Source organism: Neobacillus niacini (assembly GCF_048572935.1).
Taxonomy (GTDB): Bacteria; Bacillota; Bacilli; order Bacillales; family Cytobacillaceae; genus Neobacillus; species Neobacillus niacini.
In genome coordinates, this window is the sequence record NZ_CP183883.1 from 3,717,781 (window position 1) to 3,832,541 (window position 114,761).

At 37.7% G+C, this 114,761-nt stretch carries 124 protein-coding genes, 1 rRNA gene, 2 pseudogenes, 1 riboswitch and 1 other annotated feature (2 of these 129 only partly in view); of the genes and pseudogenes, 45 read left to right on the forward strand and 82 right to left on the reverse strand.

Going from position 1 to position 114,761, the window contains the following annotated elements; translation table 11 throughout:
• The 4 genes from ACN6MT_RS18320 to ACN6MT_RS18335 form a co-directional block, all read left to right on the forward strand.
• Positions 1-876, forward strand: partial view of an MFS transporter gene (locus ACN6MT_RS18320; protein WP_419887411.1) — the 3' portion only. 291 nt of this gene lie to the left of the window's left edge; 876 of the gene's 1,167 nt are visible here — the last part of the coding sequence; the start codon falls outside the window, past its left edge; the stop codon is at positions 874-876.
• 65 nt (positions 877-941) lie between these two features.
• Positions 942-1,283: a hypothetical protein gene (locus tag ACN6MT_RS18325; protein WP_419887412.1), complete on the forward strand. Its 342-nt coding sequence runs from the start codon at positions 942-944 to the stop codon at positions 1,281-1,283.
• Between the two features lie 139 nt (positions 1,284-1,422).
• On the forward strand, positions 1,423-1,782 hold the full coding sequence (cccB, locus tag ACN6MT_RS18330; RefSeq protein ID WP_419887413.1) for a cytochrome c551: 360 nt from the start codon (positions 1,423-1,425) through the stop codon (positions 1,780-1,782).
• A gap of 154 nt (positions 1,783-1,936) precedes the next feature.
• On the forward strand, positions 1,937-2,644 hold the full coding sequence (locus tag ACN6MT_RS18335) for a hypothetical protein (RefSeq protein ID WP_419887414.1): 708 nt from the start codon (positions 1,937-1,939) through the stop codon (positions 2,642-2,644).
• A 23-nt stretch (positions 2,645-2,667) separates the two neighbouring features.
• Here the strand turns inward: ACN6MT_RS18335 and ACN6MT_RS18340 are convergent, their stop codons facing one another.
• The 17 genes and pseudogenes from ACN6MT_RS18340 to ACN6MT_RS18420 all read right to left on the reverse strand — a co-directional run bounded on the left by ACN6MT_RS18340 (position 2,668) and on the right by ACN6MT_RS18420 (position 19,417).
• A complete protein-coding gene (locus ACN6MT_RS18340) occupies positions 2,668-3,270 on the reverse strand; it encodes an alpha/beta hydrolase (RefSeq protein ID WP_419887415.1) in 603 nt (200 codons plus the stop codon).
• A 19-nt stretch (positions 3,271-3,289) separates the two neighbouring features.
• Complete coding sequence (locus ACN6MT_RS18345; protein WP_419887416.1) at positions 3,290-3,898, reverse strand: flavin reductase family protein; 609 nt, start codon at positions 3,896-3,898, stop codon at positions 3,290-3,292.
• Positions 3,899-4,110: 212 nt separating this feature from the next.
• The gene (locus ACN6MT_RS18350) at positions 4,111-5,265 is read right to left on the reverse strand and encodes a glucose-1-phosphate adenylyltransferase (RefSeq protein WP_419887417.1); all 1,155 of its coding nucleotides are present in this window, start codon (positions 5,263-5,265) and stop codon (positions 4,111-4,113) included.
• A 291-nt stretch (positions 5,266-5,556) separates the two neighbouring features.
• A complete protein-coding gene (locus ACN6MT_RS18355; RefSeq protein ID WP_419887418.1) occupies positions 5,557-7,035 on the reverse strand; it encodes a SulP family inorganic anion transporter in 1,479 nt (492 codons plus the stop codon).
• Between the two features lie 230 nt (positions 7,036-7,265).
• Positions 7,266-7,838, reverse strand: coding sequence for a 5' nucleotidase, NT5C type (locus tag ACN6MT_RS18360; RefSeq protein ID WP_419887419.1), 573 nt, complete (start codon positions 7,836-7,838; stop codon positions 7,266-7,268).
• Entirely contained in the window at positions 7,838-8,944 is a 1,107-nt protein-coding gene (ribD, locus tag ACN6MT_RS18365) for a bifunctional diaminohydroxyphosphoribosylaminopyrimidine deaminase/5-amino-6-(5-phosphoribosylamino)uracil reductase RibD (RefSeq protein WP_419887420.1), read from the reverse strand. The genes ACN6MT_RS18360 and ribD overlap by 1 nt, the downstream gene beginning before the upstream one ends.
• On the reverse strand, positions 8,937-9,692 hold the full coding sequence (locus tag ACN6MT_RS18370) for a GTP cyclohydrolase II (protein ID WP_419887421.1): 756 nt from the start codon (positions 9,690-9,692) through the stop codon (positions 8,937-8,939). The genes ribD and ACN6MT_RS18370 overlap by 8 nt, the downstream gene beginning before the upstream one ends.
• A 132-nt stretch (positions 9,693-9,824) precedes the next feature.
• Complete coding sequence (locus tag ACN6MT_RS18375) at positions 9,825-10,460, reverse strand: pentapeptide repeat-containing protein (protein WP_419887422.1); 636 nt, start codon at positions 10,458-10,460, stop codon at positions 9,825-9,827.
• A gap of 69 nt (positions 10,461-10,529) precedes the next feature.
• The gene (locus tag ACN6MT_RS18380; RefSeq protein ID WP_063254291.1) at positions 10,530-11,249 is read right to left on the reverse strand and encodes a YebC/PmpR family DNA-binding transcriptional regulator; all 720 of its coding nucleotides are present in this window, start codon (positions 11,247-11,249) and stop codon (positions 10,530-10,532) included.
• Positions 11,250-11,422: 173 nt separating this feature from the next.
• Positions 11,423-12,223, reverse strand: coding sequence for a hypothetical protein (locus tag ACN6MT_RS18385; RefSeq protein WP_063254292.1), 801 nt, complete (start codon positions 12,221-12,223; stop codon positions 11,423-11,425).
• Between the two features lie 314 nt (positions 12,224-12,537).
• Positions 12,538-13,548 (reverse strand): DUF3231 family protein, encoded by a 1,011-nt coding sequence (locus ACN6MT_RS18390; protein WP_419956477.1) that lies wholly within the window; start codon positions 13,546-13,548, stop codon positions 12,538-12,540.
• A gap of 63 nt (positions 13,549-13,611) precedes the next feature.
• Positions 13,612-13,765 (reverse strand): annotated as a pseudogene (locus tag ACN6MT_RS18395) (mechanosensitive ion channel family protein); the annotation flags it as partial.
• A gap of 255 nt (positions 13,766-14,020) precedes the next feature.
• Positions 14,021-15,232 carry an ABC transporter permease gene (locus tag ACN6MT_RS18400; protein ID WP_419887423.1) on the reverse strand — a complete coding sequence of 404 codons (1,212 nt, stop codon included), beginning with the start codon at positions 15,230-15,232 and terminating at the stop codon, positions 14,021-14,023.
• A gap of 1 nt (position 15,233) precedes the next feature.
• A complete protein-coding gene (locus ACN6MT_RS18405; protein ID WP_419887424.1) occupies positions 15,234-16,118 on the reverse strand; it encodes an ABC transporter ATP-binding protein in 885 nt (294 codons plus the stop codon).
• 165 nt (positions 16,119-16,283) lie between these two features.
• Complete coding sequence (locus tag ACN6MT_RS18410; protein ID WP_419887425.1) at positions 16,284-17,639, reverse strand: arsenic transporter; 1,356 nt, start codon at positions 17,637-17,639, stop codon at positions 16,284-16,286.
• Between the two features lie 248 nt (positions 17,640-17,887).
• On the reverse strand, positions 17,888-19,210 hold the full coding sequence (locus ACN6MT_RS18415) for a hypothetical protein (RefSeq protein WP_419887426.1): 1,323 nt from the start codon (positions 19,208-19,210) through the stop codon (positions 17,888-17,890).
• A gap of 42 nt (positions 19,211-19,252) precedes the next feature.
• On the reverse strand, positions 19,253-19,417 hold the full coding sequence (locus tag ACN6MT_RS18420) for a hypothetical protein (protein ID WP_419887427.1): 165 nt from the start codon (positions 19,415-19,417) through the stop codon (positions 19,253-19,255).
• A gap of 408 nt (positions 19,418-19,825) precedes the next feature.
• On the opposite strand from ACN6MT_RS18420, the gene ACN6MT_RS18425 reads away from it, so the two are divergent.
• From ACN6MT_RS18425 to ACN6MT_RS18450, 6 genes are all read left to right on the forward strand, one after another.
• Positions 19,826-20,893, forward strand: a complete 1,068-nt coding sequence (locus tag ACN6MT_RS18425; RefSeq protein ID WP_419887428.1) for a CotH kinase family protein — start codon at positions 19,826-19,828, stop codon at positions 20,891-20,893.
• Positions 20,894-21,044: 151 nt separating this feature from the next.
• Entirely contained in the window at positions 21,045-21,590 is a 546-nt protein-coding gene (locus ACN6MT_RS18430) for a hypothetical protein (RefSeq protein WP_419887429.1), read from the forward strand.
• 63 nt (positions 21,591-21,653) lie between these two features.
• A complete protein-coding gene (locus tag ACN6MT_RS18435; protein WP_419887430.1) occupies positions 21,654-22,853 on the forward strand; it encodes a hypothetical protein in 1,200 nt (399 codons plus the stop codon).
• A gap of 176 nt (positions 22,854-23,029) precedes the next feature.
• On the forward strand, positions 23,030-23,701 hold the full coding sequence (locus ACN6MT_RS18440; protein ID WP_419887431.1) for a DUF2642 domain-containing protein: 672 nt from the start codon (positions 23,030-23,032) through the stop codon (positions 23,699-23,701).
• 185 nt (positions 23,702-23,886) lie between these two features.
• Positions 23,887-25,077 carry a M14 family metallopeptidase gene (locus ACN6MT_RS18445; RefSeq protein ID WP_419887432.1) on the forward strand — a complete coding sequence of 397 codons (1,191 nt, stop codon included), beginning with the start codon at positions 23,887-23,889 and terminating at the stop codon, positions 25,075-25,077.
• 149 nt (positions 25,078-25,226) lie between these two features.
• The gene (locus ACN6MT_RS18450; protein ID WP_419887433.1) at positions 25,227-25,619 is read left to right on the forward strand and encodes a thiol-disulfide oxidoreductase DCC family protein; all 393 of its coding nucleotides are present in this window, start codon (positions 25,227-25,229) and stop codon (positions 25,617-25,619) included.
• A gap of 152 nt (positions 25,620-25,771) precedes the next feature.
• Here the strand turns inward: ACN6MT_RS18450 and ACN6MT_RS18455 are convergent, their stop codons facing one another.
• The gene (locus tag ACN6MT_RS18455; RefSeq protein WP_419887434.1) at positions 25,772-26,182 is read right to left on the reverse strand and encodes a VOC family protein; all 411 of its coding nucleotides are present in this window, start codon (positions 26,180-26,182) and stop codon (positions 25,772-25,774) included.
• 479 nt (positions 26,183-26,661) lie between these two features.
• Between ACN6MT_RS18455 and treP the strand changes: the two genes are divergently transcribed.
• The 3 genes from treP (at position 26,662) to treR (ending at position 30,559) form a co-directional block, all read left to right on the forward strand.
• Positions 26,662-28,086: a PTS system trehalose-specific EIIBC component gene (gene treP / locus ACN6MT_RS18460; protein WP_419887435.1), complete on the forward strand. Its 1,425-nt coding sequence runs from the start codon at positions 26,662-26,664 to the stop codon at positions 28,084-28,086.
• 76 nt (positions 28,087-28,162) lie between these two features.
• Positions 28,163-29,830 (forward strand): alpha,alpha-phosphotrehalase, encoded by a 1,668-nt coding sequence (gene treC, locus ACN6MT_RS18465; RefSeq protein WP_419887436.1) that lies wholly within the window; start codon positions 28,163-28,165, stop codon positions 29,828-29,830.
• A 12-nt stretch (positions 29,831-29,842) separates the two neighbouring features.
• Positions 29,843-30,559: a trehalose operon repressor gene (treR, locus tag ACN6MT_RS18470; protein WP_419887437.1), complete on the forward strand. Its 717-nt coding sequence runs from the start codon at positions 29,843-29,845 to the stop codon at positions 30,557-30,559.
• A 237-nt stretch (positions 30,560-30,796) separates the two neighbouring features.
• Here treR and ACN6MT_RS18475 read toward each other — a convergent pair whose 3' ends face one another.
• Positions 30,797-31,393: a class I SAM-dependent methyltransferase gene (locus ACN6MT_RS18475; protein WP_419887438.1), complete on the reverse strand. Its 597-nt coding sequence runs from the start codon at positions 31,391-31,393 to the stop codon at positions 30,797-30,799.
• A gap of 171 nt (positions 31,394-31,564) precedes the next feature.
• On the opposite strand from ACN6MT_RS18475, the gene ACN6MT_RS18480 reads away from it, so the two are divergent.
• From ACN6MT_RS18480 to ACN6MT_RS18490, 3 genes are all read left to right on the forward strand, one after another.
• Positions 31,565-32,833 carry an S-adenosylmethionine decarboxylase related protein gene (locus ACN6MT_RS18480; protein WP_419887439.1) on the forward strand — a complete coding sequence of 423 codons (1,269 nt, stop codon included), beginning with the start codon at positions 31,565-31,567 and terminating at the stop codon, positions 32,831-32,833.
• Positions 32,834-33,007: 174 nt separating this feature from the next.
• Complete coding sequence (locus tag ACN6MT_RS18485) at positions 33,008-33,412, forward strand: hypothetical protein (RefSeq protein ID WP_419887440.1); 405 nt, start codon at positions 33,008-33,010, stop codon at positions 33,410-33,412.
• 134 nt (positions 33,413-33,546) lie between these two features.
• A complete protein-coding gene (locus ACN6MT_RS18490) occupies positions 33,547-34,464 on the forward strand; it encodes a DMT family transporter (protein WP_419956478.1) in 918 nt (305 codons plus the stop codon).
• Between the two features lie 41 nt (positions 34,465-34,505).
• On the opposite strand, the gene ACN6MT_RS18495 is transcribed toward ACN6MT_RS18490, so the two are convergent.
• From ACN6MT_RS18495 to ACN6MT_RS18510, 4 genes are all read right to left on the reverse strand, one after another.
• Positions 34,506-35,774 carry a S8 family peptidase gene (locus tag ACN6MT_RS18495; protein ID WP_419887441.1) on the reverse strand — a complete coding sequence of 423 codons (1,269 nt, stop codon included), beginning with the start codon at positions 35,772-35,774 and terminating at the stop codon, positions 34,506-34,508.
• A gap of 200 nt (positions 35,775-35,974) precedes the next feature.
• The gene (locus tag ACN6MT_RS18500; protein ID WP_063255211.1) at positions 35,975-36,205 is read right to left on the reverse strand and encodes a hypothetical protein; all 231 of its coding nucleotides are present in this window, start codon (positions 36,203-36,205) and stop codon (positions 35,975-35,977) included.
• Positions 36,206-36,290: 85 nt separating this feature from the next.
• Complete coding sequence (locus ACN6MT_RS18505; RefSeq protein WP_419887442.1) at positions 36,291-36,752, reverse strand: flavin reductase family protein; 462 nt, start codon at positions 36,750-36,752, stop codon at positions 36,291-36,293.
• A gap of 116 nt (positions 36,753-36,868) precedes the next feature.
• Complete coding sequence (locus ACN6MT_RS18510) at positions 36,869-37,240, reverse strand: DUF1992 domain-containing protein (protein WP_419887443.1); 372 nt, start codon at positions 37,238-37,240, stop codon at positions 36,869-36,871.
• A gap of 139 nt (positions 37,241-37,379) precedes the next feature.
• Here ACN6MT_RS18510 and ACN6MT_RS18515 point away from each other — a divergent pair, with 139 nt between their 5' ends.
• The 3 genes from ACN6MT_RS18515 (at position 37,380) to ACN6MT_RS18525 (ending at position 40,270) form a co-directional block, all read left to right on the forward strand.
• On the forward strand, positions 37,380-39,029 hold the full coding sequence (locus tag ACN6MT_RS18515) for an FAD-binding dehydrogenase (protein ID WP_419887444.1): 1,650 nt from the start codon (positions 37,380-37,382) through the stop codon (positions 39,027-39,029).
• Between the two features lie 94 nt (positions 39,030-39,123).
• Positions 39,124-39,723: a spore protease YyaC gene (gene yyaC / locus ACN6MT_RS18520; RefSeq protein ID WP_419887445.1), complete on the forward strand. Its 600-nt coding sequence runs from the start codon at positions 39,124-39,126 to the stop codon at positions 39,721-39,723.
• A 61-nt stretch (positions 39,724-39,784) separates the two neighbouring features.
• A complete protein-coding gene (locus ACN6MT_RS18525; RefSeq protein ID WP_419887446.1) occupies positions 39,785-40,270 on the forward strand; it encodes a GyrI-like domain-containing protein in 486 nt (161 codons plus the stop codon).
• Between the two features lie 223 nt (positions 40,271-40,493).
• Here ACN6MT_RS18525 and ACN6MT_RS18530 read toward each other — a convergent pair whose 3' ends face one another.
• Entirely contained in the window at positions 40,494-42,086 is a 1,593-nt protein-coding gene (locus ACN6MT_RS18530) for an amidohydrolase (protein ID WP_419887447.1), read from the reverse strand.
• Between the two features lie 123 nt (positions 42,087-42,209).
• Positions 42,210-43,481 carry a threonine ammonia-lyase IlvA gene (gene ilvA, locus ACN6MT_RS18535; RefSeq protein ID WP_063255201.1) on the reverse strand — a complete coding sequence of 424 codons (1,272 nt, stop codon included), beginning with the start codon at positions 43,479-43,481 and terminating at the stop codon, positions 42,210-42,212.
• 86 nt (positions 43,482-43,567) lie between these two features.
• Positions 43,568-43,819, reverse strand: a binding site (T-box leader).
• A 194-nt stretch (positions 43,820-44,013) separates the two neighbouring features.
• Here ilvA and ACN6MT_RS18540 point away from each other — a divergent pair.
• Entirely contained in the window at positions 44,014-44,526 is a 513-nt protein-coding gene (locus ACN6MT_RS18540) for a gamma carbonic anhydrase family protein (RefSeq protein ID WP_419887448.1), read from the forward strand.
• A gap of 655 nt (positions 44,527-45,181) precedes the next feature.
• Here ACN6MT_RS18540 and ACN6MT_RS18545 read toward each other — a convergent pair.
• Positions 45,182-46,519, reverse strand: coding sequence for an MDR family MFS transporter (locus ACN6MT_RS18545; protein ID WP_419887449.1), 1,338 nt, complete (start codon positions 46,517-46,519; stop codon positions 45,182-45,184).
• Positions 46,520-46,757: 238 nt separating this feature from the next.
• Here ACN6MT_RS18545 and ACN6MT_RS18550 point away from each other — a divergent pair, with 238 nt between their 5' ends.
• Positions 46,758-47,072, forward strand: coding sequence for a hypothetical protein (locus tag ACN6MT_RS18550; RefSeq protein ID WP_419956479.1), 315 nt, complete (start codon positions 46,758-46,760; stop codon positions 47,070-47,072).
• Between the two features lie 34 nt (positions 47,073-47,106).
• Here the strand turns inward: ACN6MT_RS18550 and ACN6MT_RS18555 are convergent, their stop codons facing one another.
• The 8 genes from ACN6MT_RS18555 to crcB (ACN6MT_RS18590) form a co-directional block, all read right to left on the reverse strand.
• A complete protein-coding gene (locus ACN6MT_RS18555) occupies positions 47,107-48,231 on the reverse strand; it encodes an NADH-dependent flavin oxidoreductase (RefSeq protein ID WP_419887450.1) in 1,125 nt (374 codons plus the stop codon).
• Positions 48,232-48,334: 103 nt separating this feature from the next.
• Positions 48,335-49,807 (reverse strand): diguanylate cyclase domain-containing protein, encoded by a 1,473-nt coding sequence (locus ACN6MT_RS18560; RefSeq protein WP_419887451.1) that lies wholly within the window; start codon positions 49,805-49,807, stop codon positions 48,335-48,337.
• Positions 49,808-50,002: 195 nt separating this feature from the next.
• Entirely contained in the window at positions 50,003-50,329 is a 327-nt protein-coding gene (locus tag ACN6MT_RS18565) for a hypothetical protein (protein ID WP_419887452.1), read from the reverse strand.
• A gap of 163 nt (positions 50,330-50,492) precedes the next feature.
• Entirely contained in the window at positions 50,493-50,750 is a 258-nt protein-coding gene (locus tag ACN6MT_RS18570; RefSeq protein WP_419887453.1) for a DUF1292 domain-containing protein, read from the reverse strand.
• A 140-nt stretch (positions 50,751-50,890) separates the two neighbouring features.
• Positions 50,891-51,007, reverse strand: a 5S ribosomal RNA gene (rrf, locus tag ACN6MT_RS18575).
• A gap of 163 nt (positions 51,008-51,170) precedes the next feature.
• Positions 51,171-51,311, reverse strand: coding sequence for a hypothetical protein (locus tag ACN6MT_RS18580; protein ID WP_169803741.1), 141 nt, complete (start codon positions 51,309-51,311; stop codon positions 51,171-51,173).
• Between the two features lie 376 nt (positions 51,312-51,687).
• Positions 51,688-52,044, reverse strand: a complete 357-nt coding sequence (gene crcB, locus ACN6MT_RS18585; RefSeq protein WP_419887454.1) for a fluoride efflux transporter CrcB — start codon at positions 52,042-52,044, stop codon at positions 51,688-51,690.
• A complete protein-coding gene (gene crcB, locus ACN6MT_RS18590) occupies positions 52,041-52,475 on the reverse strand; it encodes a fluoride efflux transporter CrcB (protein ID WP_419887455.1) in 435 nt (144 codons plus the stop codon). Before crcB (ACN6MT_RS18590) ends, crcB (ACN6MT_RS18585) begins: the two co-directional genes overlap by 4 nt.
• Before the next feature lie 145 nt (positions 52,476-52,620).
• Here crcB (ACN6MT_RS18590) and ACN6MT_RS18595 point away from each other — a divergent pair, with 145 nt between their 5' ends.
• From ACN6MT_RS18595 to ACN6MT_RS18605, 3 genes are all read left to right on the forward strand, one after another.
• On the forward strand, positions 52,621-52,842 hold the full coding sequence (locus tag ACN6MT_RS18595; RefSeq protein WP_419887456.1) for a spore coat protein: 222 nt from the start codon (positions 52,621-52,623) through the stop codon (positions 52,840-52,842).
• A gap of 140 nt (positions 52,843-52,982) precedes the next feature.
• Positions 52,983-53,546, forward strand: a complete 564-nt coding sequence (locus ACN6MT_RS18600) for a spore coat protein (RefSeq protein WP_419887457.1) — start codon at positions 52,983-52,985, stop codon at positions 53,544-53,546.
• Positions 53,547-53,577: 31 nt separating this feature from the next.
• Entirely contained in the window at positions 53,578-54,003 is a 426-nt protein-coding gene (locus tag ACN6MT_RS18605; protein WP_419887458.1) for a spore coat protein, read from the forward strand.
• Positions 54,004-54,096: 93 nt separating this feature from the next.
• On the opposite strand, the gene ACN6MT_RS18610 is transcribed toward ACN6MT_RS18605, so the two are convergent.
• Together ACN6MT_RS18610 and ACN6MT_RS18615 are read right to left on the reverse strand one after the other, a co-directional pair.
• On the reverse strand, positions 54,097-54,975 hold the full coding sequence (locus ACN6MT_RS18610; protein WP_419887459.1) for a proline iminopeptidase-family hydrolase: 879 nt from the start codon (positions 54,973-54,975) through the stop codon (positions 54,097-54,099).
• 490 nt (positions 54,976-55,465) lie between these two features.
• Entirely contained in the window at positions 55,466-56,188 is a 723-nt protein-coding gene (locus tag ACN6MT_RS18615; RefSeq protein WP_419887460.1) for a TerC family protein, read from the reverse strand.
• 225 nt (positions 56,189-56,413) lie between these two features.
• On the opposite strand from ACN6MT_RS18615, the gene ACN6MT_RS18620 reads away from it, so the two are divergent.
• The 3 genes from ACN6MT_RS18620 (at position 56,414) to ACN6MT_RS18630 (ending at position 57,767) form a co-directional block, all read left to right on the forward strand.
• On the forward strand, positions 56,414-56,656 hold the full coding sequence (locus ACN6MT_RS18620; protein ID WP_419887461.1) for a glutaredoxin family protein: 243 nt from the start codon (positions 56,414-56,416) through the stop codon (positions 56,654-56,656).
• 167 nt (positions 56,657-56,823) lie between these two features.
• The gene (locus ACN6MT_RS18625) at positions 56,824-57,081 is read left to right on the forward strand and encodes an HPr family phosphocarrier protein (RefSeq protein ID WP_034674628.1); all 258 of its coding nucleotides are present in this window, start codon (positions 56,824-56,826) and stop codon (positions 57,079-57,081) included.
• Between the two features lie 215 nt (positions 57,082-57,296).
• Complete coding sequence (locus ACN6MT_RS18630; RefSeq protein ID WP_034674626.1) at positions 57,297-57,767, forward strand: divergent PAP2 family protein; 471 nt, start codon at positions 57,297-57,299, stop codon at positions 57,765-57,767.
• Between the two features lie 4 nt (positions 57,768-57,771).
• Here the strand turns inward: ACN6MT_RS18630 and ACN6MT_RS18635 are convergent, their stop codons facing one another.
• Positions 57,772-58,971, reverse strand: coding sequence for an MFS transporter (locus tag ACN6MT_RS18635; protein WP_419887462.1), 1,200 nt, complete (start codon positions 58,969-58,971; stop codon positions 57,772-57,774).
• 310 nt (positions 58,972-59,281) lie between these two features.
• Here ACN6MT_RS18635 and ACN6MT_RS18640 point away from each other — a divergent pair, with 310 nt between their 5' ends.
• Positions 59,282-60,010: a cell wall hydrolase gene (locus ACN6MT_RS18640; RefSeq protein ID WP_419887463.1), complete on the forward strand. Its 729-nt coding sequence runs from the start codon at positions 59,282-59,284 to the stop codon at positions 60,008-60,010.
• Between the two features lie 37 nt (positions 60,011-60,047).
• Here the strand turns inward: ACN6MT_RS18640 and ACN6MT_RS18645 are convergent, their stop codons facing one another.
• The gene (locus ACN6MT_RS18645; protein ID WP_268875112.1) at positions 60,048-60,182 is read right to left on the reverse strand and encodes a hypothetical protein; all 135 of its coding nucleotides are present in this window, start codon (positions 60,180-60,182) and stop codon (positions 60,048-60,050) included.
• Between the two features lie 128 nt (positions 60,183-60,310).
• Positions 60,311-60,826: an NUDIX domain-containing protein gene (locus ACN6MT_RS18650; protein ID WP_419887464.1), complete on the reverse strand. Its 516-nt coding sequence runs from the start codon at positions 60,824-60,826 to the stop codon at positions 60,311-60,313.
• 256 nt (positions 60,827-61,082) lie between these two features.
• Between ACN6MT_RS18650 and ACN6MT_RS18655 the strand changes: the two genes are divergently transcribed.
• Complete coding sequence (locus ACN6MT_RS18655) at positions 61,083-61,919, forward strand: RMD1 family protein (protein ID WP_419887465.1); 837 nt, start codon at positions 61,083-61,085, stop codon at positions 61,917-61,919.
• Positions 61,920-61,982: 63 nt separating this feature from the next.
• Here ACN6MT_RS18655 and ACN6MT_RS18660 read toward each other — a convergent pair whose 3' ends face one another.
• From ACN6MT_RS18660 to sda, 3 genes are all read right to left on the reverse strand, one after another.
• Positions 61,983-62,405: a DUF1801 domain-containing protein gene (locus tag ACN6MT_RS18660; protein WP_419887466.1), complete on the reverse strand. Its 423-nt coding sequence runs from the start codon at positions 62,403-62,405 to the stop codon at positions 61,983-61,985.
• A gap of 22 nt (positions 62,406-62,427) precedes the next feature.
• A complete protein-coding gene (locus ACN6MT_RS18665) occupies positions 62,428-62,925 on the reverse strand; it encodes a GNAT family N-acetyltransferase (protein WP_419887467.1) in 498 nt (165 codons plus the stop codon).
• A gap of 265 nt (positions 62,926-63,190) precedes the next feature.
• Entirely contained in the window at positions 63,191-63,343 is a 153-nt protein-coding gene (sda, locus tag ACN6MT_RS18670; RefSeq protein WP_419887468.1) for a sporulation histidine kinase inhibitor Sda, read from the reverse strand.
• Positions 63,344-63,489: 146 nt separating this feature from the next.
• Between sda and ACN6MT_RS18675 the strand changes: the two genes are divergently transcribed.
• The gene (locus ACN6MT_RS18675) at positions 63,490-64,191 is read left to right on the forward strand and encodes a Na-translocating system protein MpsC family protein (protein ID WP_419887469.1); all 702 of its coding nucleotides are present in this window, start codon (positions 63,490-63,492) and stop codon (positions 64,189-64,191) included.
• Positions 64,192-64,240: 49 nt separating this feature from the next.
• On the opposite strand, the gene ACN6MT_RS18680 is transcribed toward ACN6MT_RS18675, so the two are convergent.
• The 3 genes from ACN6MT_RS18680 to ACN6MT_RS18690 all read right to left on the reverse strand — a co-directional run bounded on the left by ACN6MT_RS18680 (position 64,241) and on the right by ACN6MT_RS18690 (position 67,061).
• On the reverse strand, positions 64,241-65,095 hold the full coding sequence (locus tag ACN6MT_RS18680; protein ID WP_419887470.1) for a hypothetical protein: 855 nt from the start codon (positions 65,093-65,095) through the stop codon (positions 64,241-64,243).
• A gap of 338 nt (positions 65,096-65,433) precedes the next feature.
• On the reverse strand, positions 65,434-66,246 hold the full coding sequence (locus ACN6MT_RS18685; protein WP_419887471.1) for a VOC family protein: 813 nt from the start codon (positions 66,244-66,246) through the stop codon (positions 65,434-65,436).
• Between the two features lie 74 nt (positions 66,247-66,320).
• Entirely contained in the window at positions 66,321-67,061 is a 741-nt protein-coding gene (locus ACN6MT_RS18690) for a TerC family protein (RefSeq protein ID WP_419887472.1), read from the reverse strand.
• 265 nt (positions 67,062-67,326) lie between these two features.
• Between ACN6MT_RS18690 and ACN6MT_RS18695 the strand changes: the two genes are divergently transcribed.
• Positions 67,327-67,839 carry a CBO0543 family protein gene (locus ACN6MT_RS18695; RefSeq protein ID WP_419887473.1) on the forward strand — a complete coding sequence of 171 codons (513 nt, stop codon included), beginning with the start codon at positions 67,327-67,329 and terminating at the stop codon, positions 67,837-67,839.
• Positions 67,840-67,978: 139 nt separating this feature from the next.
• On the opposite strand, the gene ACN6MT_RS18700 is transcribed toward ACN6MT_RS18695, so the two are convergent.
• The gene (locus ACN6MT_RS18700; protein WP_419887474.1) at positions 67,979-68,695 is read right to left on the reverse strand and encodes a YjjG family noncanonical pyrimidine nucleotidase; all 717 of its coding nucleotides are present in this window, start codon (positions 68,693-68,695) and stop codon (positions 67,979-67,981) included.
• A gap of 309 nt (positions 68,696-69,004) precedes the next feature.
• Between ACN6MT_RS18700 and ACN6MT_RS18705 the strand changes: the two genes are divergently transcribed.
• A complete protein-coding gene (locus ACN6MT_RS18705; protein ID WP_419887475.1) occupies positions 69,005-70,072 on the forward strand; it encodes a sulfite oxidase in 1,068 nt (355 codons plus the stop codon).
• A gap of 107 nt (positions 70,073-70,179) precedes the next feature.
• Entirely contained in the window at positions 70,180-70,659 is a 480-nt protein-coding gene (locus ACN6MT_RS18710; protein WP_419887476.1) for a hypothetical protein, read from the forward strand.
• A gap of 28 nt (positions 70,660-70,687) precedes the next feature.
• Here the strand turns inward: ACN6MT_RS18710 and ACN6MT_RS18715 are convergent, their stop codons facing one another.
• Positions 70,688-71,158 carry a hypothetical protein gene (locus ACN6MT_RS18715; protein WP_419887477.1) on the reverse strand — a complete coding sequence of 157 codons (471 nt, stop codon included), beginning with the start codon at positions 71,156-71,158 and terminating at the stop codon, positions 70,688-70,690.
• A gap of 375 nt (positions 71,159-71,533) precedes the next feature.
• Between ACN6MT_RS18715 and ACN6MT_RS18720 the strand changes: the two genes are divergently transcribed.
• The gene (locus ACN6MT_RS18720; RefSeq protein WP_419887478.1) at positions 71,534-72,544 is read left to right on the forward strand and encodes a 2-oxoacid:acceptor oxidoreductase family protein; all 1,011 of its coding nucleotides are present in this window, start codon (positions 71,534-71,536) and stop codon (positions 72,542-72,544) included.
• Positions 72,545-72,562: 18 nt separating this feature from the next.
• A complete protein-coding gene (locus ACN6MT_RS18725; protein ID WP_419887479.1) occupies positions 72,563-74,875 on the forward strand; it encodes a thiamine pyrophosphate-dependent enzyme in 2,313 nt (770 codons plus the stop codon).
• Positions 74,876-75,131: 256 nt separating this feature from the next.
• Here the strand turns inward: ACN6MT_RS18725 and ACN6MT_RS18730 are convergent, their stop codons facing one another.
• From ACN6MT_RS18730 to ACN6MT_RS18750, 5 genes are all read right to left on the reverse strand, one after another.
• Positions 75,132-75,764: a pyridoxamine 5'-phosphate oxidase family protein gene (locus tag ACN6MT_RS18730; protein WP_419887480.1), complete on the reverse strand. Its 633-nt coding sequence runs from the start codon at positions 75,762-75,764 to the stop codon at positions 75,132-75,134.
• Between the two features lie 53 nt (positions 75,765-75,817).
• Positions 75,818-77,071, reverse strand: coding sequence for an MFS transporter (locus ACN6MT_RS18735; RefSeq protein WP_419887481.1), 1,254 nt, complete (start codon positions 77,069-77,071; stop codon positions 75,818-75,820).
• 27 nt (positions 77,072-77,098) lie between these two features.
• The gene (locus ACN6MT_RS18740) at positions 77,099-77,962 is read right to left on the reverse strand and encodes a PhzF family phenazine biosynthesis protein (protein WP_419887482.1); all 864 of its coding nucleotides are present in this window, start codon (positions 77,960-77,962) and stop codon (positions 77,099-77,101) included.
• 26 nt (positions 77,963-77,988) lie between these two features.
• Complete coding sequence (locus tag ACN6MT_RS18745) at positions 77,989-78,648, reverse strand: DUF429 domain-containing protein (RefSeq protein ID WP_419887483.1); 660 nt, start codon at positions 78,646-78,648, stop codon at positions 77,989-77,991.
• A 120-nt stretch (positions 78,649-78,768) separates the two neighbouring features.
• The gene (locus ACN6MT_RS18750; RefSeq protein WP_419887484.1) at positions 78,769-79,278 is read right to left on the reverse strand and encodes an N-acetyltransferase family protein; all 510 of its coding nucleotides are present in this window, start codon (positions 79,276-79,278) and stop codon (positions 78,769-78,771) included.
• Positions 79,279-79,468: 190 nt separating this feature from the next.
• Here ACN6MT_RS18750 and ACN6MT_RS18755 point away from each other — a divergent pair, with 190 nt between their 5' ends.
• The gene (locus ACN6MT_RS18755) at positions 79,469-79,837 is read left to right on the forward strand and encodes a DUF2809 domain-containing protein (protein ID WP_419887485.1); all 369 of its coding nucleotides are present in this window, start codon (positions 79,469-79,471) and stop codon (positions 79,835-79,837) included.
• Between the two features lies 1 nt (position 79,838).
• Here ACN6MT_RS18755 and ACN6MT_RS18760 read toward each other — a convergent pair whose 3' ends face one another.
• The 7 genes from ACN6MT_RS18760 to ACN6MT_RS18790 form a co-directional block, all read right to left on the reverse strand.
• Entirely contained in the window at positions 79,839-81,149 is a 1,311-nt protein-coding gene (locus tag ACN6MT_RS18760) for a hypothetical protein (protein WP_419887486.1), read from the reverse strand.
• Positions 81,146-82,345 carry a DUF58 domain-containing protein gene (locus ACN6MT_RS18765; protein ID WP_419887487.1) on the reverse strand — a complete coding sequence of 400 codons (1,200 nt, stop codon included), beginning with the start codon at positions 82,343-82,345 and terminating at the stop codon, positions 81,146-81,148. Before ACN6MT_RS18765 ends, ACN6MT_RS18760 begins: the two co-directional genes overlap by 4 nt.
• Positions 82,345-83,283 carry an AAA family ATPase gene (locus ACN6MT_RS18770; RefSeq protein WP_419887488.1) on the reverse strand — a complete coding sequence of 313 codons (939 nt, stop codon included), beginning with the start codon at positions 83,281-83,283 and terminating at the stop codon, positions 82,345-82,347. The genes ACN6MT_RS18765 and ACN6MT_RS18770 overlap by 1 nt, the downstream gene beginning before the upstream one ends.
• A 152-nt stretch (positions 83,284-83,435) precedes the next feature.
• Positions 83,436-83,813 carry a VOC family protein gene (locus ACN6MT_RS18775; RefSeq protein WP_419887489.1) on the reverse strand — a complete coding sequence of 126 codons (378 nt, stop codon included), beginning with the start codon at positions 83,811-83,813 and terminating at the stop codon, positions 83,436-83,438.
• A 261-nt stretch (positions 83,814-84,074) separates the two neighbouring features.
• Positions 84,075-84,317 carry a hypothetical protein gene (locus ACN6MT_RS18780; protein WP_034674685.1) on the reverse strand — a complete coding sequence of 81 codons (243 nt, stop codon included), beginning with the start codon at positions 84,315-84,317 and terminating at the stop codon, positions 84,075-84,077.
• A gap of 301 nt (positions 84,318-84,618) precedes the next feature.
• The gene (locus ACN6MT_RS18785) at positions 84,619-84,768 is read right to left on the reverse strand and encodes a hypothetical protein (protein ID WP_419887490.1); all 150 of its coding nucleotides are present in this window, start codon (positions 84,766-84,768) and stop codon (positions 84,619-84,621) included.
• A 172-nt stretch (positions 84,769-84,940) separates the two neighbouring features.
• The gene (locus tag ACN6MT_RS18790) at positions 84,941-85,354 is read right to left on the reverse strand and encodes a RidA family protein (RefSeq protein WP_419887491.1); all 414 of its coding nucleotides are present in this window, start codon (positions 85,352-85,354) and stop codon (positions 84,941-84,943) included.
• 200 nt (positions 85,355-85,554) lie between these two features.
• Between ACN6MT_RS18790 and ACN6MT_RS18795 the strand changes: the two genes are divergently transcribed.
• Together ACN6MT_RS18795 and ACN6MT_RS18800 are read left to right on the forward strand one after the other, a co-directional pair.
• Positions 85,555-86,523: an NAD(P)-dependent alcohol dehydrogenase gene (locus tag ACN6MT_RS18795; RefSeq protein ID WP_419887492.1), complete on the forward strand. Its 969-nt coding sequence runs from the start codon at positions 85,555-85,557 to the stop codon at positions 86,521-86,523.
• Positions 86,524-86,627: 104 nt separating this feature from the next.
• Positions 86,628-87,140, forward strand: coding sequence for an N-acetyltransferase family protein (locus tag ACN6MT_RS18800; RefSeq protein ID WP_419887493.1), 513 nt, complete (start codon positions 86,628-86,630; stop codon positions 87,138-87,140).
• 35 nt (positions 87,141-87,175) lie between these two features.
• Here the strand turns inward: ACN6MT_RS18800 and ACN6MT_RS18805 are convergent, their stop codons facing one another.
• On the reverse strand, positions 87,176-88,033 hold the full coding sequence (locus tag ACN6MT_RS18805; protein ID WP_419887494.1) for an alpha/beta fold hydrolase: 858 nt from the start codon (positions 88,031-88,033) through the stop codon (positions 87,176-87,178).
• Between the two features lie 93 nt (positions 88,034-88,126).
• The gene (locus ACN6MT_RS18810) at positions 88,127-88,420 is read right to left on the reverse strand and encodes an RNA polymerase alpha subunit C-terminal domain-containing protein (protein ID WP_419887495.1); all 294 of its coding nucleotides are present in this window, start codon (positions 88,418-88,420) and stop codon (positions 88,127-88,129) included.
• Between the two features lie 157 nt (positions 88,421-88,577).
• On the opposite strand from ACN6MT_RS18810, the gene ACN6MT_RS18815 reads away from it, so the two are divergent.
• Complete coding sequence (locus ACN6MT_RS18815; protein ID WP_157411880.1) at positions 88,578-88,664, forward strand: YjcZ family sporulation protein; 87 nt, start codon at positions 88,578-88,580, stop codon at positions 88,662-88,664.
• Between the two features lie 146 nt (positions 88,665-88,810).
• On the opposite strand, the gene ACN6MT_RS18820 is transcribed toward ACN6MT_RS18815, so the two are convergent.
• The 7 genes from ACN6MT_RS18820 to ACN6MT_RS18850 form a co-directional block, all read right to left on the reverse strand.
• Positions 88,811-89,398, reverse strand: a complete 588-nt coding sequence (locus ACN6MT_RS18820; protein ID WP_419887496.1) for a copper resistance CopC family protein — start codon at positions 89,396-89,398, stop codon at positions 88,811-88,813.
• A 210-nt stretch (positions 89,399-89,608) separates the two neighbouring features.
• Positions 89,609-90,484 (reverse strand): 5'-methylthioadenosine/S-adenosylhomocysteine nucleosidase, encoded by an 876-nt coding sequence (locus ACN6MT_RS18825; protein ID WP_419887497.1) that lies wholly within the window; start codon positions 90,482-90,484, stop codon positions 89,609-89,611.
• A gap of 174 nt (positions 90,485-90,658) precedes the next feature.
• Positions 90,659-90,760: riboswitch (purine riboswitch) on the reverse strand.
• A 182-nt stretch (positions 90,761-90,942) separates the two neighbouring features.
• The gene (locus tag ACN6MT_RS18830) at positions 90,943-92,013 is read right to left on the reverse strand and encodes an NAD(P)H-dependent flavin oxidoreductase (protein WP_419887498.1); all 1,071 of its coding nucleotides are present in this window, start codon (positions 92,011-92,013) and stop codon (positions 90,943-90,945) included.
• Positions 92,014-92,397: 384 nt separating this feature from the next.
• Entirely contained in the window at positions 92,398-92,529 is a 132-nt protein-coding gene (locus ACN6MT_RS18835) for a hypothetical protein (RefSeq protein ID WP_419887499.1), read from the reverse strand.
• 388 nt (positions 92,530-92,917) lie between these two features.
• Complete coding sequence (locus ACN6MT_RS18840; RefSeq protein ID WP_419956480.1) at positions 92,918-92,980, reverse strand: hypothetical protein; 63 nt, start codon at positions 92,978-92,980, stop codon at positions 92,918-92,920.
• Positions 92,981-93,134: 154 nt separating this feature from the next.
• Positions 93,135-94,037 carry a TIGR01777 family oxidoreductase gene (locus tag ACN6MT_RS18845; RefSeq protein WP_419887500.1) on the reverse strand — a complete coding sequence of 301 codons (903 nt, stop codon included), beginning with the start codon at positions 94,035-94,037 and terminating at the stop codon, positions 93,135-93,137.
• 131 nt (positions 94,038-94,168) lie between these two features.
• Positions 94,169-94,750, reverse strand: coding sequence for a cupin domain-containing protein (locus ACN6MT_RS18850; RefSeq protein WP_419956481.1), 582 nt, complete (start codon positions 94,748-94,750; stop codon positions 94,169-94,171).
• 248 nt (positions 94,751-94,998) lie between these two features.
• Between ACN6MT_RS18850 and ACN6MT_RS18855 the strand changes: the two genes are divergently transcribed.
• Both ACN6MT_RS18855 and ACN6MT_RS18860 read left to right on the forward strand, forming a co-directional pair.
• On the forward strand, positions 94,999-95,235 hold the full coding sequence (locus ACN6MT_RS18855) for a hypothetical protein (RefSeq protein ID WP_419887501.1): 237 nt from the start codon (positions 94,999-95,001) through the stop codon (positions 95,233-95,235).
• A 228-nt stretch (positions 95,236-95,463) separates the two neighbouring features.
• Positions 95,464-95,607, forward strand: a complete 144-nt coding sequence (locus ACN6MT_RS18860; protein WP_419887502.1) for a hypothetical protein — start codon at positions 95,464-95,466, stop codon at positions 95,605-95,607.
• A gap of 554 nt (positions 95,608-96,161) precedes the next feature.
• Here ACN6MT_RS18860 and ACN6MT_RS18865 read toward each other — a convergent pair.
• Positions 96,162-96,362, reverse strand: coding sequence for a cold-shock protein (locus ACN6MT_RS18865; RefSeq protein ID WP_027322891.1), 201 nt, complete (start codon positions 96,360-96,362; stop codon positions 96,162-96,164).
• A 364-nt stretch (positions 96,363-96,726) separates the two neighbouring features.
• On the opposite strand from ACN6MT_RS18865, the gene ACN6MT_RS18870 reads away from it, so the two are divergent.
• Both ACN6MT_RS18870 and ACN6MT_RS18875 read left to right on the forward strand, forming a co-directional pair.
• Positions 96,727-97,182 carry a hypothetical protein gene (locus tag ACN6MT_RS18870; protein ID WP_419887503.1) on the forward strand — a complete coding sequence of 152 codons (456 nt, stop codon included), beginning with the start codon at positions 96,727-96,729 and terminating at the stop codon, positions 97,180-97,182.
• Between the two features lie 92 nt (positions 97,183-97,274).
• The gene (locus ACN6MT_RS18875; RefSeq protein ID WP_419887504.1) at positions 97,275-97,838 is read left to right on the forward strand and encodes a DUF1259 domain-containing protein; all 564 of its coding nucleotides are present in this window, start codon (positions 97,275-97,277) and stop codon (positions 97,836-97,838) included.
• A gap of 258 nt (positions 97,839-98,096) precedes the next feature.
• On the opposite strand, the gene ftsZ is transcribed toward ACN6MT_RS18875, so the two are convergent.
• A complete protein-coding gene (ftsZ, locus tag ACN6MT_RS18880; RefSeq protein WP_419887505.1) occupies positions 98,097-99,260 on the reverse strand; it encodes a cell division protein FtsZ in 1,164 nt (387 codons plus the stop codon).
• 623 nt (positions 99,261-99,883) lie between these two features.
• On the reverse strand, positions 99,884-100,054 hold the full coding sequence (locus tag ACN6MT_RS18885) for a hypothetical protein (protein ID WP_419887506.1): 171 nt from the start codon (positions 100,052-100,054) through the stop codon (positions 99,884-99,886).
• Between the two features lie 234 nt (positions 100,055-100,288).
• Here ACN6MT_RS18885 and ACN6MT_RS18890 point away from each other — a divergent pair, with 234 nt between their 5' ends.
• Entirely contained in the window at positions 100,289-100,852 is a 564-nt protein-coding gene (locus ACN6MT_RS18890) for a MerR family transcriptional regulator (RefSeq protein WP_419887507.1), read from the forward strand.
• Positions 100,853-100,858: 6 nt separating this feature from the next.
• Here the strand turns inward: ACN6MT_RS18890 and ACN6MT_RS18895 are convergent, their stop codons facing one another.
• The 3 genes from ACN6MT_RS18895 to ACN6MT_RS18905 all read right to left on the reverse strand — a co-directional run bounded on the left by ACN6MT_RS18895 (position 100,859) and on the right by ACN6MT_RS18905 (position 103,027).
• Entirely contained in the window at positions 100,859-101,797 is a 939-nt protein-coding gene (locus ACN6MT_RS18895) for a patatin-like phospholipase family protein (RefSeq protein ID WP_419887508.1), read from the reverse strand.
• A gap of 83 nt (positions 101,798-101,880) precedes the next feature.
• A complete protein-coding gene (locus tag ACN6MT_RS18900) occupies positions 101,881-102,318 on the reverse strand; it encodes a hypothetical protein (RefSeq protein ID WP_419887509.1) in 438 nt (145 codons plus the stop codon).
• 262 nt (positions 102,319-102,580) lie between these two features.
• On the reverse strand, positions 102,581-103,027 hold the full coding sequence (locus ACN6MT_RS18905; protein WP_235847233.1) for a DMT family transporter: 447 nt from the start codon (positions 103,025-103,027) through the stop codon (positions 102,581-102,583).
• 153 nt (positions 103,028-103,180) lie between these two features.
• Between ACN6MT_RS18905 and ACN6MT_RS18910 the strand changes: the two genes are divergently transcribed.
• Complete coding sequence (locus ACN6MT_RS18910) at positions 103,181-103,744, forward strand: DUF421 domain-containing protein (protein ID WP_419887510.1); 564 nt, start codon at positions 103,181-103,183, stop codon at positions 103,742-103,744.
• 73 nt (positions 103,745-103,817) lie between these two features.
• Here ACN6MT_RS18910 and ACN6MT_RS18915 read toward each other — a convergent pair whose 3' ends face one another.
• From ACN6MT_RS18915 to ACN6MT_RS18950, 8 genes and pseudogenes are all read right to left on the reverse strand, one after another.
• Complete coding sequence (locus tag ACN6MT_RS18915; RefSeq protein WP_419887511.1) at positions 103,818-105,044, reverse strand: translocation protein TolB; 1,227 nt, start codon at positions 105,042-105,044, stop codon at positions 103,818-103,820.
• Between the two features lie 72 nt (positions 105,045-105,116).
• Entirely contained in the window at positions 105,117-106,067 is a 951-nt protein-coding gene (locus tag ACN6MT_RS18920) for an MBL fold metallo-hydrolase (RefSeq protein ID WP_419887512.1), read from the reverse strand.
• Positions 106,068-106,397: 330 nt separating this feature from the next.
• Positions 106,398-107,975, reverse strand: a complete 1,578-nt coding sequence (locus ACN6MT_RS18925; protein ID WP_419887513.1) for a SagB family peptide dehydrogenase — start codon at positions 107,973-107,975, stop codon at positions 106,398-106,400.
• A gap of 23 nt (positions 107,976-107,998) precedes the next feature.
• Positions 107,999-109,945: a TOMM precursor leader peptide-binding protein gene (locus ACN6MT_RS18930; RefSeq protein ID WP_419887514.1), complete on the reverse strand. Its 1,947-nt coding sequence runs from the start codon at positions 109,943-109,945 to the stop codon at positions 107,999-108,001.
• The gene (locus tag ACN6MT_RS18935; protein WP_419887515.1) at positions 109,942-111,855 is read right to left on the reverse strand and encodes a putative thiazole-containing bacteriocin maturation protein; all 1,914 of its coding nucleotides are present in this window, start codon (positions 111,853-111,855) and stop codon (positions 109,942-109,944) included. The genes ACN6MT_RS18930 and ACN6MT_RS18935 overlap by 4 nt, the downstream gene beginning before the upstream one ends.
• A 344-nt stretch (positions 111,856-112,199) precedes the next feature.
• Positions 112,200-112,388, reverse strand: a pseudogene (locus ACN6MT_RS18940) (heterocycloanthracin/sonorensin family bacteriocin); the annotation flags it as partial.
• Positions 112,389-112,983: 595 nt separating this feature from the next.
• A complete protein-coding gene (locus ACN6MT_RS18945; protein ID WP_419887516.1) occupies positions 112,984-113,754 on the reverse strand; it encodes an SDR family oxidoreductase in 771 nt (256 codons plus the stop codon).
• Between the two features lie 9 nt (positions 113,755-113,763).
• Positions 113,764-114,761: the 3' portion of an ABC transporter substrate-binding protein gene (locus tag ACN6MT_RS18950; protein ID WP_419887517.1), read on the reverse strand. Its footprint extends 7 nt past the window's final position; only the last 998 of its 1,005 coding nucleotides appear in the window; the start codon falls outside the window, past its right edge; its stop codon occupies positions 113,764-113,766.

Below are 114,761 nucleotides of genomic sequence, written 5' to 3' on the forward strand. Positions count from 1 at the left end.
GCCGCACGAATTATTGGCGGAGTACTTTCTTCGGCTAATATGCCGACTGCGATGGCCTATGTTGCCGATATTACCACACCTGAAAACCGTGGAAAAGGAATGGGGATTGTAGGAGCGGCAGTAGGACTAGGCTTTGTATTTGGTCCTGCGATTGGCGGTGTGTTCTCAAAATCTAGTATGAGTACGCCATTTTACCTTGCAGGTGTCTCTTCGCTGATAACCTTAGTCATCATTTTCTTTTTCTTGAAAGAATCCTTACAAAAAGATAATGAAGAGTTGAACAAAAATCATAAGCAATCGAGATGGAAGGCATTTTCTGGTCCTGCTGCCGTATTGTTTTTATTACAACTTTTAATTTCTCTCTCATTATCTGGCTTAGAAGCAACATTTGCTTATTTTGCTGCAAAAAAGGCTGGGCTTGGGGCTACTCAGTTAGGATATATTTTCATGATTATGGGATTTGCGGGTGCTATGGTCCAAGGCGGCATGGTTGGTAAATTAACAAAAAAATATGGTGAAGGTACTGTTATTCAAGGAGGAATCATTGTATCTGCCATTGGTTTCGGATTGATTCTGTTTGTAGACAGTTTTACCACTGCAGCTATATTTTTATCAATCTTTGGGATTGGAAACGGCGTTATTCGTCCTAGTGTCTCTTCCCTGCTGACAAAAACTACTGATGCTGGTCATGGAAGTGCAACGGGACTGCTTTCTTCCTTTGACTCGTTAGGCAGGATTGTTGGACCGCCGCTTGGAGGATGGTTGTTCTCCCTTTCAATTGGATTACCTTATATATCTGGAGCCATCATTTCAGTGATAGCCCTGATACTATATCAATTTTATCGGACAAAAGCTGTAGTCTTTAAAACAAACTAGCATATGTGATAAGGACATGCATAAGATAGGTTACGAGGATGTATTTGAAAAAGGAGCCGAGATGAATGAAACTAGCCTCTCATTTCAAGACGTTTTTATTTCTATGTGTCATTATTGCACTTGTAGCCTATCTTGATTCGCCATATTCATTTATTCATCGTAACTATTCCTACTTAACGGTCAGTGAACCTGCAGTGGCACAACCAGTGGATGTAGAACCACCAACAGATGTGCCGGTGTTGGAATATAAGCTCGATGATATTCAGAAAATAAATGGTTACTTCGTGGAGATCTATCAGGAATATGAAGTCTATTACGACGAAGCAGGAAAAGTGGTTAAAAGAGAACCTACATCGAAGACAGAGAGTGTTCGATATTGGGAAGATGATTTGAAAATTGAACCTTAGAAGCTGTCGAGAAAATATCGGCAGCTTTTTTTGTGCGTGTTTTTTATTATTTCCTTTATAATTTTATTAACGTTCAATCGAAAACCAGTATATTCAACACCTATCTATGAAAACCTAGTATTAAATGGAGGTGAATGATATGAAAAAACTGCTCTACGGTATAGTCTGTATTGCCTTCCTAGGCTTTTTGACCTCTTGCGGAGGCGGAAACGATGAAACGGAACAAGATAATACAACTACTGAGGAACAGGCTGGTGATGAACAGCAGCAAACAGCAAATGCAGGTGACGGAGACGCGCTTTTTCAGCAAAACTGTTCGTCATGTCATGGCGGTGATTTAAAGAGTGGAGGTGCTCCTGACCTTGACAAAATCGGCTCAAAATACTCGAAGGATGAGATTGAAGGGATTATTTTGAATGGAAAAGGCGGTATGCCTGGAGGGATCCTTTCAGGTGAAGACGCAGATGCAGTAGCTTCATGGCTTGCAGAGAAAAAATAAGCGTGAAAAACCAGAATGGAAATCCAATCTGGTTTTTTTATTTATACACCTCTTATGTAAATTTCGGATCATCCAATTATTTAATAGATAAATTAGTTCCACTTAGGTGGAACCAAGTAGTAAGGGATACGTCTGTATATATAGAGGTGATGGAATGAGAAAATGGGGCTTTTTTATTTTACTATTGATGGTATTAACCGGTTGTCGTTCAACACCATTTGACGGTCATACTGTTATTGATTGGGTTGATTTTATTAAGTGGGAAGGAATCGAGTACAACGGGATTTACACCGGTGTTTTAGCGGATGAAAAATACATTGGGGATAAACTAGGTGCTGTTAAATATAAAGTCGCTGACAATGTAACAAATCCTAATTATAAAATTAGAAATGGTGATGCTGCCTTTCACGAAAAAGGAACCGAGTTTTTCACCATTAAGGGTAATCCCAATTTACTAGCGGTAAAGGATGATCGCCAAATCAACGGATATAGTGTTTATTATTCACGAGAGGCGGCAGACCAACAATGGCATTTTAAGAATGTGTCACTTGATAAGGTTAATAAAATAGAAATTTATCAACCTAATGCCACTAATGGTGATAAATTACTAAGTAAATATACCAATCAAGAAGAGCTTAATCACATTCTTGAGCTGTTAAAAAATAGTGAAGAATCACCAAATTTCCAGCCAAATATGGAAAAAGGTGACCCAGACTATTTTCAAATTGTTTTGTATACTGACCAACCAATCGCTTACAAATTTGACGTTCAATTTGACGGTTCCACCTATTATTGGTACCCATCGGATACGGCCATATTATCAAATGAAATCCAAATATTCTTAAGGCAAAATAACAGCTAATCGATTGGATTAGCTTGTTATTTTTATAAATTTCGAAACCAATCTGCCGCAGCCTCTACTTCTTCCCTGGTCAATTGATGACCTCGATTTTCCCAATGCAGGACAACGTCCGCTTTGGCATTTTCCAATAAAGTTTGCAATTCAGATGATTCCGATGGTGAACAAATGGGATCGTTTGTACCTGCTGCGATAAATACATTGGTACCTGTTAAATCTGGAAGGTCTATTCCTCTTCTCGGCACCATTGGGTGATGAAGAATCGCACCTTTTAATGCATTTTGATAATGAAATAGTAAGCTTGCTGCTATATTCGCTCCGTTTGAGTATCCGATTGCAATGATATTATTACGGTCGAACTCATATTTGTCCGCTGCTTCATTTAGGAATTCGTTTAATTCCTTTGTACGGATTAGGAGGTCTTCTTCATCAAATACACCTTCTGCTAATCTTCGAAAAAATCGCGGCATTCCATTTTCCAATACATTACCACGTACACTTAATACTGAAGCTTGTTCATCAATCATTCCAGCAAGTGGCAGAAGGTCTAATTCATTTCCACCAGTACCATGGAGCATTAGAAATGTTGGTTTTGCTCTATCTTTTCCCTTATTAAATATATGGATCATATTTCTGTACCTCCAAGAATCATTTAGGACGTTCGATTGAAAATATCTCACCAATCTTTGCATAATTCGTACCAGCCAATCGGCTTACTGCTCCCAATCCAATAGGATCAATTCTGCCCTTTTGGTAGATATCCTCCTCTATATGAAATTGAACGACTTTCCCGATAATCAAATCAACGCCTGGAGCATCTTGACCTCCAAGTTCTACCGAATGTTCTAACGTACACTCCATACGGATTTTTGCTTCTTTTACACCAGGTACGGTAATTTTTAAGCTTTCAACCGGGGTGAGTTTGGTTAATTCTATTTCACTTTCATTAGGCGGTAAACTTGCAGCCGTCTTATTGATTTCTTCAACATTGTTTTCATCCACAATATGAACGACAAACTCTTTTAACTCGATTATGTTTCTCGCAGTATCCTTTTGTCTGCCTGCAGCTCGCTGTATCGCTAAAGAAATCATAGGAGGATTGGATGAAACAATATTAAAATAACTAAATGGTGCACCATTTAAAATTCCCTTATCTGACATGCTTGTAACGAAAGCAATTGGCCTAGGTACAATACTACCAATTAAAAATTTATAATTTTCCCGTTCTGTCACTTTTGAAGGATCAATGGAAAGCAAAAGTATTTCACTCCTTTTTGTTTAGTTCTCTTTCTTTAAATCGTACCATACCATAATCAATCTTTCCTATATACGGATGATCTATTTACATTGTAAAAATAACTTGAATTGATTTATCTTGAATATGAGATAATAGTATTATAACTTTTTATGAATGTCAATGATGTTACCTCCAATAAAAAAACGAAATCACTGGGATTTCGCTTCTGGAATTATTTATACACTAGTGGTTGAATATTTTCATTATCTCCTATTAGAGTAATATCACTAAAAGGTGTTGAATCTCCGACTTTGACATTTGCGCCGATGAGACTTCCGCTTCCTACCACGGAGCGATAAATCTCAGCATTTTCTTCAATTATGGTATTTGGCAATATAACCGAATCTTTTATGATAGCCCCTTTACCAACTGTTACTCCGTAAAATAATACAGAATTTTCAACCTCTCCATAAACCTTGCACCCTTCACTTATAATGGATTGGTGTAAGGTTGCTTTTCCATCCAAATACATAGGAGGCTGGCTCATGCCATTCGTATAAATAATCCATTCTTCATCTTTTAATATCGGGTTGGTGTTTACAGATAGAAGATCCATATGTGCCTCCCAAAAGCTTTGAACGGTGCCAACATCCTTCCAATAACCATTGAATTGATAGGCATGTAAATGGCAGTTCGCACGAAGCATGGATGGGATAACATCCTTGCCAAAATCCTTTGAAGAAAATGGATTGTTTTCTTCTTTTTCTAGAAATTTCTTTAGAATTGGCCAGTTAAATATATAGATTCCCATAGAAGCAAGATTAGACTTTGGATAAACAGGCTTTTCCTCAAACTCAATAATTTGATTGGTCTCTGAATCTATATTCATAATTCCAAATCTATTTGCTTCACTCCATGGGACTTGAATAACGGATATCGTTGCATCCGCTCCCGAACGTTTATGCTCATTGACCATATGACTGTAATCCATTTTATAAATATGATCTCCCGATAGGATGAGTACATATTCAGGATTTTGACTTTCGATAAACCTGAGGTTCTCATAAACAGCATGTGCAGTACCTTCATAGTTATTTTCTTTATTACCAGTTTGATTAGGCTGAAGGATGGCTACTCCGCCAACTTTTCGATTAAAGCCCCATTTTTCTCCATTCTCTATATAATTTTGAAGAGTCTCTTGTTTATATTGAGTGAGAATTCCGACGGTATCAATGCTAGAGTTTTTGCAATTACTTAATGTAAAATCTATGATTCGGTATTTACCCCCAAACGGGACAGCCGGCTTTGCAACGTTTCTAGTTAATTCTTTTAGTCTTGACCCTTTCCCTCCTGCTAACAACATGGCAATGCATTGTTTTTTTGTCATTTGTACCACCCCTTTCATGACAAGTTCCATATGTAATACTTATTTGCCCTCATTGTAGCACCTGTACGTAATAGAAAATATCAATAAATTGCGACGAGTAAAATGCATATTCGACTAAAATCCTTGATACCTTCAAAAATTATCAAAATATCGGAATGAGTGAGTACGTAATACAAACTGATTATGTCGAATCGCATCGATGTAATATTTGAAAAATATGGAGACTTTGTGAAATCACTTTTGTTATTAAAAAAACACGCTGATGTTAGTATCAGCGTGTTAGTATATTGATTAATGACCGGCAGCCTTTTCAAGGCCGCCTGGTTTATTATGAACTGCAAGCTTTTCTATCAATTTATTACTCTCTTTATTCAGTCCTATTAAATGAACTTTTATATCATTCTGGTGATATTTTATGACGACCTTATCAATAGCGCCAACAGCTGAATCATCCCATAAATGTGCTTGTGTTAAATCAATACTTACTTCCTTTACGTCCTCATTGTAGTTAAAGCTGTCTACAAAATCCGTAGCCGAAGCAAAAAATAATTGACCTGATACAGTATACACTTTTTTTTGTGAACCTGTTGAAGCGGATGTCGTTACTCTCACTTTTGAAATTTTGGAAGCAAAGAAAATCGCACTTAATAAAATTCCTACCAAAACACCCTTTGATAAATCATGTGTCATTAAAACAGTTCCAACCGTTGCGATCATCACGATTGTATCTGAAATCGGTGTCTTGTGGATGTTCTTTATAGATGACCAATCAAATGTTCCGATCGAAACCATGAACATGACTCCAACCAATGCAGCCATTGGAATTTGGACCAAAAAATCATTTAACAGGATGATTAACACCATAAGAAACACACCTGCAACAAATGCAGATAATCTTCCACGTCCGCCAGATTTCACATTAATAACAGATTGTCCTATCATAGCACAACCAGCCATACCTCCGAAGAATCCTGAAACGATGTTAGCAATCCCCTGTCCCCTTGCTTCCTTATTCTTGTCACTCGTTGTATCCGTCATATCGTCAACAATAGAGGCTGTTAATAGCGATTCAACTAGACCAACAATCGCAATCGAAAGGGAATACGGGAAAATGATTTTTAAGGTTTCAAATGTAAAAGGAATATCAGGAATTAAAAAGAACGGTAGAGTTTGAGACAATTCCCCCATGTCCCCAATCGTCCGAACACCACTTCCTGTCATAACCGCAATAATCGTAATCGTTATAATCGCGACTAATGGAGACGGAACAACCTTTGTAAAACGAGGAAAAATATAAATTATCGCTAGTGCTCCTGCTACCATTGCATACATTGCCCAAGATTCTCCAACAAAATGTGTTAATTGGGCAGAAAAAATTAAAATGGCAAGTGCATTTACGAAGCCGATCATAACGGAACGCGGGACAAATTTCATTAAACGTCCTAATTTGAGTACACCCATTATAATTTGAATAACACCCGTAAGGATGGTTGCAGCCAGTAAATACTGTAAACCATAGTCTGCCACTAACGTCACCATTACTAAGGCTGTAGCACCTGTCGCGGCTGATATCATTCCTGGTCTGCCCCCTACAAATGCGATGACAACAGCAATGCAGAATGAAGCATACAAACCAATCATCGGGTCAACGCCAGCAATGAGTGAAAAAGCAATCGCCTCAGGAATTAATGCCATCGCGACAACAATTCCGGATAACACATCTCCTTTAATATTGCCAAACCATTCATATTTAATTGTGCTAAGATTCATAGAGCACCTCTTTCTATTTTTTTATCTAGTAATGACTTTCAACTCTCATGAAAGTCGGGTCCGTTGTGAACAAAAATCAGTATATAAGATTGTGACAAATTTGTGAAATAGAATGTAAACGTGAACACGTATCATTTTTGCTGTTTTTCTCAATAATCCACTTGTTTTCACCTTAATCGGTGAAAAAGAAAAAAACAGGAGGGTTCTCTTTACCCCTCCTGCTTACCTGATTATTCAAGTTCTTTGTTTAATATTTCACTTAATTCCGTCCAATCAACTATACGGGGATATTGTAACTGTCGATTATAGGATTGATCTCTTACAAATACTTTTAAGGAATCATGAGTTAATGTATCTAAAACTTCAGCCTTATCATCAAAGTAATAGTCTAGCTTTAATTCTTTAATAATTTGAACCTTTTCATGATCCAGCATTCCATAAAAAAAACGGTCACCCCGGACGGGGAAGCCTTGTTCTATCATCCACTTTTTCGTCCGCTCTCCATGTTCCTTAGGCCTTGCTGTTATGTAATAGATTTCATGCCCTCTTCTCTCTAGTTCTTGTAACGTTTCAACTGCATTTGGAAATGGAGGACAGTCTGTATAATAAATCTCTTCTAGAGAGGATTTCCACATTTGACTTCCCTCTTCATCACTTAACCCAAAGGGCTCATGAATCTCCACTCTATTTAACTGATGAAATATTTCAGATGGTACATTTTTGTTTAATCTTTTATTGTATATATTAAATGCATGTTCTCTTAAATTGATTAATGTATCATCAATATCGAAACCAAATTTCATTATTTAGGCTCCTCGTGTGAGTAAATCGGATATCCAGTGAATTTATAATCAGGTCCAATCGGCTGTATAGATAAGTCAGCTAACTGTACAGCATCTTTCATTTTATCCATCCCTGACCCTGCTAAAAAGGAGGGAGCACTGCTGCCGCCAATAATTTTGGGAGCTACATATAAAACTACTTTATCAATTAATTTATTTTCGAGGAACGCCCAGTTAACGGTGCCTCCTCCTTCGATTAATACGGAGGAAACAAGTTTCTCTCCCAATATCTGAAGGACTTCAGATGGATTAACATGTTTTGATCCGCTTGTTGGGAATATGGTTATTCCTAAACCTTCTAATACCTTGCGTTTTTCTTGATCATACTCTTCGCTTGTAAATATCCATGTCTCAGCTAGCTTATCCGTCACTACCTTAGATTCTAAAGGAATTCTTAAAGTGGAATCCAAAACGATCCGGATAGGATTACGTCCATTTGGTATACGTGTGGTAAGCTCTGGATCATCCTTTATAACCGTATTAACGCCAACAAGAATCCCCATATTCTCGTTTCGAAGGCGATGGACATCTTTTCGAGCTTCTTCCGAAGTAATCCATTTACTATCAAAGGAATGAGTTGCAATTTTCCCGTCTAGGGTAATGCCAGCTTTCAATGTCACAAAAGGTGTTCTCTCAACAATGAACTTATTAAATACTTCATTCATTCTTTGTGATTCGTCCTGACGTACACCTATAATGACTTCGATACCAGCATCCTCTAGAATTTTTACACCATTCCCTGAAACAACAGGATTTGGATCAAGGGTTGCGATGACGACCTTTTTAATCCCTGCTTCAACAATCGCTACAGCACATGGACCCGTTCTACCATGGTGGGAACATGGTTCAAGAGTCACATAAATGGTTCCGCCTCTTGCTTTTTCACCAGCCATTCGAATGGCATGGATCTCAGCATGCGGTTCACCAGCCTTCAAGTGAGTACCTATTCCAACTATTCGATTATCATTGACAATTACAGAACCAACCAACGGATTCGGGTCAGTTTGGCCTTTCATTGCCTGGGCATTTTGTAAGGCTAAATCCATATAAAATTCATGATTAGTCATTTGGACAAGTCCCTTCATCTTCTTCTAGATGTCCAGATTTATTAATCTTTGTCTGCAAATACTTCTCATTATACTCGGAAATGTCTCCCCAAAGCGGCTGTCTGCCCGAAACTTGTAATCCTGCTTCTTTTAAAGCATTCAATTTTTTAGGATTGTTTGTCATTAAAGTAACTGGTTTTTGGCGAATCGCCTTTAATACTTGAATGGCGTCGCTGTAATTTCTCGAGTCGTCTACAAACCCTAGACCTTCATTTGCCTCAACCGTATCATATCCGTTTTCTTGAAGCACATATGCCATTGCCTTACTAAATAAGCCAATTCCTCTTCCTTCATGGTTAGCTAAATAGAATAAGGCGCCTGTTCCATGTTCCTGTATCATTTTCATTGATTTTTTAAGCTGATAGCCGCAGTCACATCGTTTGCTTCCAAAGATATCACCGGTATGACATATGGAATGCATACGAATAATCGCATCCTCTGCATACTCAAAGTCTCCATAAACTAAAACACTTGACTGTTGTAATTCAGCTAAGTTTGAAGAGGATAATTTATCAATAATTCTTTCGAAGTCCTCTGTAACTTCCTCACAATTTAACCAGCAGTACCATTTGAACTGAACTGTTTCTCCATATAAATTAACGGGAAGCTTTATCGGTCCGACCAAATAAATTGCACCTTTTTCCGTTCTTATTAATTGGATTTTGTCTTCTAATACTGAAAGTACTTTAGAATCGAGACCTTGTTTCATCTAAATATCCCCTTTTTTTCTTTATTTTTGTCGTATTCATAGTATTTCATGCTACTGAATTTCTAGTAGTGATTTCATTTTTCCTATCACCTTAAGAAGGAGCAATCTTATGAGACTGCTCCCTAGCACCTTTTATTTTATTATCAATCCTAATAATCGTGCAAATCCTAAGGCTTGATCGGCTGTAACTTCACAGCCCGCGAGGTCTTTTATGGATACATTCATTCGATCAAAGATGCAGGTAGTTAAATCAATCCCTTTTAAAGGGGTTTGTTCGAAATTAGCTTCATTTAAATCACAGTGTTTAAATGCTACATGATTAAATTTGGATTCATAGTAGTCCGCATTTCGTAATGAACAATTTTTGAATGCTACCTGCTTGAGTTTGGAATATCCAAACGAGGTCATATTTGCATTACAATTTTCAAATAAAACGTTCCCAAGTGAAGCGTCTGAAAGATTAAGGCCTAAAATCTTAGATTCTTTAAATTCGACCCTATGAATGCTGCCTTCTCTAAAGTCCGTATTAGATAAATCACAGTGTTCAAAGATACAATCTGTTAATTCAATATTTCTAAAGGAAACATCCAAAAAGGTGACATTTTTAAATATGACTTGCTCGAAGCGTATTCTATGTACCTCTTCACTCATAATGGAACAGTCACTAATCATGCACATTTCATAAAAAGGATCTTCCATCGGCTGAAACGGTCTAGCTTTTAAACCATCTGGTATTTTTGGCTGTTGAATTTTTATTGTTTTTGACATTATTCCACCTGCCTTACGAATCATCTAAAAGAAAAGACCTTTGTGAAAACAAAGGTCCTCTTTGAATTCCTATTCACCTAAATCCACATTGTGGTAAACTTGCTGAACATCTTCAAGTTCTTCCAAAGCGTCGATCATTTTTTCGAACTTTGCTTGTGCGTCCTCAGGAAGTGTTACTTCATTTTGAGCAAGCATCGTTAACTCAGCAACAGTGAAATCCTTAATACCGGCATTTTTTAATGCTTCTTGTACAGCGTTGAATTGATCTGGCTCAGCATAAACGATAACAGATTCATCTTCTTCTATAATGTCACGAACATCGACATCCGCTTCCATTAAGATTTCTAGAACTTCATCCGCTGTTTTACCTTCAAGGCCAATAACCGCAGTTGCGTCAAACATATAGGCGACAGACCCGCTGACACCCATGTTACCGCCATTTTTACCAAAGGCAGCACGTACATCAGACGCTGTACGGTTTACATTATTTGTTAAGGCATCAACAATAACCATTGATCCGTTTGGTCCAAAGCCTTCGTAACGAAGCTCAGAGTAGCTTTCTTCTGATCCGCCTTTTGCTTTGTCTATTGCACGGTCAATGATGTGTCTTGGTACATTGTAGGTCTTTGCGCGTTCTAAAACGAATTTTAATGCCTGATTGGATTCAGGGTTCGGTTCGCCTCTTCTGGCTGCTACATAAATTTCAACTCCAAATTTAGCATAAATACGACTCGTATTTGCATCCTTTGAAGCCTTCTTTTCTTTAATGTTGTTCCATTTACGGCCCATATTGTCCACTCACTTTCAACTTTGGCTCTACATAAAAATAGTAATAGAAATAGATTACATGTTCAACTATTTTCTAAAATATTATACCGAAATTGAAAGATTTGTTAAGTATTTATCATCATTACTTACAAATTCAATCGCTAAAACAGTCAGGAAATGAGTTCCTGACTGTTTTAGGATAATTTTAGTTTTGCGATAAACTTAATTTCATTTTGAAATTTTTCTAAAATTTCTTTAAAGGATGAATTGATTAATAGCGGGAAAAGGTTTTCAAGTGCTTCTTCATAATCTTGCCCTAACGCTTCTCGTAAAAGAACATATTCATGAAATAGCAGTGCCTTCTCAAAATCAATTCCAAGTTCATATAAGCCTCGAAACAAAGTCTCTTTAGGAATTTGTTTAATTTTTCTATAGATTTTTTCATTCTTTTCAATAAATTTTTCTTCTAAATAACGCGTTACATAATCTCTATATACCATCTGACCAATATCATTTGTTTCTTTTGCTGTATAATTAAAGCCAATCACACGGCCTTCCTTGTTTTCACGTATAATAAAGGTTTTATTCCCCTTTAAATGTTGAATAAAATTCTTTACACTTTTATCAAAAATTTTGTTGAATTGAATGATTTGATGGAGTTTGACAGCAAAGTCTGTGTTTTCTTCACCCACTACAAATAATCTGTCCACAATAGGTAAAAGTTTTAATACTCCTTCAGACAGCTGACTGGAGGCATCATAGATAATTATATCAAATTCTTTCTTCATTTTTTTTACCATTCGCTTTTGTTCTGAAAGAGACAATTTAGAAAAATCGTGAATCACCTCTTTAGAGAGACCCTCTTTTTCCAATGTTCCATATGAAATAAAAGCTGCTGATAAATCTGTATTCATTTTAAGCCAATGATAAATAGATAAAGATAATTCCGTTACACCTGATTTAGCTTTTGGCGAATAAAAGCCGACCAAGTACATGTTACTCACCTGCCTTTTATTACTATAGTATTGAAAGAACGGTTTAAAGGTTAAAGACTAACTCCTGGATTGTCCCGTTTTTTTAAAAAAGGCTCTGACTACAAAAAAAGATGACATCACATGTATGTCATCCTTACTCCCTTGTGTTTTTTATGAGTGAATAAAATTCAGCCCCAAGATCTGGTCGATTTTCGTAGATACCAATGAGAAACTTGGTTAATTAGGATCAACAAAAAAACCCCTTCGCTTTGAAAGGGCTGTGCGTGAATAATTTTAATAATAAGGGTAGCCGCTATAATGTGTGAATATCATTTTTAACCCTTTATTAATTGGTCACGATCTTCTGCTTGAGGTGGTTCTTCCAACCAACCATGATTAATCATGATATTAGCACCATCTTCGGCATATAGTGAAATTTCAGGGATTAAAGTTGCATATCTTAGACCTATATCTCTTCTTGGACTGGCAGCCATAGCCATGCCGTAGTTTCCAATACCTGCTGCAATCATTCCAGTTATATGGAACATGATTAATTTATCAGAGAAAACAGATGTTTTTGAATCTGAAACCGCCGTGTCCCAACTCATTGGTGCGGGAAGGTCTTCTTTCTTCAAGAAGTCACTAAATATATCTACATGCTTTTGAGCAATTTGCTTTCCTCTGTATAAAAATTGTTTTATTTCTTCATTTTCAGTGGTTTGGGCAAATCCCGTTATCAGTGCTTTTCCAATCGCGTTCGTTTGGACATTTAGAAATAAATGAGTAATTTCTACCCCCGTAATAGCCCTTTTAGGACCAAAGAAACCTGCTAAAAACTGCTGTTTCTTCACAAAGTCGACTTTATCAGGTATAGAAATATAAGGTGGTTTAATATACGTTCCCTGTTTTAACATAATCTCTCTTGATAAATCCTGCAGGTGAACAGAAGCTTCTAATACCTTTTTATGAAAAGACACAACGTCAGGCCGTGTTGCTAAACCCAGTGCTGCACTATTTGCTGCCATAGCAAGAATAGACATATTTTTAAAATACATTTGTACAAAAGTGTCAGAAAACAGTTTCGGTGCATGAGCATGTACATCATCTTCATTAAATCCAACTGGTATCGGGAAATTCTCTTTTCTAAAAAGCTCTTGCATGGTAGAAATATTAGTTTTTGCTGTTTGTAGGACAAATTCAATAATCGGACGGGTTTCTTCATCTTCTACTTTTTCTAAAAAGTGAGTGCTAACACATGCAGCCAGTGAATCGTTTAAATATTGGGTCCATAATGTCGACATTTCAGCTGCTGTTAAACGAAGCTTTTCTTTATCCTCCAATGTCATTACCTCGCTCTTCATTATTGTTAAGCTGTGGCAGTCACTTTCTTCGGTAGTTCCAACTTGGTTCCTTAGTAAACTTTGACCAAGCTTTTCGTTACAAGAAACACAAACGCTCTCTTCTTTGGGGGTCCTCTTGATAGCTGACCGTAATTTTCTCGATAACACCCATTCTACCTTTGTTATAGTTATGTATCGTCCTTATCTCACTATGTGGGATAGTATTCCAAAACATTTTGCGAGATAGACAAAAAATCTAGGGTTCACTTCCTATGTTAGAATCTAATCTTACTTTTCCCAAAAAACAGGAAAGGTAATATATGAATTGGTGTTATAATGAAAGAAATATTGATTTCATGCGAATGTACTTGGATTTTTCGCTGTATATTTGCTGAATCCCTAGTTTCATCAAATGATCTAAGTATCCTTCCAAAAATAAGAGACAATAGGATCAGACCTATCGGCTCTATTTGTATATTTATTTTTTAAACATGGCACTTAAATGAGACCATTTGAATTTTTCACCGTACACCATTACACCTTTCACATAAATCTTAGAAGCCCCTATAGCAAGTAATAGAATAGACGCGACTAAAATGGCGCCGCTAATAATTAATTCCAATGTTGTAAGCTCTCCCATTACAAATTTCGAATACGCTACAATTGGTGAAAAGAATGGGAAATAGGTAGAAAAGTTTACGAGTCCTCCTGTAGGATCCATCATGGTTTTGATACCTACCATTAGCGCTCCAACAACAAGAACCATGACTGGACCCATTACGCTGCCTAAATCTTCCGTTCTAGAAATCAATGAACCTAGTGCAGCGAAACATAATGCATAGACAAGATAACCACAAGCAAAGAAAAAGACAAAGGCAACAATTAATCCAGCATTAATTTGAGATAAATCAAAATCAAATCCTACAATATTAAATTGGTTTTTATTAATCCATCCAATAAGGTAAGCGACATACCCTGATAGAAAAAAGACTGAGACTTGAATTAATCCGGCTGTTAAGCTTGAAAGCACCTTAGCAAAAAGCATGTAAATCGGTTTGATTTTCGTAATCATAACTTCCATTACTCGCGTCGATTTCTCACCGGTAATACTCATTGCCACACCTTGGCCAAACATTAGGATAAAAGTGTACATTAGGAAGATGAAAACATAAACAATCCCAAGGCTTCCATTGTTCTCTGCGAGCATCGTTTCTTCAACAGGAATGGTTTGAAATAATTGACTGATAACCTCCTGAGACAAAGCTTGTTCAGTAGAAACTTTTGCCAAATATTGCTTTTGCAACTGATTAGTGAATGCAAACATTACAGTTGGGTCAGGTGACCGATGATAATAATAATTTACGACAGGAATAGAATTCTTCTCTTTAATTACAATTAAGTGATCAAGATCTTGATCTTTAATTTTCTGTTGTTCCTTCTCTTCATTTTTTATTTGCTCTGTGTGAAGTACTAAGCCCTCTATGTTTTCTTTAAGAATTTTGTCATCAAGACTATAATATGTACTGGTGTTAATCACTGTAACTAGAACTTCTTTTTCATTTGAGGAGAAATGGTTATAAGCAAAATAGCCAAGGATTAACAGTGAAATGACAATCGAAGTGATACGAAATCCTTTTGTTCGTATTTGTTCTCGAATATGAAATAGATACGCTGTCCATAAAGCATTCATGTTACGACCCCACCTTTTCAACGAAAATTTGATGAAGGGTTGGCTGCAAATAGGTGACTTCACTTACAGCAATATCGTCATTTTTTAATTGCGTTAAAACCATAAGAGGGTCTTGTTCTTTCTTTAAAGGAATAATAATTCGTTTTTCTTCCTGTTCAAATGAGTATTGCTGCTGCTGACAAAACGATTTTAATTTATCCACATCTCCGTACAGAGACAAATACATTAACCCATATGAATCTTTAATGACTTCTAGCTCTCCTGTTAACAACGCCTTCCCATCTTTCATAATGACCACTTCTTTACAGAATTTCTCCACCTGTTCCATTTGATGGCTGGACATTATAATTACTTTTCCTTTTTGTTTTTCTTCTAGAATAACCTCCGTTAAAAGATTCGTGTTAACGGGGTCCAGCCCGCTAAACGGCTCATCCAGGATAATGAGGTCAGGATTATGTAACAAGGTTGCAACCAATTGGACTTTTTGTTGATTTCCTTTCGAAAGGTCACCTGCCATCTTGTTTCTATACATTTCGATATCAAATCGTTCTAGCCAATAGTCAATATTTCTTTTTATAGTTGACTTGTTCATTCCTTCTAATCTAGCAAAATAGGAAAGTTGATCAACTACCTTTGCCTTTGGATATAAGCCTCTCTCTTCCGGTAAATAACCGAACGAAGCTCCTTTCAACCCATTTTGATTTTTCCACATAACGGTCCCTGCATCCTGTGTAACCAAACCAAGCATCATTTTAATCGTTGTGGTCTTCCCCGCACCATTTCTGCCGAGCAGTCCGAAAACTTCACCGGAAGAAACAGAAAATGTTAAATGATCCACGGCCGTTTTGTCTCCATATTTTTTTGTTAAATTTTTCACTTCTAGCAAATAATCTTCCCCTTTACTTCAAAAATAAAAAACACTCTGTCATTTATTGTAAACGACAAAATGTTAGTTTAAAAGAATTTTTTACCAATATTAACCACTTGTAACATGGATGTCCACTATTAAAATAGTGAAGGACCCACCTATACGTGAATCCTTTTTATTAGTTTATACATAGACCAGTAAAAGCCATAAATATAAACTGACAAGTGTGAAGATTAATGCTGGAGGGATAACAATGATGGTAACACGCAGGTAATCCATCCAGGATATGTGTATCTTATTTTCTTTAAGAATATGCATCCATATTAAAGTTGCTAATGTTCCGATTGGGAGTAATAAAGAACCTATGTCACTTCCAATAATGTTTGCCAGGTAAACGGTCTTTAGAGTAAGAGGGTCCAAACCCATCTCAGTAAGTGTGATGGTGGCAACCATTAATGCGGGGTGGTTATTAAATAGGTTGGACAATATCCCGGTTAAGGTTCCCATAGTAATGCTTGCATGGAACAGGCTGCCCTGCACAAGTTCACTTAAATGGTCAACCAAGAAGGCTGTAAGACCAATATTATGAAGACCATAAATAATGATATACATATTGAAAGCGAAAATTAATATATGCCATGGTGTTTTAAAGAGCATATCCTTAGGACTTACACCGATATGGACCCATCTCCAAACTAAAAGGATGATTGACCCAACAACGGCAACTAATGAAACTGATATTCCGATAAATGATGCAATGAAGAGACTAATTCGCATGATAAACACAAATATCAGCATTTGGACCATAAGTTTTTTGTGCTTATCAAAAATTTCTTCAGAGTTTTTCTTCAAAGGGTGATAGCGATTTTTTTGATGAAGCGGAATGGAGTAGGAATGGTAACGCAATTCTTTCGGAATGTCCTTTTTAAAAACAAGAAATAGTAAATAGGATAAGAATAACAACCCTATTGTTCCTGGGACAAACATCATTGCGGTATGAAGATATAAATCCATTCCAATAATCTTTAGTGCGATTAAATTTACGATATTACTAACTCCAATAGGTGCACTTGAGGCAGTTGCAATTAAGGCCCCGCTTAAGAGAAATGGAATCATTTGTTGTTTTTTTAGCCCTAAATGTTTAAGTATTAAAATTAAAATTGGGGTTGTAATTAAAATACTGCCATCATTGTTAAAGAAAAGAGTCATTAAAAAGCAAAGTAGTAATGTATACCAAAATAATCTTATTCCTGATCCCTTTGACACTTTTAACATTAAGGCCGCTGTCCATTTAAAAAAGCCAAAACTTTCAAGTATGATGGCCATGACAATTGTTGCAATAATCGTAACAGCCGCTCCGGTTACCTTGGAACCGATATCAAGTAAATCCGGTATTGACACACTGCCGCTAAGTAAAACCACTATTGCACCGATGGTAGCTGGAATTGCTTCATTCATATTTTTTGGACGGATAAAAATCATCAACATGGTTAGTAAAAAAGCAAGTATTGTAATGATCACCGTCGATGGATGATACATATAAGTAATTTCTCTCCTTTCATTTATCATCTAAAATTTATATCTAAAAATTCTCCTTTTCTGCCTTTTCTTGTCCTTTGCTTTATCATACGTAGACCCTTAGAGGCTTGAACTAAACGAATATCTTGAATTTATGTAAATCAGCAGGTAACTAGAAATTTTATTGAAATGTTGGTTGGATAATGGCCTATCTTTTTAATGCTAAACGAATACCTAGTGGAACCTTTATAGGCAGCTGTCTAAGGAATTTATGTAAATACGAAAAAAACCGGTACTCCACAAGTACCGGTTGGTAAGATATTATTTTTTTCCTTTTGAGTCTTTGCCTTTTCCTCTGGACCCATGAGAGCCTTTGGATCCTTTACTACCTTTAGAACCATGAGACCCCTTGGATCCTCTACTTCCTTTGGACCCATGAGAGCCTTTGGATCCTTTACTGCCTCTAGACCCATGAGAGCCTTTGGATCCTCTACTTCCTTTGGAACCATGGGAGCCTTTGGATCCTTTACTACCTTTAGAACCATGAGACCCCTGGGAACCGCTACATCCTTTGGAACCATGAGAGCCTTTGGACCCCTTACTTCCTTTAGAACCATGAGAGCCTTTGGACCCTTTGCTTCCTTTGGAACCATGAGAGCCTTTGGAACCGCTACTTCCTCTGGAACCATGAGAGCCCTTGGATCCTCTACTTCCTTTGGACCCATGAGAGCCTTTGGATCCTTTACTGCCTCTAGACCCATGAGAGCCCTTGGAACCGCTACTTCCTTTGGACCCATGAGAGCCTTTGGATCCTCTGCTTCCGCCAGACCCACGAGACCCTTTGGAACCTTTGCTTCCTCCTGAACCGCGACTGCCTTTTCTACCTTTAGGACCCTTTGGAGCTTTGTCACCACGAGACCCACTAGAGCCTCTGGATCCTTTGCTGCCCTTACTTCCACCTGAACCCTTACTGCCCTTGCTTCCGCCAGAGCTTTTACGGCCATAACCATAACCCTTACCGCCATAGGTTCCTTTACTTCGGCCCGAACCATATGAACCTTTAGAACCTCGGCCGCGTGAACCACGAGATCCTCTTGACCCTTTACCTCCGCGAGAACCACGGGATCCTCTTGAATCTTTACCTCCACGGGAACCATAAGATCCTCTTGATCCTTTACTTCGGCCCGAACCACGAGAGCCTTTTGAACCTCTGCTTCCACCAGAACTGTGTCTTCCTTTTCTACCTTTAGGACCTTTAGGGCCTCTTTTTCCGTGAGATCCACGGGAACCTCTTGTTCCTCTGCTGCCCCTACTTCCACCAGAACAGCCATATGATCTTTTGCTCCGTCCTGAACCATAAGATCCTTTGGAACCATTAGACCCTCTTGAACCATTACTTCCGCGGGAACCATAAGATCCTCTAGATCCTTTACGTCCACGGGAGCCATAAGATCCTTTAGATCCTTTACGTCCACGTGAGCCATAAGATCCTTTAGATCCTTTACGTCCACGTGAGCCATAAGATCCTTTAGATCCTTTACGTCCACGTGAGCCATAAGATCCTCTAGACCCTTTACTTCCACAGGAACCATAAGATCCTCTAGACCCTTTACTTCCGCCAGAACCCCGAGAGCCTATAGAACCTCTACTTCCACCAGAACGATGTTTACCTCTTCTACCTTTAGGCCCCTTTGGACCTTTTGGGCCTCTTTTACGTCCAGACCCATAAGAACCACGTGAGCCTTTGGAACCTCTACTTCCACCAGATCCCTTGCTGCCCTTACTGCCGCATGTCCCATGACTTCCACGTGATCCTTTACTTCCCTTAGACCCCCGGCTACCGTCTGACCCTTTGCTGCCGCTGGAATCTGAATTATCATCGCAGAAGCATTTTTTGTGTTGCTTTTCATCTGGATTGTTATTTAGAAATAAAACGACTCCATTATCTTTAGCTTTCGATAGCCTCTGATTCATGTCCATCCCCATCTTGGTTTTCCACCACTTTCCATAAATATATTCTTTTCACTCTCTAATTTATGGTAATAAAGTGGTACTTGACATAGACAAACATTTATTTTTTAACATTCATATCATAAATATTTGAGGATCGACATATGACCAATACAAAAATTCTAGATGTTTGTACTGCACAATCCTCCTAGAGGCCGCATACTATCTAGAAAAAATGTATGTATAGGAGTATTTACGTGTTAAAATATGAAATCTTCATTAATCCAAAGTGGCTGCAAAAGTTGGAGGATGATATATGGGAGGATGAGCATGTCCCTGCCGTATTAAAGTTTGCCAATAAACGATACAAAATAGGGCTCACCTATCGGGGGAATGTTATAAGAAAAAAGAAGAAAAAATCCTATAATATCATTTTTCAAAAACCTTATCTCTTTGACGGTGCTCATGAAATCCACCTAAATGCTGAATACGATGATATTTCACTAAGCCGCAATAAACTTTCTCTTGATTTTTTTAATACCATTGGAGTTATTTCTCCACACTCCAAACACGTGCTTCTTTATATCAACGGTTACTGTAAAGGAATTTATTTAGAACTGGAATCATTTGACCAACATCTTCTGAAAAAAAGAAATCTTCCCGATGGCCCCATCATCTATGCCACTAATTATTTTGCAAACTTTTCTCTAATCTCTCCCGAGAACGAATTAAAAACGAGTTTAGATGAAGGCTACACGATCAAATATGGTGAGGAAAAAGACCTATCATTATTAGAGGATTTTATAGAAATGATTAACACCCTCCCGAATGAAGAGTTTGAAAAGGAAATCGGTAAAATCCTAAATATTGAGAAATACCTTAGATGGCTTGCGGGTGTCGTTTGTACACAGAATTTTGATGGGTTTATCCATAATTACGCTCTCTATCTAAATAGCAAAACGAATCTGTATGAGATAACACCTTGGGATTATGATGGGACCTGGGGGAGAGACCTTCACGGAAGGAAGCTTGATTACGATTTCGTACCTATCACTGGGTATAATACCTTAACTGGACGACTTCTCCATACTCACCCAGGTAAATTAAAATACAAAGAAATCTTGACTGAAATCTTAGAAACTCACTTTAATGTTGAAACATTAAAGCCAATTATCGAAGAACAATTTCAGTATTTAAAACCATTTATTAGGACAGATCCCTATATAAATATGGATGAAAAATACTTTGATAAAGAAAAAGATGTTATTCTTGAATTCATTAAGAACAGAAATAGCTATTTAACTAAAAAATTAGTGTCATTATGACTTTTTCTTCTTGTATATGGACTCCATATACTTTTTTTTGCCTATTTTTACAAAAAGGTAAGAAAAAAGGCTCGTCGTTTAGTACAACATCATACCGTGACACATATAAATGCAGTGTAAATGTTTATTTAATTAAAGGAGGATAAATATTGTGAATAACGACATGTGGAAGTCTTTAGTGGGGAAGACGATCAAGGTTGACAGAGGCGGACCTGAATCAAGAATTGGTAAATTAATGGCAGTTCTTGATGACCATCTAGTCCTTTTGACTAAGGACGATGGTGTGCTTTATTATAATACGCACCATGTCAAAAGTGTAACAGAGAATTCAAAGGACACAATGGATATAGGAATTGAGGTTCCAGAGAATTTCGAATTTAAAAGCGCTGCAAACTTCCAAGGTCTACTAGAGAGCCTAAAATTCCAATGGGTAAGAATTAACCGTGGAGGTCCCGAAAAACTTGAAGGTGTTATTAGTGAAATTAACAAAGACTTTGTTTCATTGATTAGTAAAGAAGAAGTTGTCCGTGTTTCTACGTGGCATATTCGTAATGTTAGCTATGGATTAAAAATTGAAAGTGAAAAACAAGAAGAAAATAAAGACCAAGGTAAAGAAGAAAACACTATGTCTCAAACAGAAAAACAAGCAGTAAGACAAAGGGTTGTACGTGCTGAAAATGCACAAGTAAGACAATGAAAAATTTATCACTTGTCGCTTCTTTAATAGAAGCGACAAATTTATCCTAAGGAGGAACATTGAATGGGATCTGATAATTTTTCATCTACTGTAGATTTACTAAAAGGATACAATGTAAATCTGTATGTTGGTGAAGAAATTATAAAAGGGAAATTAATGGGTGTAGAATCTGATCATATTATTATAGAAGACGAAAAAGAATACGTCTATTACTATAGTATTGATAAAATTCAGGCGATTACGAAAAATACGAAGGATTTTAAAGGTGAAGAAATCACGACTGAATTTATGAAAACCCAAAGTTTAGCGGACTTATTAAGCTCATTAAAGAATTCATGGGTATCTATTTTGTGCTTAAACAAGCAATCTTTTACTGGGGTACTAAGTATTGTTGATAGCGACTTTGTTACGTTAATCAATGGTGAAGATCGAATTTTAATCAAAATCTCACACATTTCAAATATATTAAAAGGATATCGTAAAGAAGAAAAACAAGAAGAAGAAAACAAAAATGAAACAGAATCAGCTGTTTCCGAAAGTAAAGCGGAAGATACAGATAACAAGTATGTTGAAACTCAAGTATTCATGAAGGCAGACAACCAGGAATCTGATGTTCAACAAGTAGTGAATCTGGTAGAGGTTGACGTGATAACTGCTCCAAAAGCAACTGCAGATCAACCAGAGAATGAGAAAAAGGTTTGGGCAGAACCTATCAAGTCCACATCAACAGTCATAAAAGTCAGCGATGACATCAAAAAAGAAGAGAAAAAGCAGATTATTCACAATGATAGTATTCCACAAATTGTGAATAGTAAGTGGTCGAGAACAGAAATACCGCAAACACAACAAGGAGAAGTGAAAAAGCAAAAATCAGAGGTTGTCATTCAAAATATTGTGCAACATGATAAAGCGAGTGTCCTAAGACCTGCTCCGCCATCAGTGGAAAAAAGAGCACAGGTAAAACAGACTGTACGTGAGCAAATGAAAGCTGTACCTGTACCGAAAAAAGAGGTAACTGCAAATTCAACGCAGGAACTATTAAATAAGGTGAAAAAAGTCAAGGAAACGATTGATACCAATCCACTTATGAAAATAGATAAGTCAAAAATGAGCACCGTTGAAAGTAAAAAAGAGGAAATCAAACCGAAGGCTCAAGAAGTTGGCGCATCTCGGTTTTCAGGTGAACCTGCTAAGCGTGACTTTGACCGAAGATCCATCTTCTCTGGTTGGCCGAATCGGAATAACTCACTAAGACGCATTTAATCACACCAAAAGATAATGGGTGCAAATGATTCCTATAAATTTACATTCTCTATTCCTATGGCAATTACTATCCATCATAAATTTTACAATAAAGAGCTGGGCATTCCTTATTAATATCCAATCTATGTGCACCCGCTCTTTTTGTAGAATCACTTTACTAGAAAGGATGTGATTAGATGAAATTAAAAGACCATGTTGGTACCTATATAAAACTTGAAATCTCCGGTAACAAACCCATAAGTGGAATATTAATCGATATTGGCAGTGATTTGTGGGTTATTTTTAATGGTTATGATTATTTATATATTCCTACGGTGCATATTCAAAACTGGAAGATTCCTAAAATAGAAGAAATTGATGAAATCATCACACTATCAGATGATCAATCCCCTATTTTTAATCCTAACGAGGAAATTTCACTACGAAAAACACTCACGGCAGCAAAGGGTATTTTCACAGAAATATTTGTGACTAGTAAACAATCGATACACGGCTATATTATCAGCATTATGAATAATTATTTTGTTTTCTACTCCCCTATTTATAAAACAATGTTTATTTCTCTTAACCACTTAAAATGGTTAATTCCTTATACCAATAACCAGCGCCCCTATGGTTTAAGCAATGCGAATTTACCAGTTAACCCCTCGAACATAACATTTGCACGATCATTTGAAGTTCAGATTGAAAAATTGATTGGGACATTAATTGTATTTAATCTTGGAGAAAATGAGAATTGTATGGGGAAAATAATGGGAATAAAAAATAATTTCGTTGAATTACTAACGGCAAAAGGTGACCCTGTCTATTTAAATCTACAACACATTAAAACCGTTCATATGACATAAGTATGTTATCAGCCACTTTTTGGTAACATGAATCATTCTTTCTATATAACATTCACAGAGTGTCCTAAGGGCGGCACTCTTTTATTTATTAGTCCTCTGATAAGTGAAAATAAAAACCTACATATATGGTAAACTTTCCTGCATACATTTTAAGTAAGACCATTTTCGACCATCAGGAGGATTCCATGGACATCTATGTGAGACAAGGTGATTCTTTATGGTATTACAGTCAATTGTATCAATTGAATATCCAACTGATATTGGATTCTAATCGTGATATTCAACCAAGTCAGCTTGCAGCAGGACAGCGAATCCGAATTCCAGGGTTTGTGGGGCAGGATTACCAGATTCGGCGCGGGGATTCTTTTTGGAGTATTGCGCAAAATCGTAATTTGTCACTGGATGCGCTGCTGCTTGCAAACCCTAATGTAAATCCTAATCGTCTTGTAATCGGCCAAAATATTAAGGTTCCCCTTCGGATTACTTGGAGACTCGTTCAAGGAAAGCAGCATTATGATTTTAGTCGTATGATGAGTGATATCGCACGTTTGCAAAATGTATATCCATTTCTCCGAGTAACAAATGCCGGAAACTCAGTACTTGGCAATCAGATTCCTGAAGTTCTAATAGGTAATGGCAGTAAAAGAGTTCACTATAATGCGTCTTTTCATGCGAATGAATGGATAACAACGCCTATCTTAATGACCTTTCTAAATGATTATTGTTTATCGCTTACGAATGGAAGTTCCATCCGTGGTCTATCCACTTTTCCATTATATAGGCAAAGTTTGCTGTCTTTAGTTCCAATGGTTAACCCAGACGGAGTTAGTCTTGTAATGAATGGTCCGCCAGAAAATGAAACGTGGAGAAATAGAGTGATCGAACTAAACCGTGGAAGTACCGATTTTTCTGGTTGGAAAGCAAATATTCGAGGTGTTGATCTTAATGACCAGTTCCCTGCCCGCTGGGAATTGGAGAAAGCAAGGAATCCTACTCAGCCTGGACCGCGGGATTATGTGGGTGAACGGCCGTTATCAGAACCAGAAGCGATTGCGATGGCAGATTTGACTAGAAAACGTGACTTCGCTCGAGTCCTAGCCTTTCATACCCAAGGTGAGGTCATCTACTGGGGATTTGAAAACTTGGAGCCGCCTGAATCAGAGGTGCTTGTTAACGAGTTTTCTAGAGTCAGCGGTTATCAGCCCGTCAAGAGTATCGAAAGTTATGCTGGATATAAGGATTGGTTTATCCAAGACTGGCGCCGCCCTGGATTTACCGTCGAGCTCGGAACAGGTACGAACCCTCTCCCACTGACCCAATTTAACGAAATTTATGAAGAGACATTGGGAATATTTTTAGCTGGACTTTATATGTAATGACCTATTTCAGTTTTGAAATAGGTTTTTTATTGTTGGAGTTCTTTACGGTTATGCGCCAGTATTAAAGGTGTTTATCCGTAACTAAACTTTGACCAGCCTTTAATCATTTTTTGTTAATATTATTTATACAAGGGATAGGTGAAATCATGGAAGCAATTATTTTATTTGATGGAATATGTAACTTCTGTAATAGCAGTGTTCAGTTCATTATCAAGAGAGATCCAAAGGGTTATTTCAAGTTCGCTTCACTCCAAAGTGAGATTGGACAGCAGCTATTGAAGCAATACGGGGTTAGTAAACAGATTGACAGCCTCATAGTCATTGAAAAACAAAAAGTCTATATAAAATCAAGTGCAGCATTACAGATAAGTAAAAAATTAAGTGGATTTTGGAGGTGCTTTACGATACTAAGGGTCCTCCCTCCTTTTTTTAGAGATTTCCTCTATGACCTGGTAGCAAAAAATCGTTACAATTGGTTTGGTAAAAGGGATAGTTGTATGCTGCCTACTGAAGAAATGAAAAAAAGATTCTTAGTGTAAGAATTATTTTCGAAAAATGGACATGTTCACTACATGCCTGTACTAGGTGGTACATATATTAAAGTAACCCATGATACAATACCTCCTTTAGAAAGTGGCCCCACCACTTTCTTTTTTTTGCAAACAAAAAAGCACTTAGAAAGTGCTTCGAATTATGACTTTTGATAATTCAATTCCCATATAATCCCAAACTGATCTTGAACTCTTCCGTATTTGGCACCCCAAAATGTATCCTCTAGTTCCACAAGAGCCTTTCCCTTTTTTATTAGTGAGTCATACAAATTTTGAATTTCTTCTTCACTTTCAGGCTCGAGTGTAAGAGTAATATTGTTACCCACAACAACCGACTGACCTGGGAAGGTATCGGAAAACATAAGTGAAATGTCACCTTTACTTAGTTTTGCATGCATGACCCGTTGATCTGCTTCTGGCGGAGTCGGATAATCAGCTTCACCGAATGTTTGTAGACCGATAATTTCAGCTCCTAATACTTCTTTATAAAACTCCAAAGCTTGTTTTGCGTTTCCTTCAAAAGATAAATAAGGTGTAATCTGTCCCTTCATTCTAAACACTCCCTTATAACAAATAAGCAACAATATATTATTGTACATAAAGCACAAAATTTATTCAAAAAATTCAAAAAAAAGACCTTTGACAGATGTCAAAGGCAAAAGGTGAGCTTAGTGGTCAAGGCTAAGCTCTAGTTTTAGGAGGTCTAAACTCAGAAGAATTTAAACAAGTTGATTATACCATTTTCCGAAAATTCATTCAACAGTTTAAAGCGTTAAAGTTGAAAAGTTATGAACTTGTAATAATACCTCCTATAATAAGTAAATCACTAGTAATGGTCAACCCCCTTTTTTATTAAAAACAAATATGTTGACAGTCTTGTATATACAAGTTAGAATGTAACCGTAACCAAAAAACTTGTATATACATGTACGAGGTATTGGATTGAAACGTACACATGAATTGGTAAATACAAGGAAATAATACATTATATAAAGAATTGGAGATTCCAATTCCTACAGGGGGAAAAAACATGACGAAGTTCACTGAGTCAGCAAAAGAACTGCTCGAACACGTTGGGGGCAAAGAAAACATTGCGGCTGTAACCCATTGTGTTACGAGAATGCGCTTTGTATTAAACGATCCGAGCAAAGCGGATGTAACAAAAATTGAATCTCTTAAACCGGTAAAAGGTACTTTTACCCAAGCAGGACAATTCCAGGTAATCATCGGAAATGATGTATCTACCTTCTATAATGACTTTGTTAAAGTTGCCGGTGTTAGTGAAGCATCGAAAGACGAAGCAAAAGTAGCTGCAAAGCAAAATATGAATTGGCTGCAACGTATGATTGCTCATCTTGCAGATATCTTTACACCGTTAATTCCTGCACTCGTTGTAGGTGGTTTAATCCTTGGATTTAGAAACGTAATCGGTGATATTAAATTGCTTGAAGATGGAACGAAGACAATCGTTGAAGTTTCTCAATTCTGGGCGGGAGTTCACGCATTCCTTTGGTTAATTGGTGAAGCAGTGTTTCACTTCCTGCCAGTCGGTATCACCTGGGCAGTCGCTAGAAAAATGGGTGCAACACCAATCCTTGGTATTGTCCTTGGTATTACATTAGTATCGCCTCAATTACTAAATGCCTATGGTGTAGCAGGAGCTAAAGATATTCCAACGTGGGATTTTGGATTTGCACAAATTGAAATGATTGGTTATCAAGCTCAAGTTATCCCTGCTATCTTAGCTGGATTTGTACTCTCTTTCTTAGAATTAAGACTTAGGAAAATTGTTCCGATTTCAATCTCTATGATTGTGGTTCCATTCTTAGCGTTAATTCCAACTGTATTAATTGCTCATACTGTTTTAGGACCTATCGGTTGGACCATTGGTTCTTGGATTTCCGATGTTGTATATACAAGCTTAACTTCTGCTTTTGGCTGGTTATTTGCCGCTATCTTTGGTTTCGCTTATGCACCACTTGTTATCACAGGTTTACACCATATGACAAATGCAATTGACTTACAATTAATGTCTGAGCTTGGCGGAACGAATCTTTGGCCAATGATTGCTTTATCAAATATTGCTCAAGGTTCTGCCGTTCTTGCGATGATCTTCATTAATCGTAAAAATGAAGAAGAAAAACAAGTTTCCATTCCAGCAGCGATTTCTTGTTACCTAGGTGTTACAGAGCCAGCGATGTTTGGTATTAACTTAAAGTACGGCTTCCCTTTCCTTGCAGCAATGATTGGTTCATTAGTAGCCGCAGTTATCTCTGTAGGTAGTGATGTAATGGCTAACTCCATCGGTGTTGGCGGGCTTCCAGGATTCCTTTCTATCCAGCCGCAGCACATGATGATGTTTGCAGTAGCGATGTTGGTTGCGATTGTGATTCCGTTTATTCTAACGATCATCTTTGCTAAAACAGGTATGAACAAATTTTCATTTAAAAAATAAAACTCCAATTTAGGAGGGAGACCATCTCCCTCCTTTTCATTATTAGAGACTCAAAAAATATAGGTAGGTGCATATCATGTCAACATCATGGTGGAAAAAAGCAGTAGTGTATCAAATTTATCCAAAAAGTTTTTATGATACGACCGGTAATGGTACCGGTGATATCCATGGAATCATTGAAAAGCTCGACTACTTAAAGGAGCTTGGTGTAGATGTTCTTTGGCTCACTCCGATATATAAATCCCCTCAAAGAGATAATGGTTATGATATAAGCGATTATTACAACATCCAAGAAGAATACGGTACCATGGAGGACTTCGACCAGCTACTTGCAGAAGCACATAAGCGCGGAATCAAAATCATTATGGATATTGTCATCAACCATACATCCACTGAACATGAGTGGTTCAAGCAAGCAAAATCCTCAAAAGACAATCCATACCGCGATTTTTATATATGGAAAGATGGGAAAGACGGCCTCCCTCCTACCAACTGGGAATCAAAATTTGGCGGCTCAGCATGGCAATGGGATGAAACCACTGGCCAGTATTACCTCCATTTATTTGATGTTACCCAGGCAGATTTAAACTGGGAAAACCCAAAAGTCCGTGAAGCATTATATGAAATGATGCACTTTTGGCTCAAAAAAGGTGTTGATGGCTTCAGACTAGATGTCATCAATTTAATCTCAAAAGATCAACAGTTCCCAGAAGATGACTCTGACGGACGAAAGTTTTATACAGATGGACCTAGAATCCATGAGTTCCTCCACGAGATTAACCAAGAAGTTTTTTCAAAGTATGACATTATGACCGTAGGCGAAATGTCTTCAACGTCCATCGATAATTGCATTCGCTACACGAATCCACGTGATGAAGAGCTCAATATGACATTCAGCTTCCATCATTTAAAAGTAGATTATCCAAATGGTGAAAAATGGACAAAAGCTGATTTTGATTTCCATGCTTTAAAAAACATTTTGTCTGATTGGCAGGTTGAAATGAATAAAGGCGGCGGCTGGAATGCCCTCTTCTGGTGCAACCATGATCAGCCTCGTGTTGTCTCAAGGTTCGGTGATGACCAGCAGTTCCACAAAGAATCAGCAAAAATGCTTGGAACAACCATCCATATGATGCAAGGTACTCCTTATATTTTTCAGGGGGAAGAATTTGGGATGACCAATCCGAAGTTCGATAAGATTGATGATTACCGGGATGTGGAATCATTGAATATGTTTGAAATTCTCAAAAAGGAAGGGTTGTCAGAACAAGAGATTATTGAGATTTTAAAACAAAAATCTCGTGATAATTCCCGTACGCCAGTCCAGTGGAATGCAAGCGAACATGCTGGATTTACCACTGGTATTCCTTGGATTCATACTGCAGCGAACTATAAGGATATTAATGCAGAAAATGCCATGAAGGATTCGAATTCTGTGTTCTATCATTATCAAGAGCTCATCCGATTACGGAAAGAATATGATGTGATGACGAACGGGGATTATGAATTGATTTCTGAAGACCATGAATCTATCTTCGCTTTTGTGCGCAAAACCGAAAATGAAATGCTGTTGGTGATTAATAATTTTTATGGAAAAGACACGAGCTTTTCTCTCCCAGTGAAGTTAGACATTGATGGCTTGGCAAATGGTGTGTTACTCTCAAATTATGAGGACTCAGCACCACTTGCAAAAGAAATACATTTACGACCTTATGAGTCCATTGTTTATCATCTGAAAAAATAATGGGAGATTTCTATGACAAATAAGTATCAAACTATTTTTAATACGATTGTGGATCAGATTAAAAGCGGGGAAATCCCGCCGAATTCCCTTCTCCCCTCTGAAAACGAATTGAAGGAACAATACGATACTTCTAGAGAAACGATTCGAAAAGCCTTAAACCTGCTTGCGCAAAATGGCTATATCCAAAAAGTAAGAGGCAAAGGTTCGATTGTCATTGATATCAATAAATTTGATTTTCCTGTTTCTGGCCTCGTTAGCTTTAAAGAACTAGCGGATAAAATGGAAAAAAAGCCAAGGACGATTGTCAATGAGTTGTCGTTAATTATCAAGCCGGATGCCTATATTAAGCAGCAGCTTCAGCTTTCAGGCAAGGACCAAGTTTGGAAAATCGTTCGAACGCGGGAAATTGGCGGCAAGAAAATCATTCTAGATAAAGATTATCTTGCTGCAAAATACGTCCCTTCTATTACAGAGGAAATTTGTGCAAACTCTATTTATGCCTACCTTGAAAATGACTTAAACCTGAAGATTAGCTTTGCGAAGAAGGAAATCGTCGTGGAAGAACCCACTGCGGAGGATCGTTCATTTTTGGACTTAGAAGGTTTTCATAATATTGTTGTCATCAAAAACTATGTATATTTAGAAGATGCAAGCCTTTTTCAATATACCGAATCCCGGCACCGTCCCGACAAATTCAGATTTGTTGACTTTGCCCGTAGAACACAGTAAAAACCTCAGTTGATTTTGAGGTTTTTCTTTTTTGTTTCCCTTTCATTCGCAAAATGGTTGTTATAGGGAATCAAAAAGTTGCCTTTGGTTCCCTACTGAGTCAGGAAAGCTGATAGGAGGGAATCAAAAACTGTCTTTGCTTCCCTATTAAGTAAAAAAATCAGATAAAAGGGAATCAAAAGTTGATTTTGATTCCCTTCCAGGTGAAAAAAGCTGATCTGTGGGAATCAAAAGGTACTACTCCTTTCGATTCCATAGCTCTGCTATTATGAATAGGTCTTTGTAACATGTTTCTAGTTTCTCCATCTCGAATCCTTTGGATGTGAATGCCTTTAATGTTTCTCTATTCAGGCAGCAGCCGTCACAAATTTTACTCCAAAAGGGTGTTAGGCCATCCTGCATGCTGCTGAGTACCTTATTTTCCATTTTGACGTGTTCAAATAATAGGATTTTTCCGTTAGGTTTACACACTCTTTTTAATTCATTAATCGCCTCGTCAACATTTGGTATTGTACAAAAAACCAGTGTTGCAACGATGGTATCAAATGTATGATCCTCAAAAGGAAGGTTTTCTGCGCTGGCGTTAACCAGATCAATAGGTACCTCAGCTAATTGAAGCCTTGGCAATGATTGATCAATCATATGCTGACTCGGTTCTATGGCAATGACATGATCAACATTACGATACAATGGAAAATTTACTCCAGTACCTGAACCAAGTTCAAGTACCGTCCCTGTTGCACCTTTAAGCAGGTCTTTACGGATGCTTTTAAACCGCCTTCGTTCCAAGGGACTCATAAAAAAATCATACCATTTTGGAAATGTACTGCTCACTACCTTCAACTCCTAATCTCGTGCTCCTGTATCTACTATTTTTATCATTTATCCTACCACAAGGTCCAGTAGTAATATGAAAACCATATATTATTATTCTAAGATAATCATCCAATCCTTTTCTACCTTTTGTACATATTATAGTATAAAAAATATGGACGAGGTGTTGAAATGAAAGATCACCAAACAGTTATATCCATTTTCGGAAGTGCTGGCGGGGTCGCAAAATCTGTTCTTTCCATTTTAAATCATTCAGCAAATGATACCAAAGACCCCATACATCAACTTATAACAAATAGTGCAATTCACTTAATAGATTATAAACAAAAGGAACTCCTGTATTATCAAAGCTTATTTCCTCATTTAACGAACAGGATACACTGCCATCAATTTGACCTTAAAGATAAAGATCAGGTAAAAAAACATTTAACTAGTACCAAAACAAGTATTGTCATTGATGTTTCATGGGCCGATACCGTTGATATGCTCCATTGCTGTGATGAATTAGGTATCCAGTATGTTAACTCTGCACTAGAAAATACGTATATTGATGACCATGAAGAACAGTTTGCCGGTTTTCCGCTAATCGAACGAATTCATTATTTTGAAAAACATAAGGACACTTTTAAAAACACTAGTGCGATTGTTTGTTCTGGAATGAATCCAGGAGTGGTACAGTGGATGGCATTCGAACTGATGAAACAACATGTAAATGAACAACCCCTGGGCTGCTACATTGTTGAGCATGATACCTCTTTTTTTAAGAAAAAGTCCCAGGCAAAAAAGAATGTCATCTATACAACTTGGTCTCCCGAATGCTTCCTAGACGAGGCGATATTGTGCTATCCAATGTTCATGAAACATCGGACCCCGCTTTTTTTATATGAAAATGTTTATGATATTGAATTTAAAGTTACCTTAGGAAAGAAAGTTTTTCATGGCTGTCTAATGCCACATGAGGAAGTTTATACGCTAGGCAAGCAATTTGATATGGAAAGTGGTTTTTTGTATAAGGTAAATGACCACACCACAAAAATTATCCGTGAGCACTTAGATGACTCAGACGTTTTATGGGATTTTGAAATGAAAGTACTCAATCCCTTAGATGCCCCGTTGACGGGTGAGGATTTAGTCGGTGTATTGCTGGTTTATCCAGATAAAGAGCGTTATATCTATAACGTGTTAGATAACGAAAGTATTTTTACTCAATACAAAACAAACGCAACTTACTTTCAGGTGGCTTGTGGGATATATGCTTCCCTATCCGTCCTCCTTCTTGACCAAATACCAAAGGGTGTTTACTATGTGGACGAGTTATTGCTAAAGACGAATAATCAATATGGACAATATTTAACCTACTATATGACAGATTTTGTAATCGGAGAAAATGCCAAAACAGACGGATTGCTTTTAGACCGAATGAGAGAATTTCAGGATTAAAGAGAGCTTGGAGTAAAATCTCCAAGCCCTCTTTGATGTTTACCTTTCAATCAAATGACAACACATCTTGTGTCATATATAGCCGATTTTAAATTATTTGTAGAAGATTAATCGTACTAATACCCAATGGACGTTAATAAAATAGAATATACGTTCGATGAGGAGGAGAGGATCTTGGTTAAACAGAATGATTCCTTCATTACAGATGAGATGTTGGTGAAATATTATGAACTTAATAAGAAGAAAAAGGAAATTGAGTTGGAAATGAATCAATTAAAGGACCTGTTCCAGGACTATTTTAATAAACTTGTCGGTCCTACGAATAAGGCAGAAATCACGATAAATAATTATAAATTACAACGGCAAATCAGGAAAATAGAAAAATTTAATGAAGATATAACGGTCAAAAGATTAGAAGAATTAAACATGAACGATCTCATTCAGGTTATAAAAAAACCAGATGATGTCAAAATCAAATCTGCACTCCAGCTGGGATTATTAAGTGAAAGCAACTTAGAAGGCTGCGTTGTTACCTCCTACTCCCCTGCGATTTCGGTAAAAACATTAACACCAAGATAGTCGAAAAAGTCATTAGACAATGATTCTGTCTAATGGCTTTTCTTTTGTTAATAATCCTAAGAGTCAAAGAATTTTTCCTCTTTTAAACTTTTTCAATTTCTGGTAAATTAATAGAATGGTTTATTTGGGGAGGGATATCTTTGACCACACTTGGTGCTTCTTTGTCGTACCCACGAACAAAAGGAATTTTATTAGTAGTAATGGCGGCGACATCGTGGGGTGTATCAGGAACAGTAGCGCAGTACCTATTTCATCAGCAAGGATTCAGCACGAATTGGCTGGTGGTAATACGACTGCTTTTGGCTGGACTGGGATTATTACTTTTTGCTCATATAGTTGGGAAACAAAATATATGGAGTATTTGGAAAAATAAGCAGGATGTTTTACAGCTCGTTTTGTTTGGAATTTTTGGCATGCTCGGTGTTCAATATACTTTTTTTATGGCTATAGAGCAAGGTAATGCAGCCACCGCTACCGTCTTGCAATACTTGGCACCGGTACTTATTGCCTTATATTTTTGCTTTCGTACTAAGTCATTACCTGTGAAACATGAGGTGACTGCCATTGTAATGGCGTTAGGCGGGACATTCCTCCTGGTCACAAAAGGTAATATTCAGGCACTGTCGATATCTGGATCTGCCTTTGGATGGGGAATACTATCGGCTTTTGCACTAGCTTTTTATACTCTATACCCTGTTAAACTACTTTCGAAATGGGGAACGACCTTAACGGTTGGCTGGGGCATGATGATTGGTGGTTTTGGTTTAAGTTTCTTCCATCCTCCATGGAAAGTTGAAGGTCACTGGTCCCCTGCTTCGTTTATGGCTGTTGCATTTGTCGTTCTAGTTGGTACATTACTCGCATTTCTATGCTTTATGGAAAGCCTAAAATACATAAAAGCCTCTGAAGCGAGCCTTCTTGCCTGTATTGAACCACTATCTGCCGCATTTCTAGCGGTTGCCTGGCTTCATATTCCCTTTAGTCCAATTGAATGGATAGGGGCAATTCTGATCATCGCAACTATTTTTATACTCTCTGTTGTCAAACGGTAATGAAAAAGCCATCTGAAAACTAAGATGGCTTTTCTCTATGATTATTTTACTCTTGCAAAACCGAAACCTGAAGCATAGTCATCCCCAGTTGCTGCACCATAGCCGCCTTTAATATCGTACAGTTTAGCCCTTCTTTGTAACTCAGAACGAAGCTGAGCGTTAGACCAAGACAGATTCGATGACCAAATTTTTGCTGCTAAGCCTGATACGTGAGGAGTTGCCATGGAAGTTCCACTGATTGTATTGTAATTCCCATCATACCATGTGGATTCAATTGCAGCACCCGGCGCAGAAATCTCTACATCTTTTTCTTGGATCACGTAATCACCATCTGTTAAAGGATTACCACGAGAAGAGAAATCGGCAATGCGGTATGTGCCATTTTGCTGAACATTTTCTAAGGCCGCTACTGCAACGGCATTCTTTAAGGCACCTGGATATCCAATAGTATTGGCCGCATACCCTGAGTTACCGGCTGCTGCCACAACTAATACTCCCTTGCTATACGCATAATCTACTGCACTAGCAATCATTGTGTCTTTTCCACTTGATCCGAGTGACATCGATAGGACTACTTTTGATCCTGTTCTTACGGCTTCATCTGCTACGTGACGAATGGCACCTGCAATATCATCAGAATATCCAGATCCACTGTCCGTTAAAACCTTATATGCCCAAAGCTTAGCCTGTGGCGCTACACCATAGATACCTAATCCATCTGAGGCACCATGAGCTAGTACAGTTCCTGCAACGTGTGTACCATGTCCATTCCGATCTGTACATGTACCATTAATAATAGGTGATGATGATTGGGTAAAGTCTTTACATTGTTCGGCACTCCCTGTTAAATCATAATGGTTAATATAAGTACCTGTATCTAACACAGCTACCTTGATTCCAGCACCGCCAGATGTACTTGTGATGTTCGGGTCATTATAAATTGCCTGCATGCCCCACGGAGTGCGGTCACTTGGAAGAGATGTAATAGCAGTAGTACCGATTTTATCTTTTGATGCATTTTCTACACGATCCAATTGTACTTCTGAAACCTTCTCAATCGTTAAATTTTTATTATTTAGTAAAGCTTGGTATTGTTTAGAATTGACAGTGGTTGTATATCCTTCGGTTCCAAAATCCCATCGTACTCCAGTTGTTTGCTTGGCTTTTACTTTTTCAGAACTAGGTCCATTAATATTGACTCGAAATGTTTCATTAGAATCTGTGCCTTCACCATAAGCCGCAGATGCAAATAACGAGACCCCCATTGTTAATGCAAGTAGTGCTGAAGCAATCTTTTTTTTCTTCCTCATTTTATTTCCCCTCTCCTATTTTTTTATGTACAGCTTTCTTTGTGCTGTAATACTGAGTTTATTTAGAAACTTCTAATTAATCAATATATTATCATCATTGAAGAGTTGGGAAATAATTTGGTGTAATGGCTTCATCCTTTAGTCTTTTTTGATAGAAAAAAGACCTCCAAATGATTGAAGGTCTCTTCCATTTTATTACTCTATGGAAAGAAAGTTTTTATAACAACAGCCAAAACGAATACTGCGACAAAGATACTAACATAACCACGCGGTTTTTTACCTTGGTTCAGTTCATCTATACCACCGACTAAGATGAAGGCAAATAAACCTAACATCATAAAGGGCTGAGCAACAAAGTTTTTCGTAATCAATCCAAATAGAGCTAATATTAAAACGATGATGCCTAAAATAAGTCTAATTTTTTTTAACAAGGTCAATCCCTCCTCTTCTAATTGTACAGAACTTGACCAGAATCACAATAAGAAAAAGCTGCCATGTGACAGCTTTTCAAATACGTTATTCTGATAACTTTCGGTATTGGCCGCCGAAGTATAACAATGGGTCCCCTTCGTTTACCTTTAGTTCAGTAACCTCGCCAATAAATAAAATGTGATCTCCTGCCTCAACCTCGTTATAAAGAGTACATGTGAGGTTTGCAAGTGCGCCTTGAATGACGGGCAGATTTCCAAATTGCTCAAAGCTATAAGGAGTATCCTCCTTCATTTGCCCTGCAAAACGCATAGATTCTGTTTGCTGTTCTGCGGATAAAAAGCTAACGGCAAATTTTTTGGATTTTTGAATGAGTGGAAGCATTCTTGCTCTTTTATCGATCGAAACAAGGATTAATTTTGGATTTAGTGAGACAGATACAAACGCATTCGCTGTCATTCCATGTGCTTCACCTTCTAATTCCGTTGAAACAACGGTAATACCCGTTGCGAATTTCCCCATTGCATTTCGAAAAAAACGATCGTCCATTTCTCAACATCCCTTCTTTTTTTTGATGTGTTGCGTATCTATTGAACTAGTCTAGATCAAATATTCTTTCTTTATCTTAGTCACTTTATCTACTATTTGATTCATTCCTCTGTTCTCTACTGCCAAATTTTAGTATGCAGGTCAATATCCTCTAAGGAAATTAACATCTTTTGCATACTTGTTGGACATTCGATATTATATTTTTTTACTTTGACATTCAAATCATCAATAAAGCTATTAATCTTCTCTTCAGAGGTCCCGTCGTCTATTAGTTTAAGCAGTTTTGCCATATCTTGCTTGATTTCCTTTTGTAATGCAACAAAAGGTGGTAAATAACCGGCTTCTTTGGCCGTTTTTTGAAAATTAGAGTAGATATCACCGGAGAAAAAATTTTTGGGAAGCGGTTTGCCGAAACCAGGAAGTCGTTTCGCCTCTTCTAAATCTTCGATTCTTGCGTCTGGGTTATATTTCCCTTTACTATTCGTCATGGTTAGAATAATCTCCCCTCACTAAAACATTACTACTATTATTCTATTTTTGGTGTCCATATTCCTGTTACTATTCCTCAATTGACTTTTCGGAATATTTAAAATACCATCAAGATATCTTATGTTCTGGAGGTAAGTTATGAAGTTTGATGTGATTGTAGTAGGCGCCGGACTCGCTGGTTTAGTGGCAACAGCTGAGCTTGCTGAGGCAGGTAAGAAAGTGCTGCTGCTGGATCAAGAACCTGAGGCTTCAATGGGCGGACAAGCCTGGTGGTCATTTGGAGGATTGTTTCTTGTGGATTCACCTGAACAACGAAGGCTGGGCATAAAAGATTCACGGGAACTTGCCTGGCAAGATTGGCTCGGTTCTGCTGGCTTTGACAGAGAAGAAGACGAAGATTACTGGGGAAAAAAATGGGCACAGGCCTATGTTGATTTTGCTGCCGGTGAAAAACGTGAATGGTTATATAAAATGGGAATCACTTTCTTTCCTGTAGTCGGATGGGCAGAGCGTGGCGGATACTTAGCGGATGGGCATGGAAATTCTGTTCCGCGGTTCCATATTGTATGGGGGACCGGTCCAGGTATTGTTGAACCATTTGAGAAAAGGGTCCGCAATGCCATGGCGACTGGACTTGTAGACTATCGACCTCGTCATCGCGTCAACCAATTGCTTACAGAAAACGGTGCTGTTGTGGGAGTGAATGGCTCCATTCTTGTCCCTAGCTCAGCTGCTCGTGGCGAAGCAAGTTCGCGTGAAGTAATTGGTGACTTTGAATTCCATGCAAAGGCAGTCCTTGTCACAAGTGGTGGAATTGGGGGCAATCCAGAGTTGATTCGAAACAATTGGCCGCTGCGGCTGGGAAATGCACCAAAAAATATGATATCAGGTGTTCCTGATCATGTAGATGGCAGAATGCTATCGATTACCGAAAATGCTGGCGGCAGAATCGTGAACCGTGATCGTATGTGGCACTATACGGAGGGGATTAAAAACTGGAATCCCATATGGAGTAATCACGGTATTCGCATCCTTCCAGGACCTTCATCCATTTGGCTTGATGCAAAAGGGAAACGTTTTCAAGCGCCGAATTTCCCGGGGTTTGACACGTTAGGTACGCTGGAAGCTATCCAGAAAACAGGATATGAATATTCCTGGTTTATCTTAACTCAGAAAATAATAGAAAAAGAGTTTGCGCTTTCTGGCTCAGAGCAAAACCCTGACCTAACTGGTAAAAGTATAAAAAAAGTACTGTCCCGTGTTCTACCCGGTCCCACTGCTCCGGTCAAGGCGTTTATGGAAAAAGGCGAGGATTTTGTGATTGCTGATCATTTAACGGAGCTTGTGGAAGGGATGAATAAGCTAACGGGTGATAACCTTCTTAGCTATAATGAAATCGAGCGTCAGATTGCAGCAAGAGACCGTGAGCTGGACAATAAGTTTACAAAGGATCTGCAGGTGACTGCCATTCGTGGAGCGCGCAACTATATTGGCGACAAACTGATTCGTGTTGCCTCCCCTCATAAACTACTTGATTCAAAAAATGGTCCATTGATAGCGGTACGTTTACATATTGTGAGTCGAAAAACATTAGGCGGACTCCAAACAGATTTATCTGGCAGGGTACTAAATTCAGAAGGTAATCCAGTGCCTGGATTATATGCCGCTGGAGAGGTTTGCGGTTTTGGCGGCGGCGGGGTTCATGGGTACCGTGCACTAGAAGGAACCTTTCTGGGGGGATGCCTATTTACTGGCAGACAAGCAGGACGTGCACTAGCAAAAGAATAATAGATTAATTGATTTGATTTTGCAAAAATAGAAGGATATTTAATTAGAAGTTAAGAATTGTTTGTCAATATAAAAGATAGTGAGGTGTTAAAGCATGGGCAGCAGCACTGTTAGTTGTAGTTTACAATCTAGACCTAATATAGTAATTCCCTTTAATGATAAATTAGCACCTCTCTATATTCGCCAGGCACTTTATTCTCTTATCCCAGACACGACTGAACATATTTATGTAATTGGAATTGGCTCTAGTCGGATTAATGGCGATAGCCTGGGTCCTTTTGTTGGAAGCCTGTTGAAGAACAATTATCCTGATCGCTTAACCGTCCTTGGAAACCTGCGGGCACCACTAGATGCAACAACACTTGTCCCGGAATTAGCACAACACTCCTTCCGTAAAAATAGTTTTGTTATCGCAATTGATAGTGTGTTAGGAAGCGAAGAATTGGTAAATTCCCTCGTGGTTAAGGATGGATCGATTGTCCCTGGAGTTGGGCTGGGAAATGTTCTTCCCCCAATTGGGAACTGCAGTATAACAGGTGTGGTCACCGAGAATAATCCTGCCTTAAAAGATTCTTTGTTATGTACAGATCTTCATCTTATATATACGATGGCTACTTCGATTGCTAAGGGAATCTCTTTAACTGTTAGACAATATTTTAGATACCCATCTGATCGATCTTTATTAGTTGTATAACCACTTGAATAACAACTGTATAAGGAATTTATGAAACTTTAAGATATAGGGAGGAAATAAAGTGAACTATGAAATTGTAACGTTACCAGCCTTTCGGGCAGTGGGATTAAAATGGGAGGGAACATTTTCAGAAATTGTACCGAATTTAAAAGAAGTCATTCAACAAACAGAAGACCGAGCAGATGAATTAAAGTATAAGGTGAATCCCAGTGTTCAATTAGGTCTATCTTATCATGTAGTTGAAAATGGGTTCGCACATTATGCTGTGTATGAAGTGAGTGACGAGCAGGAGATTCCTGATGGAATGATTGAAATAAGAGTTCCTGAATGGACGTATGTGAAGACTACACATCACAAAGGAAAAGATATACATAAGACATATGCGGATTTACATCAATGGCTATTTGATAGTGACTATACCGTTTTAAGAGAAGCTGGTGTAGATTACTATGATCCTTATATGCCGATTAAACATGAATATTGCCCTGTTGATCGTGATCCGAGTGATCCACATTTTGATATTTATATACCGATTATAAAAAAATAATGTTTTTATTTTGAAATTATTTCAGCGCACTTTTTAGAGTCTGTCTGCTTTGGTGTGCATACTCCTGCTAAATGATACGCCAAGGATCGCTAATTAGCATGTTAATATGAGTAAAATTCTTTTTGTATTCAGCAAATAAAGCAGTCCAATAAATAAGCTAATATTGGATTGCTTTTATTTGCTGCTTTTTTAATTTTTGTACTTCATCGCTACTCTTTTTTTACTAGACCCTTTGAATTTCCCCGTCGATAATGGTCATTTCAATATTCGTAGTTAATAGTTCATCAGGATTTTCCAATTCAAAGAGATTCTTAGAATACACTGTCATATCCGCTAACTTTCCTCTTGAAATAGTCCCTTTTATTGCTTCTTCGTTTGTTGCATAGGCACCGCCAATTGTAAAAAGCTTAACTGCTTCAAACATCGAGATTTTCTGACTCTCATTCCAACACTCAGTCTTACCAGGGGTTTTTCGGGTAACAGCTGCATGAATACCAAGTAATGGATCAACAGGTTCAACTGGTGCGTCGGATCCTCCTGCACAGATAACTCCATTAGAGAGTAAGGATTTCCAGGCATATAAATAGGATTCCCGCTCCCTGCCAATCCGTTCGATTACCCATGGATAATCCCCAACAACAAACCTAGGCTGAATGTCTGCGACAATGCTTGGGTCGGCTAATCGAGCGATTAAATCATCCCTCACTAAGGAAGTATGGATGATTCGGTCACGATAATTCACCTTTGGAAATTGATCTAAAATATTGAGAACATTTTCTAGCGCCTGATCTCCTATCGTATGAACGGCTATTGGCATGGATTGCTCACGGGCGTCTTTTACAATGTTAAAAAGAACTTCCTCCGTTTGCATGGCTTCTCCAAATTGACCAGGTTCATCGTGATAAGGTTCTGAAAGCAATGCGGTTCGCCGTCCAAATGCACCATCTGCAAATATTTTTATAGCACCGATTTGCAGTTTCTCATTCCCAAAACCAGCAAACATCCCCTTTCCCTTTAACGCTGGTAGATATGGATAATCAATCAAAAGGTTGCAGCGTAACCCTTGTTGTTCCAGATTGAGTAACTCATCGTACATTCGGTACGTTTGCTCGAGTCCTCCTAAATAAGCAGGATCATTGGTATGTACACTCGTTAAGCCTTTCTTAATTGCGAATTTCATGGCTTGTCCCAACCCATTTTTTAACTCATCGTATGTTTTATCCGGGATGTGTTTGGTAACTAATTGGGAAGCAGACTCCAACAGCAGTCCTGTCGGTTTTTTTGAATATGGATCCAATACCACCCTTCCACCCTGAGGCACCTCAATCGAAGAATGATAGTGACTCATTTCAAGTGCTTTACTATTAACTAGAAATGCATGATAGCAAATCCTTTTTAAGTAAATCGGACAATGGGGCGCAACGTAATCTAATTCCTCAATAGTCGGAATCGATCCTTCTGTAAAAAGATTCTCATCCCAACCCATTCCTATCAGCCATTTTCCAGGGGAAATAGTATCTGCTTTTTGCTTTATTTTTTCGAGCATTTCTGATTTAGATGTTACCCCAGTCAGATCTAAGTCCAAAAAATTAAAAGCAACGCCTGACATGTGTAAGTGGCTGTCAATGAGTCCAGGTGTGACCATTTTCCCTTGAAGGTCAATTACTCTTGCCCCTGCTCTTCCCCATTGTAGGCTCATCTCCTGATGTGAACCTAAATCTACGATCCTGCCATTCTCTATTACCACAGACTCAACCACTGGCTGGTTGGAATCAAGGGTATAAATGACACCATTTGTATAAATGATCTTTGACACATTGCCCCCACCTTATAAATTATTGTTATCTTGAAACCATTATAAATGAAAATTCAATGAATGTGGTATCTGGTTATATGGTCACAAAAAGAAAAGAGCCCCAAATTGGACTCTTTAATGTTTCTAAACCAGCATTTGGAACAAGGTGCTGTCATTATTCACTTCACGGTAAACAAATCCTTTTGCCTTTATACGTTCGATAAGTGGGAAGTAGTCATCTTTGCACTTCAGCTCAATCCCTACTAAGGCTGGACCGGTTTCACGGTTGTTCTTTTTCGTGTATTCAAAATGGCTGATATCGTCATTTGGTCCCAACACATCATCTAAAAATTCGCGTAATGCTCCCGGCCGTTGTGGGAATTGAACAATAAAATAATGTTGCAGCCCCTCATATAGCTTAGAACGTTCTTTGATTTCTTGCATCCGACCGATATCGTTATTTCCGCCACTTACAATGCAGACTACCGTTTTGCCTTTAATTTCATCTGTAAATTGATCAAGTGCTGCAATCGAGAGTGCACCTGTTGGTTCAACCACAATCGCATTTTCATTGTAGAGAGATAAAAGTGTTGTGCAGACTTTTCCTTCCGGTACGACTACAATATCATCAACGACTTCTTTACAAATTTCAAACGTCATAGATCCGACGGTCTTGACTGCTGCTCCATCGACAAATGGGTCAATTTCTTTGAGAGAGGTCACTTCTCCATTGAAAATTGACTCCTTCATGCCAGCAGCCCCTTGGGGTTCTACACCAATTAATTGGGTCTCTGGTGAAAAATGTTTCATATAGGTTCCAACTCCAGAGAGAAGTCCACCTCCACCAATCGCTCCAAATAGGTAGTCAATTTTTTCAGGACAATCATTCAACAGCTCTACCGCAACTGTACCTTGACCAGCAATTACATCTGTGTCGTCAAATGGATGGATAAACGTTCTATTTTCTACTTGAGAGCATTCCATTGCTTTTTCATATGCGTCGTCAAAGGTATCCCCTACTAAAACAATCTCCACATGTTCCTTACCCCAAAATTTTACCTGATTTACTTTTTGTTTTGGAGTAGTCGTCGGCATAAACACTTTTCCGTTAATTTTTAAATGGTTGCAGGAATATGCAACTCCTTGTGCGTGATTTCCAGCGCTTGCACAAATAATTCCATTTTCTAATTCTTCGGCCGTCAGCTTCTTTATGCGATTATAAGCTCCACGGATTTTAAAGGAACGAACACTTTGCATGTCCTCCCTTTTTAAATAAATATGACAGTCATACCGCTCAGATAATAAGTGATTATACTGCAGAGGAGTTGGCGAAATCACATCCTTAATGGTGTGGCTGGCAATAATGATATCCTCTACTTGAACAGTTTTTTCTTTTTGGTCTACTTGTTGATTCATTTCACTTTCCTCCTCTTTTTTTCTTAAACTAGGTCGCCTTTTTAAGGCATTTATTTTTTAGAAAACAACAAAAAACCCGCCCCATGTATAGGGACGAGTTTAACTCGCGATACCACCCTACTTCCGCAGCAAAAATCACCAGGCTGCAGCTCTCGATTAACGTATCAGGAATGATACGTGTTCCATGTAACGGTGGATTATTCCGGAGCAGCTTACGTAATCTTTTCAGCTGCACATCTCAGAGATGATCTTCAGATAAGCCCTGCCATCGACTCTCAGCAAATGTCGACTCTCTTTGGACAAGGTGCTTAGCCTACTGTTCTCGTCATCAATTCGTTTTAAATTATTACTAAGATTATCACTGTAAAGCGGCAGAGTCAATATTATTTGACTATTTTAATTCTTTCGTGAACTTTAAAACGCTTTCATAAAAAGAGTTCTTTACAAATCAATATTTTTCCCTTGAAAGATTAGCAATGGTATAATTTTATTTAAATGTAAAACAATTCTGAATATAGAGGAAGTGTTAACTATGAATATTCCATACAAAGGTACCACACCTAAGGTGCATGAGAGTGTATTCGTCGCACCTGGTGCTTATATTATTGGAGATGTTACGATTGAAGAGGAATCAACCGTTTGGTTTAATGCAGTGTTGCGGGGAGATGATGGCCCAATCAAGGTTGGAAAAAGATGCAGTATTCAAGATAACTCCACTATCCATCTGTATGAAGGCTCTCCGGTTGAGATTGGTGATGATGTAACCATTGGACATAATGTTATCTTGCATGGCTGCAAGATTGGCAGTAATTCGATTATTGGAATGGGTTCGACTTTACTTGACAATGTTGAAGTTGGAGAAGAATGTATTATTGGTGCAAACACGCTTTTAGCTGGAGGTATTAAAATCCCTCCACGGTCATTGGTTCTAGGCTCACCAGGGAAAGTCGTACGGGAATTAACAGAAAAAGACCTGCAAATGCTCAAATATTCAAGTGATAACTATGTGCAAAAAGGAAAAGAATATAGAGAAATAATAGAATAAATAACGCATATAAAAGTCCATTTACATGATTGGACTTTTTCTATATAAAAGGCTATGTTAAAGAAGGCTGTTGATTTACGCTCCAAGTAACAAGCGAAGGTAAAATAAACGGAGACATTCCGGTTAAATGCAGAATGGAGCCTGTTTTGGGGTTAATAAGGGGAGGTTTTCCGGTTAAGCAAAGCAATATTATCCGATTTCACGTATTTGATGGCAATAGGCGGAATCTCTCCGTCTATTTGGTTATTTTTTATTAGTAATGACTAAATAAGCGAGATTCTTCCGTCTATTTAGATTCTTAAAATGAATAAAATCAACCATAACCTAACACACAGACAAATAAAAAGGCAAGCATAGTTCTATGCTCACCTTCTGTTCCTGCAATGCGAAATGATCATACTTTACGAATACACTGGGCTTAATCTAACTTGCTTCCTTAATAGAAAATTCAACTTAGATTGAACATTATTAAGTAGATACGTTAACCTAATCCCTAGAAGCATTAAGGTTCTTAATAAGCTAAAAAGTATATTCAAAGTATATCCCTCCACATTGAAGTTTAGTGTTAAAGGATAACATTAAGTCTAATGTTATTTAATAACACTAGGTCTATTATTTATCTGTGAAGGTATTTTATTCAAAACAAGCGGAACCTTTACTTCGTTAATGCTGTTTCTACAACAGCTGCTGTTTTCTCTGGAATTCGGAAGCTAAGAAAAATGGTAATGAAACTCAAAATCAGGGCATATAGAAAAACGTTCTTCATCCCAACGGCAAGTGTAACGCCATGGTTAATAATTACTCCCATGATGGTAACGCCAACGGATGTACCAATATTTCTTAAAAATATTTGAAGTGAAGTGGACATTCCTTTTATATTGGAATCGGCAAATTCTTGTGAAGCAATGGTACCAAGGGCAAACAATAATCCAAAGCAAAAGCCTTGAACCGTTAAGATGATAAATAAACCCGTATAGGATAAATTCTGGATGAATAAATAAAGGACCAAGCCTGAAAGGGTCGTAACAATACTGCCGATCATAAATAATACCTTGTAACCAAAGCGAATGATCCATTTTCCAGCAGGAGTACTTCCAAAGGACCAACCTAGTGCAATACTTAACAAAATCAATCCACTTTTATAAATACTCATTTGACTTCCTTCTTGCAAATATAACGGAATAAAGTTTGATGTTCCATAAAAAGAAAGGCAATAGATTAACATAAAAAGATTCGTCGATTGTAACCCTTTATTTTTTAATAATGTAACGGGCAGGAATGGTTGCTGCTCTTTTCTTTCAACAAAGACAAATAGGATCAACCCTATAAAACCACTCAAGACATACCAGAAAGGATTGCTCAAGCTGGTTGATAACAACAACAGTGTAATGGAAATTCCAAAAAGGAAGAATCCTTTATAATCGATATGTGTCTTTTTGTATTCTGCAGATTCCTTATATGGAAGTAAGCAAAGAACCGTTGCCATACCAATCGGGATATTAATAAAGAATATCCATCTCCAAGTCAATGCTTCCACAAAAAAGGATCCTAATATAGGTCCTATGATTGAAGAAATCGCCCAAATGGCACTAAATACGGCTTGGATTTTTCCGCGTTTTTCAATCGTGAATAAATCCCCGACTATGATCATGGAGAGTGGAATCATTCCTCCTGCCCCTAATCCTTGTATTCCTCTAAAAATAATCAGCGTGACCATAGAATTAGCTAACCCGCAAAGAATTGATCCAATTGTAAACAAGGTTACAGCAATCATCAAAAGCTTTTTTCGGCCATACATATCCGATAATTTCCCGTAAAGAGGAACGGTTATGGTACTGGCTAACATATAAACAACAAATATCCATGAAAACAGTTCCAAGCCCCCAAGTTGATTAACGATAGTTGGACTTGCTGTTTGCATGATATTTGTATCAAGAGCTGATATGAGTGTCGTAATCACAAGCCCTATAAATACATACTTATTCTTGTTCATTTTGTTCCTCCTAGAAGGTGTTGGTAACCATTTCAAATTGTTTGTTAGATAAATTGAACTCTACTATTATAGCAAAATGCTATTTTTTGTAACTACTATTTTCTAATTTTCGTTAACTGGATAGTAACTTCTCCTAATTGGGTATGATAATTCCTATAGAAAAGGGGGAAATTTTTTGGAAAATAACATTGTTGAGGTAATCGATGAAAGCTTGAAAGAGCAAATTGAATATGAGGTTATGGGAATGAAGTTTACGAAAAATTTCCGGTCACCAACAGCGGAGGAATGGTATATTTTTCTCCCTAGTTTTCGAGATCCGATAACCGGTGGTGCTGCTGGAAAAACCATTATTCATTATAACCTCTATGACACGAAACAGATTTTTATTAATACCACAATCATCTTTGATGATCCTACCCTGCATAAAAGCGAACAGCACCAACTTGTTTATGCTCTTGGAGATGAAATTGTAAATCGGCTGGTAGGTTATGCAGACACTCTTCTATCTGTTCATTCTGGTGAAAATTCATATAGCGCGGAGTATAAGCAGTAAGAGTTCATCCTGTGTGAGGATGAACTCTTTTACATTAACGAATGCCAGGAAACCACCCTGGTGTGTGAATAATTGCCTGCCACAGTGGATCAGGTATCACAAGCTGATCCTGATTATCCTTATTAACCTCGGTAATGATTTCATTTTCTTTACCCTCTTTTACCTTTTGTACCCAATCAGGATCGATAATCATTTCACGTCCTAGGGCAATAAGAGGTACACCTGTTTGAAAAGCTTTTAAAGCCTCATCTGGGGTATAAATGGAGCCTACTCCAATCACAGGTACTTTATCTCCTGCTCGTTCCTGGATAATTTCTATTCGTGAACGAGTATCATCCACACCTCTTCTTGGTTTTGACCAAAATTCTTGTAAAGAAACATGAAGATAATCAAGGTCTTTTTGAACTAGTTTATCGATTAACACAAGAGTATCTGCCATGGTAATCCCAGGAGTTTCTGCCTCTTCCGGTGAAAAGCGATATCCTACAATAAACGGCTTTTTGGCGTTCTCAGCCACTACTCTCTTAACTTCATCAACAACAGCCATTGGAAATGTTAACCGTTTTTCTAGACTGCCTCCCCAACGGTCTTCACGACGGTTAGAATGAGGAGAAAAAAACTGCTGAATGAGATATCCGTTTGCACCATGAATTTCAACGCCATCATAACCTGCTTCTATTGCACGGCGTGTTGTTTCACCAAAGTCGCGAATAATGGAACGAACTTCTTCGTCAGATAACTCCCGTGGTACTGGCTTTCCATTCCCTTCTGCGGGGACGCTGCTAGCACTTACCACATCACCATCGGGTATTAATTCAGGCGGGACCTGTCTGCCACCATGGAAAATTTGTAATATTGCTTTGGCCCCCTGCTCTTTAATAGCAGTTGCAAGCTTCTGTAAGCTAGGGATTAAATCATCCCTATCCCCTCCAAATTCTCCGTGAAATCCCTTTCCATTTGCTGTAACATATGTACATGCTGTAATAACCATCCCAACACCACTTGATCGTCTTGCATAATATCTTACCTCTGCTTCTGTAACAGTTCCATCTGGATTGGATGACCAATTTGTCATTGGTGCCATCACAATACGGTTTTTCAATTCGATGCCATTTTTAAATGTTAAAGTGTCAAATAATGGTGCATATTTTGTGTTCATCACTATGTACCCCCATGGTTATATCTAATTTGTTCCTCTCTTATTTTCAGTTACTTTATTGAAATTAAACTTGAAAATAATACAAAAAAAATCACCCTGGTATTTAGGCAAGGTGGGAGAGTTGGTTGAATATAAATTGGTTATGCCTGCTTTCTTTTGCAATATATAATTGTGTATCAGCCAGTTTGATTAAATCCTCTGGTTTTGTCAATTCATTTGGAATAAGTGTTGCGCAACCTATGCTGATACTGACAGTAGGTTCAGTTTCTGTGGAAATATAAGGTATATTAAGATTTTTCACATTTGTTTGAAGTAATTCAGCCACATGCGCTGCTCCTTGTTTATCGGTTTCTGGCAGCAATATAACGAATTCTTCCCCGCCATATCTTGCTGTAAAATCACTAGGTCTCTTCACTGTATTTTTTAATACAGTGGCTACTTGCCTTAAACATTCATCGCCCGCTAGGTGACCATTAAAGTCATTAAATTTTTTGAAAAAGTCAATATCAATCATGATAGCTGAAAATGGACTAGAATTTCGTTTCATGCGATTCCATTCTTCTGCCAGTTTTTCATCAAAGTATCTTCGATTCGGAATACCCGTTAACCCGTCCATGTTAGAAATATAGCGTAACTTGATATTTGCTTCATGAAGTCTTTTTTCTTTTTCTAAACGTTCTGTAATATCTCGTGAAACCGCTACAATCCCTTCTAGCTTTCGCGAATTCTTTCGGATGGTCCGAGCATTCGTTTCTATCCAAATATACGAACCATTTTTTTTCTTAATTTGATGTGTGAATGCAGCAAATTCCAATTCGGAATCCGCCTCAAGGAGTAATGTAGTTACTTTTTCGACTTCATCAGGATGTAAAAAGTCAAATAAATGGCTGCCTATCATTTCCTCTTTGTTGAATCCCAATAAATCCTTACTAGATGGCGATAAGTATTCATAATAGCCATTCGGATTGAGAAAAGAGATTAGGTCAGTACTGTTCTCTGTAATAAATCGATACAGTTCTTCATTCTTTCTTAACTCTTCTTCAAGTTTATTTCGTTTTGTAACATCTCTAAGAAATACTTCTACTGCAGGTTTTTCGTTAAAGAGAATGGGTGAAGAGGAAATTTCAATGTCTAAAATGTTATGATGTGCTGTTTTGATTTTTAGTTCAACACGGTCAAGACTTTCCTTCCCTTGACTCATCTCTTTTAACCGTCGCTTTAACATAGGATGAAATTCGGGTAAAATACAATGAAAGATGGATGTCCCAAGAAGTTTATCCGAAGGTAATTGAACTAATTCTTCAAATTTATTATTAACAAATACAATTTTTCCATCTTGGTATACAATAATCGGTTCTGGTGAGAATCTTAATAGATTACATAGTCTGTTTTCATTCATTTCAGCCTTATTCTTATAGTATACGGCCTTGTCGTAAACCCAGCCTAGTAAGGCAGCGATGGTGGCAAATAGAATGGCTTCTAGGATCGACCATGTAGTTGTTGGTTCGGTAAATGATTCTATAAAAGAAACCATCATAGAAATAAAAACGAGTGTGATTCTGCCTGTGTATTTCAACGTTGCCACCTCTGTGTGGAGTCAATTAAACTACAAATTTATCAAATACTACTACTAGTTATTACTATTATTAATATATTCACTACTAAAAGATAGTCATTTGTATTTAACATATCATAACGCTATCCCAATTGATATCAGTCAATTAAGTTATTATTTTGACATTTTATGCAAAAAAGAATACCGTAACTGGGTTTATTTTATCTCTTTAAGGACATAGCAGGTGCCATCCTCAGCAAAAAATAAACTATTTCCGGATTTTATATTAAAATTAACGTTTTTCTTATCATAAATAAGTTTATCAATTATTATAAATTTTTCCAAATACTTTTTCGTTGGATTGTAAATAATTTCCTGGTTTTTCTTTGTTGCCACAAAACCTTTTGGTTCACATAGTCTTTCAGGTTTTAGTTCAGTAAACCACTCACCGATAAGAAGAATAGATTGGGCAGTAGTTTTTGATTTTCGGTTTTGAATTGACCATACTTTCCTGCAATTACACCGATGTATTTTACACTTCATCTGCAAATACCTACCTTCAATAGAAATAAGTATGTCGATGAATTATATTCAGCCGGTGCATCAAATATTTATCCTTTACAGGGCTAAATAGCTGTAAATATGCCAGTCAGCTGGGACTGGCATTCGTTATTAGTTAACATAACATTATTATGTAATTATTCGTTTATTCTGCAGGTGCTTCCTCTACAGCAACTTGGTATGCATCTAAAATGGACTGACTTTCGACTGGATTAGAAATTCCAACTAAATATTGGTCACCTTCTTCGCCTTCTACCTGCATAAGCATCGTTTCATCCTCTGCTGCCAAAAGTGCATATGATTTGCCTTCCATCTCAAATAACGCCTCAACAGCGAATTCCTTAAGGTTCCCATCATTGTCTTGAATGGTAATATAATCACGGGGTTCGTTTTGCCTCATCATTCATTCACCTCCATAAACTTACTGTCCCCATTGAGTAATGATTTAATATGGAAACAGCTGGAGATAGCTTGCAGGTTTAGGTCAATAAAGATATGAGATTACACACAAAAACACAACCATAACAGGTTGTGTTTCGTTTCGCCTGGCAACGTCCTACTCTCACAGGGACTTTCGTCCCAACTACCATCGGCGCTGAGAAGCTTAACTTCCGTGTTCGGTATGGGAACGGGTGTGACCTTCTCGCCATTATTACCAGACTAATATTTATTTGAGGTTCATATCAATGTCAATAGTAAGTTACATTTTGTTTCCCGTCTGAAGGGAACTTTTATATAATAACACCCCTCACACTTCTAGTTCAATAGAAATATTATCCAAATAAAAGAGCTGTTGCCTTAGCAACAACCCCAGATATTTATATTATTGTCCTTGCCCGCCATTTGGCGTTACTCTGCGTGTGTGATCATCTTCAAAATTGTTTTTTCGAGCATTTTCTACTTTATCATTAAGTAATTGCTTTTGATCCACATCTGATGAAGGGGTATACTTTTTCTTAGACATTTGAAAATCCTCCTTTACAACTAATATCTACCCCTTTTATTTTGTATTCTTTTATAAAAATTAATCATCCATATATTTTTGATTTACGTATATTTTAAATAATTGCTCTTTTATTATTTATTGTTGATTTTCGTGTAAGGCCGAGAATTCATAAACGGAGAATTTCCGGCTATTGTATAAAGATGAGCTTAAGAAGCAGAAATAAGCGGAGATATTCCGGTTAACTGCTTTAAATAAGACAAATTCCATGGATTTCGATACAATAAGCGGAAAAACTCCGTTAATTTTTAAGGAAATATGGGTAATTTCCAATTTAAATGGAAATTCTCCGCTTACTTTCCAAACACGTTAAATCAACATTCAGTTTTAAAAGAGCCTAAATAATAAAACCTATAGCAGCCGTTACAATACTTACGATTACTGAACACATCACATATAGCCATGCTAAAAATTTTTTATTGGATTGTAATAAGGTAATCGTTTCATAACCAAACGTCGAGAAAGTGGTATAGGCTCCGCAAAAACCAATACCAACAAAAAACCACATTACATCACTTATTTCATTCGTCAAATGAAGCTTATAGACAATCCCTAAAAGAAAGGATCCTGTAATATTTATTACCCAAGTTCCCACTGGAAAATGTCCAGGCTTCCTTTTTCTATTAATAAAGTTGGCCAACAAATACCTGCTTGCCGCTCCAAAGGATCCCCCTATACCGATTAACCAAATCAAAGCGATTCCCCTTTCTTCCTATTAAACATCGCTAATTTTAAGCCAAAGTAGGAAAGTAGTATCCCGAAAATAATACTGCTTAAAATATAAAGGACAGCATAAAAAGTCTGTCCAGCATGAAATAAAAGAATGGTTTCCAGAGAGAAAGTTGAAAAAGTGGTAAATGAACCGATAAATCCAGTACCAATTAATAATGTTAATTCCGATTTTATATATTCCCTAATTGTAATGAATGTAAGAAACCATCCAAGGGAAAAACATCCTGCCAGGTTTATTAAAAAGGTTCCAAGGGGAAATCCATTATCTGTTTGAAGCCATTCACCTATCCCATATCTACTTACCGCTCCGAAAAAACCTCCGAGCATAACACAAATTAATTTCAATACGTTCAGCCTTCTTTCACATGAAAACAATGCTTTTTCACGAGACATTTAAAACCTTTATAAATAATACCCAAAATTATACCATATTTTTCATTTCTCCTTTTTTTTATCTGCTTTTGGACAATTAGTTTAGGAATATCAGTTGCCACATGCATATCCTGTTAATGGAAAACTATTAAGGGAGCGATTAGTGGTGAGTGATTCAAATCAAAACCCATTACTAACAGGAAAAATTATTGATTTACTTGTTAGTGATATTTTTAAAAAAAATGGGATTAATTTAGATCAAGGGAAGGCAAATTTATCTCCAGAACAAAAACAATTAATAAAGGAGTTAGTGAATGACCTATCCCAGCAGGTCGACGCCTTCGTTAAGAAAGAGAATCCTACAAAGAAAGCCGAAGAAACGGAGTAAATAATCTAAAGGACGCTAGATTAGGCGTTCTTTTCATTTTTTATAAAACAACCAAATTCAGCTCATACACACAAACACATTATTGGACAACTCCATATATTATATTGAAAACAAACTACAACAAAGGAGTGTAAAAAATAATGCCATCCAACAATAAAAAGGAAAAAAAGGATAAAAAATATCAGAAGGATGAATCTTCAGATATGTTTTATGAGGACAAGCCAGTTGCAGAAAAAACTTACGAGGAAGCACCGCAATTTGCTTACGTTTATCATGATCCAGCCGTTTTTCAAGATGCACCAGAGCAGCATACTACTCATGATTCTCATGATGCAGATGTATTCCAAGATGCAGATCAAGTTTCATTAATGGAACAAGACTCAGAGGAATTAATCTTCATTAAAGATTCTTGCAATATCTGTGTTCATACTACTAATACGCAAGCAGCTGTTTCCCTGCAAATTGCTTTACAGCTTGCTATCGCATTAGTCCTACGTGTGACTATTCTTGATTCTGATCAAGGTAATAGTGTTGCAGAAGATCTTCTTCAATATTTTGATTCCGAACAAAATAACTTCCAAAAAATCAGCATCGAAAACTCCAAAGATATCAACATCACAACAACTGATACAGACGTTGCTGCAAACATTCAAGCTTTATTACAAGTCCTTCTCACATTAGTTGCAAAAGTAGATATTGCTTAAAAAAATATAACAAATAAGAGGTGAAATTAAAATGACAGAAAAGAAATGGAAAGCATTAGACGCTTGTGAAACGAAAGATAACGGCGCAGATGTAATGCAAGAAGCTGATCAATTTGTTTCTAACAAACAGCAATCTTTTGAGTGGATCATCATTAAAGATTCTGAAGGAATTGATGTACAAACTACTGATACTCAAATCGCCCTATCTTTACAAGCAGCAATCCAAGTAGCCATCGCAATTGTGATTAGCATTACAATTGGCGATACAGAAAAAGGTAAAGCAGTTGTTCAGGACCTTAAACAATTGTTTAAAAACAAACAAAAGAACTCTCAAAAAACAGTCATTCATGGTTCTAAAAATATTAAGGTTACTACAACTGACACACAAGTTTCTGTTAATATCCAAGCGCTTCTACAAATCCTTGTCACAATTGTTGCTAAATTAGACGTTCTATAATAACAAATTCTATATTTCGTGAAAAAGGACAACCTGAGGGCTGTCCTTTTTAGTTTTAAAAAAATAGCAGTTGTAGTTGGAATAGTATGATGATCACTTGGAGTCTATTGTTTTTAGAAAGTTTCCAACTACATGTAAAAACTCTTCTTTCTCTTCAAAATAAGCCATATGAGCGCTATTTTCGTAAACGTGAAATTTCCCATTAGGAACGAGACTGCTAAAGTATTCAGTGGATTCAGGTGTTGCTTCATCATACCGTCCACATGTAAATAAGGTTGGACAACTGATTTCGTTCAAACGAGAGGTACAATCAAAATATTTTAAATTCCCTTTTACACTGAATTCAGATGGCCCCCACATAATGTTATAAATTTCGGGATTTCGATAGCCGGATCCCTTTTTAACCCACTCTGGATCTGGTGCTTCCTGTACTCTGCAAACGAATACTTTGTTAAATTCCTGAATGGCAGCCTTGAATTCCTCGGAATCCGTCGTCCCCTCTTCTTCACACCGTGTTATTGTTTCCTGAATTTCAACCGGCAGCTTTTTAAGGTTCTCTATCTGGTCCTGTTCCCAACGTGGCGCACTTAGACATGGACTTGAAAAGATAACACTCTTAACTCCATCTGGTTTTGTTAAACAATAGGCCGCACCAAGTGTTGTACCCCATGAATGACCTAATATATGTACTTCCTTCAAGTTTAAAGCTTCTCTTATCTGTGCTAATTCTTCGACAAATCGATCCAGCTGCCAAAGTGAAGTGTCACTAGGACGGTCTGACCTGCCGCAGCCTAATTGGTCGTACAAAATTACCGGTCTATCTTTTTCAAGCGCTTGCAATCCCTCTAGTGAATAACTTGAAGACCCTGGACCGCCGTGTAAAATGATGACGGGAGTAGCTCCAGAATTTTTATTGAAAATTTGATACCAAACTCTCCCGCCTGTTACCTCTATGTATCCCTCTTCATGCATAAATCTTCCCCCTTAATAACACAACAAATAAAATACTCTTTAATAGTAACTTATTTTAAAGTAATTGAAAATTTTAATTTGGCTGTGTTAAAGGAAACTGTTGATTTTAGAACCTGTTGATTGGAGCGGAAGGCGCTCGACTCCTCGAAAATGCTATCGCATTTTCTTCGTGCGTGGGCAAATTCGAGGATGTAAAACAATGTCCTGCGGGATGAACGAGCTGAGTGAGACCCCGCAGGTCGGATCGTCCGAGGACAAGGAAAAGCGGAAGCGCCTTGTCCAGCCCCGACAAGCGCTGGAGGGCCTGGCGATGAAGTCGCTCTTTGACTTCATCGTCAGGACCGAAGCGACTCGAGGGGCTAGGCGCTGTAGCTAGACAGGCTCACGGGCGAGCCCGCGAACGGCTCGCGCCTGGAGCGGAAATCAACAGCCTTGTTTAACACAGCCTTTAATTTAATCAAAAAAAGACCAAAAGCATGGTCTCTAAAATTTATTTTGTTATCGGTTTTGCTTTTAAAAAGTGTACGACGAACGTTCCTAAGAAAATTCCAATTAATAAACTAAAGAAAATCACCTCGTGCATTTGGAAGCCAAACGCTGCACCTATCATTCTAAATCCAATCATGCCAATTAAAACGAATGCAGTGGTTTCAAATTCAGGTATTCTTTCAATGAGTGCTAAGAATAATTGGGCCACACCGCGCATCATTAAAATTCCAAGGATTCCACCTAAAAACAAGACCCAGACCTGATTCGATACACCAAACGCAGCGATAACACTATCGATACTAAACGCAATATCCATCAGTTCTACGGTTAAGACGGTGCTCCAAAAACCCACTCGTTTGGTTTGAATCTCTTCCTCTCCATCTCTTTTGTTTACAAAGTGCTGGAGGACCAGCCACAGCAGATAGTGACCACCAACGATCTTGATCCAGCCAATATTAATTAACGTAACACCTATTCCAATCGCAATTACCCGAAATAGATAAGCGCCTATAATTCCATAGAATAGTGCTTTCTTTCGTTGTCCTTCGGGCAGGTGTTTGACCAAAACAGCAAGTACTAATGCATTATCAGCAGATAGTAATCCTTCTAAAATGACCAAGGTGCCAATGATACCCCAACTAGCAGGATCTGTTAATACCTCTCCCAAGGCTTCTAATGATAAAAATGAACCATAATTTGTAATGATTTCTTGTAAGAACTCCATCCCCTTGCACTTATCTCCTTTTCATGGATTTTTCTTAACGCAACCGCTTGTCTACTTATTGTATATGTATGTTAGGCAAACAATTATATGAACGTTAAATAGAAAGAGACCATGACTAGAAATCAAAAGAATAGCAATTGTTTGTAAAATGTATTTAATGAAAGAATCAAGTGATGGGACTTTTCTTACTAATTGTATTAAAATGAGCTGAAGGAGGAATGTACTATGCGTAAAGTAGTTATCTATACACAAGAAAGCTGTGGTCCATGTACAGCTGAAAAGTTATGGTTAAAAGATAACGGAATAGAGTTTGAAGAAAGAAACATCAGAGAAAATTCTAAATATCTTGATGAAATTGTTGAATTGGGTGCGTCTGCCACACCAGCGACAGTAGTCGAGGATGAAAATGGTTCAGAGGTTGTTTTTGGTTTTAACCAAGAGAGGTTAACTGAACTTCTAGGAATATGAGTCGTATCGGTCACTTCAAATCAGAAGTGGCCTTTTTTTCTTTTCATTTGGGCCACTCCTGTTAAATGTTCTTACATACTTAAATAATAAATAAATCATAATTGAATTTTATCTTTCATACATAAAAGAGTGTGATTTATCTTAAATATTCAGGAGGGGTTCCTCAAATGGTACTAAAGACCATTCAACTTAAACGAAAAGCTGGTTTAGACAGTCGGGCAATCAACCAATTGGTTCAGGTGACATCTCAATTCGAGTCAGATATCTACTTAACGTATAATGGGCATAAAGTTAATTGTAAATCGATTATGGGTGTTTTATCATTAGCCATTCCAAACAATGCAGAAATTTGTTTAGAAGCCTCAGGTTCGGATGATCAGGAAGCACTTAAGCAATTAATACAAACCATAGAAACATTAGCTTAAACCAGGTATCACACGAAGAAGTGAGAGTGTTCAAATAGCCACTCTTACTTCTTTATTTTTATTAAAAGGCTCTTTTCTAATACATGAAGCACGTGCTGAATGCCCATCAGGTGATTTTATAATCCTATTTCCATATTCTTCATGTTTCTTCCGGTTTACAATGGGCTATATATGATAATATAAGTACACAGACTATCTTCCAGGAGGGGTTTTTTATGTTTTTATCCTGTCCGATATTAGCCGCTTTTTTGGGCATGTTTATTGCACAGTTCGTCAAAATACCGATTCATTTTTTAGCTTCAAAGGAATTGAATTGGAAATTGATGTTTAGCACGGGCGGTATGCCTAGTTCGCATACTGCGATGATTGTTTCGTTAACTACAGCAATTGGATTAATGACCGGGTTACAATCAAATGCGTTTGCTATTTGCGTGGTAGTATCTGTGATCGTTATGCATGATGCGATGGGTGTTCGAAGGCATGCAGGGTACCACGCGGTAATACTAAATACGCTTTTAGCCGATTTTAACATTCTGATAGAAACTCTAAAAGACCCCAATTTAAAGAAACGGGAGTCTAGAGAAAAATTAAAAGAATTATTAGGTCATCAGCCTACAGAAGTATTTTTTGGAGCGGTAACAGGAATTATTGTTGGCGGTCTCACATTTTATTTTTATCCTTTTTAACAGTTCATGAAACATTAGTTTTAAGTTTTCGATTTGGGTCATTTGAATGCCAATAAGTCATACCGGTGGCTGCTAGAAGTAAGATTCCTGTCACAACAAACACCGTTTGTACAGGGAAAATACCGCCAAGAATTCCTCCTATAATAGGCCCAATCATTCCGCCAATTTGATTAGAAGTTTGGTGTAATCCAAATGCTCTCCCTCGGAAATCGCTTTCGGTGGACCTTACGACTAGTCCATTTAGTGCTGGGAATACGGCGCAGAAAAAAATACCGAATATAAATCGAGTAATCGAGAATCCCCAAATATTACTAAAAACAATTTGGGCGATGGTTCCGATTCCTCCACCCATTAGTCCGATAAATAAAACCCTTTGAAAACCAACTTTGTCCGCCCATTTCCCCCACATCGGGGCAAAAATCACACTTGCGATACCAGGCAGAGAAAAGACGATACCAGCAAGTAACGACGCATGCTGGGAAGAACCGCCAAGTTCCACTATATATAATGGAAGTACCGGCTCAATCGTCATAATAGAAGCAGATGTAAGACTGGTTAATCCAAGGACCATCATCAATGAACGATTTGAGAGTGCCAATTTAAAATCATTCCTAATCGACCCCTTTTCTTTACTCGGGATGAAATTTTCCTCTATAACAAAAAATATGACGAGTAATGTTGAGATCAACGAGAAGATCCCAGCACTTCCAAATGCCACACGATTACCGACTAACGATGCAATCCCCCCTCCTAAAAGCGGTCCAACAATACCACCTGACGCCGAAGCAGAGGAAATCATCGATAGAGCGTATCCAACTTTATTACTCGGTGTATTGGTGCCGACTAAGGCGATTGCGCCAGGAATGAAACCACTTAACAATCCCTGCATAATGCGTAGGCCTAATAACTGATAAGGATTTGTAACAAAAGCTGTTAATGTATAGACAGCAAAAAGTGCAAAGCCTGCTCTTATTAACAACGGCTTTCTTCCATATTTATCTGCAACCCTCCCCCAAAATGGTGAAGCAATCGCACCTGCAAAAAATGCAGCACTAAATAATAAACCAGCCCACACTTCCGTGTGATCATGTACACCTATTTGAAGTAGAAAAATAGGCAAAAATGGGATCACCATGGAAAAACTAGCTGATACGAAGAAAACTCCTATCCAGAGTACCCATAAATTACGTTTCCAAATAAGCACGTAAATCCATCTCCAATAATATTGATAACTTTAATGCTGTTATAGTAGCATAATTGGCATTTATTTTCATTTCCGAAATATTAGATTATAGAAATATTTTTAACCTACTACCTTTTTCATGCAAAATATTCCTCTATACCGTAAAAATGGTTTGATTATGACAGAATCATGGGCATAATGTCATATTTACATCTTTGCTGTAATGTTGTTCATCAAACCATAAAGAAATGTAACGTTATCGTTCTGTATAACGTGTGTATATCCATGTTAGTGTTATATATATCATACAAGACATCAGGAGGTAGCACACATGAAAAACACTTATTTTAAAAAAGTTGCGGTAGCTTGTGTAGCTACATTTGCATTTATCGGTTTACACAATTCAACAGTTGAAGCGATTACGCAATATCAATTTGTAAATGTAGACAGCATGGCTGAAATTGGACAAGCTTATGGTCCTATTATGTATGAAATGAAACAAGAAAATAAACAATCTAATGACGAAAAAGAATTCGTTCTTAATAAACCTGATTTAATGGAAGATCAAACTGCCAAAACGGAGGCTGCAGCACCAGCTATTTCTGAGCCTCAAGCAGCTGAACCCGAAACTGTCACTCCAGAACCAGCGGTAGAAGAACCTGCTGCAGCACCAGCGACACCTTCTGTTTCGATTTCAGCTGAAGAAAAAGACTTATTTGCGAGATTAGTAGAAGCAGAAGCAAAAGGAGAATCATACGAAGGAAAAGTAGCAGTTGCGACGGTTGTCTTAAACCGCGTCGATTCAACTGAATTTCCTAACACGGTGACAGAAGTTATTAATGAGGTTGTCGGTGACGCATATGCCTTTTCACCGGTACAAAATGGCGAGATCAATAAACCTGCCTCAGATGAAGCTATCCAGGCAGTGGAAGAGGCTTTAACACGACAAGATCGTTTAAACGATTGTATATATTTTTATAATCCAGACATTGCAACCGACTCTTGGATTAGGACTCGTGAAACAGTAAAGACAATAGGAAATCATGTATTTGCAAAATAAAGTGAAGAGCCGTTTAAATCGGCTCTTTTTTTCTTTTTTATTCGTCTTTTTCGTAAGCAATCACTACAACTTCTTTATTGGCTTGTTCGCTTAATTTCGCTTCTAGTGATTTGATTTCACTAACCAAGTTTGATGACAGGTCAGCAGCAACATAATCCTTTTCATTTTCCATACGTATCTCTCCTTTTATTTTTAGTATTCAACATTAAGGAGAAAGTATTACATGCCTTTTTTTCATCTGTAATGAATAAAACTAACTTTTTGATCATTAGACTCTAATTCTTCTAAACGCTTTAAAACTTAAATAAAGCTTTTGCATCCTTTTCTGACAACAAGTTTATAGCGATTTTCATTGATATTTTCCTTCTCGCTAGTCAGTATCGTACTCTCCCAACCAACAATCCTTTCCCCGTTCAAGTAATTTTTAATTAAGTTTCTAATCGGATAAGGCTCCAAATTACTTTCATCAAATTCGCTTTCACTGCACCAGAAAAATTCAAGGTGAGATTCAGTTGAAACTAGATTTGCATGAGGGTTCAAATCTAAACTTGTCACTTCAAAAACTTGATTAATTTCAAAATGTAAATTTCCTTGACGCTCCCAACTATGTTCAACCAATCCTAAAAAGGAACCTACCTGTGATTCAATACCTAATTCTTCCTTAATTTCTCTGATTAATGCCTCTTTGGCACTTTCACCGATTTCAACGTGACCACCTGGCAGAAAGGTATTTGGGTAACCTTTGGCTTTTGCAAGAAGTACTTTATTGTTCTGGATAAAAATTCCTCTTGCTAAATGATGGAATTTTTTTTGCATAATCTTCCACTCCTAAAGCTAACATAAAATTTTGTTTACACTAATCCGATTTGTACGGTAATGTTCTTCCGGTTTCCAGGAGATTTCTCTATTTGTTGTCTATTACGGGCAATCCCTACTCAGGACTTTTCAGGCTAATTTACTAGTACTTCCTATTTAATTCTTTACACTTTTCACTAATCCTTCATTATTTTACCTAAACGGTTCATATACTAATATGGATAAACAGCAAAAATACCTGAAATGAGTGGTGGATATGAGAGATTTAACTTTTAAAGCATTTGCGATAACCAATGAAATTGACCTGAACAAAATCGCCGTTCATTGTGGAATACCAAAGAAATTTACCTGGGAGGAGCCATTAATTCTCAAGGGTGAAATATTAAAATCAATCCTCTATAAAAATGTGGATGAATCACAAATGGTTCTAGTATTTTCCTTCGGCAGTATTGTCTTCATTAATCACTCAACTCCGAACGAGGTTACCGCTTTATTGAACTACCTCCACTCCTTTGAGCCAGACATTGATGTGAAAACTGCAGACCGATACAGTGATGATTACAGCCTGCATATAAAAGAAAACGAAAGTATTGAGTTAACTGACGAATATGTGGTCGTTCCTGAATATGAAAGCTACTATCCTGAGTTAATTTCTACCGTTTTGGCAAAGTCCGTTGCATTAGAAAAGACTGAGGAACAGCTGGGGCAAATTAATGATAAATTAGAAACGATGATTGACAGGCTAGAAAAAGGCAAATTAAGAATCGGAAATAAAGAACTGGCAAGAACAACAGCAAAAATCGTTCGTCACGAATACAACACCCTCGCTTATATAATGATTTTAGATAAGCCTGATATCACGTGGACAAGCAGTACAGCTGGCGAATTTTACGATAGAATGCTTGAGTTTTTCGAATTAAATGATCGCTATAAAATCTTGAAAAGTAAAACTGAAATACTCTATAACATTATGAATGGCTTTTCGACCATCAGTCACTCGATTCGTGGACTATTTGTTGAATGGATCATTGTGATCCTGATCCTTTTTGAAATCGTTTTATCCTTATTAGGAATAGCAGGATTGCTTCCATAACAAAATAAAAACAGAGTCCCTTATTCACAATCATTTTGATTAAGAATAAAGGACTCGCTAGTATTACTTTGCTGGATACTTTTCTTTCAAAAAAGAGACGGATTCATTAATTAATGCTTTCAAAACCTCTACATCAATATCTGCTACTTTATTTATGTACACACAAGCTTTCCCTGTAGTGTGCTTTCCAAATTTCTTTAATAATTCTTCTCTTTTTGTTTCACCTGGTGCAAAATACAAGCTGATTTTTGCTTTTCTCGGAGAAAAGCCAACGAGAGGAGCGTCCCCTTCGTGACCAGATTCATATTTGTAATGGTAGGATCCAAAACCAATTATACTCGGTCCCCACATTTTCGCTTGATAACCAGTGGTCTCTGTAAAGATATCTAATAATTTGTATCCGTCCTCACGTTTTTTAGGGCTGTTGACCTGTTCGATAAACTCCATTACACTATTGTCCGTTTCCTTCGTTTTCAATTCATACATCCATATCCCTCCCTTAACTTTTTCATTTATGCTCTAGCAGTTTCTTATTCATGTTATACCACATGACTCCACCATGTTCTGATTTCGAAACCCCTCTATTTTGGTATCCTAAGTTTTCGTAAAATGGTATTAAGTCTTCTTTACAGGTAAGTGTTATAGTCTCCCGATTTTTTAATCGTGCTTCTTTTTCAAGATGTGATAGTAACGCTGTTGCGACACCTCGGGTTTGAAAATGCGGCGTGACCGCTACTCCTAAAACCGTCTGATGCCCCCCTGAAGGTGGATTTGGCTTAATGTTCTCGAATAAATCATCTGTAATAAATTCCTTTTCAATCACCGGACCATTGACTAAACCAATTATAACACCGCACTCTTCCGCCACAAAAAAACTATCTGGAATTAATTGAATACGCTGTTTAAATGCCTCTTCCGTAGCTGCTTCTTCTATTGGAAAGCAAATGTGTTCAATGATTACAAGGTCACGTAAATCATTCATCGTCACGTTACGTATGGTTAACAATACAAACACTCCATTTTTTCTATATTCTTATTATATAAAATTATACAAAACTATTGAATGGGATATAAGGGGAAATAACTACTTCTTCAAAATAACGATAAGAAAAAGCTAGGCTATTGACCTAGCTTTCCAAAAAGTATAAGTAGTCTGATTATTTCATAGGCACTATTTGTACGAAAGAGTGAAGAGCAAGAAGCCATTCGCCGCTGTTCTTATTACATAACCATTACAAGTGAAGAAGGTTCATAGTACCCTTAATAAAAAGCTATGGTTTAACCATTCTTTCTACCATATCTACTTGGATTCCTCTTCGATCAATTTCTTCTTCTAACAATTTAATAAAGTCTTCGTCTAACTCTAGCTTTACTGCATTAAAATATGTGTCTACTAAAACTTTGTTGCTCAAGCTTGAAAACATATCCTACTCCTCAAAGCGAATGGCTTTCTGTCCCTTCACCTACTTTCATTATATTTTTATTCAGAGTAACAAACCATGCTAATTATTTCCAATAAAAAAGGGTATGATAGGGTTAAAGACCTAGTTAGGAAAGGGAGTTCGTGAAAATGGAGTCACCAATTTATAAACAAACGGCCGAGTTAAGCAGCTATATTAGTAAGACTCTACGTGATTCTTTTGGTAAAGGCCCAGAATCCGTACATGTTTCCTTAGGTAAAACCTTTATAATCGTTTATATTCGAAATTTTCTTACACCAACTGAAAAGGTACTTTTAAATCAAAAACAAGACGAAAGTGTTCAACAAACCAGGGATTTAGTGATGGATACGCTAATACCAGAAATAAAAGCCTATATAAAGATTGTGACCGGTATGGAAATAAGAGAATTCTATTATGACTGGGGTCTTCATAATAGATCCGCGATGTTTACAGGAATATGCAGTGATTCAACCGGTATCGATGTTCCGATTAATGAAGAATTTACAGGGAAAGCAGAACTTATCGATGAAATTAATAAATTAAGCTCAGAATCTGAAAAGAAGCCGGAAGAGATTTATGCATGCCAAATAAATCACAGGTCCATCATGGTCATTCGAAATGGGATTTTGGTGAGAATAGAAAAACAATTAATTAGACAAGGCATGCAGGAACATCTAAAGTTAGCCAAGCGAACACTCGAAAAAGGACTGCTTCATAACAATAATCATTTTGAAGGAATTTTGAACCATAAAATCATTGATATTTTTGTTGATTGGGATTTTGATCTAGATAAAAGTGTTATTGTCTTCGTCATAAATCCAACAAAATAATTAAAAGACAGAAAAAAATCAGAGGCAATATGCACTCTGATTCCTAGCATTACATTTTTACTGTATTTATGAAGGTATCCTTGAGTTGGCTTTCGTGAAGAAGTCGGTCAAACTTCGTATTATCAATTCTATGTTTCGCCAGATTGAGTGAGTTATAAATAACGGTTTCTAATTGATATCTTGCTTCTAAGACTGCAATGGTTCCATCGATTCCTTCCGCATCATGCATTTTGCCGTAGCCTTGGTTATTATAGTAATTCATAAAACCAGCAGACCATTCTTTTGGTCGTTCTTGAACAGCTTTTTTAAATGAACGTGACAAATCTTGTTGCTCTACATAAAGTAAAACGGGTTTTAAAGGCTCGATAATATCAGCCAATTGCTTTACATAATTTAGGACCACTTCCTGTGAGGCACCGTATTTGATCATTCCGATGGTTACAGGATTTTGGATGAAGCAGCATTCAAAAATATACGTGTGATTTCCTGCTAACGCATGCACAACAAACCTTTTCCATTTATCCGTTATCAATTCTATGTTCTTCTCTAACGGCAGGTCATAGATGTCGTGATTCCATATGTCGTCCCAAAAAGAATCAGGAACCTGTGTTTCATCCAAGTCTTGTTTCAGCTTATATTGCGGCAATACAAACCCATCACACCGTTCGAAAGCATGTTTTAATAAAATGGGTTTTACTTCACTATACTGTTCTATAAGCTGGGCAAATTCAGTTTTTGTGAAATAAGAGCCTCCCTCATAATCTGCTGGATGTTCAACATTGCCCTCAAGAAACAACTTTGTATCGATATTCCATTCTTTTAAAATATCATTTGTCATAGCAGCTGTTGTCGACTTCCCCGAACCAGGCAAACCCTCTACTAAAATTAATTTTGTGTTAACCATGTTATCGTCTCCTCGGGTTATATTCTCATATAAAAAATCGCAGATTTCTCTGCGACTTGTGAATTTAGATTTATATGCATGTTAAACAGAACGAAACAACCTACTCCATGTTTGGACTAGGCAAAAAAGTCCACTAACAAGAAGTCAGCCAAATTCGGATATCTGTAAAATGACATAGTAATCCCTTTCACTCATCAGCAGAGAGCGTAAATGGTTCGTATTCAAAACGGCCATTCATGGGATTAGTTCAACATGTCTACAGATAACCTCCTTATAATAACTATCAATAGTATAAAGTCCACTGGAATTTCATGTCAATATTTTTTTGAAAAATCTGGCTATTGATAGCGCCAATAACCATTCAAGATTTCAAAAAAACAGCTTTGGTTCGTTTGTGTAAGGTTTATGAGAAAAGGTGTTTCTCCTCTTTCATGTAAGACCTTTTCTGCTGGTCCATCTCCAATTGGTGTGCAGAACAATAGGTTGGTTCCGGGTAATTCTAATCGTTGGCAGCGAGCATGTAAGACGTCATCTCTGAACTCTTCACTCGGGGATATATCTAAAAACCTTCCCCAAGTTTTTATCGTTTCTTTTAAATCCCTTACAACAAAACCGACAGATTCAAAATTTGAATTTTCGCCACTATGTCTGCCTAACATTCCTTGTTCCTGAAACGCAGATAATCTTTCCTTATCACTTTTTTTCCATTGGATGAAAAAAGGAAGTGATAGCTGATTAGGTTGATCCTCGATAAATAGAAGTGACCAACTGATCACGTCACCAGCCGCAGTAACACGTTGACCCGGAAGCGGACCAAATACGGTAAATCCGTCTTGTTTTAGCTTGGTCGCTAAGTCGTTAATCCGGTCAGTTCGAATTGCGATTTTAGCAGGACCTTCTCGGTTCTCTTTTTCGAGCTGTTGAACAATTTGGGTAATTAATTTATTTTCTTCATGTTGTTCAGCAATTTCTAATCGCTCAATTCCCAAAAATTCTATATAGCTTAAACCAAAATAACTGAGTGTATTGTAGGTTCCCCAAGATTCATGACGACCGCCCTCAATAACGTGGATACCATGTTCTGAAAGAGGTTGAATCGTATTTTCAGGTTTATGTTGGAACCACACTAAATGATCAAATGAAAACTTCATAACTTCTCCCCTTTCCAAAATACATAAAAAAATGGCTTGATATGGTTCCAAGCCATTTTCTATGATGAGATTCCTTATGTTGATTGCTGTGTTTTCTTACCCGATAGGAACCATCCGCCTATAGCGATAAGAAGCATAACAGACCAAAAGATGGTATTCCAAATAGGTCCTTCTACAAAATCATGTGAAATAATGTGTAATGCTGGGTGTGCAAGAGTATGCATTAATAGCTTAACCCCGACCCAGCCAACCAGTAACATCGCTGCTGTTTCAAGAGCAGGACGTTGTGTCAGGACTTTAACAAAGAATCCTGCTGCAAAACGAATCACGATTAATCCAGCGATTGCACCAATTAAGATAACGATAAATTGTGCACCATCCATTCCACCGATTTCACCCATTGGTGTACCTGGTAATGCAATAACAAGAGCAACTGCGGCTAAAATCGAATCTACAGCAAAAGCGATATCCGCTAAGGCGATTTGAGCTACAGTAGCCCGGTAGCTTTTTCCTGCTTTGTCTTTACCGCCATGGTCCTTTTTAAGTAAGTGTTTTAAGGCGATGAAAATTAAATACGCTGCCCCGATTGCTTGGATCCACCAAACATGAAACAAAAACGAAATAATAAAGATAGCTCCAATCCGAAAGATGAAAGCTAGCATCAACCCGATATTTATTGCCTTTTTTTGCTGTTCTGCAGGCAAATGCTTTGCCATAATAGCTAACACCAAAGCATTATCCGCGGATAACAAGCCCTCTAACAAAATCAAAATCAATAAAACCCAGCCATACTCTAATAACAAAGATAGTTCCATTTTATCCCCCTAGGCATGATTACATCATAAGAATAGTATAATTATGTTTATACCCGTTTAACACTATTTTACACTAGTCAATTAATAATTATTTCCAGTTTTAATTTAAAGTTACCTTCGGAAAAGAGTTTTAACTCTGGTTAAAGTAAAAGTTACTAAAAAAAGAGTTGCTGCTGCAACTCTTTAGTGAATGAATTATTAAGTACAATTATATTATCATTTATTTATGGAAACAATAACCATAAAACAGCAAAGAGGTTAAATCATGTACTTGTTTATAGTCATCGGTGTTTATATTATTGTCGCAAAGAAATTTGTAGACTGGAAAAGGTGGAAGGAATTTTATCCGACCATTCAATTCTATATCATTTGTAATTTACTTTATAATTTTGTCTTTTATCAACACACTCTATGGAAATATAAAGCCGTCACAGTATCTTGGCTAAATCATACACTAATCGATTTAGCATTTTCTTTCTTTATTATTCCGGTTGTATTAATGGTTTATCTACAGTTTTTTCCCCAGGGGAAAAAGAAGTTTATTTATTTAGGTGTTTGGGTTGGATATTTCACATTCATTGAGTTCCTTTTTGAAAAAAAGGGATTATTTATCTATGAAAATGATTGGGATTTATGGTGGTCCACATTATTTAATTTAATTACATTTTTTATCATTCGAGTGCATTATAAGAATCACTTAGTTGCCTTATTAATTTCTCTTCCTATAATCTTGATACTCCTGTTGTTCTTCCATCCAACATTACAGGAATTAAAATAGCAGGTGATACCATGGATTCTTTATCTACTCCAATATTTTTCACGCTTCTATTTGGCACCTATATCTCAATGGCTCTTTATTTAATTAGTTTGAACAAAAAGAAAAAGTAATACCTAATTTAGCATGGATGAAATAATCTTCAGATTAACATGTACCTATCCTTTCTTTCCGCACTTAATAGTTGCTTCAATTCTTCAAGCTTATGGATTTGATAAGTTGGACAAATATCAGAATCGTTCTGTTTCATTTTGGGATTAAACCAGCAAGTATCCATTCCAGCCGTGTCCCCGCCCAAAATATCTGCACTTAAAGAATCACCGATTATTAATGCATGTTTCACTTCAAATTGAGGAATTCTTTCAAAAACATAATCGAAAAATTCCTTCATTGGCTTTTGGAACCCTGTATCCTCGGAAACGAAGATATCTTTAAATAGTGGATATAAACCTGAAGCACGTAATCGTTTTTGCTGCGTTTGAGATACACCGTTCGTGACAATATATAGGTCAAACTGGGAATGGAGTTCTGAAATAAGTTCAAATGCACCAGTAATGAATTCATGTCCTTGTTCCAAGAATGATCGATACTTTTTTTCGAGTGAGCTTCCATCTACCTCTTTACCGAATTCCTTAAAAAGAAGAGAAAAGCGAGTGTTGACAACCTCATCACGGTGAATTTCCCCTGCTTCAAACCTCTTCCAGAGTCCCTGATTGATATTTTTATATTGATCTTCTATTGCGGAGGTCAGAGGAATTTCCTGTTCCTTAAAGAGGAGTTGTAACGCTAATTTTTCTGCTGCACCAAAGTCTAATAAAGTATCATCTACATCAAAAAATAAAGTTTTATATTTTTTCAACGGTACCACTCCATCCTGTGTTTATCTTTTTGCCTGGACACCTTTTATGCTATTAGACGTTTAGTCGACTTAGGCATAAAAATATCCCTTTGATAAAATAATCAAAAGGGAAAATCTGCTAAAAACGTTAATTTAGTTTACTAGCCATTTCCATCCAACCTGTTATGTATTCTATGATATCAGATAGGTTGCATTTTGTCCCAACTGATCACGGTCTAGGAATGACTGCATCAATGTCTAATTGTGTTATGTTGCCTAATTTAACGAGATAAAACATACATTATGAATGACTGCATTATTAAGGAGGTAATGATGAAGCCAAAACATCCTGCTGTAAAACCTTATTTAATAACACGTAAATTGGACCCTGAGAATCAGGAAACACCGATTCACTTTATTGAGAATGATACAACCCAAACACCTTTATTTTATCGGCGAAACCACTTTTCTTATCCAAAGCTTACCTATTCAAACTACTTCCTTCCAATAAACGGTTTAGTATCTACCCCCTTATTGCTTTCCATGCAAAATATCCAACAGTTGCCCTCGAAAACAGTTGAAATGGTTCTTGAATGTTCCGGAAATAAGCGCAGCCTATTTAAACCTAAAGTATTTGGAGAACAATGGGAAAAGGGTGCGATAAGCCAAGGTGTTTGGACGGGTGTTCCATTAGGTGCTCTGCTCGGATTTTCAGGTATTTCGCAAGGTGCAAAAGAAGTCGTTGTGGAAGGATATGACCTAGGAAAAAGAACAGACTCCGATGAGCGTTTCTCCTATTCTAGGAGTTTACCATTAGAAATGGCCTTACATCCTGATACGATAATCGCGTATGAATATAATAAAAAACCATTATCATTTAAACATGGATTTCCTTTCAGATTAATCGTTCCACAATGGTATGGTATGGCCTCTGTTAAATGGATTAAGCAAATAAGTGTCATCGGTTCTCATTTTACCGGCCCTTTCCAAAGGATAGACTATATGTATTATCCAAATCAAGAAAATGACGATGGTGCTCAGCCGGTCACAACCATGAATGTAAATTCAACAATCCTAAAACCATTAGATATGGCTATATTAAACACTGGTAAACATGAAATAAAGGGGATCGCTTGGACTGGTAATGGCTCCATAACCAAGGTAGAAATCAGTATGGATAATGGAGATAATTGGACCAATGCAAATATAATAAATCAGAAATCGAGCTACAAATGGGTTTCTTGGTCTCATGAATGGAAGGCAACAGAAAATGGAATCTATACCATCAAGTCAAAAGCAACAGATTCTCATGGTCAAACACAGCCCAGCAAACCTTATTGGAATAGAAAGGGTTATGGATATAATGCAATTGATCAAATTAGGGTAAGGGTTGAATAATAGTAAAGAGCAGGATATGAATTTCCTGCTCTTCCTTTCAGTCATCACCTTCTGGATAATTGTGGTAAAATAATATTAGATAATAATGCCTTAACTTAGGTGAAACGATGAAAAAAGTAAATAAAAAAATGGCTCTTTTTTTTACTACATACTTTTTGCTAATGGTCTCTATGATTCTAGCTGTTACATTAGTTGATTTTAAGCCTAGTAAATCATCTGTAGAAATGCCTGAGACTACATTCAAACAAGAGTTAGAGAAACACGAGAAAAAGATAGCGGCTAAGCAGGAGGAGAAAAAGAAAAATCGTTGGACTATATCGAGAGAGACCGTGATGATCGCAGTATCAATTGGGGCAATACTCGATATTATTATTGCTTATATCTGGGTTAGAAGAGAAAATAGAAAGTATGACGGTAAAGAAAGCCCGAACAAAAAACGATGGCGTAATTCGAAGATATTCTGGAATATTGTCGCGATGGGCGTGATTCAACCGAAGGGAAAAAGATTTGTAATTAATTGGTTTAATATGATCGGAGTTAGTATTCTAATACATTTGTTTTTCTATTTTTTTCTGATAAAAAATTGAGAAGAGTTTGAATGTATTCCAAACTCTTCTATCTATCTCTCAATAGATCATCAACAGTCATTTTCATTGAATATATCACTGTTTTTTTATAATGCGCAGCTAAAAGAAGGACTCTTATTTGTTGCGAGCGGGATAATTGTTTAAAACGAGGCTCTTGTTTTAAAAAGGAACGAACAATGGACCAGCTAGATGGCAATAATGGAAAATCATCCAGCGGTTGTTTTCTGCGAAACCGTTGGAACAAGGATAACATTCCGGAAGGTGTACTTTTATCAACGATACATGGTGCATAAATATTTTTCGTATGTTTTCTGAGGGATTCATAACGATCTTGACCGCTAATGATTGTATAGCTGTTATCCTTCTGATTTTTCCTGACAACCAAAACAAACATACAATCCCACATCAATCGCTGGAGTCTTTTAATATGTTCTGTTACCTTCAATGATACGTCAGGTTTAATTTTATTCAGGGGTATATATTGAATGGTAAATTTCACAAACATCCCCTCCCTGTTCGTATTATTCTTACCTTAGCTCTGTAATCACAACAGGCTTGGATAAATATTAAATTTTTCATGACTAATACACTTTAGCATTATATGTATGAACTAGGCACAAGTGACCTACAAACAACTCTCCATTTCTTTTTAAAACTAACTCTCTCCCTTTGTTATATAACATATTTTCATCTGTTATATATCACAATTACATTTCACCTTAATGATAAAACCAACTCCATACGGGTTTCTACATCTGTTTTCAAAAATCTGTTGTATTTGTTTTGCTGTCCTGTTACAATGAAATTAATTTAATTTATAGAATATTTATAATATTCTATACCAAACTCCGTTACATAGATGGGAGGAATACTTTTGTCAAAATTACCAAAAACAAATGAATTAGGTTTTTTTGAAATTCGCCTTGAGTCAATCGGCGGATTAGGAGCAAATCTGGCAGGTAAAATGCTTTCCGAGGATGGAGTTGTTGGAAACGGACTGAATGGAGTCGGTTTTTCATCATACGGTTCAGAGAAAAAAGGTTCCCCTGTAAAAGCCCATATTCGGTTTTGTGAGCCAGAAACAAACATACGAGACACCACACCTATAGAACGTCCTCATGTTGTAGGCATTTTCCATGATGCCCTGTTTAAAACCATCGACTGCACAAGCGGGATCTACCCTGACAGCACAATCCTAGTAAACTCACAAAAATCCCCTGACGAACTGAAAAATCTCATGAAAATTGCTGGCGGTACCATTGCCATCATTGACGCCACTGGTATCGCGTTAGAAGAACAAACAAAAGCCAACACGGCTATGCTGGGAGCGCTTTATCGTATTTTGGACTTTTTAAACCCAGAGTCAATGAGACAAACGATAAGACGAACCTTTGAAAAGAAATATCCACACCTCGTTGAGCCAAATATTCGTACATTCGACCGTGGATTTAATGAGGTTGAATTTAAAACGTATCTACCTGAAGACGGTGTCAAACCTAAACCTTTTACAAGACCAGAACCTGTTCTTGGTTATGAAACTCAAGCAATTGGCGGAATGATCATGAATCCAGGTAACAGCATGTTAAAAGATTTAAGTATTTCACGTGCCGGTATGCTCCCTCATTTTCATGAGGAAAAGTGTATCAATTGCGCGGCCTGTGATACAGCCTGCCCAGATTTTTGCTTTGTATGGGAAGAAAAAGCAGATAAAAAGGGTCGTCCGCAAATGTTCCTGAAAGGGATTGACTACCAATATTGCAAAGGCTGCTTAAAATGTGTAACCGCCTGTCCGGTGGAAGCGCTATCAGGAGAACGAGAATATAATGACGGCTATGCGGATAAAAACCGTGTACCCCATCTATTTGATTTAGTTACTCAAAACTAAGGAAAGGTCGGGATTTTTATGTCCATTGAAATAAACCAAGAAAATCTCAAAACCGAACTGGGGACGGTTGAGCAAAGTTTTGTATTTGAATCTGGAAACGAAATGGCGGCGTATGCAGCCCACCAAATTAATTATCATGTAATGGGGTACTTCCCTATTTCCCCATCAACAGAGGTTGCGCAGTTCCTTGATGGAATGAAATCTAGAGGTGAACACGATATTGTTTTGATTCCAGCGGACGGCGAACATGGTTCCGCGGGAATATGCTACGGTGCTTCAACAGGTGGCGGGCGTGTATTTAATGCGACAAGCGCAAACGGATTTCTTTATATGCTTGAACAGCTGCCAGTTCAATCTGGAACCCGTTTTCCAATGGTATTAAATTTAGTCAATCGCTCTGTCTCTGGTCCATTAAATATTCATGGTGACCATTCCGATCTGTATTTTGGATTGAATACGGGATGGCCAATCTTGATGGCCCGCGATCCACAAATTGTTTATGATATGAACATTATTGCGATTAAACTAGCAGAAGATCCGGAAGTCCGTCTGCCTGTTATCGTTTCATTCGACGGGTATTTCACCTCTCACCAAAAACGCCGTGTACAGGTGATTAAAAATAGAAGTGACGTCCAAAAATTCATTGGGGAACCTCCGAGGAACTTCCCTCATGCCTTAGATCGTGAAAATCCTGTTACCATCGGCCCATATATGAATGAACCTGATTATATTAATAACTGCTATCAACAATCAGAAGCGATGTACAATGCCGAAGCTGTGTTTGAAAGAATTTCTAAGGAATACGCAGAATTAACCGGACGTGAATATCCGATCCTTGACTTATATCGTATGGACGATGCGGAAGTGGCCGTGTTTATGTTGAATTCCGCTGCAGAGGTTTGTAAGGACGTTGTTGATCGACTCCGTTCACAAGGAATCAAGGCGGGTGTGATATCTCCAAATATGATACGTCCCTTCCCGCAAAAACAAATAGCGGAAGCATTGAAAAACGTTAAAGCAGTAACCGTTGGTGACCGTGCAGACTCATATGGAGCACATGGTGGAAACATGGCGCTTGAAGTAAGAGCGGCGTTGCAAACCGTTGGAAATGCTCATACAAAGGTAATCAACCGAATTTACGGTTTAGGCGGAAAAGATTTTTATGCAGATGACGCCGAACACTTTTTCCAGTTAGCTATTGAAGCTGCTGATAAAGGTTTTGCAGAGAAGCCGTTTGACTACTTTGGGCATAATCCAGGGAAACCAGAGTTTGCTCCGAAACGTGTGTTAAATCCGATGAAAAAAGAAGACTTAAATACGGGTCTAATTACGGTTACGCCTGATGAAAAAACGGGTGAATTGAAAGTGAAAATTCCGCCTATGCGGAGTTTAACGAAAAAGCCAAAGAGACTGGCATCCGGTCACGGGGCTTGCCCGGGCTGCGGCATTTTCTCTGGTTTAGAGTTGTTTTTTAAAGGAATCGAAGGTGATATCGTTGCCTTATTCCACACTGGATGTGCGATGGTTGTAACCACTGGTTTCCCTTATAGCTCTCATAAAGCAACGTATATTCATAACCTTTTCCAAAATGGCTCTGCTACCCTTTCCGGTCTTGTGGAAATGTTCCATGAAAGAAAGAGACGCGGTGAATTGGCGGAACTGGGCCTGAGTGATGACTTTACTTTCGTTATGGTTACAGGTGACGGTGGTATGGATATTGGCATGGGTCCTGCAATTGGAACAGCATTACGGAACCATAAAATGATCATCCTTGAGTATGATAATGAAGGTTACATGAATACAGGCAGTCAGCTGTCCTACTCTACTCCTATGGGACATATGACGAGTACATCCAATATTGGCGGCTTCCAAAATGGGAAGCCATTCCATCACAAGGATACTGCTCAAATTATGGCAGCTACTCATATCCCTTATGTATTTACCGGTACCGAAGCTTTTGATCGCGACCTGTTAAAGAAAGCAGCCAAAGCTCAGTGGTATGCCAATAATGAAGGCTTGGTTTATGGCAAAATCTTAATTACCTGCCCATTAAACTGGAAGTCAAAGGATGAACTGGGTCAAACGATTGTTGAGGCTGCTGTGAACTCCTGTTTCTTCCCTCTTTATGAAGTTGAGCATGGGATTACAACAGTCACCTACAATCCGGAGGAGAAAAATAAAAGATTGGCTGTATCCGAATGGCTGAAGTTGATGGGTAAAACGAAACATTTGCTGAACGAAAACAGTAAAGACATGTTGGAGATGTTTGATAAGGAAGTTGACCGTCGTTGGAATATGTTAAAAGCGAAGCATGAAAGTCCGTATCTATAAAATAAGATCCCAAGTGAATTCATTTCACTTGGGATTTTTAATCCGTGGCTAATTCTTACCTAAACTGCACCTGTATCTTATTATGGGCACAATAGTGAGTTTATTGTTACCCAAAATCGATTTATAATTGGAAACGGGCACAATTAGCCTATTATTATGCCGTAAATCCCATTTCTTAGATTTAGGGGCACAATAAATAGTCTATTATTCTAGCCATTGATCCTATTTTTATGGATTAGCCAACTGAAGTCCCATCTCAATATAATCTTTTCGAATAACCTTCTTTAAGTCTTTCCTCTATGGATTCGGTACTGCTACCTGGAAGTCTAGCGTGATCAAATATGATTTTTGCCGCGGAGGGCAACGTTTCTTTGGCAGCCCAAGAACTAGGTTCCCATAAACTAGAGCGTTTAAAGGCTTTCGCACAATGGATATAACATTCCTCTACCTCTACTCCAATACATAATAGAGGGGTTCGACCTCTTACGGACATCTGTTCAAGAAGGTCAACGTCTTTTACCAAATACGCATTTCCATTCACTCTTAATGTTTCCCCTAAACCCGGAATCATAAATAAAAGACCTACGTTAGGGTTTGCCAGGATATTTCGCATGGTATCGATTCTTTTGTTACCCGGTCGCTCTGGAATAATCAAATAGTTTTCATTTAAGACTTTAACAAATCCAGGCATATCCCCTCTAGGTGAAACATCTCCTTTACCCGCTGAATCAGAGCTAGCAATCACCAAAAATGGAGATTTGGATATGTATTCTTCACAATGTTGATCTAAATATGTAATTATCTTTCTCTCAACTAATTCACTTGGGAAACCGATTAATTTGCGCAATTCCTCTTCTGTTTGGACGAAATCCTTAAATGGTTTATTCATAATAATTATCCTCTCTTCTTACAGAAAAGAGGCAACCCAAATGGTCACCTCATTTACATGACTTCATTCCGCTTCTTCAAATAGCGATATAAAATAATACTGAAAACAGAACATAACAGTCCGCAGACACCAATAAATATAAATCCTGCCTGAAATCCTCTCATTAACCCCATTTCCGCTCCAAGAAGGCCAGTGAACCATCTTTTAAAGAATTCAATCAGCGCTCCTAAGAATAAATTGCTGATAACAACCACAATCCCCATAATCGTTACGGTAACGGTAATCGCAGCGTCAATTCCATTCGGATATCTTTTTGCGATTAATGCCATTACGGTTGGATAAACGGGTGCAATCCCAAACCCAGCTGCCGCATATAACCAAACACCTGAAGGTCCGAATAAAGTAGCCAAAATGGTCGTAATTCCAGCAAGGCCGGAAAAAACAATAATAGAAATCATAAATCCGATTTTATCGGTAATAAATCCTAGAAGTAACCTTCCGACCATAAAACAGAGGAAAAAGATTGACAACATACCGGAAGCCGCCGCTCCACTCCATTGAAAAGATCTCACTAGAAAGTTAACGAGCCAGCCTGCAATCGAAAGCTCGACGATTACTCCAAACGATAGAATGATAATGATGAACCATGCTACCCGATCTTGTAAGAACGTCTTCATCGGCAGTCGTTCGTGTGTAGTTGTTTGATCAACTGGAAGAGTACTAAAAAATGCTGGGATCATAGGGATGATGCATAAGGAGAGCATGACAAAATACATTCCCTTCCAGCCTAGCTCTTGACCTCCGATAAACGTCATACCCATCAAGCCTGCTGCCATTAAGGGTGCCGCCGTTGAACTAAGTCCATAAAAGAAATGAGATAGGTTCATCATAAAGCCAGTATTTTTTGTGAAAATTCTTGCAGCTAAAATGGCCAACGCGATTTCTAACATTCCGTTCCCTAAGTACATAATGAAATAGGAGACGGAAAAGATAGCAAAGTTACTAGAAAAATAAATAAAAACACCTGAAACTGCCATGACACCAAAAGCGATCAGACTCGTAAGCTTAATCCCTGCTTTAGATGAAAAAGCACCAGTAAAGCTGCACGCGATTAAAAACCCAATAGAATTAATCGCTAATAGAAAACCAACCTGCAGCTCATCAATCCTATAATCGATTTGCATCTGAGGAATCGCTGGGCCCTTAATATTCTCGGATAACCCGAAAACGAGGTATCCGAGAAAAATAACAAAAAATGAAAGTGGTATGTATTTTTTTACCGGTTGTGTTTGTGGCAATGTTTGCATCTTATATACCCCCTTCACGCTAAATTTTTAATACCACTTACCTTCTGATACGACAATGATTTGCCCGCCGACTTGGATGTGATAGTGAATATCTGTCTTCTTGGCATGTATTTTTAGCAGCGATGGTCTACCAATAAAAGCACCTTGTTCGACACGGTAGTTTATTTCATTGGAATTAAAAAAGTTATGTTCTAATAAATATCCTGCTAAATTTCCATTAGCACTACCTGTTGCTGGGTCTTCTAGATATCCCGGTATAGGCATAAATAATCTTACATTTATATCGTTTTCTGGGCTTGCGGTTTCAGTTGTAAAGACAAGTAAATTAACATCTCCCAGATCCTTCAATAGGTCTGCATAGGCTCGATGGCCAATTTTACAACGGCTTAGGGCATCCAATGATTTCAAATGGACAATAACACTTGGTAATCCTGTTGATACCACTTGAATCGGAAAATCAGTATTGATATCATCTCGATTGATTTCTAATGCAGCTGAAATTCTATCAATCTCAACATTAGCACCAAATTCAGGTTGATTTTGAGTCATCCATGCGTATTTATCTTCAAATATAACGGGTATTTGCCCAACAGGCAGGTTTAGTTTAACTTCACTTCCTTCTGAACGATCAATTAGATAGTTGATAACATAAGCAGTGCCTAGGGTCGGATGTCCAGCAAAAGGTAATTCAGAATCAGGGGAGAAAATCTTAACATCATAGCCCCCATTATCCTGCAAGCCAGACATAATGAAAGTCGTTTCCGAAAAGTTCATTTCTCGAGCTATTTTTTGCATCTCCGTTGTATCTATTTTCCTTTCTGGTATAAAGACAGCTAATTGATTTCCCTCATACTTGTTCTCAGCAAATACATCTACAATAAAAAACTTCATTTTAATTTCCTCCAATATTTACTAAATTAACAACAAAAATCATAGGGATGAAGCGGAGGATTTGCAGGAAGCAGCCATTTTGGCTGGTGGGATGAATCCTTCCAATGCCATGCCCCCAGTGCTGCAGCACAGGCATCAATCATATGACTTTCTTCATCAATGAATGCGGGGAGCTGTGTTACGTGCTGCTCCCCTAACCAATTTTTTATAAAACTTCTTGAAGACATATCTTGTTTATACGTCAATACATATGCTAAATCTTTTGATAGAATTCTTGATCCGATTACGGCTCCAGGGTGCACTTCGACAATGGATATGGGGTGTTTGCTCTTGAGATTTTCTATTTCTCTTGTAAGTTTAATTCCTCTCAAGGTTAAGTAGACCATTCGGTTATATGTCGGTGGCATGATGGAACCCGACTTCATCCCAAGAGAAACAATAAACTGTCTCAATTGTTTATCACCTAGTCTATCCCCACCGCCGTCCTGGTAGGACAATGGAGCGTCCATCCCAATGACCACTTCATCAATTTGACTTTGCTCCTGTATTTCTTCCAAAATTTCAAGATCTCCTATACTTCTCCTTAGTTTGAGAAATGTTAATTCTCCATCTTGCAGTTCAAAGACAGCCAAGACCGTATGTTGAGGGTTGCTTGGACCGGATAAATCAATGCCTATTATTCTCATAAAAAAACTCACCTTCTAATCATCATCTGAGAATCTAAAGAAACCAATAGATGAAGCCGCTAGAACTCTTTCCGTAATACAATGATTGACGTTCAATCACATTACTGTCAAATAGTTCCTTTAAGACTCCTTTTTAAGTTCTTTATAATAAATCACAGTAGTATCTAGTTCTCCCTTATCCGAAAGGGCAAAGTGTGGGATTTTTCCAGCCTGGATATACCCAAGAGATTGATAGAGGAAATTGGATGGATCCCCTTCCCTTGTATCAAGGATAAGTAAAGTCCTTTTTTCATCAAACGCTCGTTCTTCCGCTGCTTTCATTAAGGAACGCGCTACTCCTTTACGTCTAGCATTTGGTCCAGTCATTAATTTTGCAATTTCAGCTCGGTGAAGACCATTCTGCTTGCTACATAAGTGCAGTTGGATGGTTCCGACGATCTCATTATCTACTTTCGCAATAAATAAATACACATCTGGGTTCATTACAGTTTGCCAATAGTCTCTCGCATCTGATAGATTCATAGGAGGTAAAAATCCAATAGACGCACCGTCATCCACCACCTGAACCAAAAGTTCAGAGAGTTGGTCTAAATGGGTCTCAATTGATTTAATTTTTTCTATTACTAACATACTAAATACCTACTTTCTCAATAAGTGTGTGTATCAACTTAATTTGGCCCATTATCGACAAAACCGCTATCATTTCATGCTTGTATTTGTAAAAAAATTGTTAATATAATGAAGATTATACTGTGGAAAAAAGGTGTTGCCAATGATTTCTAAAAATCAATCGTATATTTACCTAAGGGGAACATATTTTATGGCTGTCGTCATTACGATTCTACTAGGCCTTGCCTCTAGAAAATTCAGCCATCTGTTATTCCCCTTTTTAGCAGAGAATGCTGGCGATGTCCTATGGGCAATGATGATCTATTACGGATTCCGGTTTTTATTTGTAAAGAAACGGATGTTAACAGCTATCATTCTCAGCTTTTTGTTCAGCTTCGGTATCGAATTCAGTCAGTTGTATCAAGCAGATTGGATAAATCAAATTCGCGGAACTCTGCTGGGAGCGTTGATATTAGGTAAAGGCTTCCTAACCGTGGATTTAATTCGGTATACAACAGGAATTATCATTGGTGCTAGTTTTGATCGTGTATTGATCATAAAAAAACAGAAGAACACATAATTCAATGTTCTTCTGCTCTGGGTTTAAATGCTTTCATAATGTTTTTCACACGTGATTTCGATTGGATTTTACCTTCTTCTAACAGCAATTTATGAATCTGTTTTAACTCGGATTTCTTACTTTCTATTTTTTGTAAAAATATTTTATATTCTTCATCTGATTCCATTTGATTTCCATAACGAACCCTTTCATAGACAGATTGGATCACCTCGTCCTCGTTTACTCCTACTCTGGTAAACCATTCCCCTATCGCTTCAGATGAACTTCTACCAAGTTGGAGCTTTTCTGCCATTTTTTCAAGGCGATACATTTCTTTTCGTACTCGATGGGAAGGCTGTTCTCCAGACCTTTTATTTTTTGAAGAACTCGTTCCCTTTCCTCCATCATCAAACGAGATGGTATAGTATTGATTTTCTGTAGTATCTAAAACTTCTGTAGTACCCTGGAATTTTTTATATAGGTAAATAAATAACAAAATACATAGAATGATCAAAACGGCAAAGTACCAGTAGGTAAAATGAATATCCATTTTTGACACAACAGAGGATTGATCATGAATTAAATTCGTGCTCTCAGTGTCCACTTGGGACTCTGCATTTTGAATCTGTTCAAATGGATTCAATTCTCCCGTTAACTCATAATTCTCCACCCAATGAAAGATTGGAGAAAAAACAAAGGACGCTGCAAATACCCCTAATTTAAGGATGGAAACTACCACCCACTTCAAGACATCCCTCAAGGCAACTAGAAGCAGGCTTAATACCATTAAAATACCCATTATGGAAAGAAAATTTCCCAGCAAACGTCTTTTTACTTGTTTGTTCTCAACCACTGATAACCAGTTAATTAAAAAACCGCCCATCACGATAAAAGCAAGGTTTAGGACGATGATTATAACCAATGGATTTTGAGGATAGCCCTGAATGTTTGCGATAATGAGTAGAATAAAACCCAAGAACACAGTCAAAAACAACCAAACACCGGTTTGAACACTGCCATCCTCACTATTCATGACACTTGTTCTCCAATAAATCAACAACGCCAATAATAAAATAAACAGTATTGGAAAGTTTAACAATAATCCACCAACCACAACTAAAGGGAAAACGATCATAAAAAATAAAAATCTGCTTTTCTCCTGGTAGGTGTGAATCAGGAAAATAAATAGATAGGTAGTAGCTAGTGTCAGCACTAGATAAGGCAGGATGGGTATCTCTTGTCCCCGATATAAGTAGTAAAAAGCGATAACAAGACTTCCAAACAATATTTCAAACGTTTTGTAATAAACCAAATACCAAGCATTGCTTTTCATGAAGACATCCCCCTTTTTTGGGAGAATGATTTTTTCACAATCGAAGCACTTTGTTCATGGATGATGAGTTCGTAAATACTTGTTCCTTTTTCGGCCATCCTATTTAGAATATTTCCTCTGTCGGGTATGTATTGTCCGGCAAGCAGGAAAAACGGCTGCTGTTCTAAATGGCTATCATAATAGGCAAGCATCTTTTCAAAAGGATAAACAGACGTCTTTACATCAATATGAGCGATCGCTTCTAATACTTTTTGTAAATGCTCTCTGCCAGTACCCGGCATTATATAATAAAAAGGTGTTATCCCCACATAACGCATATTAATACAAACGGAGAATGGGATATTCTGTTTGACAAAGAAATAGGCCAGATCTGCACACCCGCTCAAAATTTCTTCGAGATTATCGGTGACAAATCGGTCATCACCAATATTGATCGCGATATTCCAACATTTCTCTGTCACTTTATCAAAGAGCTTCGTTTGCAGGGTTTGTTTACGAGCAGTTGCCTTCCAATGAATTCGATTAAAACTGTCCGAATAATTGTATTCTCGTGTTCCAGCGGGAGAGAGTGTGTCCTCAAAAAGTGAATAAGAAACAGGAGATTCGCCTTGCTTGCTGGTAAGGAGCACATGTTTATTGTGCACAGCCAATGTTTTCGGATAAACAAGCGCTTCTTGTATTGAATGAAATTCCTTTTCTAATATGGTTTCACCGAAACCAAAGAAATGGGGAATCATTAGCTCGATTTTTCTTATTCTAGAAACACCTCTTTTTTCCGCTGTAAAGGGAATGGTCACACTCGTTTTTTGACGATAGCTGATGGAAAACGGAACGGTAACTTCATAGATCGATGATTGTTTCCGGGCATGTGGGTCATGTGGTGCAACAGAATCATGAAAGCTCACACTCAGCTTCGCCTTCATGATGGGTATGCTAACATTTTGGAATTCAAGTACCCATTCACCCTTTTCATCAGGGAAATACTTCGCTCTTACCTTTTTGTTATTAAAAAATAAACCCTCTCCCACTTTCTTCAGATAGAGATGATTGAAATAAATAAGTAGGATAATAAAGACGCCAGCAAAAAAGGCAAGCCATGATTGGAAGAAAAAAGAAGCAATACATAAAAAGAGTGCAAATGCTCCTGTTATAGGCAAATATTTGTTCTCAACACTATATTTACTCCATTCCATCATCAATAAGCGCCCAATTCTACTGGTACTGGGACCGTTTCTATTACTTCCTTAAGTATGCTTTCAGGAGATTTTGTAAAAGATGCTTCTGTCGATAAAATGATTCTATGACCTAATACATAAGGCACCATCTTTTTAATATCCTCTGGGATTACATATTCACGATTTTCTAGGAAGGCTTGGCCTTGTGCAGCCTTCATCAATGCGAGTGCCCCGCGTGGACTTACACCTAAATCTATTTCAGGATGCTGTCTTGTCTTTCTTACGATTTGAAGCAAATAAGATTCAACGGTATCATTGATTTTTATTTGTTGAACGAGCCTCTGCAACTTTTTAATTTCTTCGTGACTTAAAACAGCATTTGTTTCTTTGGTGCTGCCAATCCCGCGTGCTAGCTTTAAGATTTCTTTTTCACTATTAAGGCTTGGATAGTCCATGCTCAATTTCATAAAGAAACGGTCCATTTGGGCAACTGGAAGTGAGAATGTTCCTTGCTGTGCTTCAACAGGATTTTGGGTGGCAATAACCATAAAAGGATCATCTACCTTGACCGTTATCCCATCAATCGTAACTTGTCTCTCCTCCATGACTTCCAGTAAACTGGATTGAGTTCTGGGTGTAGCACGGTTAATTTCATCCGCAAGTACAACATTGGCAACAATCGGACCAGTTCGAAGTTCAAACTCCTGGGTTTTTGGATTAAAGAATTGGATCCCCGTCACATCACTAGGGAGGACGTCTGGCGTAAATTGAATCCTTGAGAAGAGTCCATTAATACTCCTTGCAAATGATTTAGCAAGCATCGTTTTACCAGTACCAGGCACACTTTCTAGCAATATATGTCCATTAAATAGTAGAGAAACAGTAAGAAGTTCTACCTCTCTATCCATTCCCACCATAACCTTTGAAATTTCTGACTTTACTCTTTTTATGTATTCCATATGTATCCACCTACTACTTTCATGATGTTTGAATGAGCATTCATTTTTTTAGTAAAAAAATTACATTTATCTTTTACTATAAGCTATTCCGTTAATCTTGGAAATATAAAAAAAGGCGACCAATGAAATAAGTCGGCCTTTCTCCCGCTATTTTACTGGCAAACGCCTAATGGGTTCCCATCTGGATCATAAAAAGTAAAAAACCTAGTATGGCCTTCTCCACCGATGGGGCCCACTTTTACGTCCTCTTTCACTAACATTCTATAAGTCTCATCAAAGTTTTGTGGAATAAAATTATAGTATTTTCCTACTCCAAAATTGTTCTCTGGAAATTTCATGGGTTGATGATTGCTACATTTGACTAGACAAATTACCGTTTGTGCCCCATCTGAAATCTTCATTACGGCAGCTTCCTCTTCTATGTACAGTAGTTTAAATCCCAATTTGTCTTCATACCATTTTGATGAAATACCAGGGTCTTTTACCGGAATAAAGACACCTTCCATCCCCTTTAAAAGTGGTTTTGTCATTGCAATTCCTCCTTTAGCGAATATAACTACTTACTTCGATAAAGTTAGGACATTTCCTTTTTATTTTAGATTAGACCTTCATCCGAGCTCTTAAGGACAAATCTCATGAATTTCTAGAAAGATTTTAGTCCTTCATCCAGGCTCTTAAGGACAAATCATATGCTATCTCAGAAAGATTAGTCCTTCATCCAACGTGCATTGTTTTGGTAAATGAAAAAAGCCGTCGAGATTTTCTCGACAGCCTGGTGTTGTGTCAACAAACTAAGCGTATTTTATACCAGCAATCTTGATATTATTAATATCACTTGACCCACAAGGTGTTACTGCATAGGTCATTTCACATTTTGGACAATTCATAACAACTGTTTCTAACGTGAACGTTTCTCCACACTCGCAGTGAATTTCATGCGCAACGGTTGGAGCAAGTTGATCTTTTCCTTTACTTTTCACATGATCAACGATATCTTTCCCATCTCTTATATGACTTGAACAACCACAGCTCATTCTTAACCCTCCAAATAATAAAATCTTAGTAGATTAAGAATAGCATAGAAAAACAACCTACAAATCCTCAAAAATCAAACAGATTATGAACTTATCAAATTGTTTACCATTGAGCATCCCACTGAGAAAATATCGTCTGGTTCCCTCTGTAAAAATAATTGTTTTGGATATCCTTTGGACTGAAATAACGAAGGTCAGCTGTCTCGTTATCAATCGGACGTAGGCTCAATATCTTTAAAGAAAGGATTCATATAAAAAAGAAGACTCTACGTCACGAGTCTTCTTCGGATTCTAGAACTATTTAATGTACACGAATTATTTCATTTATATCTTCATCATGATGTACCCTTGTATGCTTGGACTCAATTCTTTCAAATTCTTCCATCTCTTCATTGTACATGGACTCAGCAAACCACCAGTTTTTGAATTCAAGAAAAAGCTCTGTCAGCATCTTGATTCCTCCAGTTAGGGTTAGTAGATTTCTATACTCATATTATACATGTGAATCACTTCACATAAAAGCGCTTACAAAATAGGCGGAATAGGAAAATAATAGAGAATAATTAGAAAATAGTAGCACTGCACCAATAGAAAAAGGACCCAAAAAATCGAGTCCTCTATCATTATTTTGTATGGTTATCTACTGCAGCAACTGCCTCAATTTCCACCAACTGATTTTTATATCCTAACACGGTTACTCCTGATAATGTACTAGGCACATCATGATCACCGAATTCTTTTCTAATCGTTGTCCATGTTGTTACCAAGTCCTCCTGATTTTGAGTAGCAACGAGAATCCTTGTATAGACAACGTCTTCTAATGTAGCACCACATTCTTTTAATGCTTCTTTCAAATTCTCTAAGCAAAGGTTAGCTTGTGTCTCAACATCACTAGAATCAGGGACAATCCCCTCTTTCGTAAGTGGGCAGGCTCCGGCTAAAAATAATAAATCCATTCCCGCTGGAACGTTACTAGCGTAGGCATAGTCAACTTGTGCCATTCGATTAGAATGAATGAGAGATATCTTTTTATTCATATTTCGCTTACCTCCTATTTTCCAATGTATCAGAATTATCATAAAACACTGTTCGTAATAGTGCCAATACTTTTTCCCTTCATCTAAAAAATCATTTACTACTCTTTTTACAATTTGTATTGAAACCCCTCTAATTGGAATATCTATTTATTTAGGAGTTTCGTACTTTTTGTGGTTATGACTTTCGATGGAGGGTAAAAATGAAAGCAATTGTTTATAAAAAATATGGTCCACCTGATGTTCTTAAAGTAACAGAAGTTGAAAAACCGATTCCAAAGGAAAACCAAGTATTAATAAAAATTCATGCTTCATCCGTAAATTTTGGAAACCACGTTCTTTTAAAAGGAGAACCGTTCTTAGCACGTTTTGCATTCGGATTGTTTAAACCAAAGTATTCAATACCTGGTGGAGATATCGCAGGTACGGTAGAAGCAGTGGGCAAAGCTGTAACCCAGTATCAGCCAGGTGATGAAGTGTTCGGAGATTTATCTGGATGTGGTTGGGGTGGATTTGCGGAATATGCCGCTGTTCCTGAAAAGTCATTAGCCTTAAAACCTGCCAATCTAACATTTGAGGAAGCAGCCGCCGTTCCAATGGCAGGTGTAACCGCTTTACAGAGTCTGCGGGATAAAGGAAAGATACAACCGGGACAGAAGGTATTGATTAATGGTGCCTCTGGGGGTGTTGGTACTTTCGCTGAACAGATAGCAAAATCATTTGGTGCTGAGGTAACCGGAGTGTGCAGTACGAGAAATGTCGACATTTTGCAAGCGCTTGGAGCCGACCATATCATTGATTATTCAAAGGAAAAGTTTACTGCAAACAATCAGCAGTATGATTTAATCCTTGGTGTTAACGGACACCAGCCCCTTTCAGATTATAAACGCGCATTAAAAGATAATGGTATTTTTGTTCATGTTGGCGGTTCCGAGGCTCAAATGTATCAAGCAATGACGATGGGCCTATGGATTTCAAAGACCTCGAAGAAAAAAATGGGCAGCTTTCTACAAAGACCCAATCAACATGATCTTATTTACTTAAAAGAACTTCTGGAAGCCGGCAAAGTAAAACCTGTTATTGATAGACAATATAGGCTAGAAGACTTGCCAGAAGCGTTTAGATACTTCGAAAAAGGTCACGCACAAGGAAAAGTTGTTATTACTATTTGATTTAATAAAGTAGATACCCTCGAATGATGGTCAAAAAGTTATTTTCTTACTATACTTATCCTGTTATAATTAACGCCATATTCATCATTTAGGGGTGTCAATCCATGATAAGAACTGCACAAGAAAAGGATTTACAAGACATTTTAGATATATATAATGACGCCGTCCTTCATACTACGGCAGTATATACCTATGAAGCTCAAACGCTTGAAAGCAGAGAAATTTGGTTTAAGCAAAAAATGGACGAAGGTTATCCGGTCATCGTTTACGAGTTAGATAATAAGGTAGTGGGTTTTGCCACTTTTGGTCCCTTCAGACCGTGGCCAGCTTACAAATATTCCATCGAACATTCTATCTATGTAAACAACCATTATCGCAGACAAGGGATTGCCACTTCTTTATTAAAAGAAATCATCGCAATCGCTAATGAACGAGAGTATAGAACATTAATTGCAGGAATCGACGCGGCAAATGAAAAAAGCATAGCCATGCATGAAAAGTTTGGTTTCGTCCATTCAGGGACCATTCGAAATGCAGGCTATAAATTCAATACATGGCTGGATTTAGCTTTTTATCAATTAGACCTAAATGGCCCTAAAAACCCTGAAGAAAACTAAAGAGTAAAACGCCCCCTTAGCTACAGCTTTGGGGGTTACCTTTTTTCCATATTATTGGTCCACCTTAAAATTTCGGCACTTACCTCAACTGGTTGATCCCATTGGATCATGTGCCCTGTTTCCTCTAAACGAATGATGGAAACGTCTTTTATATCCTCCTTTAATTGAGTGATTCCCTTTTCTCTTGCACCATTTAATTCCTCTGGCTCTGTAGAATGTAGTAGTAATAATCGTGACTGGATAAATGGATAGGCAGACGTAAAAGGTTCATCAAAAAAAGCCTTTATAATAGATAAAACAGTGAACTTTGACGCGGTTAATTCATACTTGTTGTTGTTCTTTTTAAATATGGATGTTACTGACTGTTCTATGGTTTCATTCCAATGTTTTGTATATGTACGATACTCGTTAACGATTTCTTCCCATGTGTTATACTTGGCATTATCGATGTAAGAGTCCCATCCATTGTATGCAGTTGTAAAAGTCATGTCCTCTTGAAATTGCGGGAAAGTAAAAGCACCATCAAGCAGGATTACTCCCTTAATGTTTTCAGAGTAATATCTTGCATAATGCAGTGCAACATCTGCACCCCATGAATGACCTAAAAGGTAAAATGGCCTGTCTATTATTGAGTCAAATACCTTTTCATACCATGAGGCTAGATTGGAAAATAAATAGTCCTCTTCTCTATTGAATGCTGTGCTTTTTCCATGACCTGGTTGATCTATTAATAGAAGCTGAAAGTCATTCGACAATTTTTCACTAAGAGTTGAGAAACTATATGCTGCGCTGCCCGCAAGTCCATGTAAGCAGACAATCAGTGGTTTTTCTGGGTCACCTTCAATATAGTAACTGACCTTTTTCCCTTCCAATTCAATAATGTAATTCTTCATTATGAAACTCTCCCTTATGAATTCTCCTATTACTGTTTAGAGAATTCAACAAAAAGGACATAAATCCTTCTTGGATGATAAGCTAGCTTGGTTTTATTTTTTAAATGAAAAGCCTTCTTCGGATAATGCTGACTTAAGTTTAGGCAAAGAAGCTGGTCCCATTCCGTGAAATTTTAAGATCTCTTTTTCACTATAAGTGGATAGTTCCTGTAAAGATGTTATACCATTTTTCTCCAATGCTCGTCTTGCTGGTGCGGAGAGCTGTGAAAGAAAACCGCTTTTTGGTTTCTTGTCAGCCTCACAAATTGGACAGGTTGGACACTCACTGCTTTTAAAATACTGGTGGCCTTTAGGGCATGTTCTTAGATTTTTTTCTGATGTATTCATTTCTAAATTCACCCTTAATATTGTATGGAAGTGTGTTTTCGAAACAACATGAATCATAGTGACTTAAAATGATAAAAAAACTATGTTCGTTTTAAGTATCAAACACTGGGCGAATGTCATAGGATGTATTCTTCCCAGAATAAGGAGGTATTTTAAAATGAGTAATGAATGTGAAGTAGGATATGGATTTCATTTAATTGTTATTGTATTTATCCTGTTAATTATAATCTGTTCCGTATGCTGATTAATGTATTAGTCGTATAAACATGAAAAACTCGCCCAATAAAGAGAACTGTCCTCATTTAGTGTAATCAGAGTGAAGTTTACTATTGGCGAGTTTTTCTTCAAGTAATCAATCAAAAACCCATACTTCAAATCATTAAATCATGATTAACTCTTCTTCTTTTTAGTAAAGAATAAAAGTACAATTCCTAGAATAATGATTAAGATAATAATAAAAGGTACAAACATGATGGATGATAAATTATTATTTTCATCTTCAGTATTTTCCGCTATATCAGCTGCTGTGTTTTGTTGCTGGCTTTTATCGTCTTGTTGGTCGGTTTGACTATTATCTCCTTGATTTACATCACTTTCCTCAGGGGTACTAGGATTAGGTTCTGCCTCATTTTGTTCCATTTGAACCACGAAATGTATTTCCCCTTCAATTGGATGACCATCTTCCCCAATAATTTTCCATTGGATTATGTATGAACCGTTTTCTAATGGTTTTGCTACTGATCCCATTAATTGTTTATTCTCAACCTTGACATCTAATGGAATGACATTTCCATCCTTTATTAATTCCATCGTGCTTAATTCTTCGATTGAAGTTTCAAACGTTAAGGTAATTTGGTCAAGATCTTCTGATATAACTTGTCCTTCGGATGGAATAGAGGTGGATAAACCTGTGTGTGCACGAACCAATGATGGTACCATCATAAGAGTACACAATAAAATGAATATGATTTTTTTCAAGATAAGTCTCCTTTCATTCTGATTAAATCTTCATAAATACTATTCATATTGCTACTTTATACATATTAACATGATGGCTGTATGTTTATAAGCCTATAAATTAAAACTAACTATTCTATGTTGTTATTATCTTGGACTCTCCTGGTATTTGGAAATCTAATAATGAGAAAATGCGTTTCCACGAAAGTAGAAACGCATTCATCAGATCCATTATTTACTTTTTATCATTGAAATATATTCTTTAACGACTTCATAAACATAATCTTGATTTGCGGCTGCTGTACCCGCATTATACGTACCGCCATTTGTTATATTATTTGATAAGATTCGAATACCGAGGAAAGCCACATCGTATGCGTCTGCAATTTGCGCTACGGATGCCCCTTCCATTTCTTCTACATCGGTACCGTATTTTTCATGAATCCATTGAATTCGATCCACTTCGCTATTCCAAAAATCTGCTGAACCAATGGTACCTTCGACAATCTTACCCTTTGTGTAGGTGTGTTTTACTGCATTAGCAGCGGCAAGTAAATCCTTGTCTCCTTCGTAGTGTCGGACCTGATTAGCACTATCGTCTGACCCGCTTCCTTCTGAAGCCATTAGATCCATCGGAATCCATGAAGTTGGATCAATTCCTTGTCCAGCTTCCAAGTGGGTTGTTTTTAATGAACCAATATTTGTCGTTGTTTTCCCTAACACAATGTCAAATACATTTAGCTCTGGATTATGTCCACCTGATGTACCTTGGTTGATGATCGCAATTGGTTTATATTTTTCAATGGCTACTGCTGTGGCAGCTGCTGCATTTTCCATACCCTTCCCTGTTTTTGCAACGATGACAGGGTAATTATTTAATTTTCCTTTGTAAAAAACAAAGTTTCCTGATCTTTCCACTTTCACTTTATCTAATTTTTTCGCAAAGTTTTCCGCTTCTATCGGCATAGGACCTTGAACGATGATAGGCCTCTGTGCCCCTTCAACTTCTGTTTCATTTAGTAAAGATGAATTACACCCTGCAAGCATCGCGAACATGCCTGAAATAACAGCCACTGAAGCAAATTTCTTTAACGTATTCTTTTTCATTATTAACCCTCTCCTCTTTCTCTAGTTGTTTGTTATACTCGCTAGTTGTTTCCAAAGAAAAAAGTCTAGAAAGTGCAGGATAATCCTGCCCTCTAGACCTACGAAAGTCAAAGTATGAACAATTCAGCAAAAGAAATTGCTGAATCATATAACGACAGCTGCATAAATACCGACCAGCCGAATACTTTAACCCGTAGTCTAGTTCTTAATGGGAACCAGGTAGAAACACTCAGACCATATTACCGAGTATATACGAGTAATGTTTTTTATGATTATTACTTTCTTAATATAACAAACTAATAAGAGTTATTCAACTAAAAGGTGAACATTAATAAGAATTTACTACTAAAATATTCGTGTTTTAGGTTGAAAGTAACATGCTATTGGCTGTTATTCCCTTTTATTCAAAAAGAAAAGCGATTCTTCGTGTAGAAGGATCGCTGTTAATTCCTAAATCTTTATAGAATGATTTTAGCTTCAGTTAAAATGGTATGGAATAGCATTTTAACACTTTGATGTTTCGCTAATCTTGGACTTTGTCCAGACCATAGTGAGAGATAATCTGTGTTATGTTGAGAAGTGGAAGCTTTTCTTAAAGGCTGAGTAAGTGCATTTTGAACTGGGAAATCTGGTAATAAATCTTCGTGTTGCTCCATTTCCTCGATGAATTTATTTTTAATTCCTCTTGCCCACTTGCCTGAAAAGGCTCGGGTTAAGACTGTCTGGTCTTCTCTTGCATGGATAATAGCTTCTTTATATACCTGATGTGCACCGCTTTCGATACAGGTTAAAAAAGCAGTACCCATTTGGACACCCATTGCCCCTAAGCATAAGGAAGCCATTAAACCCCTTCCGTCCATAATTCCACCAGCTGCAATAACAGGAATGCTAACATGATCGACTACTTGTGGAATCAATGACATTAAACCGATTAAACTAACATCACTTTCTCGAATAAAGTTCCCTCTGTGTCCTCCCGCTTCACTACCTTGTACCACAACTATATCCATACCTGATTTTTCAACTTCAATGGCTTCTTCTACTGTTGTAGCTGTGCCAATCACCAAAATATTATGTTGTTTTAGTTCGGCAATCACTTTCTGAGAAGGAATACCAAATGTAAAGGAACAAATGGGAACTCTCTCTTCGATGATCACGTTGATTTGTTCATCAAATGTATCAAATAGTTGGTTACATGTTGGGATGTCTATGTGTTGATCTTGGTGTAATTGTAGGTGTTGCCGAAAGGGCTGTAGAAGCTGAGTGGCTGACTTTACTTCACTATCTGTATAAGCAAATTCGTTAGGAACAAATAAATTAATACCAAATGGACTTTTTGTTAACTGTTTTATTTCCTTGATTTGCTCACGGATTTGAGTAGGCGTCATATAGCCAGCTCCAATCATGCCAAGACCTCCAGCATTAGAAACCTCCCCTACTAGTTTCGAAGTCGTTATTCCTCCCGCCATAGGAGCTTGGATAATTGGGTACTCGATTTTTAAAAGTTTTGTCATTTTATTTTTTAACATAAAGTTACCTCACAGGTCATATTTCCAATTTTTTTAGTGTAACACAGTCTTCACATACAAATTTGCCTTCATTTCTTAAGTAAGCAATAATTTCCGTAAAACCTTTACGCTTAGGATATTTCATTTTTACAAAAACCATTTCCTCGCCCTTAATTTCCTTCTCGCAAACCATACATTTTGGTTTTTCCCACAACATGACGAAACCATCTCCTATTCGATCAACGAATGTTTTGAATTAGAATATGTATATATCCATTTTATAAGTTAATGTGGGCAAGGACAATCTATCTCCATCAAAACATGATCCTATCCAGTAAAAAAGGAACTTTCCTATTTTCGAAGTTCCTCTTTTTCAAGTGTTATTTTATAGTCAATCAGAGTACCTTACTTCATCTTTATAGGTGTAACCACGGCATATAAATTCTCCGTTGGATCGGTTACGTTAATTTCAAGAACCTTAAATCCATCAACATTGCTCTCGTTTTTAGTAGTTAGCTTAATAACATTGTTATTCATTTGTACTTACTTCCTTCCCAAAAAAAATTCTCACAGAAGTTACTATATGATGGAGCTTCAAAAATGTGCATGATTTTTATAATGATTGAGAAAAAAAGTTTAAAATTGGCGCAATCATTCTCTACTAACCTATTATAGTTCGTTCTGTCCTAATAAGCTTTCTTCTTCCAATGTAAAAAAAGTTGACAAAATAAGCCTACACAGTTTCTCAAAAACATTGATTGGTGTTTCTTTTTTCCTATTTTTCGTTATAATATAGATAGGCGTGAACATAAAATAAAAAGACCGAACATGGTGCAACATGTCGGCCTGCAATAGACGGTCGCTAAAAAGGATCGGCTAGTATGAGTATAAATAATCCACCTGAGCCTGCTAACTCAACGGTGGGTTATTTTTTTTGATTAAACGTCAGAATGGCAATGACTAAACTAGCAAAACCAAACATAATCATTAACGTTTCAAAAACTGTCAAACAGCATCACCCCCTTTCCATTGGGAGCATGCCAAATCCTCTAGAGACAACCTTTTCTATTGCCATTTTAGTATACCATAAACAGTATGATATAAGAACATACATTCGATTTTATTAGCGAAATTATCTATTATTAGCGCGTTAACAAATCCACTAAAGCTGACCTAAGTGTTGGATAAGTGAATGTAAAACCTGATTCTTGCAACACTTTCGGTATTACATGCTGCCCTTCCAAAACGAGTGCACTTTTTTTCCCTAACACTAGTTTCATTGCAATAGAAGGTACAGGTATCCAATGAGGACGATGTAAAACCGAACCAATCTCCTTTCCGAAATCGTTCATTTGAAGTGGTGAGGGCGAAGTAACATTGACGGGACCTCGTAATTCCTCCTCCTTAAGGGCAAATACAATGGCACGAACAACATCCACGACATGCACCCAAGATACCCACTGTTCACCGGATCCTACTTTTCCGCCTACAAATAAACGGTATGGCATTGCCATAAGCGGCAGTGCACCGCCCTCTTTACCGAGCACGACACCAAATCTCATGAAGACCGCTCGAACAGCATGTTCTTCTACTTGTTTCGCTTTGGTTTCCCAGTCGTGGACCGTCTTTCCTAAAAAGTCATTTGCTCGTTCCAAAGATTTTTCTGTATAGGCAGTTTTTACCGAAGCGGGATAAATACCGATTGCACTGGCATTGATAAGGACAGCAGGCTTTTCAGGCAGTACAGAAATAATTCTTAGTATCTCATCGGTTGCGGTCATTCGACTATCATATATTTGTTTTTGGTGCATCTTGCTCCATCTACCATCATTGATGGAAACGCCGGCTAAGTTAATAAAGGCATCTGCAGTTCTTATTTCCTTTTCTGGTGAAGTACCTTTATCGAGCCACTTTACATATTCGACCTTCCCGTCCTGCTCAAGATTTTTTCTTGTTAAAATGACAATACTATGTCCTTCTGCTAGAAGCATGTCTGTTAACATTTTACCGATAAATCCTGAACCACCTGCAATAACAATCTTCATTTTACCTCCCCCATTGGCCAATCTTCTTGATATATTCTTTTAAAATTATACCATTTCATACCAGAAAAAAATCTATAAAAAAAATAAGCCTCAATATACCAGCACGTATATTGGGCTTAATTTTTTTATGCTTATCTGTGATTTTCGGCAGCCATTGCCTCTGCCTTCGTTCTATGAACAGTTCCAAACGGATGCTGTGGTGGTGCATAAATGGAATAAAGTTTAAGTGGTTTATTCCCTGTATTGGTTACATTGTGCCACGTACCAGCAGGTATCATGATGGCAAAATCATCGGAAACCCTCTTTTGAAAGGATAGGTTATCCTTTGAATGACCCATTTGAACAACTCCATTTCCTTCTTCTACACGTAGGAATTGATCGATATTTGGGTGTATTTCTAGACCAATATCCTCCCCAACGTTGATACTCATTAGTGTCACTTGGAGATGATTACCCGTCCATATAGCGGTACGGTATGTCTTGTTTTGTTTAGAAGCCTCATTGATATCTACAACAAATGGTTTTTTTCCATGATCTTTTATTTTGCCGGCTCTTACCTCATTGACAGGATGCCAGTGTCGATAAGGATATGCATAGTCATATTCATCACTATACCCCCTATACATCGTCTGACCTTCGTAGTTATACATTGGATTGTTGTAATGATAAGGATTTTGATGATTATAAGAGTGCATATAAGGATCATAGTACATATTACTCATTCCCTTCAAAGAATACTCCCGTTATCATATTCTTTTTGTTTAGGGAATGTACCTACATTCTTCAACAATCAAGATTCTTAAATTTAGTACTTCTTTGGATAGTGAAACGTTTCACAAAATATCCACAGACTCCATCTTAATTGGATGTTAATATACCTCATGTAAACAATATATCGATGTTGTAAACTAACAACATTTTAAAATAAACTTTATTCTTTCTATCCTAGGGGGATTTAATAATGTTTGAAACATATATGGTCCACAAGTTTTTTAAAGGCACTTTTATCGGAAAGAGTTATTATCAAGGAACGACACAGAAATCGTTAGATCATTTCATGGCTAAAGGCTATCGCGATGGTGAATTAAGGGCAGGTAAGATGGTACAGTTTGATGAAGCTAGAATTTTTAAGTTTATTGATGGTAAAGAAGAGTATGTTAAGACGGTTACGAAGTTTAAAAGCCTGCCAATGGCTTAGTAAAAATACAAAATAGATGAAACATATGCTGATCGATGTTGAAATATTGGGTAAAATAAAACATATAATTAAGTCTGAACTCGCCAAATAGGCGAGTTTTTTTATTCTACACACCCGTAACTTTTACTGAAGCACCCGATGTTAGTTATTTCACCTGATTACAACCTTGAAAACTAGAATAAGAAAAGGTTCAGGACACAAACTATATTAAAAAGGAGAGTGTATATTATGGATGAAAAGGATTTAAGACAGGACGCTAGTAATACATTACATACGGATAAACAGAAAACTTCAGATATGGTAGCAAGCATTGATGAGTTGAAAAAAGAGCATGAACCTGAGTATGTATTTTTATATTGGGATGAAGAGTGAAATTGAAATGAATAGTAGATAAAGTAAAACCAAAGCTATAGGGGACAGGATAAATTTACGGTAATGCATGAGTGTAACCACAGTTAGCTCCAATAAAATGTATTTATATAAAGGAAATTAGGAGAATGTGTGATTATGTGATACACTTTGTTTACCATTTGATTTACTGTTTACATGTGCCCTGCTCATTCGTGAGCAGGGTTCCTTTTTTTAAAAATTTTGGCTCTGTTATTATTCATTGTTTATTTTCGTTTGGTATAAGAATTCATAGACGGAGGATTTCCGGCTATTGTATATAGTGGAGGCATTAGAATCAGATATAGGTGGAGACATTCCGCTTAACTGCTCTAAACTAAACAAAATCCATCGATTTGGAACGATTAACCGGAAAAAATCAGCTAATCTTAAGGGAAATACGGGTCTTTCCCAGTATAAAAGGAATTTCTCCGCTTATTTTTAAACAAAGTGAAATCAACATTTACCTTTAACAGAGCCTAAAAATTATATAAAAAAACAGACTCTTTATAAGAGCCTGCTCGAGTTTGGTTTTATTATTAAGCTTTACGTACGTTAGCTGCTTGAGCTCCACGTTGACCTTGCTCAACATCAAAAGTAACTGCTTGACCTTCGTCTAAAGATTTGAAACCTTCGCCTTGGATCGCTGAGAAATGAACGAATACGTCTTCTCCGCCTTCACGCTCGATAAATCCGAAACCTTTTTCTGCATTAAACCATTTTACTTTACCTTGTTCCATTTTGTTTCCTCCTGCTGTGTGCTTTGCACACAATGTGTTACTATCCTTGCACTCAGTGATCATCAAGACGAAAAGTTAATCTTATACTATCCTTTACACCGAACAAAAATAATTCTTCTAAATCTTAACATTTTTAAAAAGTATTTGCAAGAAGAGATAATCAAAACTATTATTACCTCTCCTGAATTTTCGTACCTCGTTTCCAATTCTTATGTTGTTCTTATTTAAGATTCCCATTGTTTCATTAATGCCCTCAGCTTTTATAGTCTTTGTCTATCAAAAAAATATGCTTAGTTATTCGCCGTGCCATTATGAGTAACGCTTCTATACTCTATAGTAATTCTTAAAATAGGGGGACAAGTTAATGGGATTATTTTGCGGAGAAACGGTGCAGTCTTTTTTTTACACACAATCAATTAGTTCACAATCTATAATAACTCCTGGAGAACATACGATTCTAACTCTTGATGTAACAACCACGGAATTAGGTGAAAGAGTTAAATTGGATTCAATGGCTGTTATCCAATATCTTACGAACAATGCTGGAACTTCATTCAGAGTAACTGGAGATTATCTCTTATATCGTGATGATACATTGATATCAATAGTCGATATTGAAAAAGGTGAATCTAAAACAGAAAACATCTTTCACATTGGAAATATTAACACCAATCTCACTTGGGTTGACGAACCACCAACAGTAGGTACTCATAGATATGAAATAAGAATTGATACAAGCAACCTAATAAATAATTTAGCATCGTTGAATGTTTTAACAGCCCACTCTCTAAATGCCATCGTATTTGGACTATCTTTGTAATAAAAGGGTTTTTGTCCTATTTAATCCGTCTATCCTTGTCCGACATTTCTGAATAAACTGTTTAGTGTCATTAGATAAAGGAGATGGTTTACATGAACAGAAGGGAATTTGATGATAGAGGAAATCAAAATTTCTTTAGGGGTTCCGATAGAAACAATACAAACTTTGGAATGGATAATGAGCAAGAATCAAGTTCAGAATCCCACATGGATAATCCGAGAAATAGAAATAAAGATGGTAGACACGGTAATGTTGGAGGAGTAAACACTTCAACTTGCCAACAACTTGCAGATATTATTGGCGGGATGGTAATCACTGCAACTCCTGTTTGTGTAGTTCAACGTCTTCGCAATATTAATGCCACTATTTTAGGTCGTCGCACTCGTTCTCCACTTGCACTTCCATTTGCACTTTCTTTTGAAGACAATAGAAATGGAAATACTCTTAATCTAGGAGAAACAGTTATTCTTCAGAAAGAAATAAACCCATTCCTTTCGGCTCTTCGAAAAAGAGGGATTATCGTTACAGCTGTCCATAACCATTGGCTTTTTGATAATCCACGTTTAATGTACATTCATTGGGAGAATGTTGGCGATCCGTTTGAGTTTGCTCGAAATAGTATTGATGCGGCAAGAGAAGCAGGGCTTTTTAAATAATAGTTGTTTTTTTGATCTTTATTTGAAGTGTATTTTCCAATTAAGAAATGTCGCTAATGGCAGTATATTTTTAGTATGAAAAATAAGGCTTACTATACAATTTATGAACCAAATCTCGTATAATAAGCCTTATTTAAATACATATCCTGATTCCTGTTAACGTGGAATTATATAAAGTACGGACCTTTTATCATTTATTTATATGTATCCACAAAAGTTAATGACTTGACTAATAGGGACAGTTGCTTGATTTACTCATTAAAACGAACGTCGTTTTCTTCGATTACGCAAGAAAGCTGGTATTTCCTGAGATTCCTCCGATTCTTCTGGGTGTTGCTCATATTCTAGAATTTCTTCGAAATGGATAATTGGTTCAGGTTCCTGATAGGAGTGACGTTTTTCCATTTGATAGGTATGTGGCGTTTCCTTTTTGGTTGGCTGTGAAGGTTTATGTACCTCGATTTCCTCCTTCTCAGTAAAACCTGTAGCAATGACGGTTATAATAATTTCGTCTGTTAAGTTCTCATTAATGACCGAACCGAATATCATATTTAATTCCTCATTTGAAGCCGATGCAACGATTTCAGCTGCTTCCTGTACTTCAAAAAGACTTAAATTGTTTCCACCCGTAATATTCATAATGACACCATGTGCTCCATTGATAGAGGTCTCCAACAGCGGACTATTTAATGCCTTTTCCGCTGCTTCTGTTGCACGATTTCTTCCTTCCGCAATACCAATTCCCATTAGTGCCGTTCCCTTGTGGGACATGACTGTTTTGACGTCTGCAAAATCAAGGTTAATTAAACCAGGCACTGCAATTAAATCCGATATCCCTTGAACCCCCTGGCGAAGTACATTATCTGCTTCCCGGAAAGCTTCAATCATCGGTGTTTTTTTATCTACTATCTCCAATAAGCGATCATTTGGAATAATGATTAATGTATCCACTGCTTCCCTCATCGCACTAATTCCATTTTCTGCGTTAACAGCACGCTTGTGGCCTTCGAATTTGAAAGGCCGTGTTACCACTCCAATCGTCAAGGCACCAAGCTTTCGGGCAATTCTCGCAATCTCAGGTGCTGCACCTGTTCCTGTACCACCGCCCATTCCTGCTGTAACGAAAACCATGTCGGCACCTTTTAACACTTCTTCAATCTGGTGCTTGCTTTCATCCACCGCTTTTCTTCCTATTTCCGGATTAGCCCCGGCGCCTAAGCCTCTCGTTAAGTTGGAGCCGATTTGCATTTTGATGGCTGCTCTTGATTGTTTGATTGCTTGTGAGTCTGTATTAACCGCAATAAATTCTACACCGCCAACTCCATCCTCAATCATTCGGTTCACGGCGTTGTTTCCCCCGCCGCCTACACCGATTACTTTAATCGTGGCTAATTGGTCCATACTTGTATCAAATTCTAACATGGATATTCCTCCCGTTCCCCGAAATCCTACTTTTACACTACTTATAATCGTTCGGTTGTAAATCTATTATTTGATTTAGCAACGTTACTTTTTACCCCAAGTAAATACTAGAAAAATAATATAGTGTTTAGTCTACGGAACATTAAATTTATTGTCTAGTTAAGTGATACCTATTATTAAAGGCGCTAGCATGGGAAAATGCACCCCCCTTTATCATGCGAAAAGCAGTCATATTTTTCCTTATTGAGGGAATAAGGTCCTGTTTATTTTCAGGGTATTTCTATTGTTAAAGGAAGTTAACAGTCTAATTACAAATTGATTAATATCCTTTGGTTCGACAAATTTTGAAAAATCGCTTGTTATAATGGCTTTATAAATTAGAGGGATGAAGATAAGGAGGAATTATGGCTGAAATATTGCTTTATTTGGGTACATATCTCATCGTTGCGCTTGCTGTTGGCTGGCTCATTTCAATCGGTTTTGATCTTTTTTTTAAATGAAACTCAACTCCTTCAATCATTCTGCTATCCTTCATCAACAGATCGCTTAAAACGTAATTTATTATGATAAAAGCCAAAAGGCATCTGAATAGTCAGATGCCTCTTGGCTTACAGAATTGAGAATTAAACTGCTTGTTTCATAGCTTGTATATGATTCACAGACATATCTTGAAGTTGAGATTCTAATTGAGCTAAATCAGCTTGATCTTTCTCCTTAAGTCGGTCAAAAATAACAACGGTAATGTAATAAGAACCTATAAAATAACTGATACACATCAACCAAGTAAGAAACATTGTATTTCCCCCTTTGTTATCATCTTAATGTTATTTTAAGGGATTTATCACCCTTCAGATGTGATATGCATCACGAATATCCTTATTTTTTTCAGCTAGATGTTACACGTTTTTGTCAGTCCTATTACAAATCGTTAACTCTCTGTTGGTTCGACAAATAATTAAATATCAATTGTTATAATGACCTTAACTATATATTTACCATTAGTTGAAAGTAATAGAGGAGGCATGGGTATGGAGCAAATATATTCCCCTAGTCACGTACAAGAATTGCTTGGCATAGACAGCAATACATTACGAAAGTATGCCACTCTATTAGAAAGACACGGGTATCCAATCCACCGGAATACTAGAGGGCACCGTGGATACTTTGATAAGGATATCAACACGATTCGAAAATTCATAGATTATAGCAGCCAAGAAGGTATGACATTGGAACTTTCAGTACAAGCCATAATGACATCGAGTTCTGATGAAAATAAAGCAATTACCATTACGGATGAAAATCTTGCATTAACTGAACCAGACAAAGAAATTCCGCTGAATCAGGATACAAATGATTTGAATGAACTAATGGAACGGATCGAAAATTTAGAGCGCATCAACATGGATTTGATTAAACTACTAAAGGAGAAAGCTGTACGGGAAGCGTATCTAGAAGATAAGATGAACCAGATATTAAAGTATGTGGAACGAACGGAGCAACTAGTAGAGGCGCGTAGTAATGTCATGTTGGAAGAAACAAGTATGCAAATGGCAGCTGCACAGCAACGGAAATGGTGGCAGTGGTGGAAATAAAAAACGTCATTCTTGATGGAATGGCGTTGTTTTCTTAATTCTTTGTAATCTATTAGACTTATGTTGTTCAAAATCCCACACCGATAAAAATTTCTTTGTGGAAGTATAACCTGATTGATACAGAAAATCGATTTCCTCCTTATTAAGATTAAAATCAGTTGCATTAATATCCCCTGTTGGGATTTTTATTGTGCGCTCTAGTGTATCTTCATTCAAATGTCGCAGGTCATGGGCTTGAAGCATCGTTTTAAATATATTTTTGAAAAGGTGCAGCGGCGTTGGTATTACTGGGTCTATACTTACTTTATCTTTTACAAAGCGGAAACCGAACGTTGGAAACCTAGGGTCTGGTGTATCAAAAATCCAAATGGGGAAGTTACTCAGCAAACCGCCATCTAATATGTAGGATGTGTTTCGATCCTTTGACTTCCAAATAACAGGACGGTAGAAAAATGGAATCGACGCACTCATCATTACCGCAGTTGAAACCTTCAAATCTGCAGGAGTCATTCTATAGCGCTCTAAATCATCCGGCAAAACAAGCATTTGGCCATTCGAAACATCAGAAGCGATGATCTTTAACTTTCCATTTGGTAGATCTGCAAATGTTTTTATCCCTTTTTTTAAAAGAAGTGAATCTACCCAGGCTTCTAAATAATCATTTTTATAGATACCAAGATGAAACATTAATTCGAGTAAGCTGCCGACAATGGGGATTCGGTTCATGAAAGTCCTGCCTCGGAGCTTAGAAAAATCTAGTTCACTCAAAAACTTTTTAATTTCATTGCTTTTATAGCCGCTTGCCAAAAGAGCGGCGATTACGGCTCCCGCTGAGGTTCCAGCTATCCTTTGCCATTCTACCTTTTCCTCTTCCATTGCCTGAATGGCTCCGACAAAAGCAATTCCCCTTGCTCCGCCGCCTTCAAAAACAGCATCTGCTTGCAACTAGATTCACCTCTTCTTCTGATATATATATTTTAAAATACAAAGGTCTTTCATGTGCTATTTTTACTACGGAACAAAATCCATTATATATTGGTTAGTTGACCATGTACGAGTTCTTTATCTAGTTCACGTACTTGATCATAAGCGTGCAACATTTGTTCAGGCACCAATGTTCTCCCATACACCCAAGCATTTCTTTCTATCTCCATTTTAAGCTTTGCTATTTCGTAGTCTTCACCGTACATTAAGGTCCTTAAATCATATTTGTTTTTCTTATAATCCAAATAATAGCCAATCACATGATAAAGAATAATTTTAACCAAGTTTTCCTCAGTCTCTTTCATTCTAATTTTATTGATATAACCGTTAACTTGAAGGTAATTAAATTTTATTGTATTTGTCGAAATGTTAAAACTCATAGGTACAGTGAGTTTATTGTTAATTTCATAATTAATATCTAAATTGTGCTTTTTTAAAGTTTCATCAATGATTTTCTCAATATTCCTGATATAAAGCATCATTTAACACTTCCCTTTACCTGTATACATCTATTATCTGAATATTCCTAGACTCTTCTATTTTACAAATAGGAATGAAAACTATAAAGCTATAATACAAAAATTTAATAGACACATAATAAAACAAATCTAGATACCTATATTGTTACTGACAAATTGGGGAATAATCCCTATAAAAAAAGCGTCCTGCACCTAGGATGATAAACTTAGACATTCATCAGTGCGAGACACTTTTTGGTGCAATTCATATTTCGTTTTGTTAAAACTATTTAATGGTTCCTTTAAAAATTAAAAATAACGAGACAAGTAATAATGCCAAACCTGAAATGCGGTACCAATCAATTGGAATGCGTTGATTTGTAAAGACTCCAAAATGATCAAGTGTTACACTGATAAATAACTGTCCAACAATGACGGCAGTGATGGCTGAGGCAACTCCAATTTTTGGTACGATGGCAACCATAATAGAAACATAAACAACTCCAAGCGCTCCACCTAGCAGCTGCCATTTCGATACGTCTGTTACTTTTAATAAATCCCCTTTTCCTGCAAAAATAACGAGTAATAAGAGAATGATTGTCCCGATAAAAAAAGAAACAAAAGAAGCCTCTATTACGCCAATCCTTTTTCCCAACACACCATTTATCCCTGCTTGCAGCCCAATACAAGTACCGCCAATAATAGCTAATAATAAATAAAAAAACATATACATGATTAATTCCACCTATCCACCTAAGGAAAAAACCAAAGGGTTGATTAGTAATAAAAGTATTCATCTAGCTGACTGGCTAAAACATTATCGCACATCTTGTTTAAAAAAGGATGTGATTGATACAAAATAAACTAAAAGCACTTGGGGTGGCAAATGAGTATAACATTTATATGGGAATCGATCATTTTACTTTTTATAAGCACCATTCTCCTTAGGATTGCAGGAAAAAAATCAGTTGCTCAAATGTCAAGTCTGGAGATTATCATTACTTTAGCAATAGGAACAACTATGGGCCACGCGATTAGAGAACATACATTTTGGCAAGTATTAGTTATATTAACTATTTTTGTGCTTTATTTAATTTTTGTTCAATTTCTTCAGTTAAAGTTAAACTTCTTAAAACGTTATTTAACTGGTAATACAACAGTGGTAATTCGGAATGGCCAAATCATCGTTGATAGCTTAAAAAAATTACGTATGACAACTGACCAACTAGAAATGAAATTACGGCAAAAAGGCATTGCTTATATTTGTGATGTAAAAACCGCCACGATTGAATCGGATGGCGGATTAGGTTATGAACTAATGGAACATATTCAACCAATTACACGGAAAGAGTTTTTACAAATGAATATGGAATATCGAAATGATAATTTACATTCAAGCGAAGAAAATAAACAAGGTAATTTATTTAATAAAATACCTGATATTAAATAAATTACCAGTAACGGTGTCACATAGAAGGAATTTAAAATCCCCGTGTATGTATCGGGGATTTAAAGTTACAATACTAAAGACCTTTAGTTCTCTGCAAAAACTCTGGAGCAAAATCAATATTTTTGAGCCAAATACTCTCTTTTTCATTTAATGCATCCTTTAACCATACATCTCCTTTAAGCTCCCTCCCCTTTTTGCGAAACCAGGTAATATAAGATCCAACTACCTGAGGATCTCTATCCAGTTCATTATCCCTTGGAAAAGTGATTTGCTGTTGTTCTTCTGATTTAATATTAATCGCATATAGTGCTGTAAACATAGTAGGGACAGGTCCTTCGTTCCACGCCTTATTCTCTTTTGCACGAGCAACAATTACCTTATCCGAAGAGAGCCATTCTAAATCAAGGTCAACGAAGCCTTTAGGTGTATATTCCTTTTGTTGTAATGAACTTGGCATATCAGCAATTTTTGTTTTTTTGTTTTCAACGAAAAATCTTCCTTCTCCTGAGATATAGGCGAGTTGATTAGCTGAAACTGACCACTTGATCCAATCTTTATACCATAGCATCTTTCCAACTGCTTGAAATTGATCACCTTTTGATGTTAAAACACACAAGGTATTGCTATCATTGGACCAGGAAGCAGTAGGCATCGCTAAAAAACTAACCCACTTTCCATCAAAACTCCATTTAAAATAGTCAGCAGAAATTGCAAACAAATCAGATTCATTCGTTTGTATCGTATAAAAAGGCTTTATTTTCTTTACATCCAGATTTGCGTTGACAGGAATTCTAAACAGGTGAACAGGTCCCCATCCAGTGGGAAGTAAATTGGCTTGGGAGGAAACAATAAATTCCTTCCCATTTGGAAACCATTCAAAATCACTAACACCTAAAGATACATTTTCAAATCCATGTGGCCGGCCATTCTTTTCCTTCGTAATATTTAATACACCGCCGGAATTGTAGGCAAGTTGATTTTTTAGCGGTGACCACTTAAAATCTGAGGTTTGAATGGTTATATAAGGCTGATAACTTTCTTTTTCCTTCGTATCATATATAAATAAATTTGATTTCTCCCCTTGTTCATCACCATCAATATACGCAATAAATCGTCCATCATATGACCATTTTGGAGATTGAACATATTGTCCTCTTGTGAGTTGAACCTCTTCCTCTCCCTTTTTGAGCCATAGTTGATGGTCACGGATAAATGCAGCGGTAAGTGGAACTTCGGCACGGACTATCGTTGAATAATGAAAACAGATGAAGATTAATAGAAGTAAAACTCGAAAACCCATAATCATCCCTCCTAGTCATAGGATATCCTGATTATGGGTGTGAATTCGCGAATAGCTCGGGGGACTTACAATTTATTGCGGCGACTTATAGTACCATTTTCCGCTTCTCAACAAACTATGTACCTCTCCACTCTTTTCAAGGTATATAAGTCGTGCAATAGTGGCCATTAAGGGGGCAAAGAATTTGGTTTTACTAAGCGAACCGTAAATGTCCTGGCAAATTTGCCACGCTGTTTTTTCTTCGTTTTCAACAAAATGTAAGATCTGCTGGAGGCGATACTTGTGGCTCCCGATCATTTCGTCTATTCGATCATTTAAGTTGTTGATGAGTACACCATGACCAGGGAGAGCTAGCTTGGCAGGATATGCTTTTAGTTTCTCTAGCGAAGCGAAGTTATCTTTTATTGGATTCACATCGTCCTCGGACCATAGCGCAACGATCGGTGAAAGTCCAGCTAGCACATGATCTCCTGTCAACATCACCTGCTGGTTTTGATTATAAAAACAGAAATGGTCATAAGAATGACCTGGCGTCCAAAGGGTTTCATATCTATCGTTTCCTAGCTTGATAGATTGCTGATTTTCAAATATTCCATCAGGTTCAAACTCATAGGCAGCAGCTTCTGAATTACCTAAATTTTGAGATATTTCAGGACAATCATGTGATTTTAAAAAATGATGCAGCCAATTAACCCTACGATGGTCTCGTCTTCTCTGTAATTCTCGATAACCTAAACTTGAAATAAAGACGGGAACGCCGTGATGGTCCTGAAACCATCTAGCAAGTCCACAATGGTCTGGATGAGCATGTGTTAACACTAATTTTTCAACAGTGATTCCTGATGATATGGTTTTCTCCCAAATATCGATTGATTCCTTTGCTTCACTACCTGTATCGACAATCGTAAATCCGTTCTCTCCTCGGAATAAGTAACTATTCATTTCATACATGCCAAACGGATACCGAACAACTAGTTGATAAATATCCTCTGAGATTTTAATTAGCGTTGGGTACTGGTCCATCTAGTAGAACCTCCTCTAACTTCGATGTAGATTGTAAGGTCTTTTGATGAAAATATTCGATTAATGACAAAAAAATAGGTCTATATTTAATTCATTTCCTTAATCATAAAACGTTAATAATTACGCTGGCAAGCATTCTTTTCAAGTGTAGATTAAGTTTATCTATTTCGCGTCTTGACCGTCCCTAAATAAATTTTGTTTATCTTAAAACTATCTAATAAAATAACGACATTTCTACGTAACTAGTAGAAATGCCGTATATAAAAAAGTTGATCTATATTTTTGTTTATTCACCTAATTAAATTTACACAGGGGCTTTAATAAGTAATCCTAACTACTCAAACCTCCGATTAACCAAGGCCGTTGTCGATAGGGACCAATCGGAATTTGAATTAGGCTCGTTTTTCCTTGCGGTCCCATCCTGTAAATTTCATCACACAGGTTGGAATCATATCCAAGGAGAGGGTGCCCTCCCATTCCACTGGCTCCTGCCGATAAGAGTAATCGTTGCACGAGCATACCTGCCTCCATTTGTTGGATTCGATATCCTCTGTATCCAAGTGTAGTTTTATAGTAATCCTTTACTCCTGTGACATGTATGCAGAGTGGTACTTGGAGCAAATTTACATTATATAACGACATACCCGATTGCAGCAGGAGTCGATGATCTCCTACATTTACAGGACGTAATTGATGAGAAGTGCTGTCATATTGATACGCACCATTAGGAATTCCTTCAACATTATACAAGCAGACATTTAGTGAGACACGAGGCTCATTCTTCTGATGGACAGCCTCCAAATCATTACGATACAAAAAGGAATCCATTGCCCCGCGTAGCAGTTTTGCTATTTCTAGTAGACTTACCTTTCCCAATATGAAATCCATATCAGGAGAAAATCGCTTTCGACAAACGGATCCCAGGTCATACGACTGCCTCTCCGCATGTGGCAGAGCTACCGCTTGACCCTCAAAACACTCCTTTTCATTAGCCTCAATCAACTGAAACTTCGTTGTGGAATCCAACATGGACACTTCATTTAACTTGGTTAACATCGGATACTCTTTAAGCCTCTGTGACCTGACATAGTGATGGGGATGAATCGGTGTTAATTCTCGACACAACTCTGCAGCGGAAACCATTCTGTCTTTTTCACACCCGTTGGCTGACCAAATGGTTGGTTCCACGGAAAGCGGAATGACACCATACACGCTCTCTTCTTTTTCGGTTAATCCAAGCAAATGATTCATAGCCCGATCTAGAAATTGGAAGTATACGCCCGATTCGAAGCCAAATCGTTTTGACACTTCCATTAATTGTCCAATTAATACACCCGCATCCAATCCCTGCAATCGGTAAGAAAAGTTATTGTATTTGAAAAAGTTTTTCCAAAACACGGTCGATATAAAAACCGTTCCAAAACAGGCTGGAATTTCACAACGATTACCAAGTGCCCTAGCAATATAGGAGTCGAAATTCCCTTCTCGCAGTAATACTAAGCGATGGTGTGCCACATCATAATGATACACACCAACTGGCAAATCCTCGATTTTCAAATATACGTATAATTCGTTTGGATACAGAGCACCGCCCGAGGGAGCAAACCTCCTGTATGATTGCATTAGTTCTGGTGTTTTCTCCGTTGAATTTAAGCTAAAGACAGATTGGCTAAATTGAGTAAGGCCGTAAACATACCAAAGAAAATGACCTATTTTAGATAGGTCAGGTGCTGCGGGTTGTTTCTCTCGGTCAAGTGTCAATGGTACTTCCAGAGATAAAGGTACCACAGGCAATCCACGGTATAATTTATAAGGAAGTGGTTTATCTTCCCAATCCACTTCCCAATTGGGGATGCTTGCCTTTTCAATATCAAAATGCAGATGGTGCAGAAACTCATCTAGACTCATACTCTATCCTCCTAGTGTTGCATTTATGGAAACGGATGAGGATGTGGATTGAGCTGTTCAGCTTTCAGCGGTTCATTAGAATATCCAAGTTCCATAGGTACCTTGAATATCCTCTCCAGCCCTGTTACGCGAGTTAGGTGATGTCCGAATGTCATCGGCAGCATCCCGGGTATAAGTACTTTTACACAATAGAGTCCGTTTCGGCTTGTTTCTGGTGTCGTTTGGTCCACTACAATTACATCGAGGTTTTTTCGACGAAAAACTTGAAGAATTTCCCGAAGATCTTCGGTAAGATCTAAATGTTCTGAATTCCACTGTAATTCCTCGTGAAACGGTCGCAATGGACGATTTTCGTCCAACAAAAACTGCAGGCGCTCTTCAGCTTCCGGCAACCCATACAGCATTCCATGATCATCCATTTGCTGCACCAAGGAAGAATCATGGAACATTCTCACATACTCCTCCTGGTTTGCCTCTAATTTCTCGTCCAACGACAGCATCATGCCGGCTAACTCGTGAACCGCCGTTTTCACTGCCCGTACTGGGTCCAAATGAGATCCGGCCGCACAGATAAGATTCATTCCTTTTTCCTTTCGGTTTTTCGCTATGGCCAAAATACTTGGAATTCCGTGCTCCATAGTAGAGTTATACAAATATAAATCATATCCCGCGACTGCACGCATTCGTTCAATCATTAACTGAAGCTCTTGGTCGTCAATGGAGGCAGGGTCCAGCCGAGGGAGTAGCATCTGTGCGTACCAAGTCATCAGGAACGAATCTCGTTCCACCACTTCCATAATCCCATAGAAAATGGCCTCTTCTAGACTTCCGCCCAACGCACATCCATTGGACGTCTCATAGACAAATCCTCGTGATCCGCAGCCCAAACTATAATAGGCAAGCAGCTGTGGAACCAGAATCGGACGCTCCTGCAAAAACGAATATCCCCATACCCAATCAATCGGGCGATCTGGATCAAATTCTGTAAATGGAAAACCAGGTCTCTCATACTGTTCTTTTGCGTGTACTCCAACCTCAATCGGATTGAGTGCATGATTTTTCAAATGGTTATAACTGTCATGAACCACTGTCTGTTTTCCACGCGGCTCAAGTCCACAGTACCGCTCCAATCCTTCCAAAATAGCCGTTAATTCACTTACAGCGAATGAGTTCGTACGGCCTGCTGTTCGCTCGTCACCCTCGAATAATGGCAAATTGACACTGACATCTGCAAATGTATGCACGAGATTAACCATTTTATCATTCATAAGGCCTGTGCGCTGATCCAAATAGTCTTTAACGAGAACATTATTCAGGTCATCTAACGAACGGCTGCGATAACTGTCACTGGTAACCTTCGGACTTTGTCGCAAAAAAATTTGAGCATTTGCTGGTGAATCGTCAGGTAATTGACTACATATCTGACACAAGGAAACAGGCAAAAACCTGTGCCAGGAACTTTTCAACGTTTTCAGATTGATAAAACATACCTTTTCTTCAGATTGTGCCTGATTCCCTTGGAGTATTCTTCGGACCTCATCCACGACCAGGTGGGATAAGTGTAAAAGACCTGTACGAGATGCCCAAGCTTCTTGCTGTATTCCAGCTGTTAACTCCAACCTTTTTTGTATCTCCCACATCTCATTCCGGTCGTGTCCTGTCATTAGACGCCTCATATCCGAACATCGTGAACACCCTTGTCTGCTTGGGCGAACTAGCGGTCCTATTACACCTTCACCAAAAGTAACAAAACCTCTCAACCAAGGCGTATTGGTTTGACGAAACACCTCTTCTGCTTTTTGATGAACGGAGGGATTCCATTCGTCATGTAATACCAATGCCAAATCAACACTACCGGGCACGATTGCCCCAAAATCAGTTTGGCGAAATACCAAGTATTGAGAAGAAAGTTCTTCACACATGTGGTCTGCCAGCAGTCCTTCTCCTACGACCAATATGACAGCACTCACGTTAATCCCTCCTCTTGAACCAATACCCCAAATATCCCTGCCAATCCTTCCTTCAAAAAGGGTTCTAGTTCTAATTCATATATAGACAACTGCTTTCCGTTCCGTTTCAAGATTTCCATGGCATTCAGCAAGTCCTCAGTTTGTATCCTCTCTTCACATCCAGGTATTTCAATGCTTTTCGGCACATTTTCATCCAGTATCATGGATGAAACCTCCAATGATCGTGCCAACAAGTATTCTTCTTTATTTTGCACAGTGCTAATTGCCTGTTGCAGCGCATTTCGTAATGCCAATGTGATATTCAAATCGGCACTGCCATACCATCCGTCGTTGGTACCAATCCACACAACTGGGAATCCAGACACTTCCTCGCCAATCCCTATCGTCGGTGCTCCCCGTAACGTGGTCAGTGCCTTCAAATAAAACTGACAGCGTTCATCTTTTACCGTACTTAACTGCACCGGGAGGATGGAATACTTCTGTGCAAGACTTTGTATGATCAACTCCTCATCCAAATATCTTTGCAATCCTCGACAAACACCTTCCGCGAAAGTTTCACCTGCTCCAACCCCCACTTCCGGAGGCAGCTCGAGGGAACCGACCATTTGTGATACATACGATTCTATTCCGGACAACCCCGCTTCCCTCCTTGCCTCCTCATGTGTCAGACCTGTACAGACGATATCATCTAACAGTTCAGATGGCCCCTCTGCCAATGGGTTGACTGCTTGGACTCGACACTGAGATAACGGGAGCTGACTTAAATCCCCCTCCTCCCAAGTATGGAAAATTCCAGATACCTTGGAAGTCATCTGGTTGAAGGCAAGAAGTAATTTACCCGGATCCCCTCTGTCCGTTCCTTTTGCTAGTCGCATTTCTAAATCTTCAACCATTCTAGATGATGGTTGTCCTGTCACCATTGGATGAGGCATGAACGAATGCCAATCACCTTCTAACGTTTCAAAATCTTGAAGAAAGACTTTATTCTTCGGTTCCTTTTCGGAGACACCCGTAATGTTTTTAAATAACTCAAATACGATAACATTAGCCAACATTGCTCCTGCTGTTGAAGAAAATTCGGAAGATGGCTGATCTTTGTAGAGAGCCGATTGGTGAATACGACGCCATGCTGACTCCCAACACCCCTCTGAATCTGGATGTACTAAGGGACCAGCAAGACCCGCCTGCTCTAAACAGATAGCAGGGAGAAACACTTTCTTCTCTTCTTTGCTAACCCTATGTAGAAGCCGAAGTTCCTCTACATCGTCCTTTTGGGATACATACAAAATATAATCAAACGGTTTTATCATCTCCTGCCATGTACTTTGATTGTTTCGCGGGACCTCCTCTATCTCCACTTCAGCGTCTGTTTTACGGACATGTTCCACAAGTTCCATCAATCGCCTTCTATTTGTTTGAACACTGTCCTTGATTAGAATATGGAATTTCGGCAATCCAGAATCAAGCAGGGAAGAAACCAACGATACAAAAAAAGGACCGGATCCCACTGCCAATACTTTTGTCTGACGATAGGTCTGAAAATGGAAAGCTCCTGAACCAATCAGATTATCTACAAATTCAATTTGAGAAGCATACTTTTTTAAAACCTGCTCCTTCAATTGATGTGACCGATCTTGGCTCACATCTCGTACAAACCCATTCCGATATAGTGCCTCTGCAATTTCATAGACTCTATCTCGGTACGGCCCCTGCAAACCTGTTGTCAAATTCTCTAAGGTATGCTCGCCATTAAACATTGGTATCAGCTTTTCAACCCATTGATCGATCATACTGCCTTCCATACGGAACGAGCTTACATTGTTCCGAAAATACACACCTCTGTTGGGGTCAGGGAGAAAAAATGTATCCCTTTTGACTTTCAGACGCATAGAAGGGTTCAAATTCGTCATAGCGCTCCTCCTTAGCCGTAACTTACCCTTATTTAATTATCATCACTATCATCCTATGTATCTCAATTTGTCCCTTATGTTAATTCTGAAGAGAAAAGCCCCAACAACAATTGTTGGGGCTTACTTTTTCCATTTTTAAGTTGAATTTTCTTACAAACCGAAAGCTATCAACCGCCGCAACGATGGCCTCCGCCACCACAACGACCGCCACCGCCACCACAACGACCGCCACCTCCGCAGAAATGCCCGCCGCCACAATTATGGCAGCGATGTCCGCCGCAATTATGGAAGCAATTAAAGCAATTGAAACAATTAAAGCAGTTAAAACAGTTAAAGCAGCTAAAGCAACTAGAACATCGATGGAAACCACCAACACCGCCAAAACCACCAATTCCGCCAATTCCACCAACACCGCCAAAACCACCAAATCGAGTAGGATCAGAATAGTACATACTTGGATCAAAAGGAACGGCCTCGGTCGTTTGGAAATCCCCAAGACTTAACCCCTGGAGTTGACTATGGAAATCATTCATTTTCAATACCTCCTTATATATTTAAACAAGGGCACAGCAACTTTAAACGGGCACAGAACAACTAGAAAATAGGTAAATACCGCTATACCTTCCCCAACAAAATATGTACAATGGGTGGGTATTGCTACTCATATAAAAGCCTATTTTATTGTTTTTAGCCTTTAAGGTTGGTCTGGAAAAATAGGAAAAGAGGTCAGTTATGGATAACAGGATCCGTTTCTTATCGCCAAACGAGCAATTTGCACAGGGAAATGTAAACTAAAATGTAGTCCGGTTTGCATTTTAAAGGGCAGGGTGAACTGAAAAGCTAAGAATTGAAATATCGATTTTCTAGCAGGTTTGAGAATAGGCGGAAAATTTACTGCTAATGAATATAGGGAAGCTTAAGGAGTGGGTGTAAGCGGAGAAATTCCGGTTAATTGGTCAAAATAAGGTAAAATTCAAGGATTTTGACTATATAAACGGAAAAACTCCCCTTATTCATAAGGAAATTTGGCTATTTCCAAAATTAGCCGGAATTTTTCCGTTTATTTTTCATTTGTAGTGAAATCAACAAAACACATTGCAAATTCACCTAATATAATTATCAATATCCCTAACTCATAACCAGTCCGCCATCGACATAAAGTGTCTGTCCTGTTACAAACTGACTCCATTCGGAAGATAAGAACAACACAGGTCCTACAATATCCTCCGGTTGTGCGATTCTTCTTAGCGGGGTTTGAGCAATAATCATTTCTTTTATTTCTTCTCTTGTTTGTCGGCTTGCCTCGGTTGGATACACCAAACCAGGAGCAATACAATTCACTCTAATTCCGAAGGCTCCTAGTTCAACTGCCAGATTCCGGCTAAAGCCGATTAAGGCAGATTTAGCTGTAGTATAGTCATGATAAGGAATGAGTGGTCGCTCTACCAAGTTTGTTACCATATTAACAATGCTTCCTTTTGTTTGTTTTTTCATCAAGGGAATGGCTTGTTGACATACATAGTAAGTAGATTTTACTGCTCCATCGATTTGCTTCTGATAGTCTTCCCATGTTAATTGCGAGAACATTTTTCGTGTATCGGGATTAAACACATAGGGTTTAAAGGCATTATTGACGACGACATCTATTTTACCAACTTCGAGTTCAATTTCCTCCATCATTCTTATGACGTCCGGTTCAGAGCTTACATCAGCTTGAATCGCCCATGCATCACCGCCAAGCTCAATACAAGAAGCAACCGTTTCTTCAGCGGCTCCCTGATTTTGAACGTAATTAACAATAACAGTTGCCCCTTCTGCCGCAAAACCTTTCGCAACGGCCGCACCTATTCCTCTACTTGAACCTGTAACTAATATGGTTTTATTTTCAAATTTTTTCACATTGTCCCCCTATTTAATGAAGTCTTCAACGATAAAATCAGACATATGTAAATCCTCTTCAATTAAACCTAATTCTTTATAGCTATCGGCACCCTGTTGTAAGACATCCGTTTCTATTGCCCCTAAGCCTCTGTCGCTTGTTGCTTCTGAAATACTAGCTTCGTTCCGCAATTTAATAATCTCTAGATTATGATTTTTATCCTTACCATCAATCGCATGTTTTACGGCTAAAGCAGCGGCTTCCTCCGGTTCGTTCATCATCCACTCCGCACTCGTTTGATAGGCTGCAACAAACTTTTTCAGCATAGCTTTTTTCTCATTGTACGTTTTTTCTGTCACCACAAAGAGATCACTTGGAACATTCAAATAATCTTTTACTTTAATGACATTTACATCTGCCAATCCCTTTTCCCTTGCGGTTACTAAGCCCGTGTCAGTTGCAGCTGTTGCATCCACCTGACCCTGCATCAGCGGGGCAAAATTCAACAGGCCTGTTTCAACAATCGTAACGTCTTTTTCGGTAAGACCAGCTTGATTTAATAGAACTAGAAGATTTTGCCTGGTACCACTCGAAAGGCTATATACACCAATTTTCTTCCCTTTTAGGTCCTCTGGTTTCGTAATATTGCTCTCTTTTAAAGAAACGACATTGAATACGTTTTGCGGATAGATCGTATAAATCACCTTTAATTTCTCCCCTTGATTCAAGGCAAAGTAGAGTGAGCCTGGATCGGTAAAGGCGATATCTGCCTTACCTGAAAGGATATTTTTGATGGCGTCTCCGCCCCCTGCACCCGGTATAAATTCAACATCTAACCCCTCGTTTTTAAAAAAATCTTTTTCCTCACTTACAAGAAGGTTCGTTTGTTCTGCTATCGGCTGACTCCAGCTTGCCATTTTTACTGTTTCTAATTCTGTTTTTGTAGCGGCTTGCTGATTATCTTTTGACCCACAAGCCGTTAACAGCAATACGAGGATCATAACAGCTACTGTAATACTTCGTTTCG

Excerpts from the sequence above, each read along its gene's own strand:
- ACN6MT_RS18825 (WP_419887497.1), bottom strand. The coding sequence starts at position 90,484 with ATGAAAAAGAATACGTTAAAGAAATTTGCTTCAGTGGCTGTTATTTCA.
- ACN6MT_RS18455 (WP_419887434.1), bottom strand. The coding sequence starts at position 26,182 with ATGAAGGGACAGATTACACCTTATTTATCTTTTGAAGGAAACGCAAAA.
- ACN6MT_RS18785 (WP_419887490.1), bottom strand. The coding sequence starts at position 84,768 with ATGCTGACAGAGCTTTTTCTTGAATTCAAAAACTGGTGGTTTGCTGAG.
- ACN6MT_RS18505 (WP_419887442.1), bottom strand. The coding sequence starts at position 36,752 with ATGGACGATCGTTTTTTTCGAAATGCAATGGGGAAATTCGCAACGGGT.
- ACN6MT_RS18540 (WP_419887448.1), top strand. The coding sequence starts at position 44,014 with ATGAATATTCCATACAAAGGTACCACACCTAAGGTGCATGAGAGTGTA.
- ACN6MT_RS18340 (WP_419887415.1), bottom strand. The coding sequence starts at position 3,270 with ATGATCCATATATTTAATAAGGGAAAAGATAGAGCAAAACCAACATTT.
- ACN6MT_RS18630 (WP_034674626.1), top strand. The coding sequence starts at position 57,297 with ATGTTTTTATCCTGTCCGATATTAGCCGCTTTTTTGGGCATGTTTATT.
- ACN6MT_RS18675 (WP_419887469.1), top strand. The coding sequence starts at position 63,490 with ATGGAGTCACCAATTTATAAACAAACGGCCGAGTTAAGCAGCTATATT.
- ACN6MT_RS18935 (WP_419887515.1), bottom strand. The coding sequence starts at position 111,855 with ATGACGAATTTGAACCCTTCTATGCGTCTGAAAGTCAAAAGGGATACA.
- ACN6MT_RS18775 (WP_419887489.1), bottom strand. The coding sequence starts at position 83,813 with ATGACAAAACCACTTTTAAAGGGGATGGAAGGTGTCTTTATTCCGGTA.
- ACN6MT_RS18680 (WP_419887470.1), bottom strand. The coding sequence starts at position 65,095 with ATGGTTAACACAAAATTAATTTTAGTAGAGGGTTTGCCTGGTTCGGGG.
- ACN6MT_RS18735 (WP_419887481.1), bottom strand. The coding sequence starts at position 77,071 with ATGCAAACATTGCCACAAACACAACCGGTAAAAAAATACATACCACTT.
- ACN6MT_RS18350 (WP_419887417.1), bottom strand. The coding sequence starts at position 5,265 with ATGACAAAAAAACAATGCATTGCCATGTTGTTAGCAGGAGGGAAAGGG.
- ACN6MT_RS18495 (WP_419887441.1), bottom strand. The coding sequence starts at position 35,774 with ATGAGGAAGAAAAAAAAGATTGCTTCAGCACTACTTGCATTAACAATG.
- ACN6MT_RS18360 (WP_419887419.1), bottom strand. The coding sequence starts at position 7,838 with ATGAAATTTGGTTTCGATATTGATGATACATTAATCAATTTAAGAGAA.
- ACN6MT_RS18570 (WP_419887453.1), bottom strand. The coding sequence starts at position 50,750 with ATGATGAGGCAAAACGAACCCCGTGATTATATTACCATTCAAGACAAT.
- ACN6MT_RS18615 (WP_419887460.1), bottom strand. The coding sequence starts at position 56,188 with ATGGAGTTCTTACAAGAAATCATTACAAATTATGGTTCATTTTTATCA.
- ACN6MT_RS18755 (WP_419887485.1), top strand. The coding sequence starts at position 79,469 with ATGGCTGTCGTCATTACGATTCTACTAGGCCTTGCCTCTAGAAAATTC.
- ACN6MT_RS18565 (WP_419887452.1), bottom strand. The coding sequence starts at position 50,329 with ATGAAGTGTAAAATACATCGGTGTAATTGCAGGAAAGTATGGTCAATT.
- ACN6MT_RS18385 (WP_063254292.1), bottom strand. The coding sequence starts at position 12,223 with ATGTACTTGGTCGGCTTTTATTCGCCAAAAGCTAAATCAGGTGTAACG.
- ACN6MT_RS18835 (WP_419887499.1), bottom strand. The coding sequence starts at position 92,529 with ATGAATAACAATGTTATTAAGCTAACTACTAAAAACGAGAGCAATGTT.
- ACN6MT_RS18415 (WP_419887426.1), bottom strand. The coding sequence starts at position 19,210 with ATGGTTCCTGTGGAAGTAAAGGGTCTAGAGGATCTTATGGCTCACGTG.
- ACN6MT_RS18410 (WP_419887425.1), bottom strand. The coding sequence starts at position 17,639 with ATGTATCATCCATCGACGGTGATCATTACAATACTTGCTTTTTTACTA.
- cccB (WP_419887413.1), top strand. The coding sequence starts at position 1,423 with ATGAAAAAACTGCTCTACGGTATAGTCTGTATTGCCTTCCTAGGCTTT.
- ftsZ (WP_419887505.1), bottom strand. The coding sequence starts at position 99,260 with ATGTTAGAATTTGATACAAGTATGGACCAATTAGCCACGATTAAAGTA.
- ACN6MT_RS18885 (WP_419887506.1), bottom strand. The coding sequence starts at position 100,054 with ATGTTTCTTACTTGGTTGATGTGTATCAGTTATTTTATAGGTTCTTAT.
- ACN6MT_RS18685 (WP_419887471.1), bottom strand. The coding sequence starts at position 66,246 with ATGAAGTTTTCATTTGATCATTTAGTGTGGTTCCAACATAAACCTGAA.
- ACN6MT_RS18480 (WP_419887439.1), top strand. The coding sequence starts at position 31,565 with ATGAAAGATCACCAAACAGTTATATCCATTTTCGGAAGTGCTGGCGGG.
- ACN6MT_RS18890 (WP_419887507.1), top strand. The coding sequence starts at position 100,289 with ATGGAGCAAATATATTCCCCTAGTCACGTACAAGAATTGCTTGGCATA.
- ACN6MT_RS18815 (WP_157411880.1), top strand. The coding sequence starts at position 88,578 with ATGAGTAATGAATGTGAAGTAGGATATGGATTTCATTTAATTGTTATT.
- ACN6MT_RS18850 (WP_419956481.1), bottom strand. The coding sequence starts at position 94,750 with ATGTACTATGATCCTTATATGCACTCTTATAATCATCAAAATCCTTAT.
- ACN6MT_RS18645 (WP_268875112.1), bottom strand. The coding sequence starts at position 60,182 with ATGGAAAATGAAAAGGATTATGTTGCTGCTGACCTGTCATCAAACTTG.
- ACN6MT_RS18905 (WP_235847233.1), bottom strand. The coding sequence starts at position 103,027 with ATGTATATGTTTTTTTATTTATTATTAGCTATTATTGGCGGTACTTGT.
- ACN6MT_RS18810 (WP_419887495.1), bottom strand. The coding sequence starts at position 88,420 with ATGAATACATCAGAAAAAAATCTAAGAACATGCCCTAAAGGCCACCAG.
- ACN6MT_RS18625 (WP_034674628.1), top strand. The coding sequence starts at position 56,824 with ATGGTACTAAAGACCATTCAACTTAAACGAAAAGCTGGTTTAGACAGT.
- ACN6MT_RS18860 (WP_419887502.1), top strand. The coding sequence starts at position 95,464 with ATGGATGAAAAGGATTTAAGACAGGACGCTAGTAATACATTACATACG.
- ACN6MT_RS18925 (WP_419887513.1), bottom strand. The coding sequence starts at position 107,975 with ATGAGTCTAGATGAGTTTCTGCACCATCTGCATTTTGATATTGAAAAG.
- ACN6MT_RS18805 (WP_419887494.1), bottom strand. The coding sequence starts at position 88,033 with ATGAAGAATTACATTATTGAATTGGAAGGGAAAAAGGTCAGTTACTAT.
- ACN6MT_RS18400 (WP_419887423.1), bottom strand. The coding sequence starts at position 15,232 with ATGAATGCTTTATGGACAGCGTATCTATTTCATATTCGAGAACAAATA.
- ACN6MT_RS18830 (WP_419887498.1), bottom strand. The coding sequence starts at position 92,013 with ATGTTAAAAAATAAAATGACAAAACTTTTAAAAATCGAGTACCCAATT.
- ACN6MT_RS18390 (WP_419956477.1), bottom strand. The coding sequence starts at position 13,548 with ATGACATTGGAGGATAAAGAAAAGCTTCGTTTAACAGCAGCTGAAATG.
- treC (WP_419887436.1), top strand. The coding sequence starts at position 28,163 with ATGTCAACATCATGGTGGAAAAAAGCAGTAGTGTATCAAATTTATCCA.
- ACN6MT_RS18855 (WP_419887501.1), top strand. The coding sequence starts at position 94,999 with ATGTTTGAAACATATATGGTCCACAAGTTTTTTAAAGGCACTTTTATC.
- ACN6MT_RS18870 (WP_419887503.1), top strand. The coding sequence starts at position 96,727 with ATGGGATTATTTTGCGGAGAAACGGTGCAGTCTTTTTTTTACACACAA.
- ACN6MT_RS18640 (WP_419887463.1), top strand. The coding sequence starts at position 59,282 with ATGAAAAACACTTATTTTAAAAAAGTTGCGGTAGCTTGTGTAGCTACA.
- ACN6MT_RS18370 (WP_419887421.1), bottom strand. The coding sequence starts at position 9,692 with ATGAAACAAGGTCTCGATTCTAAAGTACTTTCAGTATTAGAAGACAAA.
- ACN6MT_RS18600 (WP_419887457.1), top strand. The coding sequence starts at position 52,983 with ATGCCATCCAACAATAAAAAGGAAAAAAAGGATAAAAAATATCAGAAG.
- ACN6MT_RS18550 (WP_419956479.1), top strand. The coding sequence starts at position 46,758 with ATGGGAATGAAGTTTACGAAAAATTTCCGGTCACCAACAGCGGAGGAA.
- ACN6MT_RS18510 (WP_419887443.1), bottom strand. The coding sequence starts at position 37,240 with ATGACGAATAGTAAAGGGAAATATAACCCAGACGCAAGAATCGAAGAT.
- ACN6MT_RS18440 (WP_419887431.1), top strand. The coding sequence starts at position 23,030 with ATGAAATTAAAAGACCATGTTGGTACCTATATAAAACTTGAAATCTCC.
- ACN6MT_RS18660 (WP_419887466.1), bottom strand. The coding sequence starts at position 62,405 with ATGTATGAATTGAAAACGAAGGAAACGGACAATAGTGTAATGGAGTTT.
- ACN6MT_RS18545 (WP_419887449.1), bottom strand. The coding sequence starts at position 46,519 with ATGAACAAGAATAAGTATGTATTTATAGGGCTTGTGATTACGACACTC.
- ACN6MT_RS18445 (WP_419887432.1), top strand. The coding sequence starts at position 23,887 with ATGGACATCTATGTGAGACAAGGTGATTCTTTATGGTATTACAGTCAA.
- ACN6MT_RS18790 (WP_419887491.1), bottom strand. The coding sequence starts at position 85,354 with ATGAATAAAAAGATATCTCTCATTCATTCTAATCGAATGGCACAAGTT.
- ACN6MT_RS18740 (WP_419887482.1), bottom strand. The coding sequence starts at position 77,962 with ATGAAGTTTTTTATTGTAGATGTATTTGCTGAGAACAAGTATGAGGGA.
- ACN6MT_RS18770 (WP_419887488.1), bottom strand. The coding sequence starts at position 83,283 with ATGGAATACATAAAAAGAGTAAAGTCAGAAATTTCAAAGGTTATGGTG.
- ACN6MT_RS18795 (WP_419887492.1), top strand. The coding sequence starts at position 85,555 with ATGAAAGCAATTGTTTATAAAAAATATGGTCCACCTGATGTTCTTAAA.
- ACN6MT_RS18705 (WP_419887475.1), top strand. The coding sequence starts at position 69,005 with ATGATGAAGCCAAAACATCCTGCTGTAAAACCTTATTTAATAACACGT.
- ACN6MT_RS18335 (WP_419887414.1), top strand. The coding sequence starts at position 1,937 with ATGAGAAAATGGGGCTTTTTTATTTTACTATTGATGGTATTAACCGGT.
- ACN6MT_RS18765 (WP_419887487.1), bottom strand. The coding sequence starts at position 82,345 with ATGATGGAATGGAGTAAATATAGTGTTGAGAACAAATATTTGCCTATA.
- treP (WP_419887435.1), top strand. The coding sequence starts at position 26,662 with ATGACGAAGTTCACTGAGTCAGCAAAAGAACTGCTCGAACACGTTGGG.
- ACN6MT_RS18900 (WP_419887509.1), bottom strand. The coding sequence starts at position 102,318 with ATGATGCTTTATATCAGGAATATTGAGAAAATCATTGATGAAACTTTA.
- ACN6MT_RS18695 (WP_419887473.1), top strand. The coding sequence starts at position 67,327 with ATGTACTTGTTTATAGTCATCGGTGTTTATATTATTGTCGCAAAGAAA.
- crcB (WP_419887455.1), bottom strand. The coding sequence starts at position 52,475 with ATGTCTCGTGAAAAAGCATTGTTTTCATGTGAAAGAAGGCTGAACGTA.
- ACN6MT_RS18380 (WP_063254291.1), bottom strand. The coding sequence starts at position 11,249 with ATGGGCCGTAAATGGAACAACATTAAAGAAAAGAAGGCTTCAAAGGAT.
- ACN6MT_RS18655 (WP_419887465.1), top strand. The coding sequence starts at position 61,083 with ATGAGAGATTTAACTTTTAAAGCATTTGCGATAACCAATGAAATTGAC.
- ACN6MT_RS18620 (WP_419887461.1), top strand. The coding sequence starts at position 56,414 with ATGCGTAAAGTAGTTATCTATACACAAGAAAGCTGTGGTCCATGTACA.
- ACN6MT_RS18915 (WP_419887511.1), bottom strand. The coding sequence starts at position 105,044 with ATGGGTTTTCGAGTTTTACTTCTATTAATCTTCATCTGTTTTCATTAT.
- ACN6MT_RS18710 (WP_419887476.1), top strand. The coding sequence starts at position 70,180 with ATGAAAAAAGTAAATAAAAAAATGGCTCTTTTTTTTACTACATACTTT.
- ACN6MT_RS18760 (WP_419887486.1), bottom strand. The coding sequence starts at position 81,149 with ATGAAAAGCAATGCTTGGTATTTGGTTTATTACAAAACGTTTGAAATA.
- treR (WP_419887437.1), top strand. The coding sequence starts at position 29,843 with ATGACAAATAAGTATCAAACTATTTTTAATACGATTGTGGATCAGATT.
- ACN6MT_RS18875 (WP_419887504.1), top strand. The coding sequence starts at position 97,275 with ATGAACAGAAGGGAATTTGATGATAGAGGAAATCAAAATTTCTTTAGG.
- ACN6MT_RS18420 (WP_419887427.1), bottom strand. The coding sequence starts at position 19,417 with ATGGGACATGCGGCAGTAAGGGCAGCAAGGGATCTGGTGGAAGTAGAG.
- ACN6MT_RS18865 (WP_027322891.1), bottom strand. The coding sequence starts at position 96,362 with ATGGAACAAGGTAAAGTAAAATGGTTTAATGCAGAAAAAGGTTTCGGA.
- ACN6MT_RS18435 (WP_419887430.1), top strand. The coding sequence starts at position 21,654 with ATGGGATCTGATAATTTTTCATCTACTGTAGATTTACTAAAAGGATAC.
- ACN6MT_RS18555 (WP_419887450.1), bottom strand. The coding sequence starts at position 48,231 with ATGAACACAAAATATGCACCATTATTTGACACTTTAACATTTAAAAAT.
- ACN6MT_RS18750 (WP_419887484.1), bottom strand. The coding sequence starts at position 79,278 with ATGTTAGTAATAGAAAAAATTAAATCAATTGAGACCCATTTAGACCAA.
- ACN6MT_RS18725 (WP_419887479.1), top strand. The coding sequence starts at position 72,563 with ATGTCCATTGAAATAAACCAAGAAAATCTCAAAACCGAACTGGGGACG.
- sda (WP_419887468.1), bottom strand. The coding sequence starts at position 63,343 with ATGTTTTCAAGCTTGAGCAACAAAGTTTTAGTAGACACATATTTTAAT.
- yyaC (WP_419887445.1), top strand. The coding sequence starts at position 39,124 with ATGGGCAGCAGCACTGTTAGTTGTAGTTTACAATCTAGACCTAATATA.
- ACN6MT_RS18375 (WP_419887422.1), bottom strand. The coding sequence starts at position 10,460 with ATGTCAAAAACAATAAAAATTCAACAGCCAAAAATACCAGATGGTTTA.
- ACN6MT_RS18515 (WP_419887444.1), top strand. The coding sequence starts at position 37,380 with ATGAAGTTTGATGTGATTGTAGTAGGCGCCGGACTCGCTGGTTTAGTG.
- ACN6MT_RS18325 (WP_419887412.1), top strand. The coding sequence starts at position 942 with ATGAAACTAGCCTCTCATTTCAAGACGTTTTTATTTCTATGTGTCATT.
- ACN6MT_RS18920 (WP_419887512.1), bottom strand. The coding sequence starts at position 106,067 with ATGGACCAGTACCCAACGCTAATTAAAATCTCAGAGGATATTTATCAA.
- ribD (WP_419887420.1), bottom strand. The coding sequence starts at position 8,944 with ATGACTAATCATGAATTTTATATGGATTTAGCCTTACAAAATGCCCAG.
- ACN6MT_RS18780 (WP_034674685.1), bottom strand. The coding sequence starts at position 84,317 with ATGAGCTGTGGTTGTTCAAGTCATATAAGAGATGGGAAAGATATCGTT.
- ACN6MT_RS18690 (WP_419887472.1), bottom strand. The coding sequence starts at position 67,061 with ATGGAACTATCTTTGTTATTAGAGTATGGCTGGGTTTTATTGATTTTG.
- ACN6MT_RS18580 (WP_169803741.1), bottom strand. The coding sequence starts at position 51,311 with ATGTCTAAGAAAAAGTATACCCCTTCATCAGATGTGGATCAAAAGCAA.
- ACN6MT_RS18450 (WP_419887433.1), top strand. The coding sequence starts at position 25,227 with ATGGAAGCAATTATTTTATTTGATGGAATATGTAACTTCTGTAATAGC.
- ACN6MT_RS18610 (WP_419887459.1), bottom strand. The coding sequence starts at position 54,975 with ATGCATGAAGAGGGATACATAGAGGTAACAGGCGGGAGAGTTTGGTAT.
- ACN6MT_RS18355 (WP_419887418.1), bottom strand. The coding sequence starts at position 7,035 with ATGAATCTTAGCACAATTAAATATGAATGGTTTGGCAATATTAAAGGA.
- ACN6MT_RS18800 (WP_419887493.1), top strand. The coding sequence starts at position 86,628 with ATGATAAGAACTGCACAAGAAAAGGATTTACAAGACATTTTAGATATA.
- ilvA (WP_063255201.1), bottom strand. The coding sequence starts at position 43,481 with ATGAATCAACAAGTAGACCAAAAAGAAAAAACTGTTCAAGTAGAGGAT.
- ACN6MT_RS18605 (WP_419887458.1), top strand. The coding sequence starts at position 53,578 with ATGACAGAAAAGAAATGGAAAGCATTAGACGCTTGTGAAACGAAAGAT.
- ACN6MT_RS18910 (WP_419887510.1), top strand. The coding sequence starts at position 103,181 with ATGAGTATAACATTTATATGGGAATCGATCATTTTACTTTTTATAAGC.
- ACN6MT_RS18730 (WP_419887480.1), bottom strand. The coding sequence starts at position 75,764 with ATGAATAAACCATTTAAGGATTTCGTCCAAACAGAAGAGGAATTGCGC.
- ACN6MT_RS18650 (WP_419887464.1), bottom strand. The coding sequence starts at position 60,826 with ATGCAAAAAAAATTCCATCATTTAGCAAGAGGAATTTTTATCCAGAAC.
- ACN6MT_RS18845 (WP_419887500.1), bottom strand. The coding sequence starts at position 94,037 with ATGAAGATTGTTATTGCAGGTGGTTCAGGATTTATCGGTAAAATGTTA.
- ACN6MT_RS18745 (WP_419887483.1), bottom strand. The coding sequence starts at position 78,648 with ATGAGAATAATAGGCATTGATTTATCCGGTCCAAGCAACCCTCAACAT.